At 44.0% G+C, this 98,754-nt stretch carries 65 protein-coding genes and 2 pseudogenes; 32 read left to right on the top strand and 35 right to left on the bottom strand.

Translation table 11 applies throughout. The annotated features are described in order from the left end of the window. Positions 1-157 precede the first annotated feature (157 nt). The 4 genes from JGK36_RS01115 (at position 158) to JGK36_RS01130 (ending at position 3,258) form a co-directional block, all read left to right on the top strand. The gene (locus tag JGK36_RS01115) at positions 158-1,345 is read left to right on the top strand and encodes a hypothetical protein (RefSeq protein WP_293196002.1); all 1,188 of its coding nucleotides are present in this window, start codon (positions 158-160) and stop codon (positions 1,343-1,345) included. A gap of 444 nt (positions 1,346-1,789) precedes the next feature. Beyond that, the gene (locus tag JGK36_RS01120) at positions 1,790-2,437 is read left to right on the top strand and encodes a type I restriction endonuclease subunit R (RefSeq protein WP_293196004.1); all 648 of its coding nucleotides are present in this window, start codon (positions 1,790-1,792) and stop codon (positions 2,435-2,437) included. 52 nt (positions 2,438-2,489) lie between these two features. Beyond that, a complete protein-coding gene (locus tag JGK36_RS01125; protein WP_293196006.1) occupies positions 2,490-3,107 on the top strand; it encodes a hypothetical protein in 618 nt (205 codons plus the stop codon). A 22-nt stretch (positions 3,108-3,129) separates the two neighbouring features. After that, positions 3,130-3,258 (top strand): hypothetical protein, encoded by a 129-nt coding sequence (locus tag JGK36_RS01130; RefSeq protein ID WP_293196008.1) that lies wholly within the window; start codon positions 3,130-3,132, stop codon positions 3,256-3,258. Positions 3,259-3,978: 720 nt separating this feature from the next. On the opposite strand, the gene JGK36_RS01135 is transcribed toward JGK36_RS01130, so the two are convergent. The 6 genes from JGK36_RS01135 to JGK36_RS01160 all read right to left on the bottom strand — a co-directional run bounded on the left by JGK36_RS01135 (position 3,979) and on the right by JGK36_RS01160 (position 11,538). Continuing rightward, positions 3,979-7,419: a DUF4347 domain-containing protein gene (locus JGK36_RS01135; RefSeq protein ID WP_293196010.1), complete on the bottom strand. Its 3,441-nt coding sequence runs from the start codon at positions 7,417-7,419 to the stop codon at positions 3,979-3,981. Positions 7,420-8,380: 961 nt separating this feature from the next. Further along, positions 8,381-8,782 carry a hypothetical protein gene (locus JGK36_RS01140; RefSeq protein WP_293196012.1) on the bottom strand — a complete coding sequence of 134 codons (402 nt, stop codon included), beginning with the start codon at positions 8,780-8,782 and terminating at the stop codon, positions 8,381-8,383. Continuing rightward, entirely contained in the window at positions 8,766-10,049 is a 1,284-nt protein-coding gene (iscB, locus tag JGK36_RS01145) for an RNA-guided endonuclease IscB (protein ID WP_293196014.1), read from the bottom strand. Before iscB ends, JGK36_RS01140 begins: the two co-directional genes overlap by 17 nt. A gap of 204 nt (positions 10,050-10,253) precedes the next feature. Then, complete coding sequence (locus JGK36_RS01150; RefSeq protein ID WP_293196016.1) at positions 10,254-10,499, bottom strand: hypothetical protein; 246 nt, start codon at positions 10,497-10,499, stop codon at positions 10,254-10,256. A 75-nt stretch (positions 10,500-10,574) separates the two neighbouring features. Then, positions 10,575-10,949 (bottom strand): hypothetical protein, encoded by a 375-nt coding sequence (locus JGK36_RS01155; RefSeq protein ID WP_293196018.1) that lies wholly within the window; start codon positions 10,947-10,949, stop codon positions 10,575-10,577. A gap of 28 nt (positions 10,950-10,977) precedes the next feature. After that, entirely contained in the window at positions 10,978-11,538 is a 561-nt protein-coding gene (locus tag JGK36_RS01160) for a hypothetical protein (RefSeq protein ID WP_293196020.1), read from the bottom strand. Positions 11,539-11,730: 192 nt separating this feature from the next. Here JGK36_RS01160 and JGK36_RS01165 point away from each other — a divergent pair, with 192 nt between their 5' ends. The 4 genes from JGK36_RS01165 (at position 11,731) to JGK36_RS01180 (ending at position 16,393) form a co-directional block, all read left to right on the top strand. Beyond that, positions 11,731-12,015, top strand: coding sequence for a hypothetical protein (locus tag JGK36_RS01165; protein WP_293196022.1), 285 nt, complete (start codon positions 11,731-11,733; stop codon positions 12,013-12,015). Positions 12,016-12,337: 322 nt separating this feature from the next. Next, on the top strand, positions 12,338-12,580 hold the full coding sequence (locus JGK36_RS01170) for a hypothetical protein (protein ID WP_293196132.1): 243 nt from the start codon (positions 12,338-12,340) through the stop codon (positions 12,578-12,580). A 2-nt stretch (positions 12,581-12,582) separates the two neighbouring features. After that, a complete protein-coding gene (locus tag JGK36_RS01175) occupies positions 12,583-13,104 on the top strand; it encodes a hypothetical protein (protein WP_293196024.1) in 522 nt (173 codons plus the stop codon). 292 nt (positions 13,105-13,396) lie between these two features. Then, a complete protein-coding gene (locus tag JGK36_RS01180; RefSeq protein ID WP_293196026.1) occupies positions 13,397-16,393 on the top strand; it encodes a DUF3854 domain-containing protein in 2,997 nt (998 codons plus the stop codon). A gap of 1,069 nt (positions 16,394-17,462) precedes the next feature. Here the strand turns inward: JGK36_RS01180 and JGK36_RS01185 are convergent. Together JGK36_RS01185 and JGK36_RS01190 are read right to left on the bottom strand one after the other, a co-directional pair. Further along, complete coding sequence (locus JGK36_RS01185) at positions 17,463-18,419, bottom strand: nucleotidyl transferase AbiEii/AbiGii toxin family protein (RefSeq protein WP_293196028.1); 957 nt, start codon at positions 18,417-18,419, stop codon at positions 17,463-17,465. Further along, positions 18,416-19,237, bottom strand: a complete 822-nt coding sequence (locus JGK36_RS01190; RefSeq protein ID WP_293196030.1) for a DUF6088 family protein — start codon at positions 19,235-19,237, stop codon at positions 18,416-18,418. The genes JGK36_RS01185 and JGK36_RS01190 overlap by 4 nt, the downstream gene beginning before the upstream one ends. Before the next feature lie 490 nt (positions 19,238-19,727). Between JGK36_RS01190 and JGK36_RS01195 the strand changes: the two genes are divergently transcribed. Continuing rightward, positions 19,728-20,063 (top strand): nucleotidyltransferase domain-containing protein, encoded by a 336-nt coding sequence (locus JGK36_RS01195; RefSeq protein ID WP_293196032.1) that lies wholly within the window; start codon positions 19,728-19,730, stop codon positions 20,061-20,063. Further along, positions 20,060-20,455 (top strand): HEPN domain-containing protein, encoded by a 396-nt coding sequence (locus tag JGK36_RS01200; RefSeq protein WP_293196034.1) that lies wholly within the window; start codon positions 20,060-20,062, stop codon positions 20,453-20,455. Before JGK36_RS01195 ends, JGK36_RS01200 begins: the two co-directional genes overlap by 4 nt. A 56-nt stretch (positions 20,456-20,511) precedes the next feature. Here the strand turns inward: JGK36_RS01200 and JGK36_RS01205 are convergent, their stop codons facing one another. Beyond that, the gene (locus JGK36_RS01205) at positions 20,512-21,612 is read right to left on the bottom strand and encodes a hypothetical protein (protein WP_293196036.1); all 1,101 of its coding nucleotides are present in this window, start codon (positions 21,610-21,612) and stop codon (positions 20,512-20,514) included. A gap of 170 nt (positions 21,613-21,782) precedes the next feature. Between JGK36_RS01205 and JGK36_RS01210 the strand changes: the two genes are divergently transcribed. From JGK36_RS01210 to JGK36_RS01245, 8 genes are all read left to right on the top strand, one after another. Beyond that, on the top strand, positions 21,783-22,049 hold the full coding sequence (locus tag JGK36_RS01210; protein ID WP_293196038.1) for a hypothetical protein: 267 nt from the start codon (positions 21,783-21,785) through the stop codon (positions 22,047-22,049). A gap of 887 nt (positions 22,050-22,936) precedes the next feature. Next, positions 22,937-23,992 carry a ParM/StbA family protein gene (locus JGK36_RS01215; RefSeq protein WP_293196040.1) on the top strand — a complete coding sequence of 352 codons (1,056 nt, stop codon included), beginning with the start codon at positions 22,937-22,939 and terminating at the stop codon, positions 23,990-23,992. Positions 23,993-24,458: 466 nt separating this feature from the next. After that, a complete protein-coding gene (locus tag JGK36_RS01220; RefSeq protein ID WP_293196042.1) occupies positions 24,459-24,995 on the top strand; it encodes a hypothetical protein in 537 nt (178 codons plus the stop codon). 141 nt (positions 24,996-25,136) lie between these two features. Then, positions 25,137-26,117, top strand: a complete 981-nt coding sequence (locus JGK36_RS01225) for a hypothetical protein (protein ID WP_293196044.1) — start codon at positions 25,137-25,139, stop codon at positions 26,115-26,117. Between the two features lie 125 nt (positions 26,118-26,242). Further along, positions 26,243-26,989, top strand: coding sequence for a hypothetical protein (locus JGK36_RS01230; RefSeq protein ID WP_293196046.1), 747 nt, complete (start codon positions 26,243-26,245; stop codon positions 26,987-26,989). Between the two features lie 305 nt (positions 26,990-27,294). Next, complete coding sequence (locus JGK36_RS01235; protein WP_293196048.1) at positions 27,295-27,876, top strand: hypothetical protein; 582 nt, start codon at positions 27,295-27,297, stop codon at positions 27,874-27,876. A gap of 26 nt (positions 27,877-27,902) precedes the next feature. Continuing rightward, positions 27,903-28,973: a hypothetical protein gene (locus JGK36_RS01240; RefSeq protein ID WP_293196050.1), complete on the top strand. Its 1,071-nt coding sequence runs from the start codon at positions 27,903-27,905 to the stop codon at positions 28,971-28,973. A gap of 77 nt (positions 28,974-29,050) precedes the next feature. Next, a complete protein-coding gene (locus tag JGK36_RS01245) occupies positions 29,051-29,377 on the top strand; it encodes a hypothetical protein (RefSeq protein WP_293196052.1) in 327 nt (108 codons plus the stop codon). Between the two features lie 270 nt (positions 29,378-29,647). Here JGK36_RS01245 and JGK36_RS01250 read toward each other — a convergent pair whose 3' ends face one another. The 7 genes from JGK36_RS01250 to ssb form a co-directional block, all read right to left on the bottom strand. Further along, entirely contained in the window at positions 29,648-30,028 is a 381-nt protein-coding gene (locus JGK36_RS01250; RefSeq protein ID WP_293196054.1) for a DUF6876 family protein, read from the bottom strand. A 134-nt stretch (positions 30,029-30,162) separates the two neighbouring features. Beyond that, positions 30,163-30,435, bottom strand: coding sequence for a hypothetical protein (locus tag JGK36_RS01255; RefSeq protein WP_293196056.1), 273 nt, complete (start codon positions 30,433-30,435; stop codon positions 30,163-30,165). 110 nt (positions 30,436-30,545) lie between these two features. Then, positions 30,546-30,962, bottom strand: coding sequence for a hypothetical protein (locus JGK36_RS01260; RefSeq protein ID WP_293196058.1), 417 nt, complete (start codon positions 30,960-30,962; stop codon positions 30,546-30,548). A 205-nt stretch (positions 30,963-31,167) separates the two neighbouring features. Next, on the bottom strand, positions 31,168-31,665 hold the full coding sequence (locus tag JGK36_RS01265; protein WP_293196060.1) for a hypothetical protein: 498 nt from the start codon (positions 31,663-31,665) through the stop codon (positions 31,168-31,170). A gap of 311 nt (positions 31,666-31,976) precedes the next feature. Further along, positions 31,977-32,330 (bottom strand): hypothetical protein, encoded by a 354-nt coding sequence (locus JGK36_RS01270; protein ID WP_293196062.1) that lies wholly within the window; start codon positions 32,328-32,330, stop codon positions 31,977-31,979. Next, on the bottom strand, positions 32,327-32,662 hold the full coding sequence (locus JGK36_RS01275; RefSeq protein ID WP_293196064.1) for a DUF5674 family protein: 336 nt from the start codon (positions 32,660-32,662) through the stop codon (positions 32,327-32,329). Before JGK36_RS01275 ends, JGK36_RS01270 begins: the two co-directional genes overlap by 4 nt. A gap of 287 nt (positions 32,663-32,949) precedes the next feature. After that, positions 32,950-33,351 carry a single-stranded DNA-binding protein gene (ssb, locus tag JGK36_RS01280; RefSeq protein ID WP_293196066.1) on the bottom strand — a complete coding sequence of 134 codons (402 nt, stop codon included), beginning with the start codon at positions 33,349-33,351 and terminating at the stop codon, positions 32,950-32,952. Between the two features lie 571 nt (positions 33,352-33,922). On the opposite strand from ssb, the pseudogene JGK36_RS01285 reads away from it, so the two are divergent. The 6 genes and pseudogenes from JGK36_RS01285 to JGK36_RS01310 all read left to right on the top strand — a co-directional run. Then, positions 33,923-36,835 (top strand): annotated as a pseudogene (locus JGK36_RS01285) (SpvB/TcaC N-terminal domain-containing protein); the annotation flags it as partial. A 3,102-nt stretch (positions 36,836-39,937) separates the two neighbouring features. Further along, the gene (locus JGK36_RS01290; RefSeq protein WP_293196134.1) at positions 39,938-41,359 is read left to right on the top strand and encodes an RHS repeat-associated core domain-containing protein; all 1,422 of its coding nucleotides are present in this window, start codon (positions 39,938-39,940) and stop codon (positions 41,357-41,359) included. 87 nt (positions 41,360-41,446) lie between these two features. Then, complete coding sequence (locus JGK36_RS01295; RefSeq protein ID WP_293196068.1) at positions 41,447-41,782, top strand: XisI protein; 336 nt, start codon at positions 41,447-41,449, stop codon at positions 41,780-41,782. 61 nt (positions 41,783-41,843) lie between these two features. Beyond that, positions 41,844-42,479, top strand: a complete 636-nt coding sequence (locus JGK36_RS01300; RefSeq protein ID WP_293196070.1) for a Uma2 family endonuclease — start codon at positions 41,844-41,846, stop codon at positions 42,477-42,479. Positions 42,480-42,512: 33 nt separating this feature from the next. Continuing rightward, the gene (locus tag JGK36_RS01305) at positions 42,513-50,618 is read left to right on the top strand and encodes a neuraminidase-like domain-containing protein (protein WP_293196072.1); all 8,106 of its coding nucleotides are present in this window, start codon (positions 42,513-42,515) and stop codon (positions 50,616-50,618) included. A 17-nt stretch (positions 50,619-50,635) separates the two neighbouring features. Further along, positions 50,636-54,043, top strand: a complete 3,408-nt coding sequence (locus JGK36_RS01310) for a toxin (protein ID WP_293196074.1) — start codon at positions 50,636-50,638, stop codon at positions 54,041-54,043. Positions 54,044-54,252: 209 nt separating this feature from the next. Here JGK36_RS01310 and JGK36_RS01315 read toward each other — a convergent pair whose 3' ends face one another. The 10 genes and pseudogenes from JGK36_RS01315 to JGK36_RS33775 all read right to left on the bottom strand — a co-directional run bounded on the left by JGK36_RS01315 (position 54,253) and on the right by JGK36_RS33775 (position 68,731). Continuing rightward, positions 54,253-58,221, bottom strand: coding sequence for a hypothetical protein (locus JGK36_RS01315; RefSeq protein ID WP_293196076.1), 3,969 nt, complete (start codon positions 58,219-58,221; stop codon positions 54,253-54,255). A 107-nt stretch (positions 58,222-58,328) separates the two neighbouring features. Then, complete coding sequence (locus JGK36_RS01320; protein ID WP_293196078.1) at positions 58,329-59,576, bottom strand: ATP-grasp domain-containing protein; 1,248 nt, start codon at positions 59,574-59,576, stop codon at positions 58,329-58,331. A gap of 60 nt (positions 59,577-59,636) precedes the next feature. Continuing rightward, positions 59,637-60,677, bottom strand: a complete 1,041-nt coding sequence (locus tag JGK36_RS01325) for an LD-carboxypeptidase (RefSeq protein WP_293200757.1) — start codon at positions 60,675-60,677, stop codon at positions 59,637-59,639. Beyond that, complete coding sequence (locus JGK36_RS01330) at positions 60,674-61,522, bottom strand: class I SAM-dependent methyltransferase (protein ID WP_293196082.1); 849 nt, start codon at positions 61,520-61,522, stop codon at positions 60,674-60,676. Before JGK36_RS01330 ends, JGK36_RS01325 begins: the two co-directional genes overlap by 4 nt. Before the next feature lie 58 nt (positions 61,523-61,580). Continuing rightward, positions 61,581-62,366 (bottom strand): trans-aconitate 2-methyltransferase, encoded by a 786-nt coding sequence (locus JGK36_RS01335; protein ID WP_293196084.1) that lies wholly within the window; start codon positions 62,364-62,366, stop codon positions 61,581-61,583. 53 nt (positions 62,367-62,419) lie between these two features. Next, on the bottom strand, positions 62,420-63,562 hold the full coding sequence (locus JGK36_RS01340) for an alanine--tRNA ligase-related protein (RefSeq protein WP_293196086.1): 1,143 nt from the start codon (positions 63,560-63,562) through the stop codon (positions 62,420-62,422). Next, positions 63,559-64,368: a class I SAM-dependent methyltransferase gene (locus JGK36_RS01345; RefSeq protein WP_293200759.1), complete on the bottom strand. Its 810-nt coding sequence runs from the start codon at positions 64,366-64,368 to the stop codon at positions 63,559-63,561. Before JGK36_RS01345 ends, JGK36_RS01340 begins: the two co-directional genes overlap by 4 nt. 40 nt (positions 64,369-64,408) lie before the next feature. After that, a complete protein-coding gene (locus JGK36_RS01350) occupies positions 64,409-65,425 on the bottom strand; it encodes an asparagine synthetase A (protein ID WP_293196090.1) in 1,017 nt (338 codons plus the stop codon). 53 nt (positions 65,426-65,478) lie between these two features. After that, on the bottom strand, positions 65,479-68,112 hold the full coding sequence (gene alaS, locus JGK36_RS01355) for an alanine--tRNA ligase (protein ID WP_293196092.1): 2,634 nt from the start codon (positions 68,110-68,112) through the stop codon (positions 65,479-65,481). Between the two features lie 40 nt (positions 68,113-68,152). Further along, positions 68,153-68,731: pseudogene (locus JGK36_RS33775) on the bottom strand (DUF6753 family protein). 21 nt (positions 68,732-68,752) lie between these two features. Between JGK36_RS33775 and JGK36_RS01370 the strand changes: the two are divergent. After that, positions 68,753-70,453: a hypothetical protein gene (locus tag JGK36_RS01370; protein WP_293196098.1), complete on the top strand. Its 1,701-nt coding sequence runs from the start codon at positions 68,753-68,755 to the stop codon at positions 70,451-70,453. Positions 70,454-70,746: 293 nt separating this feature from the next. Further along, positions 70,747-71,286 carry a hypothetical protein gene (locus JGK36_RS01375; RefSeq protein ID WP_293196100.1) on the top strand — a complete coding sequence of 180 codons (540 nt, stop codon included), beginning with the start codon at positions 70,747-70,749 and terminating at the stop codon, positions 71,284-71,286. 34 nt (positions 71,287-71,320) lie between these two features. On the opposite strand, the gene JGK36_RS01380 is transcribed toward JGK36_RS01375, so the two are convergent. After that, entirely contained in the window at positions 71,321-71,650 is a 330-nt protein-coding gene (locus JGK36_RS01380; RefSeq protein ID WP_293196102.1) for a hypothetical protein, read from the bottom strand. Between JGK36_RS01380 and JGK36_RS01385 the strand changes: the two genes are divergently transcribed. The 6 genes from JGK36_RS01385 to JGK36_RS01410 all read left to right on the top strand — a co-directional run bounded on the left by JGK36_RS01385 (position 71,637) and on the right by JGK36_RS01410 (position 79,171). After that, on the top strand, positions 71,637-73,409 hold the full coding sequence (locus tag JGK36_RS01385; protein WP_293196104.1) for a type IV secretion system DNA-binding domain-containing protein: 1,773 nt from the start codon (positions 71,637-71,639) through the stop codon (positions 73,407-73,409). The genes JGK36_RS01380 and JGK36_RS01385 overlap by 14 nt on opposite strands. Positions 73,410-73,510: 101 nt before the next feature. Then, positions 73,511-74,662, top strand: coding sequence for a hypothetical protein (locus JGK36_RS01390; protein WP_293196106.1), 1,152 nt, complete (start codon positions 73,511-73,513; stop codon positions 74,660-74,662). Between the two features lie 67 nt (positions 74,663-74,729). Then, a complete protein-coding gene (locus JGK36_RS01395) occupies positions 74,730-76,478 on the top strand; it encodes an AAA family ATPase (RefSeq protein WP_293196108.1) in 1,749 nt (582 codons plus the stop codon). Between the two features lie 141 nt (positions 76,479-76,619). Continuing rightward, positions 76,620-77,168, top strand: a complete 549-nt coding sequence (locus JGK36_RS01400; RefSeq protein WP_293196110.1) for a DUF192 domain-containing protein — start codon at positions 76,620-76,622, stop codon at positions 77,166-77,168. Between the two features lie 45 nt (positions 77,169-77,213). Further along, positions 77,214-78,224: a hypothetical protein gene (locus JGK36_RS01405; protein WP_293196112.1), complete on the top strand. Its 1,011-nt coding sequence runs from the start codon at positions 77,214-77,216 to the stop codon at positions 78,222-78,224. A 404-nt stretch (positions 78,225-78,628) separates the two neighbouring features. Next, positions 78,629-79,171, top strand: coding sequence for a hypothetical protein (locus JGK36_RS01410; RefSeq protein ID WP_293196114.1), 543 nt, complete (start codon positions 78,629-78,631; stop codon positions 79,169-79,171). A 153-nt stretch (positions 79,172-79,324) separates the two neighbouring features. Here JGK36_RS01410 and JGK36_RS01415 read toward each other — a convergent pair whose 3' ends face one another. From JGK36_RS01415 to JGK36_RS01450, 8 genes are all read right to left on the bottom strand, one after another. Then, positions 79,325-84,097: a caspase family protein gene (locus JGK36_RS01415; RefSeq protein WP_293196116.1), complete on the bottom strand. Its 4,773-nt coding sequence runs from the start codon at positions 84,095-84,097 to the stop codon at positions 79,325-79,327. A 52-nt stretch (positions 84,098-84,149) separates the two neighbouring features. Beyond that, the gene (locus JGK36_RS01420) at positions 84,150-89,909 is read right to left on the bottom strand and encodes a caspase family protein (RefSeq protein ID WP_293196118.1); all 5,760 of its coding nucleotides are present in this window, start codon (positions 89,907-89,909) and stop codon (positions 84,150-84,152) included. Positions 89,910-89,981: 72 nt separating this feature from the next. Further along, positions 89,982-91,367 (bottom strand): GUN4 domain-containing protein, encoded by a 1,386-nt coding sequence (locus tag JGK36_RS01425; protein WP_293196120.1) that lies wholly within the window; start codon positions 91,365-91,367, stop codon positions 89,982-89,984. A 48-nt stretch (positions 91,368-91,415) separates the two neighbouring features. Further along, the gene (locus JGK36_RS01430; RefSeq protein ID WP_293196122.1) at positions 91,416-93,011 is read right to left on the bottom strand and encodes a CHAT domain-containing protein; all 1,596 of its coding nucleotides are present in this window, start codon (positions 93,009-93,011) and stop codon (positions 91,416-91,418) included. Positions 93,012-93,162: 151 nt separating this feature from the next. Next, entirely contained in the window at positions 93,163-95,295 is a 2,133-nt protein-coding gene (locus JGK36_RS01435) for a caspase family protein (protein WP_293196124.1), read from the bottom strand. A gap of 152 nt (positions 95,296-95,447) precedes the next feature. Further along, a complete protein-coding gene (locus tag JGK36_RS01440) occupies positions 95,448-96,380 on the bottom strand; it encodes a peptidoglycan-binding protein (RefSeq protein ID WP_293196126.1) in 933 nt (310 codons plus the stop codon). A gap of 107 nt (positions 96,381-96,487) precedes the next feature. Continuing rightward, positions 96,488-97,366, bottom strand: a complete 879-nt coding sequence (locus JGK36_RS01445; protein WP_293196128.1) for a glycoside hydrolase family protein — start codon at positions 97,364-97,366, stop codon at positions 96,488-96,490. A 466-nt stretch (positions 97,367-97,832) separates the two neighbouring features. Continuing rightward, positions 97,833-98,525, bottom strand: coding sequence for a hypothetical protein (locus JGK36_RS01450; RefSeq protein ID WP_293196130.1), 693 nt, complete (start codon positions 98,523-98,525; stop codon positions 97,833-97,835). Positions 98,526-98,754 lie beyond the last annotated feature (229 nt).

Below are 98,754 nucleotides of genomic sequence, written 5' to 3' on the forward strand. Positions count from 1 at the left end.
ACAATGAAAATTATTTTTGATGAATATCTGCCAAAATGGAATTATCGTGCAGTGCCGACTATTTAACAGACGCTAAAGTTATTAAATTTTCATTCCTTATACTGCAAGTGCGATCGCATCTGCATCTAAGGCTTTTCCCAATACAGTCAATGCTGGGATGCTGTCTCGCCTGACAAACTACTTGAAGAAAACTCTTGCAGAACCCGGACAATATGAGTTTTGCCGAGACTTAGTTTGCAAGAGTCAGGTAAGGTTGTTATCTCTGATAGCCTTAGCAGAGTTAGGTGAAAAACGCAATGACTTTCTCGCAGATATCTATCAGCAGCGAAGTCAATATAACCCAGTCACTCAAATTAAGCTAGCCCGTTATTTATCGCAGTTCAAAGACTGGCAAGATGAGTCTAAATTGCTGAATGACGAGTTGCAAAAAAACATCTATATTACGGCTCGATCGGCTGCGGTAAATCTGCCTCAAAATCGAAGCTGGCTGGCATCTCCTACCGCTATACAATCTCAAGCTTTGCGGCTGTTTATCGCTCAAAAAGGCAAGGCAGAAGATATCGATCGCCTGTTGCAAAGTCTCCTGAATTTGCGGCGAGATGGCACTTGGCAAAGCACTTATGACAACTCAGAAGCACTTGCAGCTTTAGTAGATTACAGCCAAACTCAACCCACACCACCCAAGTTTCAAGCTACCGTAAAATTGGCTGGCAAAACCTTAGATTCCATGCAATTTGATGGCTACCGCAATCCCAGTAAATTTATCACCGTAGCAACAGACCAATTACCGCAAAATGGCGATTTGATTGTTGAGAAATTCGGTCAAGGTACTCTGCACTATCTAGTTAATTACGGTTATCGTTTGCCGGGAAATCAACCGGGACGCTTAAACGGGTTACGAGTAGTGCGAGAAATTCGATCGGCCGGTCAGGATAAAGTATTAGGAAAGCAGCAACTTGCTATTCCTAAAGATGATTTGACTTTGGGAGTCGGACAAGTATTCGATATTGGTTTAGAAATTATCGCCGATCGCCCTGTGGATTGCGTGGTAATTACTGACCAATTACCTGCTGGTTTCGAGGCAATTGATAACAGTTTCCAAACTTCTACCAAGGCAGTGGAAGCCCAGGGTGATAGCTGGCAAATCGGGTATAAAACGATGTATCGCGATCGCATTGTTGCCTATAGCGATCGCCTCGAACCCGGAGTCTACAGCCTCCACTATCTCGTCCGATCTGTCACTCCCGGCACCTACCTTTGGCCGGGCGCAGAAGCTCATTTACAATACACTCCCGAAGAATTTGGGCGATCGGCTTCCTCTACCTTGATTGTGTCCGACAAGTAAATCAGCCTTGGGGCGATCGTACTAATTAACTAGCTGCAACTTACCCCACTACCTGGGTGCCTAACTTAGGCATCCAGTTATATCAAATCCGGTCGATCGCTGACGATAAAAACTTACTTGTCATGAGTCAAGTGTAACGAAGTAAAAAGGGCGAGATTTTCACTCCACAAATGATTCAAACCATTATAGAATAATATCAAAATTAGTAGATTTTATTTTTCATAAGTCAATCTAAAATCCAAAATCTAAAATCACCATGCCCCACGCCGACTCAGAAGCAGCCCCAGAAGTCGAAACCATCGCCCTCTTTGAAAAACTCGGCTACACCACCGCCAACTGCTACAATAGTTAGACAGGCGAAACCTGCAATTGCTGTCTGCGACTCAGAATTCCCTCGCCTTCAGGCAGGGGAGTATTTCAATCACCTTCCCTTGCATTAAAGCTATGGTTCAAACTAAACCGATTTCCAAAACCATCACCAGTTTGCTTAACCTGCGAGAAAGATTCAATCTAACTCCAACAAGCAACGATCAATTTTCCCCAGAATTTACCCAAAACTTACCCGAACTCACCGACTTTGAAACAGCCGCACTAGACCAAATCAGAAATCGATTTCTGCGCCATAGAGAACGCGGTTCCTTAGCCGAAGGAACCATCAATCACTTAGTCATTTCTCCCTTATTAACCCTAGCAGGCTTATACGACGAGCCCTTCTTTGTCACCACAGAACCCGAAGTCGAACTCATCCTAGAAGACAGAGACGAAATACTTAGAGGACGCATCGACACGCTGATTATTCAACAGCAACTCTGGGCATTAGTTGTTGAATCTAAATCAACAATTGCTTTTTCTGTTGCCCTACCTCAAGCCCTCACCTACTTGATGGCAAGCCCCAACCCAGAACGCTCCGTTTATGGATTAATCACAAATGGCGATGAATTCCAATTTATCAAACTCATAATTCAACCAGATCCTCAATACGATTTATCTAATATCTTCTCCCTGCTACTCCCCCACCGCAATCAACTTTATGACATTATGCGAATTCTCAAACAAATCAGACAAATAATGCTGCAAAGTATAGATAATTAATCTCTTTGATCGTTATCAATATCCAACAAACAAGCAAAACAAGGTAAAAGATATGTCTTACAGCGACTTTACATTAGCAAAAATAGTAAAAATATTCGGTTTAACAGTTTCTGAAAAACTCGATCTTTTTCCAGGAGTTTCAGACTTTAACAGCAGTCTTTATTTGCAAGAAACCCTTCTATACAATCTCCCTTTGGCGCTTGCTATCAATACAGAAAAGTCGCGTTCTGAAATGATTATTTCTCCTATTTTAATTGAATTAAAAAAGTTCTTTACGCAACCCATTAGTTTATTTTCAGGCGTGGATTTTACCGTTGATGCGACCAGAGGATTAAACGGAACCTGCGACTTTCTCATCAGCCGTTCTCCAGAACAGCTATTTATCAATGCCCCCGTCATCACAATTGTAGAAGCCAAAAAAGAAGATATTAATGCTGGATTAGGTCAATGCGTAGCAGAAATGTTAGCAGCAAGATTATTTAACGAACGGGAAGAAAACCAAATTGACCAAATTTATGGGGCTGTCACAACTGGGGATAGATGGAAATTTTTAAAATTAAAAGAACAAATTATTGAAATAGATTTAGGAGAGCATTTTCTGAGCAACAATGTTAATAAAATTTTGGGAATTTTAGCCCACGCTATAAACGAATCAATAGCAGCGTCATAACCTCTCTCAATCCAAAACTATCATGTCCCACCCCGACTCAGAAGCAGCCCTAGAACTCGAAACCATCGCCCTATTTCAACAACTTGGCTACACCACCACCAATTGCTACAGCGAATGGATTAGCGGCACTAGGGCGTCGGTTCAGTATTAGGAGTTGACACTCATCGACATAGTATGTGTGTTGATGTAGATCTTGGCAGAGCTCTCGCATGAGGACAAAAAAATGGTTGGCGATCGCGATCTACTGTCGCCTCATCCTTCGCCCTACATAATACATATTTCGTTCTTTTTATCAAAATATTCTACTGTACCGACGCCCTAGCAACTTAGCAATGGCAATTTAATAACTTAAGCAATCTCGATCTTTCAATCCTTGCCTGTAAAGCTAGCGGGCGTAAAGATGCTGAAATTATTGAATTTTCATTCCTTAGGGCGACCAAGGCTCTCCTGGGTTTGTGGTTAAAATTGTATCTCAAGCTACAAAAATCTTCCAGTGCAAGTCTTGAAACTCATACCAGGAGTCATATACGCTTCACTTATCACCGAATATCCAGGAGAACCGAAACCAAAAGCGAAGTTGTCCTTATCATTGAAACTCCGGCCGAAACCGTATCCTCGAATCCAGGAACCTGCGAGAGTCTTGAAAGCTAAACTGCGGGCTTAATAGACTTGAATTGCCAAAATATTTTTGCGGTGTTGTTTGCATTAATTCTTGTTCACTGTTCCCCGTTCCCTGTTCCCTATTCCCGACTTTTGCAAGAAATCTAATTAAGACTTGAGCAGTGCCATTGGACTTCAGCCCTCAAAATAGAAAGAGCTAAAGTCCTGACTGCCAACTAATTCTATGGCGATCGATCGCCCGCAATCTCAATTAAATTAGTTTGAAATCGCCAGCGGCAATTTGGTTGGCTGACACTCCAATTACTGTTGCCAAAAGTCGATCGCCATAATTGATTAAAGCGCCGCTGTTATTTTGCGTAACGCTCAACTGTCCGAAAGTCAAACCTCCTGTTAATCCCAACAAATCTTGACCGTCTTGCCAGTCGGTTACGATATCGCTTCCCCCTCGAATATCTAAGACAAAAATGTCATTGCCGCTGCCGCCAATTAAGCAGTCATTACCTAAACCTCCATACAATACGTCATCGCCACCAGCACCGATGAGAGTATCGTCATTTTTACCTCCATACAAAGTATCGTTGCGCTCGAATCCATTGAGCAAATTGCTAGCGCTAGAACCCATCAAAACATCACCGCCGATCGAATCGAGATCTTGACTGCCAAATAACAAGTCGTTAGCGATACTGCCGCCAAGAGAATCTGAGATTTGAGAAGCACGAATTGAATTGTTATTTCGCGCACCGCTAAGGGTGTTAATGGCAGGAGTTACTGTTGACAAAACATCGGTTCGGATCCGAATAGTATCGCCGTCAATTGCTACAAGAGTGTCTCTCGTATTCCCTACAAGAGTGTCATTGTCGGTAATTGTCAGAACGGCAGCGACAAGACTGTCTGTGCTACCGTTGCCGAGGAAAAGATTGACAGTCTCAGAAAGTTCGCTCAAAGTATCGTCAATCGTTGAGACAGTGAAAGTTGCGCTAGTTTGACCGATCGCAAAATTCAACGTACCGCTAGCAGCAATGTAATCGGGTTGAGAACCACCAGCAACGGCCGATCCGTCAGCAGTGTTAAAGTTAACTGCAACATTAGTATTGCCATTGCGAAAAATTTCGATCGAGGCAGTGCGACCTTCTTCGATCGTATAATTCGCGGCACTAAAACTGAAGCCAATTCCTGGTGTCGGCGTTGGTGTCGGTGCCGGTGTCGGTGTTGATATCGGCGTTGGTGTCGGTGCCGGCGTTGGCGTTGATATCGGTGTTGGCGTTGATATCGGTGTTGGCGTTGATATCGGTGTTGGCGTTGATATCGGTGTTGGCGTTGGTGTCGGTGTTGGCGTGTCGTTAGCCAGAATCGTCACTGCGGTTTCAGTTATGTCTCCGGGCTCGGCATTGATGATATTGCTGAACTCAAAAAATGCCGTTTCATCTAATTCTGGGATGTCGTCTGGATTGATTGTAACGGTGACGTTTTGACTTAATTCCGCCGTACCTGCGGGAAATGTTAGGGATGTTGGGGCAAAAGTGTAGTCCGCATCCAAAGTAGCGGTACTGCTAGCGTTAGTAAAGATGAAGACAGTAACATCTTCTTCGGGAGTTTCGTTGAGAATGACAGGGACGGTAATGGTGGTGGGGGCAGTTCCCTCTGTAGCGGAGTATGCAGGGGCGGCAAAGCCAACTTTTTTAACGGGCTGGGCCTCCTGAACCTCGAAAGCTCCAATATCTACTGTTTTGTTGACGATGCGGGGTTTACCTCGCTGATCGACATTGCCAGGGGCCGCAGCATTCTTTCCGGCGTCGATCGCGGGACTTTTAACTAGCAATGCGTGGGTTTTTGTAGGGCCGTCATTATTGTTTAAGGGGCCGAGCTTGGGGTTTACGGGAGCTCCCGCTTTACCTATCAGCCCGCCAGCCACGAACACAAAGTTGCTGCCGTCTTTAATACCGATCAGGTTATTCCCATTGTCAGTGAAATTACCTTTGACATCGGGAGCATTTCTAGCAGAGTTTTTGGCAATGATAGTGTTCTGAACTTTGACAGTACCACCAGCAGTAAAAACTCCCCCACCGCTAACGTTATTGCTTGTATTTTCGGCGATCGTGGCATTGGTAAGATTTATGTTGCCAATCTCGTTGTAGATACCGCCACCGTTGCTTGTGGCAATGTTGGCTTTGTTGTTAGAGAGGGTACTATTTTTGATGTCTACTTGACTTGCCAAGTTGTAGATGCCACCGCCGTCGTGATTTTTTCCTTGATTGCCGGTGATTTTGTTGCCCGAAAGAGTGCTATTGGAGATCGTGACGGTTGCGATCGTGGAGTAGCTGTAAATGCCACCGCCACTTAAAAACGCCTGGTTGTTGTCGAGGGTGCTTTCGGAGATGTCTGCAGTACCCCGACTGTTATAGAGGCCGCCACCACTGTCTGAGACTGTACTGTTGTTAGAGAGGGTACTTTTTTTAATTTTAATAGTACCTTCACTGTTGTAAATACCACCACCTTGTTGCTGAGCTTTGTTGTTATTTATCGTGCTTTCGGAGATATCAGCAGTACCCAGATTGTTATAAATGCCACCACCATTGTTAGAGAGCGAGCTGTTGTTAGAGAGGGTACTTTTTTTGATATTAACAGTACCTTCCTTGTTGTAAATACCACCGCCTTCTTGCTTAGCTTTGTTGTTATCGATCGTGCTTTCGGAGATATCTAGCGTACCGCCGGCGTTGCGGATGGCACCGCCTTCAGCAGTAATATTTACTCCTGGTATTTGGACTCCTGGTATTTTGACATCTCCTCCTGATATCTTCACGCCAGAGATCGTGAAGTTATTCTTGTCGTGGATGTCAAAGATGCGATCGTTCCAGCCCGCTTGAGTTGTGATAAAAGTCTGGTTAGCACCTGCACCTTTGAGGATAAGATTGCGTTTGATGTCAAGGTCGCCTATCTCACCAGCGTCTTCGCCAATTCCGAAGAGGGTTAGGGTAAATTTCCCTGCAGGCAGATTGATGGTATCTCCGGCAACAGAGTACAGAATCGCTTCCCGCAAAGAAGTACCCGTGGTAACTCTGCCTGGTTTAGCACCAACTAAGAGTCCACTGTCCTCGTCGGCAATAGTGGTAACAGGGATAACGGCGAGAACGTGGCTGTAAGCTTGCACGATCGCCCGATCGAATGCTATGGGAAAATCGATCGCACCTGCTGTTACTTCTAAATTCCAATCTCCCCCCAATGCAGCATTACCGGTTAAGTTTTTGGAGGCGGCAATGTTTGCACCTGTTAATTCCCTCAAATTTTGGAGGAAGCTGATATTTTCGCCTACCCTGCACCCGTACAAAAGTATGGTGGCACCGGGTGCGAGGCTGTCCCGCCATTTTTGCAGCAGCGGGGCATAGGCTTGGAGAGTCAACGCGCTGAGATCGGTATTTCCCAGTTGAATGCTGCCGGGACTGCCGTGAGATACAATGTGAACGGCGTCGATATTGGTGCGATCGCTCAAAATTTCAGCGATTTGCTCGACTCCATCTCGCTGCGCGTCAAGTACGATCGCTTCTACTCCTTCTACAACTCCTCCAATTAAACTTTGATAATCTTCTACTGCCGCATCAATAAACACTACGGAAGTAATATTTTTGGCGCGATCGATCGCGCTGAAGCTATCCCGAAATCCTTTGAATCCGGCGGCAAATAATGTTGCTGTCATTGTTGGGTACCTGATATAGATTTACAGTGCTTTTGGTGTACGTAAGGTACAATTCAAATCCACCAACCCCACCCCGACCAGGGCAACCACGGGGGATTGCTCCTACGAAAGGGAACTATCTACTTCATCAACCTGGAACTTGCTCTAATAATAGGTACGGTGAATTTCTTGCTGCGGATCTCGATGTAAATAATCTTAACAATAAGTATATTTGCAGGGTCGAGTGCTTTTTTTTGACAGATTAAAATACTGTAGTTTAGACTAAAAAATAAGGGCAGCTAAAAGTAGCCACCTTTGAAGCTCAGGCAAGCTGTTGTTTAAAAACTCAAACAGTAAAAGATTAAACGATTAAACGATTAAACGTAAGGATTCAGGTCACACCAAAAGCACTAAAACCTATACTACATAAGCATTTGGTCAAATTATACTAGAACTCCCATTCTTATTAAGAAACCATGAAAGCATTTAGTTTCGTACTTATTGAGAATCAAGCTATTGATGAAATGGAATTCTTGAATTTTATAAGTCGCTCTGTGACTACATTTTAGGCACCTGAATTACGAAGCATTATTTCGTAAACTAGAAAGTTTATCAGATGTTCCAATTGGTCAATTATCCGGAAAAATGGGAGTAATCATAGACCTGGTATCTGACAACTTCAAATTATCAGATTAAAAATGTTGGTAATTAGCTTAATGTTTCTGATTTTACCTTGAAGTTGTGGCAACTCATAAAACATGATTGTACAGCTCAATTAGCAATGAATGGAGTGTGTTTGAGAGCAGGCATTCTAACTATCAAATCTGGCACAATTGCTGGGAATTCACCCAATTTGCAGCTAATTCATGCCTCTGGTTTGCCGATCGAGATCGAGAATCCCCGAACGATCTCGCCCACCATCCACAAAAAAAAATTCGCCCAGCAAAGGGTGTCGCTGGGCTGTTTCGTGAACCGCAGACAGCTACTCCTTGTGCCGGTCAATTAGGGCAATGAGTTGAGCGATCGCCTTCTGTTCTTCTAGAAGCAGTTCCTTAAGCTGGCGCATCTGCTCTTGGTTGGGCGGACGGTGTACCAAATCATCAACGAAGTCAAGGATTGGAGATTTTCTCAAGGGTCTACCCAAGGCAACTTCATCTCGCAAGCGCTTGGTTCGCTCCAGCCTTGACCGTTGCAATCGGTTTTTCTGCTGACGGCGTGCGATAAGCCCGTCAAGTCTTTGACATTCGTTTCCAGTCCTCTTCATCTCCACCCCAAATGCGGCAAGGAGACTCCCGTTATACCCGCTCTTGGTTAGCGTCCGGGGAATTGCCACCAACCAATGAATTACCGATAGGGCATCCTTAGAATCAGGTCTGGTATTCATAGCCGTCAGCCTTGTGAATTGTTTTCAAATATTTTGGGTGCACGTCAAACTTGTGAGTTGGTAGTTGCAGAACAAAACTTGGCCTGAACCGAATGGCAACCCGGCCGACATACCGACCTGCAAACTTCCCTGTAGGGACATTAGCTTTAACGATGTCTCCTGTTTGAAAGTTTTGAAAAGACTTAGATGACGGAGCATGAGCCTTGGGAAATCCGTATTTATCAGGCCGACACCGCTGGCGAGTTCCGTGTCCTTTGGCTTTAACAATTAACGGCTTAACTCCATTAAGAAGTAAGCGTTCGGGTGTAGATGCTCCTACACAAGCCGCATCAGCCCAATGTGTCTTTTCAATGCCCCTAGTCTGGCGGTTGAATTTTGTCCGACCGCCAGTTCCTACTTCTACAGGTAGTCCAGTTGATTGCAGCCTTCTGTACAACTCCCATCGGGTAGCATTAACTGCTGCTGCATCCTTAAGAGGTGCTTTTGCTTGAGCTAAAATTCGCTTGAGGATTTCAGGTTTCTTCTTGAGGAACTCCCCAACAGGTTGGTTTCCCTTGGCTTGATTGCAGGAATGGCAACTCAGGCAGAGATTGCTAACTCGGTTAGAACCACCTTTGCTTCGAGCGAGTATGTGTTCGATCTCAAACGGAACATTTTCAATGCCGCAGTAAGCGCATTTCCTACCCCATTTTGCCAACAAATACTCTTTGACTTCAAATCCAAATAATTCGCCTCGCTGGTACTCTACGCCGCTAATTTCAGGGTTCTGGAGTTGTTGCAAGTCAAACCTAACCAACTCTTGAGAAATTGCGGTAATAGGACAAACTTTTCTAATTCGATCCACCCAAGTTTCAATGTTTGCAATTCGACTCTCAAGAGACGGTGGCAGCCAGCCCTGTTTGCGGGTTCGGTTTAAGAAACGAGGTTTGCGGTAACGAGTTTTACGGTTGCGGCGACCTCTTCTTAAGGATCTGCGAGACTCAAGGGCGTCTTTAATCTGCTGCCCTCTGTGAGTTATTTCAAGAGCATTTGTAACGCGCCCAGTTTCTTCTTGAATCACCGCAAAACCAGTCACCTTACTACCGGGGTCGATTTTGATTCGGTGCGGGTGAGTTGTAGATTCTTCAAGGGTTCTGTCCTGCATCACGATGGTGAATGGATAGCGCTTGAAAACTCTAGCTCTACCTTTTTTTAACAGTTCTCTCGCTCGTGCCTGATGGCAGGGATCAAGAGGAAGGAGATTTTTGTCTAATACGAAAACGCGCATTACTGCACCTCTCATTACTGGTTAAGTTTGCCTCGACGTTGTTAAGACTCGGTACTTTCTGAGTAACACTGGCTTTCCCTTAATGACCTGTTTAATTACCCAGTTGTAGAGCAAGGAACTGGCACGCATTCCTTGGTACGAACTTTAACTCTTAGTCTTAACGGCTGCTAATAGAAAACTAGCCGTCTGGTCAACAGGCTCAATTCAAGCCCACACCTGACCCTGTGAGTAAGTGTGCGGTAGTTGACATATGTCTTTCACTTGTTGTTTCAACTCGGTTATCTGCTCGCTAAGACTTGCCACCTGATCTTCAATGGCATCTGTCTTATCTTCCTGGATTTCTAGAGAAATCTCCACTGATTCAACGTATTCCGTTAACTTTTGTATTGGATCTGGTTGGGGCGTATCACCGTTAGGCGACACGCCGTTCGACCCGTTGCCGTTGGTCATGGTCATTCCTCACTGCTATCTGATAGAAGAAACTGGCGATCGCTTTTGATACAGATAAAACTATCGCCAGCCTTGCTACAAAATGGTTACTAAGTTGTTACCAAGTTTTATGCCAATTAGTTCGTTGGACGAGCGTGGGATTCTCTTGGTAATAATGCTCATGAATTCACCCTCACTTGGAGCAGGCATCAAGAAACTCCACTCGCTGATATGAGCGAACTGTAGTCTGTAAAGCCAGCGAATCGCGTATGTCACCCCGTAACTCGATCCAAAAACCATTATCCTTACCCGTTCGCAGCCATCAGATTGAGCTGGCAAACTGTTCACACCCCTGATGAACGAGGGTAAAGTGTCGTCTGGATTAGGCACAAAATTCAGATTTGGGGAACACATCAATTGGGGCGTGAAACTTGGCGGCGTTTCCAACCCAATGCCAAAGTTTGTCATCATAATTTGAGCTCCTACTCGTTCTAGAGGATTAATCGTCCCTCCCATCGCCCGGTGTGGGTGCTGTCGGTGCGTTGGATTCGCTAGCTATCCGCCAGCACAACGCGCTTGCTAGTTGGTTTTGTTCCACACGATCAAGAACTCGCACTGTCGGGAACCAAAGCTGCAAGTGGGATAAGTCGTTGTTGACGCTCCCCGAATACGCTTTGAACGGGTCGCTCTCCAAACAGACGAAGGTTCGCAAAACATAGAGTTCATCCGAGTTGAGCCCATCCAATCGATTGATTAAGGATTCCAGGGAATATTTCCTGGGCGCCATGTAGGGAACCACGGCTTGTTCCCCTAGTTCCCACCAATTCATCATGTTGTCTCGTTCGGTGGAATACAGAATCTCTGACTTGCGGACGCACACGTAAACCGGTTGTCCGTCTTCTTGGATTGGTTTGTCCTGGTCATCCAATAGCCGACCTGTGAGGGTTTCAGAACGAACATCCGTTACTTCGATGCGTCCCATTGTGGTGGTGACGCAGGGGTTAGGGATTTCGACAAAGCTTGGTTGGGCTGGTGGTTGCTGCCCGTAATCTGCGAACATAGAGGAAATCTCCATTTATTTGTGAGTGCCATACCCCGCCCCAGAAGATTGCGAGTCAGAGGGGGCGGGGTTTGGTTTTGATGTTAACTATAGCTGTGTATGCACATACATAACTATGTAGACACAGGCATAACACTTTTATTTAGGTATTGTCAAGCCCTATGATGAAATTTGTTGTGCATACACAGACCAATGACCAGAAAACCAGCAGAACGCAGCGCTTGGGGCGAAAACAAAGAGCGCTACAGCATTTTTGTGACTCCTACCGCAATGAAGGCGATCGACACCAGGGCTGATGCTCTTGCCATCTCCCGCTCTGAATTCTTGGAACAGTTCGCACGAGGGGTCGCGGGAATGAACGATTCTGAACTAACAAAGGAGGATAGGGAGAAAATGTGCAAAAGTCCTGGAATTCAGCATCGCTCTATCTCGCGACGAACTTGCTGGCAAGGGCTTGTTCCTCAAACGCAAGGCTAGGAGCGATCGCGCCCTTTTTCTAAAAAATCAAATTATTGAATGGGAAACACTACTTGAAAAACTAAGCTGAACTGCGCGTATACACCAAGATTTGTTGACCTCGCGTTTGGTGTATACCCAAAACAGCAACGCCAAGTGTGCTGGATTAAAAGTTCAAAATGTCTCAGATTTTTTGCCAAAAGCTTTTGTGGACTGCATTTAGCTAGAACCAGAGCTAAGAACGGCATTTCAAACTTTTTGAGTTCCCAAACCCCCAAACCCCCAGGGAAAGATAAAAAGCTGGAGGCGTTTTAAAATACATCCATTTAAAGGAGTGACTGCAATGATTGGATGGCCGTTTAGCAAAAGTGAGGATGACGATTCGGAGCAGGAAAACAGACATTCAGCCTCATCTGAAGAGGATTGCAAGGAGATGGAAAAAAAGTATGGGTGGGAACTCAAAAAAGTCGAACAAAACGACGACGATTCAGAACTTTCGGTCGATTGCGTCTTCAAAGGCAAGCAGACGAGTTTTTGGGATATGTGGGGCGACCACCAAGACGACGACAATAAGGATGAGGCATAGCTATGACATTACTCGAACAAATAACACCAACTGAAGAAATCGAACTGTACGACCCACTGGCAAGTAAGTCTACCCTGAGCCTTTACCTAGTCAAAGAGCAAGAAAAATGGGTGCCGATCGAGAGCAAAGAGCTTGTGATTGGCAAGCAGCTAACTCGACTTTTGCAGCTTTCGCACGATTCCCGCCCCCTACTGAAGCGCCGTGTCAAACTTGGCGAACGGTTGACTTACCACGTCAAAAAAGAGGGCAGCCCTTGGAAAGCTTACCTTGTTGTTCCCTCAGACTGGGTAGTGGTCAGAGTGTTTCGGTATGAAGCCGATTTATCAGAGATTGAGGAGGAACTGCCGGAGTTTCGGGACGTACAGATTGCTTACTGCGAGCGCCAACCTTTGACACCAGAGCAAGCTGAGGCAATGACTTACGAGATTGTTACCAAGGTTTCCGTTGATTCCTTTGGTGGCGATCGAGAAGCTTATCAGAAATTCCTTGCCAGCGAGCAATCTAAGCCATACGTTCAGGTTTAAAATTGGAGGATCTATCAACTTATGGAATTACAGAGGCTCTCGGCAACCACCGAAAAGCCTCGCAGCTTAAGACCAGACCAGACCAAAAAAAATGCCCGCTGTCTTTAGAAGAGACAACCGACAATCAAAAATAATAAAATTCTAAGACCATCATAGTTCAAATCTGCGATTACCGCCAAATTTACACCTTTGTAAATCTCACGGTAGTGAAAGCAGGGCCGTCTCTTCTACATTTAGCGGGTTTTTGCAAACAAAACCAGTTAGCACCGCTATGAGTAGCGAGAGAGGATCTATGAATGTTGTAACGCAAATTCAATCTACCGCTTATCTTTCCAGCAAACACCAGAGCCACATTGAGAGCCGGGGACTGCTAAACGATTGGAGTTCCGTCAACTGTCGAACCGTAACGGAGGATGAGGCATCAGTATATTTGGGTTATACGGCGAAATCCGGCGGCATCCTATTTGTGGGCAAAACCACACAATTCCAATTCAGACCCGATAAACCTTGGAAATCCTCCGGCTGCAAAAAAGCACCCAAATATCGATCGCCCGTTGGTGAATACGACGCATTCTTGCCGCAACATCCGACAGATAAGGATTACTGGGACCCAGAAAAACTCAAACTTGTTTGTTACCACATCAACGACCATCCTTACCTCATCATCACAGAGGGAGCATTTAAGGCGATCGCGGGATGCAGCCACGATTTACCGACAATTGCCTTGATGGGCATCAGCATGGGGCTGACTGCCAAGAAGAGCGATTTGCAGGGTCAACGCTATCTCGTTCCCACATTAGAATCCTACGCTCGTGCTGGTTTTGGGTTCATCATTGGTTTTGATGCGGATGCAGCGACTAACCCAAACGTCATTTGGGAACAGCGAAAACTCGGCCACCAGTTGCTCAAATTTGGCGTTCCCGTCCGCAGCGTTACGGGACAATGGGAACCAGGCACTGAGGGAGAAACCAAAGGAATGGACGATTTCATTCAGAGAAAAGGAATAGAAGAATTTCGGCGGATGCTGGTCCGTTCCGTGCGGTTCGAGGACTGGGAAAGCTCGCTCAGCGACGGCAACAGCCCCCCCCAATTCTCCCTCAAACCGCCCGCACCGCAAGAGCTCGGGGCCCAGTTTGCTGAAGATTTGCGCGACAGGCTCTGCTACTCTGAGGAACACAAATCTTGGATGAAATACGAACTCCAGCACCGGGGAGTTTGGGGCGCTGTTAGCGAAGATTACGTACTGAGCGCAATTCACGGGCTTTGCAAGGCTCGGGGGACTGTGCCGAACAACGCCTACTGCGCCAACGTTCTGGGGGCGATGAAGCGGGAGCTGTACGAATTCCAGTGGGGCGAGCGACCCTCAAACGAACTCCTGCCCTTTGAGGATGGGGTGCTAGAAATCGACAACAACCAGTGGCACTCTCACGCCCCCGGCTTCCGGCTAACTTGGTCGCTGCCCCGAAGCTACAAAGGAAGCGCCGTTAACACTGGATGGGCAAAAATTAACGACTGGATGAATCAGGCAACCGACGGCAACCAGAACAAAAAAGAAATCCTGCTAGCCTTCATTGCGGCCAGCTTGCGCGGTATGTCTTCCTTGCAAAAATTCTTCATGCTGAATGGGCCTGGAGGAACCGGAAAAGGGCTTTACACCCGGCTAGCCACCATGATTGTCGGCGAACGAAATACTTGGATCGGGAACCTCGAAGACTTAACCAAAGCAGACAAAGTGGCGGAATTGCAAACGAAGCGCCTGGCCGTTTTTGACGACCAAGAGAAGTACACGGGCAACTTGTCAAACTTCAGGTCGCTGACGGGTGGGGGGCTCCTTAGCGGTCGCAAACTTTACCAAAACGCGGTCAGTTTCCGCTTTCCGGGGCTGGCTCTAATCACCGCAAATCAGCCGTGTTTCCCCGCCAGCGGTCTGTCTTGGTTGAAGCGCCGGATCGTGCAGGAGGAATTTCGGTACACCCCAGTCAAGCGCAACCGCCACCTCGAACGGGAGCTAGAGCCGGAGCTGAGCGCGTTCACCCAGTACCTGCTGACAATTCCAGTTGCCGAAATCGAGCGCATCTTGGGCCAGGAGGGTTGCGGTATCAACGGCACTTTCTGGGCAGATCGGGTGCGGGCCGACCCGATGGCATCGTGGGTCAACGACTGCCTCATACATGACCCAGCAGCCCAAACCGCGATCGGGGGCGATAAAGATGAATGGAAGGACGACGATTACAAGGCAGCCAAGTCCACACTATTCGGTTCTTACCACCACTACTGCCGCAGTGCCGGATACAGCGCCAAAGGTAAAAACAACTTCTCAGCAGACTTGGTAGAGCTTTGCCAGTTCGTCCTTGAATGGAAAGATGTTTTGAAAGATCGGACTGCTTCTGGCACGGTAATCAAAGGATTGCGGTTGCGGACGGATGCCGACACCAACATTGCCACCGTGGAAGATTTGTTATCTCAAAATGTAGACCTAGGTCTGCATAATGTAGATCTAGGTCTGCATAATGCAGACCTGAATGTAGACCTAAAAGCTTTAACAGACAAGGCTTGTGTAGACTATGTAGACCTAAACCAAAAAGTTTTGGAAGAAATAGAAACTGAAATTTTACCGCCGATATCAGGTTCGATGCCGATATCAGGTTCGATGCCGATATCAGGTTCGATGCCGATATCAGGTTCGATGCCGATATCAGGTTCGATGCCGATATCAGGTTCGATCTCGCCAGCCACTGATTCAAACCTCAAGAAAGATGATTCTGAGAAAGTTATCCCCTCTCAGGTCTACACGGCCAACACAAACCATACAGGCCAAAGTATTGAGCCTCTGGATGGTCTACATTCAGGTCTGCATTCAGGTCTGCATTCAGGTCTACATTCAGGTCTGCATTCAGGTCTACATTCAGATGACACGTCACCTTCTGAAGTTCCAATCCCGTCGCCAGAGTCAGAGCAAGCACCACTAATTGACTCGATCGACGCCGAACAGCAAATGGCAAAGCAAGTATCGATCGAAGCCACAGACAAATTTGAACCCGCCGTTAACCTAGAGTTAGTTGAACAGATAGTCGAGGGGGTGCTCCAAGCGATCGCAGAAAATGACCCCGCAGTGGCTAGGAAAGCTGTTGCACCTATAAAACGTGACCCGACAGGCGACCTCAAGACAGCAGTTAAAAATTCCTTGACTGATGAGGAAAATGCAGCTTTCAAGGTTTTGGTTGCCAAGCCACAAACCTCATCTGAGCCTGGTGCAGAGTCGGAGCCACAAACTCCATTCGATAGTTAGCAAATATTCCGTCGCATGGATCGCCCAATGGCTGACTACCGAGTTAGAGCATTTGGTATGCGATCGCATGGACGACTTTTTGCGCCGAGTCGATCGCCCAGACTAAAGCCAAATTCTGCCTCTGTTTTTAACCCACCTTATCCCAAGGGGCTAGTTTTACGCTGCCAATCCAAGAGAGCCGGTTACACTTGGGAATAGAAATTAAATAATTTACACATATTTGTGGGATGGGCGTCCCGCCCGTCTTTTCTGGACGGGCGGGACGCCCATCCCACAATAATTAAAATTGTCCGGTTCTCCATTTGGGTCGAAAAAACTGAAATTTCGATACCCCAAGTATTTGGGAATTGAGATGGTAAAAAACGGCGCAATGCGGAGTAAGTAAAGACGCGCAAGTTTTGTATCCATGCCCCCCTGTAGTATTTGCCTGAATCTGGGTTTTTGGCAAGATTGGCTTCCTATTCAATGCAGGTTTTGACAGTCTAAAAACCTCTGTAATTCTTATAGTGTATAAGTTCTTGATAAATAAACTTAAATTGATTTAAGTGTGACGTTAATAGACAAAAGTATAAAGTTCGCAGACGAAAATGAGATGAAAGTGTACGAAAATAGACGAACTGCGAACGAATATTGTCACGTCAAGTTTGGTGTAGTTTTAGTATTGGTAAATCTAGTTTGGTTGCAGTTTGGTATCGCTCGCTCGCAGTAAAATCTAATTTGGTTGCTCCTAAAAATCGGTATCATTAAGCACATTTTATCGATAAAATGTGCAAATTGCCGATCGAAAAACCGTAGTTTCTTGGGGGCGTCCGGTAGGACGTTTTTAAGGAGAGTTTGTGCGGTAGATTTTTGTAGGGCGTGAATTACACTTACAAATGCTAGCCGCGGGACTGCCACTTTGATGATCATCGTGCAATTCGTTTGTGAGTCAAGAGACCTTTTGCAAAAGTCAGCCTTAAACCGAACACCAAACGTAAGGATTCAGGCCGATCGCTTTTCGATTTTCACATTTCAACCTCAAATCTAAATGTGAGCAGGTTTGAGCGATTAGTATTGCAGGTCGCAATAACTAAAGTTGGTTCCGCAGTTCAGAAAAACAAGCTTCTATTTCCTCCCATGTTGGATAATTGCCATAGCATAAATTTTCGCACTGCTGCTGATATTCCTTGGCGATTTCTTGGCGTAATTCTCCTATGGGAAACAGGGCTATGCTGTTGCAAAATGTCAAGTTTTCAGGCGGGTCATATTGTTGTGGGAATTCTTGCTGGCTGAGGAAAGCGCAATTTTGCTTGATGTCGCTATATTCTCCACTCCCTAACATTTGCTGAACTTCTGGTGTCTGCGCTAAACAAAAAAGATCGTAATAATGGCGAGTTGCTGTTCCTAAAGGAACTTCTTCGCGCTGGTATTGCCTTACTTTGGCATGAATGGCAAAGAGTTTTTCTACAAAAGTGCGCCGGAAATGCAGCAAAGTCATCGAAAAATGCGATTCATCTTCAGCATTAAGGCTATCATTAATTTCGCGGAGAAATTCAGCGAGATAGGACGACAGCGAGACTGTTTGCAACGGATAAGTACCGCTGCGAGTTCCCATCTCTAGAAACAGACGCGAGCTAATTGTCCCCATCCCAGCAAATTGTTGAGGGTAGTTAAAATAGCTGTGCCGATAGATGCCTCGCTTGGATTGAGACTGGTTTAATGTTAATCTTGGATGCTGGCTGACAGCAGTTTCTATTGCTTTCAACTCTTTGTCAGCTCGACTTTCCCCGTATCGTGGAATAAACGCATCTTTGTTCAAAAATAAGTCAATATCTTCGGAGAAGCGTTCGATGAGCTTCCATCCTTTTGAAAGGCTGGTTCCTCCTTTAAAAATAACTTGATTTTGCCACTGATTCGCTACTATTCGCAGCGCTTCAGTGACATAGTAATCTTTTTCGATGAATGCTTCGGTAAGACTGAGTTTGGCAAAGTGTTCTCTGGCCGCCAGGATAGCATCGCGAAAATCGGGAGATTCGCAAAGTTTCATTTTGCTTGCCATTCATGAGCATAACAAAGGTTTCTCAGAATCCCAAAGTCAAACCGGGAAATCGGGTTTAAGTTTTGGCGAAGCTGTTGGAGTTGCTGACGGCTTTTACCTAGTTCTTGACCAATTGCGCCTAGCATTGCTCGCACGCGGGGAGGTTCGGCATCTGCTACAGCTATTAAGCGCTCAAAGCTCACGCCCTCACGAAAGCACTCTAGCAGGCGTTGCTTAGTTTGCTCAGGTGATAATTCGCTCAGCTTTGCTCTCGACCTCAACAAATCCAGCAACGCTGCTTCTGTGTTAGAGAGATGTTTCCATGTTTCAGGCCTGCGGGTGTGAACTTTCGCCCGATCGCCGATAATGGTGCGTGGAACGCTATTCGCTGAGGTAGCAAACTCACTTTGTATTGCATTCTGAGTGCTGAAGCCCAAGAAGTTAGCAGCGCTAAGTCCTGCCGGCTGCAAAGTTTGAGGCATTGACAATTTTTGAATCTCACTTTGAGAGGGGCGGCTGCTACCAAAGCGCGTTTGGCGGGGCCGATAATAAAGTCCCTTACTGACTCGTTCTAGCGTTCCTGTTTTTACCATGCGGGAGAGGGTTTTGCTAACCGCAGTTGGCGGTAGTCCAGAAAAGTCAGATAGCCGCCAGTAACCTTCTCCCTGTTGCTCTATTTGCCGGTGAATCAGCGCGGAGGTATTAACTCGAATCGGTTTCATGGCTTGAATCCAATATTTACCCTCACTTGTATTATTCTTCGCTCTGCGCGTGATGTCAAGTTTTTTTGCAAAAAAACTTGACATATTAAGCAAAGGCTGTGTCATACCTCTCTTCTGTCACTCTCCGAAAACAAAAATCAAAAGCAATGTTTAAAACTCTTACTGGAATATGTTGTATTGCTGGAGCGAATTCAAAGTATTTCAAAGGCGAATATAGTGGATATTTATAATTTAATTATTAACACTCGCATCTCCCCGATTACAGCCGATTTTGCTCAAAAAATTATTGATTTTAATGAACACAAACTGCTTAACTTGAGGAAAACGTTACCGTAAAAACACACTCAGCGCTTTTTTTGGCGTGGCAAGATCCAAAACATCTTCGCGATCTGGCGCGTACACCTCTACTAAGGAAGCAATTTTGAGGGTCAGGTGGTGAGCGGTGGCAGGTTGCTTTTCAGGTTTTACCGAACGACATCGCCCCTGTAAAGTTTTGGCAACTTGAGCCGGACGACTGCGAGCATCATTTGCCAGTATAATTGGTATATTGCCAATATCTTAGCTAAAAAAATCATGGATTGGCTTATAAACAACTATGCCAACTTCAACGATCAATGTTCAATTCAAAGAAATTATTGCCCAAACCCGCCAGGGATTAGAAAATCTTTATGGCGAACAGTTAATCCGAATCATTCTCTATGGTTCCCAAGCCAGAGGTGATGCTAGACCGGACTCCGATATTGATATATTAATCCTTCTCAAAGAACCCTTCAATTACTCCCAAGAAAGCGAGCGTATTTCTGTTTTGATTGCCGATATATGCTTAGAACATACTGTCGTGATTAGCTGTATGTTTGCCACACTTCAGAAGTACCAAGAGTATGAAAGCGGTTTCTTTCGCAATATCCGTCGCGAAGGAGTCCCAATATGAACCCAGAGCAACAAAGGTTACTTGATAAAGCTGATAGAACTTTGCAGGCTGCACGGGTTTTATGTGACCAAGGCTTTTTTGATTCTGCCGCTTCCCGCGCTTATTATGTGATGTTTTACACAGTCACTGCATTTTTAGAGTCAGAGAAATTATCTTATTCTCGCCACTCCGCTGTCATCGCCGGTTTCGGTCAAAAATTTGCTCGTTCGGGGAGGGTTCCGGTGCAGTTCCATCGTTACCTAATAGATGCCCAAAAAACTCGATTAGAAGCTGACTATAACGCTGATATACAAATCTCACAAACAGACGCAGTGCAAACAATAGATCGGGCAGAAGAAATGCTCAACTTTGCTTTGGCAAATATTGATTCTATTCCTCCATCCTCTCCTTGATTCAGGAGATAGCCTGCTTTCCACTCCTGCACCCCCCAACTATAGTTGTGAGGCACTCAATCAAGTTTGTGTCTGTTCTCAATCTGTTCTAAATACTGCAATTCGGTGGGTGTAAGAGCAGTTGTTCTTTCTAACAAGTTCAGAATTTCTACTTCAAATGGATCTAAATTTCCTAATTTGTGAAGTCTGTCAGTGCGATCGCAAATTTCTTGAAGTCCCGGTTGATTTTCGAGCGGGACAGCAGTGAGAGCCGAGTGTTTGAAGGTGTATAACTGCATGGTAAGAGTAGGGATGTGTCGCATCCACACAGTGGCAGTTTTCTCCCCGACTGACTGAATGCGGCCTAACCGGCCGTTAACATCTTCGCGATCTGGCGCGTACACTTCTACTAGGGAACCAATTTTGAGCGTCAGGTGGTGGGCGATAGTAGGTTCACCTTCAGGTTTTACTTTTTGCTTGCGCCTGTTCTCAAACCCCTGTAAAGTTTTGGCAACCTTAGCCGGACTGCTGCGAGCGTCAATCGCCAAAGCGATGACCTGCTTCTTGGTCATCCCCGCCGAACGAGTTAATATTTTCCACTTCATATCCTCTCCTCCAATAGAACTCAGGGTGTCTACTGCTTTAGCAAACTCAGCGTCTCTGCGAATTGTTTTTGGGGAAGCATTGAACTGTGTCCCCAACTTTTCCTCTGTTTTCAAGTGGTCATTTTGACCACTTGATTTTCTGTCCCCGCCGTGGGACTGCTTTGTCAGCTCGTACCAAGTGCCGCGCAAATAGCTGACTGATTCAGACGTGAGGTTGCGGCGGCCCAGTTGATTGAGGAGCATCCAAACCTTGACTGCATTCCGGCTGTCGAAAGACATCTCTACAGTTTGGTAGAGGATGCCGTGCGCGGTACAAATATCATATCGGTTGTGGCCGTCGAGGAGAAGCTTTTCCTCCGCCCAAACCACCAAAGGGTCTCGACATCCTTCCTCAAGAATACTGGCTTCTAAGCTAGCGAACTCGATCGCAGTCAAAGGAGGGATAAGCGCTTTGAATTCTGGGTCAATCCGTGGCGAGTCCGCAACAGCGTGGTGGCGCTTTCCTGTTGAGCCTCGCAAAACTACGAACGGTTGACGCTGCTCGTTGCCCGATGTCTCCTGAGTTGGGTGCATTTCCTTGTGCCTCCTGAAATAAGTCAGCCCTTAACTTGCCAGCAATAAAGCCAGACACCAGCTTGAAGAGTTCTGCTGGCATGGGTTTATTCCATAAATAATATAGTAACATGGAAAAAAACAAACAATGTGGGATAATAAAGAAAATAGAGAAAGGATAATGTTGCCAAATGCCCCCAAGAAAAGGAACGCAGCTCCACCCCAACTCCCTGGCTAATTTGAAGTTAGGCGGAGGCGAACCTCGATATGAGGAGCCAAAAAAGCAAAGGAACATTCAGGTAACATCTGCGGGATGGGAAGGTTTTCGAGCTATTGCCAGAGAGCGGGGATTGAGCTTGAGTGAGTTGATCGAGCAGATTGGCAGGCGCAAGATTACTTTGACTGATGCTGAAGAACAAAGTCCGAAACTTTTGCTTTCCAGGGGAAGAATTGGATGACAATTCAGATCGTTCAAGCGATGAAAACTAATTTGAAAAAGCGATGAAAACTAATCTGAAATTATTCGCGATAAATTAGCCGACTCTAGCTTTGATCTCGCTCCAACTGTTGCAAACCTATGCCACAAGAAAGTCAACTCTCCACAAAATTTTTATGTGTCTTACGCTTACCTTACCACCCAAAATTGAAGCACTTCTCCGCCAACGCGCCGAGAATACAGGGCAGGATATAACCCAATACGGTTTACTTAACGCTTTTTGATGAATTTCATATGACGATTTTCTGGCAATACAGGCATTTTTGGCAAGTCAGATTTTTCTTAAGTCAACCGTATTGAGATATAGCCAGTATTGCTCTAGCCGTCCTCGCTTTCGGGTTCAGCTTTGATGAAAGCGATTTCTTTGAAGCGTTGGAAGGCATTCAACCCGGACTTGACGATTTCGAGCAAGGTCAATTTTCCAGCCTAGAAGAATTTATCGCCGAACAGAACCGAAAATACGGACTTTCCCTGGAAGCGTAACTAGCAGTTTCGCGCTTTCGCTGCTACGAGAATCTGCGACAAGCAATGCGTAACTCCAAGAAAACCACGGTTCCGCCGTGGTTTTTTGTCCGAGGTCAATACTGACTGTAAAAATATTAACAATCTTTTAGATAAATCTTAACCATCGCGCAAATATTAACTCAATTTTTTCACGCTTTTTGAAAAAATAGATATATCTTTTGGTCGATCGCTAAAACAGTCCCCCTTGGGTTAAAAAGGTAAAAAGCAATTAATTATTTGAGCTTTTGACGGCGGCCAAATAATTAACTGCGATACCAATCATTCATGTTTGATACTAAAATACCAATCATTCATGTTTGATATGAATCATTCATGCGTAAAAATATGGCATTATCCGCAAAAAAATTAGTAGCTAGTATAGACTTCGGAGGCTGCGGAGTGAAGTCAGTAATGAGTTCGTCCAAGGGGGCCAAATTAACTTCAAGTTATATGGAACCCTATGCAGTATCAGTGCCGCATTCCAGCGCTGCCGAGTTGCAGGTATCCTTGAAGCTATCTGACCCCGAAAACTGCTGCTGGGTTGGCTGGAACGGTCAGTACGTGGCACTGGGATACTTGGCAGGAACGCACTTTTTGGGAAAGGAGCGATTGGCAGAAGCAAAGGTTGCTACGGCAGTATACAAAGTTTTGGGGATGCTGTGGGTGGCTTCTGAGAGGTTGCAGTTGGGTTCTCAATTTGAGGCTTCTCTGTCGCTGCTGCTTCCAGCTAACGAAATGCACTCGAAATTAGCGCTAGCCGAAAGGATAAAAGAAGTAGCTAATAATTTTGTGACACCGACAGGAGAAATTCAAGTAAACGTTAGTACAGTACGCTGTTTGCCAGAAGGTGCGGGGATATTTTACTTGCTAGCAGCTCGGATGCCAAATGAGTTGAGAAAGTCGGACATTGCAATAGCGATGTTAGGGTATCGAAACGCATCAATATTAGTATCGATGCGAGGAACTTTAGAAGTAATTTCTACTTCAAATTTGGGATTTCATGCACTGATTAGAGAGGTGTCCAAGCGAACCAATAACACGTATCCTGAAGAACTGGTTTCAGTGGTAGCTGCTGGGGGATGGGCCGGTAACAAGCTGAGCTTTGAACTGTCGGCAGCCGTTAAGGAAGCGCAACCGCTCTACTTTGGAGTGCTGGAAAATTGGCTGAAGAATTCGATACCAAAAAGTTGCAAGCAACTTGTATTTTGTGGTGGGACAGCCGATTATTTAAAGTTGAAATTAGAGGAGACTTTTGTCACAAATTTTAAGCTGATTTGGCACGCAGGTGAATCTTTGCCTCATTCTTTAGATGGTTTTGAGTTGGGTAACAGGTTGCTGGATGCTTACGGTGTTTACTTAGCAGAAACCGCTGTCGCAGGAGAGTTATCAGTTAACCGTTAAATTATTGACAGTCCAGGAGACATTGAGTGAGATATTAATTATATCATTCACGTTTGGTTTCCTTTCACTGCGTTATGTAAGTAAACTCCGAATCTCAAATCCTAGTGGGACTTAGACAAAAACCGAGGTAAAAATGGCTTCAAACTTAGATGGAGAAACACTTTTCGCTTAATTGGATATAAATCTTGTATTGAAAAGGGTTTCAGCCGTTTTGAGGTTATCGACCGTTTTGAGGTCATCGACTTTTTGGATTTATATCGTTTCCGGTTGTATCGGAATGATTTAACCTTTCTAGGACACAGAGAACGCAGAGGAGAACCCAGAGATGAATAATTCCTATGAATTGCAGATTTGATACCCAGAATAGTTTTCAGCCACTTCAAAGGCTAGAAAATGTCTAAATTTCACTAGCAAAAGTGTCGAGAGTACGTAAGTCCTAATTGATTTATAGGAAGGAGCAAAAACCGTGGAGAACATTGAGAAAAATCAGGAGCCGGAGCAAAAATTAACCCGTAGTTCAACTACAGCATACACTCAAATAACCGTGAAACTGAGAGGTTTAGAAGGCACATCCGACCGCGATATTTTGGAGTTATTCTCTGGCGTTGACGAAAAGGAGATAGCAGAAATTTATGTTTGGCCGGCATTGAGATTAATGTGGAAACTGCGTGCCAAGGAAGTTGCAGGTTGTCGGGATGATAGAAAATTAAAAGAGTGTGCTGAGTGGATGCGGCGAGAACTCAGAGAGGTGGACACTTTTGCTAGTTCTTATTTAGAAGAAGCACCCCTCATTTCAATTAGTGCGGGCGATTATAAACAATTAGTTTTGTCATGTTTTGAGGTTTTAAAAAGAATGTCTGGTTCCGGTAGTTCTGTTGCGACGGCAGATATTTCAGTAGGGCAACGATATGCAGAAGAGTCTTTATCAGAGAATCAGATGTCGGAAGAAGAAGCTCGGGTTATGGCGTTGAAGTCGCTCCAAAATCTGAGCGATAGCTTTTAAAACGTTCGAGTTAACAGCGATTTTAGCAATCAGTTTATTACATTCAATCAAGAAGTCGCTCCAAAATCTGAGCGATAACTTTAAAAAGGTTGAAGCTTAACAGCGATTTGAGCAACCAGTTTCTGATATTAAATCAAAATAATGGCTAGAAAAAAACAAGAATTAGGAGACGCTATGGATGCAGAGAACGGAACCATAAGTTTTGCTGCTGACGGCGAATACAACTACGGTTTAGATGGAACTCAAAATGGACAAGAAGGTGTAGCAGTCGCAGATTCCCAACAGTTGTTTTCGCTTCCAGAACAGGCACGCTGGGTACATTTTTGGGGAGGAGAATCTGGCGGGGTGGGTAAGTCAACCTGCTGTCGCTTGATGGTGCATTATTTGAGCGAGAAATTGAAAAGAGAAGATTTTTGTGCCATCGACTGCGATCGTACAAAACCGGACGTTTCTAATTGGTACGGCGGACAGTTGGGGGAGCGGTGTATTACCAGTTTGTTTTCAGAATCAGAAGAACTTTCCTCCGAAGCGGATGCAATTATTGAGAAAGCGATGGTGCAAGATACGATCGTAAATTTGCCAGCTCAGGCATTCGATTCTTTTAAAGAGTGGGCCCGCCGCAATGCTCTTGCAGATGTGGTAAAAGAGCTCGGAATAGTACCAGTGATGTGGTTTGTTTCCGACGGGACGCCTTCCTCTTTAGCGCTTTTTGCTGATTCAATGCGCGAGTTTGGTTCTTGGATGCGACACGTTTGGGTGCGCAACTACGGCCGGGAAAAAAGCGAAGTGGCTTGGCAGGCTTTGGAACAGCGGGAAGCTTTTATGAAGCTCAAACCCCAAAAAACTCCTTTGCTATACGCTTCAGTTGAAATGGAAATTGCGGGGGTTTCTAATTTCGATGGAGCAGGTGTATCTGGATTTTTCATTATGAACCTGCCGGCGATGTACGCGCCCGATCGAAAAATATTTGAGGAAGAACAGAAGCCTTTAAAAATAGTAGCAGAGACTATGAGGTCTGGAAAACCCTTATTTAGTATTAGAAGCCGAAAGTTTTTGGAAGATGTCTGCACTCAATTTGACATAGTGATGACTCATATAGGAGCCAAAAATGAAAAATTTTAGCTTTAAATTGTGCTTGTGGGAGGCTAATTTGTCAACACTTAATAAAAGAGCCAAAAATGAAAAATTTTAGCTTTAAATTGTGCTTGTGAGCTGCTAAGATTAACACCTTAATAAAGGAGCAAAAAATGGAAACCTTTAGCTTTAATTTTTGCGCTTCTACAAAGCCTTTCCTGCACTTTGTAGGAGGAGAAAGCGACGCCAGCGGCAAGTCTATTGTTGCCAAGCTTTTGGCTGAGTGGATTCCAGGCTGTGCGCTATTTGATGCGGGGAGAGGTGGCAATTTGAAGAAGCTTTTTAAATCTAAATGCGAAACTATGGAACCTCCCCGCTGCGATGATTTGGATTGGGCTTGTGAGGCGCTGGAATTAGTTCGTCAGGGGCGATCGGCGGTTATTGATTTACCGGGCCGGCGAGGAAGTGAATTTGCCTGCTGGGCTGCATCTAACAGCGTCGGTAGTGCTGCTGTTGAGAATGGGTGGGGTATTTTCCTGTGGTGGGTTTGCGACGGTACGGTTGAGTCTAAATCAGCCCTGCAAAAATCTTTGGAATTAACCGGAGGCGAATTGATACATATTTTAGTACGCAATTTGCATTTTGAGAATTATTGGTCTGGCTCTACTAGCAAGTGGGAATGGTGCGGCGAAGATTGGTTTTTAGAACGGGAAGAAGCAGGCAGTTTGAAGTCGATGGCTCTGCCTAAACTGACTGCTGGGCACATGAATTGGCTTTCCCGCACGGGTGTTACTTTTTTGAACGCACTTTCAGACAAAGATGCGATCGGTAATTTTGAATTTTATGCAAAAACGCGATCGGCTGTATTTCGATTCGTAAGAGCTAGTTTCGAGCAATTATCAAGTTGCAATGATAGTTGATAGTTGATAGTTGATAGTTGACAGTTGACAGGTGACAGGTGACAGGTGACAGGTAACAGGTAACAGGTAACAGGTAACAGGTAACAGGTAACAGGTGACAGGTGACAGGTGACAGGTGACAGGTGAACGTCTGGTTTTTAGGAAGTAATTTAAACAGTTGAAGATTGATAGATATTTGATAGTTTGGTTTTTAGGATGAAATTTTAAACAATTAATAGTTGATATGGTGGCTTTTAGGATAAAAATTAAAATATTTGATAGTTAACAGTTTACAACTTTTTAATTGTAAAGGAGAATGTAAGAAGGTGAACAAAACAGAGTTCGACATAGAAGATTTTGACAGCGAGCCAGAACTAGATTCCGGTAAGACCGCAGTTTTGGATTACGAAAAAATTCGGGAAATAGTTCAGTGGTTTGCCCCAGAAAATATACCGACTAGCGTGGAAGAGTTTAAAAAAGATGTAGTAGAAGAACTTTCTAAGAACCACGATGTTTCTCCGAATGACCCCGAATTTGACACTCTTCTGAGAATGCAGAGATTGGAACTTCTTTTGCGATTGCTTCCATCTATATTTGATGGAGTATTTTTCAATTGGCTTGAGCGGGTTAATAGCATTACGAAAGAGCAGGAAGAATGGCTGTTTGAGGTTAAATCTATAGCCGAGCATTATGCACTCCAGGCAAAGGCTTCGGCACTTGAACCGTTATCTAAACCAGATGGGACTTTTTTTGGTTCAGGAGTTACTCGAAGCGGGAAAACATTAGATTTAAAATTTCTGCTAGCAGCCGGGTTATTTTCACTGCTTACATTTGTAGGAGGTTATCAGTTAGCTTTATCTAATTGCCAGTCTCATTTAACATTGCCACAGCAGAAAACAACGAAGTAATTTAACAATAAAAAAGGATGGTTAATATGCCAACAAGAAAAGCAAAAATAGCAGAAAAAGAAGCAGCAGTAGAGCCGCCAAGAGCAGATTTATCTCAACCAGTTACTGCGGTCGCGGAGGATTCATCTAAGGCTGTGTATTTGGTAGATTTGATGTCAAAATCAAATCAAAAAGCCTTGTTTGGAGAAAAAGGCGATCGCCCAAACGATATTGCCTTAGCGGCAGTAGTAAACGACGCTAAAGGAGTACAGAAAGCCGCTACAGAGGCTGGGTACGAAGTAAAAGGTTCAGTTGATACAATAGGGCGCGTCGCAATGAAATCGCTGGGCGTCAGTGCAGAACCCGGTACAGCACCGGCTGTTTTCAAAAGTCAGCACGGTGACAGTGCTAGTAGGTTAGATTCGGCGAAATCGATGGTGAAAGAAGACCCTACACCGGCGACTACCATTGACATTCATTTAAAGGTTAAAGAATCGGCTCCTCAAGCATACGAGGCGGTGTGTCCGGCATCTTTGAAGCAGCAGCATTCCGAAGTATATTCGGTTCGGAGAATCAATAAGGAAATTCAAGAACAATCTTGGAAATCGTCATCGGAAGATGCTTATGCTCTTGGCTCGATTAAACCGATTCAAGACTTATATCAATCAGAAGCGACTGCGAGATTTACCAGGATAAAAGAAGAGGTTCAACCGAAGATTGATGGCATTTCATTGAACAGTTTTGTAGAGTGGGCTGCGGATGCTCAAAAGCTGCACCGCAGTCCAGAATATCAAGACAGGGTTCAGAATGCTGGCAGAATGAAGGTAACGGGTGATGTACTTGATACGAAGACTTTATCAGAGTCTTTGAAACAGTATGAAGCAAGCATCCAGCAAGCGGACAACGGTAAAGTTCATTTGAAAAACGAGCGGATAGAAAGTCGTCCGACACCTGCTGCTGTCCGAGAATATAAGGAGGAAATGAAAGCTGCTCATTACGAGTCGATGCCAAAACAGTGGGATGTTGTCCAGCAGTATATGGAAAAAGATCGGGAATCTGCTTCTAAGCTCCAGGCATTACCTGCTAAGAGCAAAAATTCTTCGGAATTGGGAGGTTGATTATAAGTTTGTGTTGATTTTTTTCGATTTCCATTTCGATTTTCATTTCAATTTCCAGGTTAAAATTAGGAGTTTTTATGGTATTAGATGTTGTTTCAGCAAAAAACACCTTGAGGGACATTAGGGATTTGTTGATGCCTCAAGACATTCCAGAATATGCGGTTTATTGCGTTCGTGGTGTACCGTCTTATAAATTTTGTCCTAGTCTACCAGGCGATGACGGATTTTGGGTTGTAGGGGGAGAAGAGCGGAATGATTTAATGAACCAATCAGAAATTAAGCAATTGTGGGAATTTGAAGAGGCAATGATTTTTGATGGTGAACTGGTTTACGGCGTGAAAGAAGGTCAAGTAATTGAAAACAAGTATTTATTGCTGCGGCAGAACTTTTTAGAAGTGATTTGACTTTTGTCTTGGCCACAGTCTTTAAAAAAAAAGGAAACGTGCAATGATTGCACGTTTCCTTCATTATGTAGGATTTAGAACATTTTCGGTTGAGCTAAATTAGGGCTTACGTAGTGAGAATAATTTTTTGTCATTCTGATCTAACGCAGAGCTTCGAGACTGCGAACAATCTCGAAGCCTTCTAGTGCCATTACAATGTGTAAGAGTCACAAATGTTGAGCGCACTCCCCAACTAAAATCTTTAATTTTGGTGTGGACTGTTAAATCAGTTTAGTATTCGGACGGTAATAGCAAAGTGGTGTTGCACAACCACAGCTTAATTTCGTCTAGCGGGAAGTCCGAAAACTCTATTTCTTGGCTGTAGGCGGGTGGTGTTTCTGAATCCTCCTTACAAATCAGCAAAAATTCACATTCCTGCTGTCTTGTGAGTTCCCAGATTTGGAATCCTTTGAGCATTTCATTGCCAGATTTTTTGATGTCTGGTTGGTATGATGCAATTGCGTCGATTAACCAAGTACATTCTGCTTCTCGAACGAGGAACATGACACCTTCCGTTAGTTCGATCGTCGTCTGAATTAGCCGATGGGTGTACAATGTTTCGCTACCGCAAAAGCCCGGTAGTAACTCAAGCAGTTCTTCTTTTGTTTTCATGTGTTTGAGTTGTGATTTATCAAAAACTAGGCGCGAAGCGCTGTTATGATTAGGTTGTAAAAAAAAAGAGAATTAGTTGACTATAAATTTATAATTCTCTTTGTTAACATTTATCGTCAGTTTTTCTGAGTTTTTCAGAACCCTAATGGTTCAATGTGGTAAGACTCTTGGCAAGTGCAATGGAGATTTTGAAGGCGTTCTAACTCTTCAATTTTTGCAGTTGTTAGGTGGGTTAAAGTCACCTTGAGGTGGTTGATTAAACTTGATAAAGCCTCTACACTTTCCGTACCAAACTTCAGGGTTACGCTAGTTTCGTTGAAGCCTTCAAATAGCGTTACTGTGTCAGGGCTAGAGCAGCAAGTAGTTAAGCTGCTGACATATACGACGTGGCTTGATGTGATTTTCATGGTATTTTTTAGCTTGCGAATGCGAATTTGTGCTGTTACTGGCGCGGAGCGCTGGCCAGCCTTGATTGATGAGAAAACCACTTGGCAAAATTAGTACAGTCTACTAATTTCTACCCCACCTCAACACAGACTTGGTGGGCATTTTGAAGTTCTTCTTCTGTGAGATTTTTGTATTTTTGCGCTTGACCATTCTTTGTGAACAAATAAGTTTTGTAAAACTGACCAACTTTCGCATAACCTACTGTTTTAGTGATTGTTTCTGGCTTCAACAAAAAGTCAGGGCAGTGCCAGACTTTCACTTCTACTTGACAAGTATTGATTCTTTTTGAGTGGCGGATTTGGCAATCACCCCATCCGTGGGTTATTAGCAGCTTCATGAATTTTTCGGCTGCTGCTTGCGAATCGAATCCGAAATAGGCAGTTTGTCTTGTGCCTTGAGGATTGATTATTTCGCCGGATTTTTTAGAGTGGAGGACAAATTTCCATCCTTCATTGAGCAAAGTTATTTGTGGGAAAATTTCTGCCATTTTTTTAGTTCTGAGCTGAGTTCAATTACACAGCGCAGAGCGCCAACTACATAGGGCTGGCATTTATATTCTACTGGTTGGGCTTATAGCAATATTATCGCAAATTATTTAATAACTTATCTAACAACTTATTTAATATGTATAAGTTATAAAATCGGAGAATATTGAAAAAAAATCCCCATTTGGGGATTTTTTCTAAACTCATCTAAAACGGAATGTGAGTATATTCACTCTCGTATAGTTCCATCTCAGTTTGAAAGCTACTCTCAAACGAAGTCAGTTCTGCTTCCGATTGCAGTTTAGAAGCAGGTTTTGATTTGGACTGCGGTTGAAATTCCGGTTTTGTTTTACCTTGGCTTTTTGCAGTTGGTTTTGATGCGAATTCCGGTTTGACTTGAGTTTCTGGCTGTGGTTGGGTGTTGATTTTCGTTATTTCCGCATCTTCTATATTGAAGACAGGAATATTTTCTTCAAATGTGATGTATCCTTTACAGGTACACAAAATTTTGTCAGTATTTTGAGACTCAATGAGTTCGGCAGACAGATTTTTGGCAGAGAATGGAATGCTAGCAAATTCCATGTCTTCCCGACCGCGAAACTCAAAAATTCCAGTGCCTGTAACAAGGCTATTCTCGCCTTGTTGTCTGAAGTCATACTCGTCATCTTTTATGACTATCAGAGATAGCGTGCAAGTTTGCATCATGAGAGTTTCTCCTGTATTTATGTGGTTGATTGCTAATATTCGATACCGCGATACCAAATTTACATAAAGCTGCATAGAATTGCAGGGTAACAAAAAAAATCGAACCCTGGTTTTTTTTCGGCTTGTCTATGTTCTATGCAGCTTCATGCTTGATAACGTAGTCAGTAAAGAGTTAGAATGGTCAACTATGGACTTGATTTTCAAGCCCCCACTCGAATATTTAATTTAGTGGTGGGTAGTTGACCATTCCAGTGCGATCGCTGTTACGGAGAGGATTGCCTATCACACATAAAGATTCATTGGCTGTTTATCTAATTTACAGCCAACAAACCCGACATATTCAGCACTTTTTCTGACCAAATTCTTCCTTCTTCTCCAACTCTATTTCGTTTTTCCGCATCTTCCCAAATCCCAGCCCAAGAATACTGCCAGCAAGCTAACTGAATTTGCAACTCAACTAACTCAGCAGCTATTTCTATTTCTGCATCTTGAGCCGTCCATTCAATAAACAGCTTACTTTCTTGCAGCAAACCTTCAATTATTTCGCCATTAGCTACATTTTGACAGCGAGACTTAATTCGTGCCAGATTTGACGCTAAATTTCCCAAGCGAATTGGTAGTTCGTCTTGCAAATAGCGTTCTTTTAAAGCATTCCAATCTCTCATAACCCTCCTAATAACTGTTGAACGATTCGAGCAACTTGTTGTCTAATTATCGGATCTTGAATTTCCATCGAACGATTGTTTTGGCGGGGACGGATATTGATTAAAGATTCGTATCCTACTTCTTGTGTAAGCGGATACCAATCTGCTCCCCAAATATCTACTTGCTTGCTCCCATTTTCGAGCAAGACAGCTTCGCAATCAGCGTGAAGTTCTCCACCTCCTGCCAAAATTCCCCTTTCGATATCCACTGCTAGTTTAATATAACTGCTAAGGATTTCTAACATTTCTTCAAGTTGCTCTTGAGTTGCACGCTTTTGAATCAGATTAATCATCAGTGTCTATGCTTTCGATAGTATCTTTAAATGCAGCAGGCATTTGGAGAAGCAATATGCTATCCCAATATGCGTTCGCATAGCGTGCCGGAGGCATTCGCAGTTTCATTCTTTCCTAGTCAGACTCCAGAAACAGCACACCATAATACAGCATATTCCAGGTTCATGAAGTACAGTAGCAAAATTCTCGATCGACTAACTACGTAGATTGACAAAATTGCGCGTACACAAATACATGGAATATGCTGTAAATTGGTATGATTAGTTAGTTTCAGCAAAGATAGATGTTAAAATACCTTTGCTGAAACAGGAGTTTTGCCGTTGTGGTTGTAGGCAATTTTTCCGAAAGAGTTGACTTTGGGAAGAGTTGCGCTTTGTGTTTCTCGATCGCGTTTCTCTAGAAGAGTTACGCGCTGGATTTTCACAACCAGTTTTGAATGAAATTCGCCGTTGTTTCCCGTCCAGCTTTCGACGGTTACTTGACCTTCGATACCGACGAGGCTGCCTTTTCTGGTGTAATTAGTAAGTACCTCACCTGTTTTTCCCCAAGCTTCAATGGAAAACCAGTCAGTTTCATCAGACATCTTTCTCTTGATGGCAAGAGAAGATTTTGTCACAGACGATCCAGATTGAAAGTAGGTGATTTCTGGATCTCGACCGAGGCGACCTACAAGCATAATTGTGTTCATGCAAATTCCTCTTTAATGGTTGTAAATTTTGCGCGTAGCGCTCTTATTAATCAATTTATTTTAATTAAATAACAAACGTTAATTTTTATTAATGATCTGATTTCAACACAAAATTAGTCTTAATCATGGTATAATTTCATAAGAAAACGTGGTACAGCTTAAACTTGCTAATTCTCAATATCCAGAACTTCTTGATTTCCACAGCAGTTCTGAAAGTAAGTGAATAAATTTACATTTCTTTATATTTTATCCAACTTTTCACATCTCCCGACTTGACTCAGTAACGATTTGTTTCATTTTTAAATTTCCGACGAAATAAGCATTAGAAACTAAAGAAGAGTCTCGATTTGAGCATTTCGTATGGCTTTTCTTCATAACTAAATAGTTCTAGTCCGGGTAGCCGAAACTATACACCGTTTGTCCCCAGCGAGTGTCCTTTATGAACGAACAATCCTCCACTGCACATCAGCCGTCGTCTTCCTTTGGACAAAGCGATCAAGGCACAGACAAGAGTTATTACACTCCACCGTCTGCTGTGTCATTGCCCAAAGGGGGTGGTGCAATTAAAGGGATGGGTGAGAAATTTGCCGCTAACCCGGTGACTGGCACGGGTTCCATGAGTGTACCTATTGCTACCAGTCCCAGTCGATCGGGATTTGGGCCGCAGTTGTCTCTATCCTACGATTCTGGTGCGGGTAATGGCATATTTGGTTTGGGTTGGAATCTATCACTGCCCTCAATTACGCGCAAGACAGATAAAGGCTTACCGCGCTACTGGGATGCAGAAGAGTCCGATATCTTCATTCTTTCTGGTGCAGAAGATTTGGTACCCGTACTCAAAGATGGCGCGGTAGATGAAACGCTGCGGGATGGCTACCGAATTCGCCAATATCGACCTCGAATAGAAGGCTTGTTTGCTCGAATCGAACGTTGGACAAAATTAGATTCGGGAGAAGTTCATTGGTGATCGCTCTCCAAAGACAATATTACCACACTTTATGGCAAAACCGCCGAAAGTCGGATTGCCGACCCCAGCGATTCAAACCGTATTTTTAGTTGGTCAATCTGCGAAAGTTATGACGATAAAGGCAATACCATTCGCTATGAATATAAATCGGAAGATTCAGCCGGAATAATTATAGCACAGGTACACGAACGGAATCGGACTCCAGAAAGTCGATCGATCAATTGCCACCTGAAACGCATCAAATATGGGAATCAAACTCCTCGACAACCCAATGAAGATTTGAGTCAGCGATTGGATTGGATGTTTGAGGTGGTATTTGACTATGGAGAACACAATTTAATTAATCCAAAACCGAACGATTCAAAAGTTTGGGCTGTTCGTAACGATCCATTTTCGTCTTATCGTTCTGGATTTGAAGTTCGGACTTATCGATTATGTCAGCGGGTGTTGATGTTCCATCACTTCCCAGATGAGGTTAATGTAGGGCAGGATTGTTTAGTGCGATCGACAGATTTCACCTATTCCTATTCTTCAGAACAAAATCTCACTAATGTTAGCCATCCTATTTACTCATTATTACTCTCAGTAAAACAGACAGGATACAAACGAAATCAGTCAGGTGGGTATATTCAGAAATCCTTGCCTCCTTTAGAATTTACTTATAGCGAAGCCCATATTAATGAAACGGTACGGGAAGTCGATCGCGAAAGTCTCGAAAATTTGCCTCAAGGACTCGATGGAACGCGATATCAGTGGGTGGATCTGGATGGGGAAGGCTTATCGGGAATTTTGACAGAACAGGGGAATGGATGGTTTTACAAGCGCAATCTCAGCCCGGTTAATACGGTCGAAATCGATGGTGATAAGCAGATTAAAGCAAAATTTTCCCCAGTTGAGTTAGTTGCTACTAAACCTGCAACAGGTTTAAATAATGGCGCTCAATTTCTCGACTTAGCAGGCGACGGGCAACTCGATTTGGTAACTTTACGCAGTCTAACGCCCGGTTTTTACGAACGAAATCATAACGAAGATTGGGAATCGTTTGTTGTTTTCAAGTCTTTACCTAACATAGATTGGGATAACCAGAATTTGAAATTTATTGACCTGAATGGTGACGGACATAGCGACATTCTGATTACAGAAGATAATTGTTTTGTTTGGCATCCATCGCTGGCAGAAGATGGGTTTGATGTGGCGGAACGGGTGTACCAATCCTGGGATGAGGAAAAGGGGCCGCGCGTTGTATTTGCCGACAGTACACAGTCGATTTACCTGGCAGATATGTCGGGGGATGGGTTGACGGATATCGTGCGAATTCGGAATGGTGAAGTCTGTTATTGGGCAAATTTGGGATACGGGCGATTTAGCACTAAGGTAACGATGGATAATTCGCCTTGGTTTGATGCGCCGGATATCTTTAATCAGCGACGGATTTTATTAGCAGATATTGACGGTTCTGGAACCACGGATATTCTTTATTTGAGTGGGGAAGGGGTACAGGTTTATTTCAATCAGTCGGGCAATAGTTGGTCTGCAAAGCGGGTTTTGAGCAGTTTTCCGGCGATCGATCATACTGTTTCAGTCACGACAGTTGACTTATTGGGAAATGGAACGGCTTGTTTGGTGTGGTCTTCGCCATTGCCTGGAAATGCTCGTTGTGCGATGCGTTATATCGATTTAATGGGTGGACAAAAGCCACATTTATTAATTAAAACAGTCAATAATCTGGGTGCAGAAACTGTTGTGCAGTATGCGCCTTCTACCAAGTTTTATTTGCAAGATAAATTGGCGGGTAAACCTTGGATTACCAAGCTGCCATTCCCAGTTCATGTAGTAGAACGGGTGGAAACTTACGATCGCATTAGCCGCAACCGTTTTGTCACCCGCTATGCCTACCATCACGGCTATTTCGATGGGGTTGAACGGGAATTTCGCGGTTTTGGCATGGTGGAACAATGGGATACAGAAGAGATTGGCACGATTCAGTCTGGAGAAATAACATCAGAGACCAAATCAGATACTAATCTGGATGCAGCTTCTTTTGTTCCCCCGGTGTTGACTAAAACTTGGTTTCATACGGGAGTCTATTTCGATCGTGATAGGATTTCCCAACAGTTTGAGCATGAATATTATCGAGAACCAAATGAGTCAAACCCGGAATTTGTAGCATCACTTTTACCAGATACAATTTTGCCCGATCACTTGACGGCGGAGGAAGAACGAGAGGCAGCGCGATCGCTAAAAGGGCGCATTCTCCGGCAAGAAATCTACGCGCTAGATGGTTCGGATCAGGAAGAACATCCTTACAGCATTTCAGAACGCAATTATGAAATTCGACTGGTGCAATCGCTGGGAATAAACCATCATGCAGTGTTCTTTACGCACGATCGCGAAACCATCGATTATCACTACGAACGCAATCCTAAAGATCCTCGGATTACCCATGCGATGACGTTGGAAGTGGATGATTTTGGCAATGGGTTGAAGTCAGTTGCGATCGCTTATCCCCGTCGTTCTCCTGCTTATCCAGAACAAGCAAAAACTCTAATTACCTACACCGAAAATCAAGTAACAAACAAGCCAAATGACAATCTAGGTGAGCCAGATTGGTATCGCATTGGTGTGCCAATTGAGACACGTACTTACGCAATTACTGGTTTAACTTCGACAATTCCATTTGCACTGGACTCGATTCGTAGTCAGTTGTTAAGTGCGATCGCAATAGCTTACGAAACTATCGCTACAACTGGTGTTCAAAAACGTTTAATCGAGCGTGTCAGAACGCTTTACCGCAAAAACAGCGATGCCAATACAACCGATCCAATTCCGTTACCACTGGGACAAATTGACTCTCTGGCATTGCCTTGTGAAAGCTTTAAATTGGCATTTACTCCGGGATTGCTGGCTCAGGTTTACAGCAGTAAGATCGCCTCTAGTGAGTTAAATACGCTACTAAGTAACGAAGCAAAATACGTACAGCAAGATAATGATTGGTGGATTCCATCCGGTCGTCAGGCATTTGACTCGTTTCAGTTCTATTTACCTGTTAAAATCAAAGACCCGTTTGGTAATGTTTATACCAGTACCTACGACAAATATCACTTATCTGTTATTCAGGCGATCGATCCGCTCAATAATACGATCGCAATTCGGAACAATTACCGCACTCTACAACCGGAACAAATTACCGATCCAAATGGTAATCGATCGCAGGCGGAGTTTGATGCTTTTGGCATGGTGGTTGCTACAGCCATCATGGGTAAGGAAAGCGAGAACAAAGGAGACTCGTTTGCGAACTTTAAAGCTGACCTCACCGATGATGAAATTAAGGCTTTCTTTGATACTAATGACCCGCCTTCATTGGCAGCACAACATCTGGGAACGGCAACGACGCGGATTATTTATGACTTGAATCGTACTCCTGTTTGTGCAGCATCTATTGTTCGCGAAACTCATATTAATGACTTAAATGCAGGACAACAATCTAAAGTTCAATTGAGTTTCGTTTATTCCGATGGTTTTGGACGCGAGGCGCAGACGAAGGTGCAAGCAGAACCCGGCCCCCTCGATTTAAGTGTGCCGAATTCACCCATCCTAAATCCGCGTTGGGTGGGTACTGGAGCGACAATCTACAACAACAAGGGTAAACCAGTCAAGCAATTTGAGCCGTTTTTCAGTCCTACGCACAAATTCGGCATTGAAAAACATGGGGTTAGCAGTACGCTGTTTTATGACCCGGTTGAGCGCGTTGTCGCTACGCTGCATCCGAATCATACCTGGGAAAAAGTCGTTTTCGACCCGTGGCAGCAAAAAACTTACGATGTTAACGATACGGTGACTTTTGACCCTAAAACAGATCCGGATGTGAGTGCGTTTTTTACGAAATTGCCCGATGCGGATTATTTGCCCACTTGGTATCAACAGCGCATCGGCGGGGCATTAGGCATTGAGGAGAAAGGCGCAGCCCAAAAAGCATCAAAACACGCGGATACTCCATCTATTGCGTATTTAGACACGCTAGGACGCACATTTTTGACCGTTGCTGATAATGGAAAAGATGCTAATGGCAATGACCAGAAATATCGCACTCATGTTGAGTTGGATATCGAACGGAATCAGCGTGCGGTAACGGATGCTCTAGAACGCATTGTGATGAAATATGATTATGACTTGTTGGGCGATCGTATTCACCAGTCTAGTATGGAAGCGGGCGATCGCTGGATACTCAACAATGTGGCAGGCAAGCCCATTCGGATGTGGGATAGTCGTAGCCACATTTTGCGGACTAATTATGATGCGTTATTGCGTCCAACTCAATTGTTTGTCAAGGCTGGTACTGAGTCGGAAATACTGGCTGAAAAGACGGTTTATGGTGAAGGGAAAGGCGATGCCAAAAACCATCGGGGCAGGATTTATCAACATTTTGATAGTGCTGGTGTAGCCACAAATGTGGAATTCGACTTTAAGGGAAATTTGACAAGCAGCACGCGCCAACTCGTAAAGGATTACACAAAAATTCCTAATTGGTCTGACAATCCTGTTTTAGAAACTGAAATCTTTAGCAGCACTACCCGTTATGATGCGTTAAATCGACCGATTCAGTTAGTTGCACCCCATAGTAGCAAGCAGAATACGAAATTCAATATCATCAGTCCTGGTTACAATGAGGCGAATTTATTGGAACGGATGGATGTTTGGTTGGGAGAAACGGCTGAACCAATAGCATTACTGGTTCCGCAGTCAGCGAATTTTCATGCTGTGACTAATATCGACTATAACGCGAAGGGACAGCGCACTCTAATTGAATACGGGAATGGAGCAAAAACTGAGTATACCTACGATGAAACAACTTTCCGTCTAACTCATCTTAAAACTACGCGAGGTGGTGCGGTATTCCAAGATTTGTTTTATACATACGACCCTGTTGGCAATATTACTCGCATTTGGGATGATGCCCAGCAACCTATCTTTTTTAAGGGACAGGTTGTCTTGCCACAATGCGATTATATTTACGATGCAATCTACCGACTGATTGAGGCAACGGGACGGGAGCATATCGGACAGATTGGGCAGCCAGAAACCACCTGGAATGACGAGTTTAGCGTGAATCGGCCGCATCCTAATGAGGGACAGGCGATGCGGAATTATACCGAACAATATCTCTATGATGCTGTTGGTAATTTTGAGAAGTTAATCCATCAGGCGGCGAATGGGAATTGGACTCGTGCTTATGCTTATAACGAAGCGAGTTTAATTGAACCTGCCAAGAAGAGTAATCGTTTGAGTATCACGAATGTGGGGGTAAAGCCCGAAACTTACACCTACGATGCTCACGGCAACATGACGAGTATGCCGCACTTGACGCTGATGCAGTGGAATTACAAGGATGAGTTGCGTGCGACGGCGCGGCAGGCGGTGAATGCTACGCCACCACCCAACATGGTGCCGGAGACGACGTTCTATGTCTACGATGCCAGTGGTGAGCGGGTTCGCAAAGTCACTGAGCGGCAAAATGGGACGCGCAAGCAGGAGCGGATTTATCTGGGTGGGTTTGAGCTTTACCGGGAATTTAAGAGCAATGGGAATGACATTAAGCTAGAGCGTGAGACGTTGCATGGGATGGATGATAAGCAGCGGATTGCATTGGTGGAGACGAAGACTGTGACTAATCCCGATGATGAGTCGCCGACGCAATTGATTCGGTTTCAGTTTGGGAATCATTTGGGTTCGGCTAGTTTGGAGTTGGATGATAAGGGTAGTGTGATTTCCTATGAGGAGTATTATCCCTATGGGAGTAGTGCTTATCAGGCGGTGGATAAGGGGGTTAAGGCGGCGGCGAAGCGGTATCGGTATACGGGGATGGAGCGGGATGAGGAGACGGGGTTGGCTTATCATGGAGCACGATATTACATAACATGGATAGGTCGGTGGTCAAGTTGCGACCCTGTGGGAATCATTGATGGAATTAATATCTATAAATATTCACAAAATAATCCTATTAACTTAACTGACTTATTTGGCACGGAGTCTACGAAACCTCAAATTACTCCTGTAGAGGGGAAAGAGGGTGTCTACTCAGATCAAGATTTTAATACCTATCGAGTTGGAAATAGCTATAAACAATTTACCCCAGTAGACGAAAATAAAAGTGAAGTAACTGTATTTGGAGATGATCGGATTACAGCTCCTAAGTCTACAACGCCAGCATCCAAAGTATCTTCTGCAAAAACACCGACACCTCCAACACCAAAGTCTGAAACCAAACCTCCTGAGCCTCCAAGCGAGTTAACACAATCCCCATCCACTGGGGAAAAAGTTGGGGCGGTAGCAGAAGGAGTTGCAAAAGGCTTAGCGACTGGAATCGCTGTTGAGGTTGGAATAGGAATCGCTGCTGGTCTAACCGGAATTGCTGCGGGGACTATTGGGTTGGCTCTAGGTGCAGTCTTTTTACCTATAGCTATTTATGCGGTTGCTACGCACTGGGATGAGATCACTGCATCTGCTAGCCGTCTCTATGAAGGCAACGGTACTTTAAAGGATTATGAAGCAGCGGGAGAGGTGGCTGGGGGGCTTTTATCTATAGGTGCTGCTGGACCTGCAAGTGAGTTTGGAGTAGAGATAGGACAGGCAACACGGGTGGCTGGAAAACAAGGACTAAAAAGCCTTGCGACGATGCTAGAACCTGAACTTGCTATGGCTAGTGGGGCAGGGGGCGGATTTGCAAATGATGCGAGGCTAATGACTAGCGGTGGCTCGCATGAAATTCCAAAATTAAATAGTAGTCTTGGGAAACTCAAGGGGGCAATACCAAAAGATCCCAGAGCCAGAGCACAATTGGTAAATAATCTTTCGAGAGAGGAACTAGAGCAACTAGCCTACGATTTGGAAAGCAGTATTCCGAATCGTCAGACTGAGCAAATAAATTTAGGAGAAGATAACATTGGTGCCGAAGGGCAACAAGTAGGTGCTCAACATCGTGACCGTATAGACTTGGAATTAGACTTATTGCGATTAATCAGGAAGAAACTGTCTGGAACTTAATACTTTTATTAAACTTTAGAGTGCTGTGCAGATATACCAACCAATCAAACTTATTGTTTACGAACCCATTACCGAGGAGGTCATCCAATGGATAAATTAGAGCGTTATCGGTCTTGCATCCAAACCCTGTTGGAAAAGCACAGTCAATTTAAATCCCGCAACGAAGATGTAGAAAACGAGCTATTTTTCGATCCTGTACGCGATCGCTATCAACTCATGCGAGTGGGTTGGAAAGGACTAGAGCGAATTTATTACACCGTTCTGCATTTCGATATCAAAGATGAAAAAATCTGGCTTCAGCACAATGCAACTGACATCGATATCGGTCAAGAATTGCTGGAAATGGGCGTTGCTAAAGAAGAAATTATACTTGGGTTGCATCCACCTTACAAGCGTCCATATACAGGGTATGGAGTTGCTTGAAAAATGCGCCATCGCCTAATTTCCTATTTCCAAAATACCAATATCGAAGGAGAAATTTCAAATGATTGCTCAACTACAACCTCAATTCATGACTCCCCAGGAGTATTTGGAATGGGAAGAACAACAACCCATTAAGTATGAATATATCAATGGGGAAGTCTTTGCTATGACTGGGGGAATTCTGCCCCATAACTCAATTGCCGTAAACTTTACATCTGCACTCAAAAATCACCTGCGGGGTAAAGGTTGTAAAGTCTTTATGGCAGATGCAAAAGTGGGAGTTTGGCAAAACGGGCCTTTTCACTATCCAGATGTGATGGTGAGTTGCGATCCACTCGACCAAAGAGCGCGTAAAGTTATTTATCATCCCTGTTTAATTGTCGAAGTGCTATCTCCTGGTACAGAAGCATTCGATCGCGGTCAAAAATTTAGAAATTACCGTCAAATTGAAACTTTAAAAGAATACATTCTGATTGAAGCCGATCGCCTGAATGTAGAGTGCTATCGAATCAATGAAAAAGGCAAATGGGAACTCACTGCTTATTCCCTTGAAGCAACAACCGCTAACGAGACAGAACTAGAAGTTGAGTTAACTAGCGTTGATTTTCGCTGTCCGATTTCTCTGCTGTATGAAGATGTTGTTTTTCCAGAAGATAATCCAGAAGATGATGCCGATCGCCCTTTAACCTCAAATTAATCCAATATTAAAATTTCCCAAGGAGTCTCTCTTATGTCCCCTATCACTTTCCCTCTCCTCCTCGGCGACAAAGGTTCTGCCATCGTTAATTTTCAAAACGGTTTACTGTTTCTATTGCGTCGCCAATGGTTTCAACTCGACCCACGAGAGCAACAAAAACTCGAAACAATTTTGCTCGAAGAACAACAGCGCCAATTCTTTTCAGACAACGCCACTTATCAGTTACTCAAACGCTTTTGGGAACAGACAGGAGTCCAACCTCAAATAGAGGGCGTTGACCAAGCCACCGCAGAAACACTCAATAAAGTATTGAGAGAACTGGGTGCTTTTTCTGATATTTCCGATGAACTATTGCCAGAAATTAACAAAAAACTTGATGCGATCGCCGGTAACACTGAACGATTAGGCAGCATTGACAACCAACTGACTCAACATGGTGGTCAACTTGGCAAAATCGAAGGTAATCTCAGTAATCAAAATAATCAATTAGGCAGCATTGATTCTAAACTTGGCGAACAAACGACTCGATTGGGCAGTATTGACTCCAAATTGGGGGATCACACCAGCAAATTGAATAGCATTGATTCCAAGCTGGGAAACTTAGGAGGCGATCGCAATCCTAATAAATTCCTCACTCTCAACGATCGCGGTGCTGAAGTCAAAGCACTGCAAACCAGTCTGAGTCAACTCAACTTTACGATTCCTGAGAATGAACTCAACGAGCAAGTATTTGGAGTGGGAACCCGCGATGCTCTAATCCAACTGCAAACCAACTACAAACTCGATCGCACGGGTGTTTTTGATGATGCCTCAAAAGTCGCGTTAGAACGGGCGATCGCAGCCCTCAACGTGCTCACCCATCGCCTTGAAGGACGGATCGTCTTCGAGCATGGCTTACCCGCTGAGGGCGTAACTCTGAAGCTCTACAACCGAGGTTTTGGCGGTCAAGAAGTTTCTCTGGGCGAAGTCAAAACAGACAATCGAGGCTTCTATGCCCTGCCCTACCAAGTTAATGGTAAAGCAGTGAATCTGGAAATCCGGGCGATCGATGCTCAGGGCAAAGAAATCTCTCTATCTGATACCAAGCGAAATGCCAGCAAAAACGAGGTTTTGAACCTGGTTGCGCCTACTGCTGTCCAGCCATTAGCTGCGGAGTATCAACGCCTCACCCGCGATCTCAGCCAACAGATTGACAGTTTACAGCAATTGGGAAGCGCTCAGGAAAATGGCGATCGCCAAGACCTTACCTTACTGCACCAGGCAACTGGATGGGATGCTCGTTTGATTGCCCTGGCATCCTCCGCTGTCAAACTCAGTGCTGAGACAGGCATTCCCCAGGATGCTCTTTATGCCATGTTTCGAGTTGGATTGCCAACCGACAAAGATCAACTGGCGCAGGTGAGTGGACAAGTTATCCAACAGGCGATCGCTAAAGCGCGGGAAGCGGGAATTGTCAGTCTGACAGATCCACAAGTGGCTGGCGTAAAAGCTACTTTTGATACTTTTGCCCATCAAAATCGTCGGACAGAAATCGCGCCGGGGGCTGTATCCAGTATGGGAGAATTCCTCGATCGAACTGGTTTGGTTGATACCGATCGAATTCAAGAAAAAACGATTTTTGCCGACCTCCATTTTAAGTATCAGGGAGCCGAACTCTGGGATAAAGCTAAGGAAAGTGGTATTGCTGATGCGAAAATAAATAGTCTCAAATTACAGGGAAAATTTGCCTATCTCACTCTCAATAATGTTAGTCTCGCTCAAAAGCTGCAAAAGGAAATTCCGTCGCTCGATCGGATATCAGAATTAGTAGATAAAGACTTTTATCTGGCAGATACTTGGAAATCTCGTTTGATAGATTTGGCGGACAATAAAGATGAAATCTTGCAAACTCTCATTCCCCCAATTTATGCAGGTGAGAAGATTGGCGATCGATTGGATGCTTATGCTGCCGATCTGGCTCGGAAAGTGCGACTTTCTTTTCCTACCAAAGTTATCCATCGCGCGATCGAAAAAGATGAGTTGCGGCTGGGAATTCAACACAGCGAACTCAAAGCCCCCGTCCGCCAATTTCTGCAAAATGCTCAATCGATCGGTTTTGAGCTAGGCAGAACCCCGATCGCGGCATTCATCAAGCAAAATAAAACAACAGTCTTAAATGGTATTGAACCCAGTCAGATCCAAAATGCGATCGAAGGTACTAAATTAGTACAGCGTTTGTATCAGATTTCTCCCACAGATGAAGCTCTCAAAGTTTTGCTGGAACAGGAGTTTACCTCAGCCCAGGATGTTGTGGCGTTCCCTTCTGAAAAATTTATCGATCGCTTCGGCAAATTTTTCCCTTCTCTAGACGAAGCGCGATTGGTGTATCGCAAAGCCGAGCAAGTCACTACCGTCACCTTCAACTTTTTTACAGCAGCCAAGCAACTCGATCGCGCACCATCCACTCATGTCACCTCGCCGTCTATTAAGATCCGCGAAGCTGCCAAGAATGAGCTGATTAAGCACTATCCCACAATGGAAAACCTATTCGGATCGCTTGATTTTTGTGACTGCGAACACTGCCGTTCTGTACTCAGTCCCGCAGCTTACTTTGTCGATCTCTTAGATTTCCTCGATTATAAAGTCGATTTAAATAAGTCTCGAAATCCTGAAACTTTAGTCTGGCAAAACTTTCTCAAAGATTGGAAAGCAAAGCACGGAACCGCAGCCTATCCATTTAAGAATCCAACCGAGCAAACTAATTTCCTCAATAAATGGCGCAAAGACCATCCGGGACAACGCGATCCCAATACTGAAAAAACTCCTTACGAAGTTCTCATTGAACGTCGTCCAGATCTGCCAAACTTACCCCTAACTTGCGAGAATACCCAGACCGTTTTACCTTACATTGATGTTGTGAATGAGATTTTGGAATATTACGTTGCGAACGATCGGCTAGCGGCAGATAGCGGACACGATACAGGTTTAGCAACTACACCCGAACTCTTAGCTGAGCCACAAAATGTCTTGGCGGCAGCTTATACCAAACTTCAAGAGGCTAAATACCCACTTACTCTCCCCTTCGATCTTTGGCTAGAAACCGTCCGCCGATTTTTTAACTACTTTGAAACCCCTCTTGCCGAAGTTCTGGAAGTTTTGCGTCCGACAGATGAACTCTTCCCGCCAACAACTGAACCTAAACCCTATTATCGCAATGCAATTTGGGCAGAATCTTTAAGTATTTCGCCCTCCGAGTACGGCATTTTTACCAATTTCGATGTTCTCAAATGGTATGAATTATATGGCTACGCGACTGCAAATGATGCCACCGTCGTAGCTGAAGATGAAAATGGTCAGCGGCTCGATTTAAACTCAGCTAAATCCCTGTCGAGGCGATTGGGAGTCAGCTATAAAGAATTGGTCGATCTAGTGCGGACTGAGTTTGTCAATCCCGAACTGGAACAATTGGTTATCCTGCGGAAACTGCGACTCGATACCAACGATTCGGGTATCGATATCGACGATGTTCTGCGCTATAAAGGTCAAGCAGGTTATTCAGCTTTAACTTCAGACGAACTAGCAGTTTTTCAACAGCGACTGCAAAAACTGACTGCAAAGTTTGCTAGCTCTGGTTTTAATGCGGAAACTTGGCTGGATAATGCTTGGAATGATGGTAAATTTAACCAAATTTTGGTACTATTCGATCCGAATGCTAGCTGTAATTTTGATTTAACAACTCCCCGTTATGCCAATGAAAATCCAGCCGACGATTTGGTATTTCTGAAGTTAAATCTATTCGTGCGATTGTGGCGAAAACTGGGGTGGACGATCGCCGAACTCGATCGCGCCTTGCAAGTTTTTATTCCCGCGACAATACTGCCATTAACCGGAATGAATATCGGTGCGGCACTCAAAACTGCATTGGTTTATCTAGCACACCTGAAAGTAATTAGCGATCGCCTCAATTTTGGTAAAAACAGTCGCATCCAATTACTGACACTTTGGTCGAATCTATCAACAACAGGTAATAACTCGCTTTATGCCCAACTTTTCCTCAAGCCTAGCATTCTCAAAAACGATCCAATATTTGACGCTCCGTTAGGTAATTATTTGTCTAATTATAGCATTTTGCTTAAAGCTCACTTGCCCGCTCTACAAGGCGCACTGAATCTTACCGCAGAGGATATCAGCCGCATTCTTAATGCCACCGATAGAACTCTTGAAACCGCAGCACTATCGCTGGAGAATGTTTCTCTGCTGTATCGCTATCGACTACTAGCAAAAGCCCTGAAGCTATCGATTAGCGATTCGATCGCACTCAAAAAAATATCAGGACTCGATCCCTTGAAACCGCTGAAAACTGATGGACTCACCATCATTGATGATGATTATCCTTTTACTCAAACTATCAAGTTTATTGAGATTGTCGAGAAAGTTAAGCAGAGTGGATTCAAACCCGAAGATTTGGATTATCTATTGCGCCATAACTTCGATCCAGTTGGCAAATATCGCGTTAATTCAGATGTCGTTCTGGGTTTAGTCAAAACACTCGCAACTGAAATCAGTCGCATCCATGCCGAAAACGCTATTCCTGCTGATGCTATTAGCGTCACAGATGATCTGTTGCGGCAAAAGCTAGCTTTTGTGCTGCCAGCCGATGTCACAGAAACATTTATGGCAATGTGGACAGGTACGATCGAATATGAAGTGCTAAGCCAAGAGAAGGTCTTACCTGCGAACAAACTCGATCCGAATGCAATTTCCGATTCTACCATTCGCGTCACCTACGATTCCGTTCACCAAGTCCAACGGCTGGCTTTTCGGGGAGTAGTTTTGCTAGATGCCAAGAAAACACAACTGACAACGGCAAATCCATCGCCCCTCTTCGCCAATTTGCTCAATGCCGTCCAAATCAAAGCAACAGCAACAGCAAAGGAATTTTTTAACAAACAGTTTGCTGGTTTTCTGCAAGATCCAGGTGACTTTGATTTATTATTCACCCCGATTTCCGATACGCTAACCGATGCCGAAAAGCAAAAGCCGATGCGACGAAAACGGGAAAAATTAGTACATACATTTTTCCCTTTCCTTCAAACAAAGCTGATTCGTCAGTTTGTTGTGCAAACCCTTAGCACTAATTTGAATGCCGACCTCAATCTCACTGAAGCATTACTGACTAATACTGAGTTACTGACAGATCCAACAGACTCTAGCAAGCCACTGCTAGATCGGTTTACGACAGCAGGTTTATCGGGCATTAGTGCATCGTTTTTTACTTCAAATGATGAAACGGGTACACCCACAACGAAACTCATCTCTGCTGCCGATACTACTGCCAAGCCAACTGGTACAAACAGTGCTCGATTAGAAGGCTATTTTGAGGTTCCGACTGCGGGAGATTATCGTTTCTTTGTTGTCTTTGATGAGCTAAATGGTGAAGCCGAATTACGTTTGGCTCACTTACCCGATCCACTGCTGAGAGGCAAAGCAACAGAAGCTAATCAAAAAGAAATAAGTCAATTCACAGAACTCAAACCGGGCATACTTTATCAATTTACCCTAGATATCCGCAATCTTAACGGTGGTAATGCTACCCTGCTAATTCAAGGCGAGACTTTACCAAAAGATAGTCTGAAGCAGTTGACACTCTATCCCCAAACAGTTGTCGATCGCATCCACCGCGCCCATACCCTAATCACAAAAATATTCCAACTGATTCAGGGTTTTGGATTTAGCGATCGAGAAATACGCTACTTGCTGACACATCCAGCCGACTTTTACAATCTGAATCTCAGTCAACTACCCACTCGCATAAATGATAACTCGCCCGCGATCGCCACTGCCCTATTCCACCAATTCCTCCGTCTCGCTGACTATGCTCAGTTGAAGTACGATTTAGCCATTGTCACAGACGATTTAATCACTCTGTTCGAGAATGCCCGCCGTCGCTATCCTGGATCTGCCGATCCAGATCTTACCAAAACGGCTCATCTCGATCGCCTTTACAAACACATTGCCGAACTGACACGACGAGAAAAAGCGATCGTCAAGGCAGTTTCTGAGCATTTAGAGTTCGCAGTTCAGTCCTCGATAGTAGGAGATGAATTACAAATTGAGTCTCCCAATTTTGCTCAAAAAAAAGGCATTGGGCGGTTGTGGGAAGTGCTACAAATGGTTGAAAAAATTGGTATTCCGGTAGGATCGATCGCCCGTTGGGCAACTCCATCTCCCGACTTTGCGATCGCCCGTGACTTAAGAAATGCTGTTAAATCACGATACGAGACAGAAACCTGGCAACAGATTGCTCAACCCATTTTCGATAAATTACGCCAAAGCCAACGCGACGCATTAGTGGCATATATTATGCCCCGACATGGATTCGATCGGCTAGAGCAATTGTTCGAGTATTTCCTGATCGATCCCGGCATGGAACCTATCGTGCAAACGTCGCGCATCCGGTTAGCAATTTCCTCGGTGCAGCTATTTATCCAGCGTTGTCTGCTCAATCTAGAACCGCAAATACAGCCCACCGCCATCAATTCCAAACACTGGCAGTGGATGAAACGATATCGCGTCTGGGAAGCCAATCGTAAAATCTTTCTTTATCCAGAAAACTGGCTAGAACCAGAATTTCGCGACGATAAAACCCATCTTTTCGAGGAACTTGAAGGCACATTACTGCAAAGCGACATCTCAAACGACTTAGCCGAAGATGCCTTTTTCAACTACTTGAAAAAACTGGAAGAATTGGCTCGGCTAGAAATCGTAACCATGTACTTAGAGGAGAAACCTCTCGATCCAGCATCCAATACCCTGCACGTAATTGGGCGCACCTACAGCCTGCCTCACAAATACTTTTACCGTCGCTATGCGCACCAGATGTGGACACCTTGGGAGCCTGTCACTACCGAAATTGAGGGCGATCATCTTGTTGCGGTGGTATGGCGCGATCGGCTGCACCTATTTTGGGTAACGTTTTTGGAGAAAGCAAGCGCAAATTCTAGTGGTGCAGGAACTGCTGGCAATGAGAAACTTGCCAGTGCTAGCTTTAACAAGATTGTGGCAGCATCAAATCAGGCCCTCCAACGACAGGTGGAAGTCCAATTGAATTGGAGCGAATACTTTCAGGGCAAATGGACGACTCGCGAGTCAGGAGGTTTTGGTAATTCAATAAGTGTTAGTGTAGGCAATAGTTTTACCAGCCAACAAACTTTTATTTACGTTACCAAAGAATACGAATCTGGTGAAGAACGTGCTGTAAGAATCAGCCTTGATAGTAAGGAGTTTTTTAAATGGATTGCTGCTGGAGAGGGCTTTGCTCCTCCTCCTGAGCCGATTAGCACGAAAGCATTCCGAGTAGCCAGTAAGAATAGTCAACCAGAAATTATGGAAACACACCTTCCTCAACAATTGCCGTATTCAAAAATGGAAAAAAGAGCCACTCTTCATCAAAGTTCAGGCTCACTACAAGTCAGTTTTGTGGAACGCATTGAAACCGTGAATAGTCGGCAACGGAAGGCAACTCCATCAACCAAAGACATTCTTCAGAAAAGTGGCAATTTTTCACTCCTGATGCCCAGTAACCAAAATCAACTGCCGACGGCTGAAATCGGAGCGCTCGTCAGTCCATTTTTCTATCAAGATAACCTGCACACATTCTTTGTTGAACCCACCTTAACTGAAACAACGATCGAGCGCTATCAAGGATGGGTTGTAGCTAAACCAAAACCAGCAACGAAATTTGATGACGACTGGTGGAAGCAGATTCCTGTCGAATCCGTAGTACCTCGCAAACCCTTGCAACTTACCGATCCAATTGACCCGATCGCCAAATTTCAGTCTCAACAGAAGCAAGATTGGGTAATCAATTTTAGCACTGTTCTTCAATTTGGTGAAACCTTAATCGGACAGACGGGAAGAGTCGATCGCGCAACACTACCTGCGATCGGCAATATCAGAGGCATGAGTGGGGCAATTCTTCAAGGGAGAGGCTACGCCAACGCTCAACCTGAAGGTGAACTAGCCTCGATCGACCCCAATATTTCACTCAATGTGATTGACAGTAGTGGATTAAATTCAGCTTTGTTAGAAAACCTGAGCGCAAACTTGAATATCCAGAATATTAATTCCAGAATGCGCGATCGCTTTATGAACCGCTAAACGAGGAGATTCACAATATGAAACCCACAGAATTAAGCCAATTCCACGGTTACTACGATGCTAAAGTTCGTCCTTATTTAGGATATAATAGCGAACTTGGTTGGACGACAGAGGTTACTCGCAAACACACCACTATTCAAGAACGAAAACTGAGCTACCAGTTTTACTCGCATTTTCACCCCTACGTCGCAGAACTGGTACAAAGGCTGATTGCTAAATCGGTATCCGGATTGCAGGCAACTGACACCGAGTATTTACAAAATGATGATGGTTCGTTCCAAACATTTCCTGCTACCCATCCCAACGAAGCATTACGGGGAAAACCAATTCCCAAGTTATATCAGAAAATTTTTTCATCTTATAATCCCTCCGATCTGGTTCAGCAGCCGCATCCCGTCAAGGATTTAGATTTCACCTCCAGTGGAGCTTACTCAGTTTATAATTGGGAACTGTTTTATCATGTACCAATTACGATCGCAATTCATTTAAGCAAAAACCAACGCTTTGAAGAATCCCAACGCTGGTTTCATTACATCTTCGATCCCACGGACGATAGTGATGGCCCTACGCCAGAACGATTCTGGAAAGTAAAACCATTTCAGTACACAGATGTCAAACTGATTGAGGAAATTCTGGTTAATCTTGCTAGTGGTGCAGATCCCAAACTTCAAGAAGATACAGTTAATAGTATCAACAACTTGAAGGAAAACCCTTTTCGCCCCCATATTGTAGCCCGTTACCGTCATTCAGCCTATATGTTTAAGACAGTAATGGCGTATTTAGATAATCTAATTGATTGGGGTGACAGCTTGTTTCGCCAAGATACAGGTGAGAGCATTAATGAAGCTACGATGCTCTACGTTTTAGCTGCAAATCTTTTAGGAACACGTCCGCAGGTAGTTCCGAAAAAGGGATCGGTTCGCCCCCAAACCTATGCCAATCTCCGTGCGGATTTGGATGAATTTGGCAATGCTCTGCGCGAAATTGAAACTGATATTCCCTTCGATCTGACTCCTCATCCCACTGCTGCGAGTAACAGCGACCAATCCATTATGTTGAAGGGAATTGGCAAAGCACTTTATTTTTGTATTCCCCGCAACGATAAGCTACTTAGCTATTGGGATACTGTCGCCGATCGCCTATTTAAAATTCGCAATAGTCTTAACATTCAAGGAATTTTCCGACAATTACCTTTGTTTGAACCGCCGATCGATCCAGCACTATTGGCAAGAGCAACAGCAGCAGGCTTAGATGTCGGTGCCGTGATTAGCGGTATCAATCAACCTTTACCGCTGGTTCGCTTCCAAGTGCTGGCGCAAAAAGCGACAGAAATTTGCCAGGAAGTAAAGTCATTGGGAAATAACTTGCTGTCGGCGATCGAAAAAGAAGATAACGAGGCGATCGCCATGCTGCGCGCTACCCACGATCGGCTGATTCTAGGAATAGCAGAAAGTGTTAAATACGCGCAATGGCAAGAAGCCATCAAAACCCGCGAAGGTTTAGAACAATCGCTAATGAATGCTGCCCAACGCTATATCTACTACGAACGCCAGTTAGGCAAAAAAGATAATGAAATTCAGATTCCTCAACTGGATGCTCTAGATAAAGATAACCTGCTGAAAATGAAATTCCAGCAGGGAGAATCAGCTTTAGGATTGCGCCCGATCGATGTCGATATTGCTCAAGACTTAAATGAATCTGGCGGCAAGATTGTCAGTAGTCACGAAGTGGAGGAGATGGCTGCCCTGAAAGAAGCTCGAGACAAGCAAGAATCTGCTGCCATGCTTGATAAGATTGCTGGAGGATTGGCGACCATCCCAAACTTTGGAGCACATTTTCAACCTTTCGGACCGGGCGGATCGATTTCCTTCGGCGGGTCTAATCTCTCAGCCCACGTTAGTTATTTATCTAGCTTCGACAAAACTAATGCAGATAGGAAGACCTATGGAGCAAGCAGATCGGCAAAAATCGGTTCCTATGCCCGCCGCGAGCAGGAATGGGCATTCCAAAGTAATACGATCGCCGGCGAAATCACTCAAACTTTAAAACAACTTCGAGCCGCACAGATTCGAGAAGCGATCGCCGAACGTGAATGGAAAAATCATCAAACCCAAATTAAAAATACTGAAGAAATCCAACAGTTTCTCAAAGGCGAAGAAACACAGATTGGGGGTAAAAAACACAAGAAAGTCAGCACTCAAGCTTTCTACACTTGGATGAAACGCGAAGTCAAAGGATTGTACGGACAGTGCTTTCAATTTGCCTTTGATACTGCCAAAAAAGCCGAACGCGCTCTTCAACATGAATTGGGCAAACCCGAATTAAGCTTCCTCCAATTCGGTTATCTTTCCGGTAAAGAAGGCTTGTTAGCAGGTGAAAAACTCTACCTGGATATCAAGCGCATGGAAATGGCATATCATGACCTCAACCAGCGTGAATATGAACTCACAAAACACGTTAGCTTACTGCAAGTCAATCCATTAGAGTTGCTAAAACTTCGCACAACAGGACGCTGTACAGTTACTCTCCCTGAAGAACTGTTTGATATGGATTGTCCGGGACATTATTTCCGGCGCATCAAGAATGTGGCTGTGAGCATTCCCTGTGTCACGGGGCCATATACCAGTGTGAACTGCACGTTGACCCTAACGAAGAGTAGCATTCGTAAGAGCGCATTACTTGGTGATGACTATGCCCGTGTCGATGCTGAAGATACTCGTTTCAGCGATTACTTTGGTAGTTTGCAATCGATCGTCACTAGCAGCGGGCAAAATGATAGTGGCTTGTTTGAAACTAATCTGCGGGACGATCGCTATTTGCCTTTTGAAGGTTCGGGAGTAGTTAGTGAGTGGCAGTTACAACTTCCTGCCAATCCCAGTAATCAAGATCCCCTACAATTCGACTACAACACTATCTCCGATATCATCCTGCATCTGCGCTACACTGCCCGTGAAGGGGGACAATTGCTGAAAAACGGGGCGATCGAACATCTCAAAAACCAAATCAATGCCGCTCAAACTATTGGCTCAGTGCGCCTGTTTTCTATGCGACATGAATTCCCCACAGGATGGGCAAAATTCAAGAGCGTTAAGATTGAAGGTGCTACAACCAAGGCAGAAATAAAATTAGAGATTGGACAAGAACACTTCCCTTACTGGAGCAAAGGCAGATTGGGTACGATCGAGCAGATTCTGGTTCACACCAAAACCTCCACGGGAATTGTCCCCCAAAATCCCAGTAGCAGTGAAGTAGAGGTCATTACTCAGAAACCAGACGGTAAAACCTCTTCACAAGCGTTCGCTGCGTTGACAAACATTTCTCTGCCACAATTGCCCGATAAATTTAGGCTTAATCTAAAATTGAGTTTCAACACAAACTTAATGGAAGACCTCTGGCTGACGGTGACTTGGGGCAAACAAGAATGAATACAACGGTTGAAAACCGCATGAGGTACATCAGTATTGACCATATTGATGGTTACGCGGTCATCTATAGCAATCCTAAATGATTGTCTATGTACAAGTGTACTGATGGATTTTGGGTAAAGCACATTTACGTTCGTTGTCTTGATAATGATTTAGGACTGCTATAGCTGCTTTGTTACAGTTATTTACTCTGAGCGCTTCGCTCCCTGCTAAAGTTGTTTTTCCTGATTTTTAGCCGTAATTTTGTAGGATTCTAGGAATTGCTTCTGCTCTTCTGACAAGTTAATTATTGCTGCATTTTTTCCCAATTCCCGCGAATAGATTGTAGAATTATCTCTAGCTCGAATTACGGTAAGACTTTCAGTTTCTTTGCAGTAAGTAGCTAATAAAGTATTTTGGATAAAGGGAGTTCTGGGGCTATAATTGTTGTCGGTTGCAGCTTGCACGGCCGCAGCAATTAGGTTTTTTTCCCAAGCAGGTATGAGCGGTGAATTGTCTGTACTTTGTTGTAGCATTTTTTGAGGCTCTGAAGTAGCGAGATCATTTTCAGTGTCTTTAATACCATAGAATTTGTATAGCAGTAAAGATGCCCTATTCGGAAGTGGTGGAGATTCTCTGAGCTTTTGGAAATACGGACTATCGGTAGATAAATCTTTGGCAATTGGCGAACCAAATTGCTTAGATAGAGATGACATTATTTGAGGCAGTAGATTTTCGGGGTTTAGATGAAAAACTGCATACCCCCGGCGAGTTTCTTCTGTAACAGACGCATCTAACGGATTTATCTCGGAATGCTGTATTTTGTAATCTTTAAAAAACTTGCGTGCCGTTTCGGATTTTCTCAAGCTAACAGCAATCCCTAGCACAGATTGCTCTGTTATTTTTCCATTGATCAAAGTTGGTTTTTTGAATTCATAAAATAAAGTAGGAGGTGAGTTCATGTTTTGTATTATTTGCTGTGCCACGGCGAGTCTTTCTGCATTATTCAGTGTTTGATAGTTTGGTATTTGACTATTGACTGCCTGATTATTGACTGTTTGACTATTGACTGCCTGATTATTGACTGTTTGATTATTGACTGTTTGACTATTGACTGCTTGATTATTGACTGTTTGATTATTGACTGCCTGATTATTGACTGTTTGATTATTGACTGCCTGATTATTGACTGTTTGATTATTGACTGTTTGATTATTGACTGCCTGATTATTGACTGTTTGATTATTGACTGTTTGATTATTGACTGCCTGATTATTGACTGCTTGACTATTGACTGTGTTGTTAACTATTTCATTATTAACTTCTTTTTCTTTTAACCATCTAATAGGATACTGTATAGAATTTGGATCTATAGAAGCTATAAGAGTAGTAGAATTAAATTTTATGTATGCCTTAAAAGAAAGTCCTGTTAGTTTCCCTGCGTCGAATTCTTTTTTCAACATTTCGTCGCTTTTCCCTTGCTGTTGGTTGTAGAAGGCTTTCATTAGGGCTATTTTAGATTCTTTCTGGTTGGGTGTAAACACCCCCAAGACTTTTAATCCGCATTCAGTAGTAACTGCGGCACAAATTTCAGGCTTTTGTTGAATATTTACTGAAACTTCCGCCATTGTTCCTTGAAAGCGCAAATCTTTATAATAGCCAATAAGATTTTGTTTTCTAGCACATAGAATATTACCTGTTCTGCTTTTTGCCACTGTATACGTGCCGTTACTTATTCCGTAAGTAGTCAGTTCGGCGGTGAAAGAAAAATTGTTGTGCAGGCAATTATTTTTACTGAGCGATTCTATTGAGGTTTCGTCGAGTTCGCCGATAACTTTACCAGATGTTTCAAGTAAATATTTAGGTTTATTGAGCGCTTGGATTGTAATAGTGTATTCTCGGTCTAATAGAGAACTTTGTCCGCCAAATTCGCATTCTGCAACCTTACCGACTTTAATTCGATCGTCCAAACCAGTTACGTGCAGTTCAGCCGTTTTTGCGATCGCAGGAATTAGCTTAGCGCGGGCAGTAGTTCCAACTGGTAACTGCGCCGAATTTTCAGAGACAGTACCCGCTGTGATGTACCTACCGTCTTTCATTATTTGCAAGGTTTTTTTACCCTGAGTTGTGTAGTTTTCACGCTCGTCGGCTGCTGTCGCGTCCGTTTTAATTTCAGTATTTTTACGATGGTGAGTTTGGGAATTGTTGCGCTCGTTGATTGTTGTCGCGTCCGTTCTAATTTCAGCATTTTTACGATTGTGAGTTGGGGAGTTATTACCCTCGTTGATTGTTGTCGCGTCCGTTTTAATTTCAGCATTTTTAAGATTGTGAGTTGGGTAGTTTTCGCGCTCGTCGGTTGTTGTCGCGTCCGTTCTAATTTCAGCATTTTTACGATTGTGAATTTGGGAGTTTTCGCCATTTTCGGTTTGGGCAGCATCAATTCTGATTTCAGCATTTTCGATGCAGTTATTTATTTTGATGTCTGCACTATTTAACTCGCCGATAGTTAGTTCCTTAAATTGAAGTTCGTTGAGTCGATCGACAATTTGAGAAGTCCAAGTAGCAAAAACAAAATTTTGCGTTTTTTTTCTGCTATCATGGTTGAGTTCTGGTGCACAACACAAGTGCCAAGTAGCAGCAGCCATAGCATTAGTTTCACCTTTCAAACTGCACTCACTTTGAAAACTATCTGGTATTTCCGCTGCTTGTTTGAAAATTAAATTACAGTCAGTTTCAGTTAAAGCTTGTACTACTTTGACATTTTGCAGTCGAAAATACTTCGTTCCTTCAATTTTTCCGGGGATATCGAGTAGCTTTCTGCTGCTTTCGCTGAGCGTGCCGAGTTTAACCCATTTATCAGAGCCTTCTGAGTCTTTTGTTTTTCCTAAAACACAAGTTTTGTGGCTGTTTGAAGTAGATCCACCGTAGTTTTCATTGGTAACTAGCAGGATTTCCAACGACGATCGGTTTTTGAAACGTTCCGGGTATTTGCTTAAGGCAACATTGGTAATTTCTACACTAATCCCAGTTTCTGTTTGTGCAGTTAAATAAGGGCCCTTTTCAGTCTGCAACCGTAGTTTAGCTGCAACGGCAGAGTTGAAAAGAGAGTCAAAAGCAGCTTTTGTTTCCCTGCAAGTATTATACTGTTCTGGTGTGTAATAGTATTTCTCTCCTGGTTCTGCTTCTGGAAATAGGTTGCGAAATTGGTAAAATGGTCGCGCTTCGAGTTCCGATGCTTGTAATAAAGGGTTGAGAGATTGTATTATCGATTCTTTTAAGCTGTAGCCATTGGGTTCTATGACTTTTCCTTCTAAGTATATGTCGGGCAATTTTTTATCTTGCAAGTAATTGGGATTTCGGTGGCACAGATTTCTGTACTGGCCGATCGTAATTTCGTCGGCTGGAGTAGCACTTTTTTTAGAATCTACAGCTATTTGATTTTGCAGTAACAGTTGTGGCGTTATCTGAAACCGCAGAAATTTTCTATAGGTTTCAAGGCCAGTTTTAACTTGTTCCGGCGGAATGCGAAACAGAAGTTTATCTTCGCAGCATAGCTTGCAGTCTAGGACATCCCGCTCGATTTGACTAGCGTCGGCTGAGATTAAAGAAGCCATTGTCGGATGGGTTGAGGAACTGTGTATGTTGGCTAGCTCTCTGACAGTTGATATAAGCGTGTCCGGTATGTTTTTTTCGGGTTTAGCCGTGTAATTATTGTTTAGCTTTTGTTTAAATTGATTAGAAACATCGCGAATGTAATCTTCTTTCTGCTGGGCGCTGAATGTACTCTGCACTGCTACTACTTCTGATTCAACAGATGCAGTACATTTGACAGCAGAATTGGCAATCTCTGTCCATTTATTTGCCATAAATAGGGCAATTTCAGGCAGTGTTTTATTGGGTTTACCCGGTACGTCAAAGGAAACTTTTGGTAATTTGGGAGTAGGTGGGTGAGCGTTTTGCGGAGTTTGAGATTCTATAAGATTTAGAGCCGTATAAGGCCAATCTGAAGCCTTCGCGAAGCATTTAGAGTCTCCGTCATAGTCTTCTCCTGCGAGCTTGCTGTACGTGTCTAAAGGCAGGGATTGTAACAGTAAATTATGCCAAGCATCTTGTTGAGATTTGATGGCTTTCAGTTGTTTTTTAGTAGGCTCGCTTTGCAGTTGAGATATTTCGCGCTTCGCCCATGCTTGGGAGAACAATCGACATTTCCGCCAATTTTCCCGCAGTTTCCGCAGTTTTGAATTTTTGTTCGCTAGTTTTCAGCGATTCCAGATATAGTTTGATTTTTTCGTGCCTACCTACTTATTTAGTCAATCTCAATTTCAATCTTTGCCTCAAGTTCCTTGGATAAGTACTCAAGTTCCTGGCGACATTCTGCCTCGATCGCATAAAAATATATAGGCTGTGGTACTTCTGGGTAGGTCACTACGTCCTGTCCAACTTTTGTCACTTCAACAAAATGCCATAAGCCTTTCATGTTTCTAACGTCTTCATAACCTCGTACTGCCTTGAGTTGTCCGGGCTTTGTTGGAAAGATGCCTTTCTGCAAAATATGTCGCGTGAATGCAACGTTGATCTCGATGTCTATACCCTGCCAAACATCTAGCATCTTCGAGACTAAATCAATACCATAAGCTCTCTCGTAGGCAGGTAATATCCATCCTCCAGGTAAACGGGCAGCAATCTCTATCATCACTGGACCCTCTCGTGTAATTCGTAGTTCACAGTGAAATCCACAATTGTTGAAGCCCAATGTCCGAATTACAGTTTTTGTCATTTCATAACACAATTCAACAATCTCAGAATCCAACTTAGGGGGCAAATAGTTAGCTTGTTGAGTGAACCAGGGTTCTGGCCCCATCTCCACTTCTACCATACCTGCAATACAGATTTGTTTATTTTGTATAATCCCATCAACAGTTACTACAGATCCCGCAGCATATTTTTCAAGTAAATATATTCCACTGAAATTCTTAAACGCTTCCTCTTGTGCTAATGACCATGTTTTCTGAGATAGCTGAACTAGACTTTCAATATCAACAGTACGATCAATTTTGATAACACCGTAACTATTATTACCGAAAATAGGCTTGAGGACAGCAGGTAATCCGACTTGTTCAAGCGCATTGGGTAGTTCTTTAATATCTTTCAAGACACTAATCTTTGGAGTGCGGATTCCTGCTTTTTTGCAATATTCCCGCATTAGTACTTTATTGGCTGAACTGCGTCGCGCTGCACCGGGAGCAATCCCTACTAAATCTAAAGCAGCGACTAAATCCGCAGTTTGGGTGACGGTGTGTTCCCAAAATGTTCCAACTGCCGTAAATGATATGTCCTGAGAAACCATAAAGGCAGAGACATCAGAGATAAGTATGACTGAGTTGTAAGTATCGGTCTTAATAATTTTGTCAGGAGAAATATACTTTTGCAGCCAAATTGGAACCTGAGAACAGGCAATATAAAGTTCAATAGGTTTGTCTCTAATTTTTTGAAATATAAATTCTTTTGTTTGATCTCCATGTTCAATTAAGAGAAGCTTTGGAAAGTTAGACATATTTTTTATTCTAGGTACATAAAAAAGTTTTGGGCTGCTTTGTCAATCAGTTTAATGATATTAGCTGACAGCAGACTCAAGCAACTCAAAGCTGACATTTGTACCGATACAACTCAACTTCACTTGAACTCCAATGGGTAAAGTTAGCATCGGATCGGTATGCCCTAGATCAACACCTAACGCAACAGGAATATTAAAATGCTTTGTCACCATCAAGATAACAGTTTCTAGATCGACACCTGAGACAGGATGAGTATCGGGACACTTTCCCACGAGTAATCCTTTGATCTGCCCGAAAACTCCGCAGAGATAAAGATGAGTTAATGCCCTGTGTAAACGTGGGAGGTAAGCTTCAGCATCAGTCGCTTCTAGAAAAAGGACGGCTCCAGAAAAATCAGGACAATATGGAGTACCAATAAGAAGGTTGAGCGTTTCAATATTTCCCCCAATTAAACAGCCTATCGTTATACCTTCTTTAAGAACCTTCCAAGCTTGATTTTGATACATATTCTTGGAGCGATTGTCTTCTCCCTTGCCCCAATCTAGAAATTCGCTAGTCCATTCATTGGATGGTTGATAGTTAACCAAACTTGATCTAGTTTCAGTTAAATCACGAAAAGATTGAACTGTGTAGGCAAACGGTTCTGGATAATCTCCCCACTCTGACAAGATAGCAGGTGCATGGAAGGTAACAAGATTTGTTCGCGCATATATACCCAGCAATAAGGCAGTAACATCGCTGTAGCCAGCGAATATTTTTGGATGGTTTGAGATAATCGAGTAGTCGAGCAGAGGAAGTATATCGCTAGAATTGAACCCCCCTATGCTACAAATAATTGCATCAACAGTATCATCCTCAAAAAGACGTATTAATTCACTAGCCCGATCTTCCGCAGTGCCAGCAGTATAACCATATTGTTTAAATGCAGATTCTGGTACTTGCACCTGAAATCCCAAATTTTCGAGAGCTGTCACTCCACGTTTTAATCTATGGGGAAACAGCGCAGTTCCAGGTGATGAAGGGGAGAATACTGCAAGATTACTACCTATTTTCAAAGAGGGTGGACGTAGAAGGATGCTCATATATTTGTTTTCTTTCAAAAAAGTTCAGGTTCTTCTGGTAAAGTTCGTTTTCTAAAGAGAGTTAGTATAAATCCAAGATACTTATGGTTCTCGTTAAATACATCAAGCGTTTGTCTCCATCGCCTTCTGATGGCATCTTTCACATCAGTAGGTAAGTTACATAAATGATCTTTTTTGAGGAAATACTCAACATACTCTGAAATTCGTTCTGGAGATTGCGGGTTAAGTTCATGCTTCTCAAATAAATAAGTTTCAAACAAGGTGTTTCTATTAAATAGATCAAGCCATTGTTCGGCAGTCCAAGGCTCAATTTTTACCCCGATAATAGCTGATACATCTTGAACAACTTTCTCAGGAGGTATCTCATGGTAACAAAGGTTAGTCACTGAAAGGAATCCCCAAGGTACTACAACTCGATAGTATTCTTTTAATGCCTTTTGCTTATTCTCTATAAAAGAAGTAGCTCCTCCAACTACTACTAAATCAAATGTGTTATCTGGATAGGGAATACTTAAAGCTGAACCAGTTTCAAATTTGACTAACTTTTGAATATCTGGCACATCATTGGAAAGCTCACGACAAGATTCAATGACAGCACTCTCAACGACATCAATTCCAACAACATGGCATTTGGCTGTACGAGCAATTTCTAAAGAAGTAAAACCTGTATTAGACCCAACTTCTAAAACCTTTGATTCTGAATTGACAAATGTATTTTGCAATATTTTTCGGATTGTTTTTTTTCCTCCAGGGCAACGATTAGTCTCTCTAATTAAGCTGATAAAATCGACATACGCCATTTTCTCCACCTGACTTGAAGTGATATTGTCTAGCGTTACATTCTTAGAATTATGATCTTTCATGTATATTTACCTGATTCATCTGCTGATCGTAAAATTCAGTTTGTCATAAATAACATAATCATTCGGCTTTACGGGCAACAACGATTAACTCACCTGGGTACTTATCACCAAAAGTGGATTTATCGTAATCCCCAAAGATAGTTGTAATTGAGAAACCAACGCTAGTAAGTAAATGTTCTAGCTCGTAAGGAAAGGTATATCTTGAACTGTAAGATTTGACTATGCGATCCTCTACTCCATTTGGGTGGCGAACATAATATATTTCTTCTGCTTCTTGAGTCTGATTGAAATAATTCCGAGAAATGACACGATCCCGTTGTAGGATTTGTCGCCCGTCAGGCAAGATGATAGGTGGACTATCACCAAACTCTTTTAAATATCGAGAATCCGCAAGGAATGGGATAGACGGGTTAAAAATGTCTAGGACAAGGCTTCCATTAGGTTGCAAGTGTCGTTTCATAGTCAAGAGAGCCGTGCGCTGGTCTTCTGGTGTAAGAAGATGCTGAAAACTGCGGAATGGTGTTAGGAGTAAGGCAAATTCTCTATTAAGTGTAAAATTACGCATATCACCAAATACCACTGATGCTCTTGCCCTAATCTCATCAGATTCTTCAGCCAAAATGGTTTCACAGATTGCCAATCGTGAAGTATTGATGTCAAAGCCGACGATCTCAAAACCAGCACGCGCTAAAGGTAACAAAATTCGCCCCGTTCCACATCCAGCTTCTAAGATTGGTCCTCCGAAACGATTTGCCATATCTAAATAGAAGAATATATCATTTCTAGACTCAAAAACATAATCATATAGATAAGCACTTAGATCTTCTATTTCGTCTTCATTCATGGCTGATGTTTTTGTATGTGATTTGTAAGTATTCATGATTAAAGCAAGGTCATTTAATCCGAAATGTGCAAGAGATTATTGATAACGATTCGCGGCAGACCAAAAGTATTTCTGATCTCGCTATATAAGTTCTCTACTGAAATCTCTTCCTTTTCCATTAAGAACTTTTTCGCCATTTGCTTTCCGCGATCAATACTTTTAATATAGAGGACACATTCATCTGTAATAACAGATAGGAATGTCTTTATATTAGAATCTGGGCAATTATCTGTCAAACTCAAATAACAGTTGGTTGCTGCTGTCACAGATTCAACAACTAGTTCATAAGGTTCGATATAAAGTAATTCGACAATACAACGAATCATTTTTCGTAGAACATATCCAGACTTTTTGTTGCTAGGCAAAATACCTTCCTCAATCAGAAGTGTGATCGACGAATATAAATTAGTGAGTGACTGAGCTATTCCCACATCCATACCCAATTTACAAAACTTATCTATAGATGCTTGAAGAGTATCAATAGCATATAGTTCACCATCATAGAATAAGGAAGTAAGCCTTTCAACTCCAAAACCGATATCAAAATAACGATATTCCGTTGGTGTATGTAACACATCAACTATGTTTCCCAATGGTAAAAACCTGTTGCATTCACAGTGAATACAACAAGTTGTACAGCAAGGACTACGATTCGTAAATTCCCATACCAAGGTCAATCCACGTCCAGTTAGAATTTCACCATAGCCAAACTCCCATCGAACCCAATACTTATGATTATTCGCATTTAAATGATGAATTTTTTGATCTGGTAAATATAAAGATATCAAGTTTAGTAAGTCAGTATCTTGCTCGTTAACAACACAATGAAGATTAGAAATTGGCAGATCGATTTCTTTTGTTAAGAAATCAAAAAAATGTGTTACAGCATCAGGAAGGCGAGAAGCCATTCCTAAGATAGCCAACATTTCAAATCTAAAAAGTCCCGAAGCGTTCCATCTTGTTCTCAAACATCGCTGCACAATGGCAGTATCAGGTAACAACTTTCCCTGTAACATAATTGGTTTAAATGGCGTAATCCCAGCATTAATGAAAAGTATGCTAGGATCATCTGTGACTAGTGGAAAACTCGGAAGACTACGAAAGCCTCGATCTTGTGAGAAATTTAAAAAATGTGTCTTTAATTGAAGAATATTCATTTTAGTTTGAGTACAAAGAAGGTCAAGAACGAACAAGAAGACTGTTTAAAGTACTTTTGCGTTAATCGCACTAACATATCAGGCGCACCCACCCATAAACAGTTTCCTGCATAAGCAACATCTACAGAGAGGTTGAGATTTTCTTCAAGAAAATTCTTGAGTTCATGATTACCATATAGAATTTCAGTATCAAAGCGATAACCTTTAGCGAAAGGTAAATACTTTCTGCCGAAATCTGTTCCCAAGAACCACGCTTTGAGTACCGCGACAGAGCGTCTGTTTGGTATTCCTAGAAGTACATAACCTTCTCGTTTTGTTACTCGCAGCATCTCTTTGACAATTTGCAACAATATTGGTTTTGGATAATGTTCAATAACTCCAACGTTCCAAGTTAAGTGGAAAATTCTGTCTGGGAAAGGGAGTTGTGTGATATCGCCTTCGGTATAGGTTACTTTCCCATTTAAGTGAACAGGCTCAAGGATTTTTGCAAAATTAAGCGCGTTGGTACTTAAATCAAGTAGTGTTAAGCTTGAAAGTGTCATATATTCAGCTAATTTAAAGGAGGTTCCTCCAGAACCACAAGCTGCTTCTAACAAATCAATCGACTGTTCCGAAGAAAAAAGAGATTTGACAATTTCTATCGAGTCTTGATCGGAAGCTTGCCACCACAATGTTGTCTCGTGTTCCTGCCCTTTCCCTAGAATTGCTTCTTCAAAATAGGCGTGCCACTTAGCATATTCAAACTGCTTAATTCTTTCTATATCGGTATTGAAAGTGTCGGGGTCTTTGGATTGTTTCTGAGCCATAATTGCCATAAATTTTGATAGCCTACTTTTCTTATACTCACTATGGGAGCGTCAATGTACCGTTGAAGCGTGGAATAATCTGACAATCTCGAACATCATTATGATTCATTAGCCAACAGATAAACCTCTCAGTACCAAGACCAAATCCAGAAGTTTGTATAGGGAATTCCTCTTTCATGCGACAGTACCATTCGTATGGCTGACGATCTACTTGGTGAAGCTCCAATGCTCTTAATACTTCATCACTTGTCTTGTGGCGTTCTCCAGCCCCAATAACCTCACCTAATCCAAACAAAAGATCAGCCGATTTGGACTTACGTTCACCATCTGTAAATGCTTGATAAAAAGGTACAGCCTCATGATCAAATTCAGTTATCCAAACAAAACCACCGAAGTGATCAATTAGCGCTTGTTCACCTCTACGGTTCAAAACTTTTAGTCCTGGTTCTATAATGTCAATGTACTGTTTATCACAATCAAGTAATTTAATCGCTTCGTCAAAAGTGATTTGAGGGAGGGGAGTATTCATTTTTGTCAGCTTTTCAATATGGCTGACATCACCAGCCATCGCCTCTATAGTGCTTCTGCAATTAGCTAAAATACTTAGACATAAATACCTCAAATAATCTTCAACCAATCTTATTACGTCGTTAATAGACCCAATAATTTCTGCCTCGCTGTGATAGAACTGTGAGAGATGTGTTTCGTCTTCTTGCTCACCTCTAAATGACGGCATAATGTAATAACAGCCATCCTTAACAAAACGACAACCATATTCGAGCAAGAACTGCATTGAGTCAGCTAAATAAGTCTCAACACCGAAAAGTTCTATTTTGACAGGTTTTGAATCGCTTCCACGTCCCATCGGGCTAGATACAGAAGAAGTTGTGATTGGGAAATGCACAGCTTTAATTTGCCTTTCTCGAAAGAATGTCATTGTTGAAACACTTATGACATCTTGGATCTCGAATACTGCGTTATACCAAGGATTCTTGATAGCACTAATGTAATGCTCTTGGAGGTTCATCCAACTTCTAGAAGGCAATTGTTTTTTCATGAATTATGTAGACCTTAAATATCCAGTGGTAAAATTTGCGAAGAACCCAAAAGCTATAGTTGTTTTTCAACCAAATCTGCCAAAGCTTTAAATAAAGCATTTATGCCCTGTGGGTTCTTTCCCCCTCCCTGAGCAAACTGGGCTTTACCACCTCCTTGACCATCAATAAAATGCAACAACTCTTTTAGTAAATGGTTGGCATTTAAGCGATCCAATAAATTTGGAGCCACCATAATAACGACCCGAACAGTGTTATTCTCTTCTCCAGCTAAACAGACAACATCAGCATTTTTTTGATTGATCTTAGCCGAAGCTTCTTCCTTCAAGACTTCAGGTGTTGCATCACCCAATCTTCCTGTAAAAACAGTGACTCCAGATTTAAGAGAGACAACCTCTCCTTTAACTTCAAAGGGTTGAACTGCAACACTTTTGTCCTTTTTCTTATCCGATGCCCCAGAATTAATCAGATTCTCAAGCCGCTCCAAAAAATTATTTTGACTAGTTTTTAATAGCTTGGAAGCTTCCTTCAAAATTCGAGTTCTATTTTGTACTAACTGTAGAGCAGTATCTCCTGTCACTGCTTCAATGCGTCGAATTCCTTTAGCAATGCTTCCTTCAGAAACAATTAGAAAGACCCCAATCTCTCCAGTTGCACTGACATGAGTCCCACCACAAAGTTCTTTTGATACGTCTCCTAGTTCAAGGACACGAACCCGATCGCTATACTTCTCAGAGAACAAAGCCAAACTACCTTGTGCTATAGCGTCTTTGTAATCCATTGTTTGTATATTCGCTTTCAAGTTCTGCCAGATCCAAGAGTTGACCAGCTTTTCGACTTCAACGACTTCTTCCTCTGTCAAAGCACTAGAATATTGGAAATCGAATCGTAGGCGATCTGGATCAACTAGTGAACCCTTTTGATTAACTGATTCACCCAGTATGCTGCGAAGCGCACTATGTAGCAGATGGGTTGCAGAGTGATTGGCTCTCAGTTGTTTTCTTCTGAGTTCATCAACTTTCAATTGAACCTGATCGCTAACACTTAACTTACCCTCGGTAACGTTAGCGTAATGAATAAATACCCCATTGATCTTTGTGGTGTCTAGAACATTGGCTTCACCATGCGAAGAAACAATGACACCTGTATCTGCAACTTGACCACCACTTTCTGCATAAAAACTGGTATTGCGCGTTACGATCTGAACATCAGCACCAGCATCTACGGTTGAAACTCTCATCCCATCTTTCAGAAGCAAAAGAACCTCTCCCTGGGTTTCTAGCGTCTCGTAGCCCTCAAATAGTGTTGGAGTAACTCCCTCTACCAAGGCTTTCAACTCTTCCTGAGACAGGATTTTCCCATCTGAACCAGCCTTTGCTCCAACTCCTTGACGAGAGATTTCTTGATGGCGACGAAAATGATTCATGTAGTCATCTTTATCAAGTCTTACACCTCGCTGTTGGGTAAATAATTGAACCAACTCGAATGGAACACCATAGGTTGTAACTAATTCAAAGGTGTTTTTTCCTGAAAGAACAGAACCTTCGTTACTAGGCAATAAACTATCAAGCCGTTCAAGACCTTTCTTGATAGTTTGCTCAAAATCTTTAACTTCTCGCTGAATATTTTCAATTGTTTGAGATTGATTGATGCGTAGATTTGGATAGTAATCCTTGTAAATGTCAACAACTTGATTGACTACTGAACCATAGTCAAAATTGAGCGCGCCAGAACGGGTGACAAGAGCAGTGCATTTCCGAATTAGTCTCCGAGGAATATACCCCTGCCCTTCGTTGGATGGCAAAACCCCTTCGGCAAGAATAAATGTCGCTGTCTTCAAGTGATCTGAAATAATCTTATAATCCAGATTAGAGCTACTCTTCCCTGAAAGCTGCTGTGCTACACAGGTCATAATTGGTTTAATCAAGTCTGTTTCATAGAGACTATTGCAATTATTCATGACCATCGTCATGCGTTCTAATCCAGAACCTGTGTCTACGCTCTTTAAGGGGAGCCGCTCAAAACTCCCATCTACCTTCTTATCTAGCTCCATAAAGACACCAGCGTTCCATATCTCAATGTACCGATTGGTGGTATCAAAAATCCCACTGGTTTCGTATGATTCACCAAACTCGTCACCTGTATCAAAGAAAACCTCTGTACAAGGACCACAAGGACCTGTATCTCCAGCAGGCCCCCAAAAATTATCTTCGCCTAAAATGACAATGTGATCTCTAGGTAGCCCAACTTTTTCCCAAGCCTTGATAGATTCTTCATCCGGTGGGAGACCCAGAGCAGGATCGCCACTGTATACAGTGGCATACAGCTTATCAACTGGAAAGCCAAACTCTCCTACGAGCAACTCATAAGCCAATTCAATAGCAGTTTCTCTATAGTAATCATTGATCGACCAACTTCCTAACATTTCAAAAGATGTAAAATGATGCCGATCTCCTGCATCTTCGATATCACCCGTTCTGATACAAAGCTGGACATTACAAAGCCTAGGATGAGGAGGCTGGCTTAACCCTAGAAAATATTTTTTCAGGGGTGCCATCCCCGAATTGATATAGAGAAGGGTTGGATCATTCTGTGGAAGCAACGATGCACTACGTATGAGGAGATGATCTTTTTTCTCAAAAAAACTCAGGAATGTTTCTCTAATCTGGCGACTTGATATATTATTCATTTCTCTAACTCCTTGTGTCCTAATTTATTACTCCAAGCATTTAATCCTTAAACCTACGCTTCTCCACAGGTTCCACCCAAATCGTGCAGAACCCCGAATTAGCCGGACATCCTCTCACCTCCAGAGTCACCCCCAAACGCCGAACATCGTTTTTACATTCTAAACTAGAAAGGCTATCCGAATTCCACCTTATCAAATTCCGAGCAAATTTCCCCTCAGCGCTAGTCGCCCACCGCAAAGCATCCGCCTGCTCTTGAGTCAAATGAACTGGTTCCCCCGGCGCAAACCCTCCTTGCGACCAAAGTAAATCCATCCACCCCATCACAGCACCAGCACTTAATGCCACCTACAGGATACCCGCAGCCGGTATCAACGCAAGAGCCGATGTTCTCTACCGAGTCAATTCCGTCTGACGCACCAGAGAATTAACAGCCTCAGCAATTTGCTACTCTTGCTTCTCAACCGCCACTCGCTCGTAACTCGCCAAAGTCTTGTTAATCCGCCCCACCCACTGATCAAACGCTAACTCAAAATCCTCTGGTTTAGGACGCTCTTGAATCAGCACCTCCAATCGGCCAGTAGCCAATAAAATCAGAAAAATCGGGTCAGTTGGCTCAATTTAAAACTCTCAGATTTTGGCTTGTCTCGCTTGCAAAATTTGACTTCTTTGGTCAAAGCAGTTCCCAATTTAGCTAATTTCCCGATCGCTCAAGTAAAACCAGTCTTGGATTTGCTGAAGACGAGCCTGAATTTTCAGCAATTGCAGCAGTTTAACCCCCAACAAACTTTAGGCTCTTTTCTCAAAGAATCTCCTCATTTGGGGAGCCTGTCGATGTCGAGTTTGCCCCTGCAAAATTACCCTCTCAAATCAATTCCCAATTTAGAAAAAACGCCTTTGGGAACTCTCGATAAATGGCAAGCAGCCAAGATTAGCGATGTTCCGGGTCTTAAGGATGTACCCCTATCCAAGCTTCCCGGCGGTATTTCTCCCGTCGGTACATCAGTCGGCACAGTAGATATCGTGTTTGGTACCAAAGAACAAAACAGAGCTCGAACCATGTCCGGTTCAGATGTCGAGGGTTTTGGAGTTCCCTGTCAGAAAGAATGCGCTCACGTTGAATTTTCCGGCTCGGAATTGGTGCGCGGCCGGCAGTGGGTTTCCGGCAAATACCAGACTGTTAAAGGAGGGCGCGGAATTCTTGGCAAAGTCAACGGCGGCAAAGAGCCGACCGGTAGGTTGCCATTCGGGCCTGCGTTCAAAGTAGCGGTGTGGGATGTTTCCGAGACTCAGGGCCGATTCACAACGGCGTTATTTTTGAGGTTTTGTTCGCGATCGGCATTTGTGGATTTGGGCTGTACGCCCTACTACCTCGGCCCGATTCCTTGGCTGGCTTACGAAGAGAAGTTCAGCGACGTGTTTTTGGGGTCTGTAGATGCAGTTTCTCCCAGTGCTGGAGGAGCCTCAACTCCCACTCATGCCGCGTCTCCTTCGACGCAAAAACGGGATGGCAGCAGCACCGGTACAGATTCTGGCAACTCGGATACGTCGGTCGCAGGTGCATCCAAATCGGACACGTCGGTCGCAGGTGCATCCAACTCGGACACGTCGGTGGCAGGCACGTCCAAATCAGATACGTCCAGAGTCGGCACATCCAGCTCAGATACATCCAGAGCATCCAATTCAGATGTGTCCAGAGCACCCTATTCAGATACATCCAGAGCATCCAATTCAGATACATCCAGAGCATCCAATTCAGATACGTCCAGAGCATCCAATTCAGATACGTCCAGAGCACCCTATTCAGATACTCCCGCAGATTCCGGCGGTGCAGGAGCTCCGTATCAAGGCATTTCTCTCGATGCTTTGGGCAGTTCCATGCAGGGAATTGAGGGCAATTTCAATTCAGTGGGAACCCACACCTGCGACGGAACCGGCAACTGTGGCTCCGGTTTGGGTGCTTACGGACTCATGAGTTACAGGCCTGATGTTCGGTTCGCCATATCGTCTCGCCCTGGGGGTTCTGAGGTGTTATCGAAATTGGATAAAGGAGAGGCTGTGACTCCGGATCGCTTGAGTGAAGTTTTTCCTTCAGAAGCTCAGAAAGAAGTGTTTGAAGCAATCGCAAAAAGGTCGATCGATTCTGCCCTATCTCAGACAGATCCTCAGACCGGTCAACCATTTTCTGGTCAGCGGGCGATCGAAAGAATCGGGCAAATGCAATATGGAGGCCCAGCTATTCCAGTGGATTCTCCCGCATCAGATATTCGCGGTTATTACTCGGTGTTTGGTTACGGCAAAAAGGTAGCAGAGTCTTATCAAAGTTTCAGCAAAGTGCGTTGAAGTCAAACAATTGAAGAATTGAACAATTGAAAAATTGACCGATTTGGAGATTGGTGATTTGTGATTGAAGAATTGAAAAGTTCAAGCATCTTAACTTTGAAAATAATACCGTATCCCTATTTTCAACTTTGCTTTCTGTCAAATATGTATTTTTTTGCACGTTGGAAGGAGAAACGACTTGATTAAAACTTGTGTCTCATTGATTAAAAATTGTGTCTCAAGAACGAATGTTTATCATTACGAATGCTGCGGGCAATCGTAAATAACAATTGATGTTCCATCTAGGAGGTTGTATGAACAATTTAGCGAAGGCGATAAGTGGGTTTAAGTTGAATTTGAGGCTTCGGTTGTATTTGGCAATAGCAGCGCTGGCGGTACTGTTGCTGTTGGGTTTTTCCGTGTTTCGGAATTTATCTGTTACGAATTCCGGTTTATCTACTTGGAGTAACGCATCACAAATAGAACCCAGCTTATTAAGTAATGTAGTTCAAGAAAATTACATTAATTCGGCTGGTGTCGAAACTTTTGATAAATCAAAAATGGAAGTTTTGCGGTTGCCTTTTGTTTCCAGCTCAGGTCGTGACTCTGCTCAGGTCTTTCGATTCAATTCTCAAAATTTATGCGGCGTCGGAGGCTGCTTGTATTCTATTTACATCGATCGACAAAAAGTGTTAAGCACGCTTTTGCGATCGGCCGAGCCAAAATTTAAGTTTTTGTCGGTGGTCAACAAAGGGATTCCGTGTTTAGCGATCGCACAAAAGAGTATTGATAACAGCGGTGAAGTAGAAAGTCAATACTGTTGGTTTGGTTCGAGTTTTTTGAGGGTAGAATAATGAATCGAGATAACGACTTGATTGTAACAGTAAATTACCCATCATTGGTAGGTTCCTCATCATTAGTAGGTTCCTCATCATTGGTAGGTTCCTCATCAGTAGGTTGGGAGTATCCCGATTTTGCAAAATCATCGCTGATATCCCTTGAAAGCCCTATACTGCCGTTGTATTTTGAGACAACTTGCAAAATCGGGATGCTCCCAGTAGGTTCCTTGTCATCAGTAGGTTCCTTGTCATCAGCAACTTCTTCATCATTAGGTTTATTGTCATCAGCAACTTCCTCATCATTGGTAGGTTCCTCATCCGCCGCAAGTTCCAGCGACGGGTTCCAGGCCGCTTTGGGCAATGCGATGACCTTTGCCAAATCTCAAAACGGCATGACTTTATTGGGATGCTTGGCCGCTGTTTTGATTTTGCAGATGTTTGGTGGGGGAAAAAAAGGAAAGATTGCCACATCTCGGTGGGCCGGCAAATCAGAAATATCGTCGGCCGGTCGCAAAGCCAAAAAGCAAATAGCTAAACCTACCCGCAACAGCGTTGCTTTGTACGTAGGACAGCCTGAGTTTATGGATGAAAAACTTAAGGAAATGTGGAGAGATGCGGGTTTGCTGCGCGATAAACCTCCCAGCAGAATACAGCAGACAGCAGCCTGGATCGGCAAAATTGGCAGTACAGAGCGATCGTTTTATTTACCGGACGTGCAGCGAGGTGTTTCCGTAATTGGAGCTGCTGGTTGTGGCAAAACTTTTACAGTTATTGACCCGCTAATTAGATCGACTTTGGATCAGGGATTTCCCCTGCTTCTGTACGATTTCAAGTATCCCGCACAGTGCAAAAGAGCTGTAGCTTATGCCATAAAACGCGGCTATGCAGTTCGAGTTTTTGCTCCTGGTCGTCCTGAATCGGAAACGTGCAATCCCCTGGATTTAATTAGAGATGAAGAAGATGCCGTAGCTGCGGGTCAGTTAGCACAAGTAATCGGCAAAAATTTTAATTCTGGAGGCGGTTCAGGAGATAAGTTTTTTGAAGAAGCAGGAGACAGTTTAGTTGAGGGTTTGTTGTTAGTAACAAAGGCTGTAGCGACTTTAACTGGTAAAAAAGAATACTGTGATTTGATGATGGCACAAGCGATTTTGAGCCTTTCTAATTTAGCCGGGAGAATGGATGAAGCTTCCAAAACTAAACTAAAAGTTTGGACAACACGCCCGCTTTCTCAGTTAATTAGCGTCAAGGATTCCGAAAAAACTGTTTCCGGTATTGTCGGTACAGCCCAGCGGATGTTTATGCGGTTCCTGAAAAAAGATTTTATTGGTGCTTTTTGCGGTGAAACTTCATTGCCTTTAGATTTAGAAGGCAAGCAGATGATTGTATTCGGCTTGGACAGGAACAATCGAGATATTGTCGGGCCACTGTTAGCAGCTATCCTGCACATGGTTGTCACCCGCAACGTTTCGCGCACTGTTCCCAGAAAGGATTGTTTGGTGGTAGCCCTAGACGAACTACCTACGCTTTATTTACCAGCTTTAGTTAATTGGTTGAACGAAAATAGAGAAGACGGTTTTGTGGGCATTTTGGGCTACCAAAATATGGCGCAACTAGAGAAGTTTTACGGCAAAGACCTGGCAAGAGCTATAATTGGCGGTACGGCTCATAAGATTATCTTTAACCCGCAAGACCCGGAAAGCGCCAAGGTATTTGCCGACTATTTAGGAGAAGAAGAAATTAGCTTTCGTTCTAAATCTACCAGCACGGGTAAGAGTGGCAATTCTACCAGTTATGGGGAACAAACCAATAAAAAATACTTGCTAGAACCCGCTCAATTTCTCAAGTTAGGAGTGGGTAGGGCAGTAGTAATCAATCCGGGGTATACCGAGGGCGGGCCTTCTAAAGAGGCTTACGTTCCCAGCATTCAAAGCATAAAAGTTCCGCAAGCCGACATCGAACAGATGAATTGGGCCGAGTCAAAATGGGACGCAATACGCAATACTTTATTGGAGCAAAACAGTCGCACTATTTCTGATGAAGAACGGCGGCAGCAATTTGAAGAGCGCAGAAATCTTGCTGAAGAGCTATTTCCAGAGCCAGCAGAGTCGGGTGCTAAGGAACCTTCGGTTTTATTCTAATCAGTCATGCTGATTTTTTCCAGGTTCAGGTTTTGTCCAAACCAGTCGTGCTGATTTTTTCTCTTTGCCCTGATAAGTATTTAAAAGTGAGGTAACGTTAAATGCAATCTGTGAGTACAGGAGAAATAGTTTCATTTCAAGAGTCTTTTTTTAGATCCGTAATTGCCGCTGTTGTCAGTGCTGAAATAGCTTTTAAGCAAGCCGAAGAAGAAGCAGCGCGACGTTTGCGGGAATTGACTCAACAAGAGGAAGATGAGCGGCGAAAGTTAGAAGCAGACGAAAGAAAAAGAAATTTAGAAAGTGGGATGCAAATAAGCATGGGAGATGTCCTACTTTTTGGGTATGCAGGCGGTTCAAAAATAGACACTCTTTCCGGTATGGCTGGTAAATTTTACAATCCAGGCTTGCCAAAAACTTTAGATGCTCTTAAAAATGTTGCAGAAGGCTCAGTATTGCCCGGTGCCGCTGATTTGCGAATTGATTTTGCAGGCAAACCTGTACTTCAAACCGATGCTGAAGGTACTGTTTTAGTTAATAAATTTGTAGGTGCTGGTTTTGAGTCAAATTATTTTGCGTCTTTTTTTAAAGTTCGCGACAATTCGTCATTAAGCGAAGAACCCAGGCGCATTATTGAAGAACTGAATCGAGGTAAGCAAGTAGTTGTAGAACCTGTAAAGGAAGCTGTCGGGGGTTCTGTCGGAGAGAAGCAATCCGCTGTAAAACTGAGAAGTCGCGCGGTAGCTACTCCAGAGAAATCGGTACTTTCGCCGTCGTCATTCGCACCAATACTGGAAGCATCGCAATCACTTCAGTCTCAACCATCGCAATCTCAATCATCTCAACCTCAGTCATCTCAACCTCAGTCATCTCAATCTCAGTCATCTCAATCTCAATCATCGCAATCTCAACCATCTCAATTTCAACCATCTCAATCATTGGGTAGCGATTCTAGATTGCGTTATGTAGTGGAGCATTTAGTTGAATTTTCAGCCTCAGTCGGTACGCCTGTTGAAGTGAAAGGGGCGCACTATATTTGGAAAGCCACTCCAGACGGTCGGTGCCGCATCGACGATCCAAATCGCCGCTGTTTGCTGATAGACGATGGTTGCGGAAACTTCCGCAGCCGCATGACTGAAGCAGATTTGGAGCGTTTTGAAAAAGCTCTTCCTGAATTGATGAAAATGAAGCCGAGTCAGTCTCGACCTTATGAATCTAATTCTAAACAGTCGAAAAAAGCACAGTTAGAACTTTAACTATTGGGATTTTGGGGTGGATAAGTCCCCCGCTAATAAGGGCAATGTAAAACAACGAGGATGATTTATGGCTCATGCAAACGCGCTATCAGGTATTATGGCTTCTGCCGGTTGGGCAGTAGAATTTGTGGCTCCTTTGATAGAGCGACCCTCTGCATTTCAATTACTTGAAGAAGCTTCATTAGAATTTAAAATACCTTGCTATTTTTGGGACTTTGGTTCTTGTCGATTTCAAGATATTTCTCGTCCTCACAGTTTCGTAGCTCCCGATTGCTGCGGCATTTTTGATATTTTGAAGTATTTGTGCATAACAGACACTCCGGGTATATTTGTAATCGAGAATATGCAGGAACTCATGCAAATTCGCAGCATTTCTGATTTCAACTCAGAAGAAAGGCAACTGCAACTATCCGCAATAGTTGCCAATTTGTACTTTAAATTTGCAGCTAGCGGTGGCAGTAATTTTTTAGTATTGCTTTCTACAAATGGGCTGCGGGTAGACGACTATTTAAAAGGTTTAGTGCCTTCAGTCTTTTTGCCACTGCCCGACAGAGAGCATTTGGTTGAAGAAGCATCTCGATTATCCGCAGATTTTGGTTTGAATCGACCAGATTTGGAACAGCTAGTTAGTGCGATGTCTGGTTTGTTTTTGAAAGAAATCGCTAGGGGAGTAACTCTTTGGCAGCAAGGTTATTACGGAAAATCTTCAGACATATCTAGTAGCCTGCGTCAGTATAAAATTGGCAAGTTTCGGGAATTGGGATTGACTTTTAAGGAACCTTCAATTTTGGGCGAATTCGGGGGGTTAGACTTGCTGAGAAATGCCTTAGAAGACGTAAAATTTCAATTTTCTGGGATGGCGAGAAGCTTTTCTATTCCCCTGCCGAAAGGTTGGCTGTTGGTAGGGCCGCCCGGTACCGGCAAGACATTTGCCGCGTCTGTTTGTTCTTCTAAATTGGGCGTACCCTTGGTGAGCGTCGATGTGGGTGCTCTGATTGCTGGGGGGGCGGCATATTTGTCCTGTGTTTTGCAGCGAGTAGAAGCAATAGGAGCTAGCGTGCTCTATTTTGATGAGTTGGATAAGCTTTTTTCTTCTAATTCCAGTTCTCTTTCTGGCGAGTCTGGCAATAGCATTCAAATTCTCGGTCAATTGCTGTCTTGGCTGCAAGATAAAACGGGTCACACTTTTGTAATTGCTACTCTCAATCGCCTCGCGGCGCTACCCCCGGAGCTAACCCGTTCAGGCCGATTTGATGCGATTTTCTACGTGGGATTTCCGCAAGCGTGCGAGCGAAAGCAAATTGTGGAACTCCACGCTGCTCGTTTTGATAACAGATACAAAAATACTTCAGAATCTCCCCTTTCAGACCGCGATTGGCAGATTTTGTTGAACATGACTAACAATTTTGTTGGAGCAGAACTTGCCCGCATGGTAGAAGCCGCTGCTCAAAAAAAAGCTAGAGAAATAGCGAATATCTTGAGCGGTAAAAACTCGGAATTTTTGCTTTGGAACAAAAGAGATAGAGAGCAGATTCAAGAATTGAGGTGTTTGGTCAATTTACCCGAAAGCGATTTGTTGATTTTGCCTTTGTTAATCGAATCTAAAACTTTACGTGGCATTGTCAGATTGGAACTGAATGATTTTTTAGAAGAAAGGAAGAAAATAACGCCTTTATTCGTAAGAGATACAGATAGAATCCTGGCAATGGAAAATTCATCGCGCTACGTTTCCGTGCCTGCTTCCAGTCCCGATACGAGTTTATTTGCACCCGTACTTTCTACCTTTTGGGGAGAGGAGGTATCAAGTAAATCTTGAGCGATAAAATTGGTTCCACAATTTCACCTATACCGACGTACAAAGCAGCAGAAAACGAGGAATTAAGTAAATGTTGATAAATTGGTTCCACAGCTTCGCCTATACCGACGTACAAAGCAGCAGGAAATGAGGATTACGTAAATGTTGATAAATTGGTTAAAGTTCGATTGGGAAAGATTTTCGGAAAAAGTGTTTATAGCCAACACTTTTTTGGGTTGGAGTTTGCTGCTTTTACTGCCTTCAGTTGTGGCGCTGCGAACATTCGTACAGTACCGCTCCCGACAGGCACAGTACCTGCAAGTTGGAGCCTATTTGATATCGGGAAGCAGGCGAATTGAGTTAGAAGTAGCCCGCAGTTCTGAAGAGAAAGAAAAGGGTTTGCAGTTTCGACCGCCACTTCCAAGCAACCGGGGAATGATGTTTGTTGTAGACCCTCCAGTATCTGTAGCAGTGGTCATGCCGAATATGGAAGCTTCTCTTGATGTGGTGTTTTTGCGCTCTGGGACTGTTGTAAAAATGGCATCGAATGTTAAATCATGTTTGCTTCGTCGCGGTGCGGCGCATTCTGATTGTAAACCCGTTTATTACCCGCATCCGGTGGATACAGTTTTGGAATTGAGGGCAGGTACTTTAAGGGAATTAGGCGTACATCCCGGTTCTGAATTAATTGTAGTCAAACGCAGTCATTAGACTGCATCAATCATTAATTCTTGGTTGTTTTTGAGGAAAAAAATCATGAAATTCTCAACTTTCTGGGGAGCCATTTTAACTGCATCGATTTTCTTAGTAGTTGCTAAGCCTGTTGTTGCAGCCGTACTGAAGAATAACGAACCCGTTGTTGGTGCCGTAAGAACGACTAGCCCAATTTATCGTTTTACCAACTTTTGGGAAAGCAGCAATCCTGTCCAGCAACTTCGAGGAGAGGAGCATTTATTTGGAGCGAATGCAGGTGAAAAAGTTCTGTTTGATTTTAGAGCAGAGGTACGCGGTTTCAATCCAGTTTTTGCAATTTTTGATTCTTCAAACCGACAGGTGGGTTTCAGTCAGTATCCCTATTTTACGTTTTTGCCAGCAGCGAGCGGTTATTACAAAGTAATCGTGATGTCAAAAGACCCTTCGACGGTTCCAAATCGCTATTCGCTGAGGGCTACAGCAGTTCCTGCTGCGGGGCCGCCACAACCACTTTCTTTACCGACTTCCGATGGTTTTGGTTCTGGCGTTGCAGGTTTTGAGAGCGCTCCGATGTTGGGGGAAACACCCTTTTTTCCTGCTACCAATTCTTCCAGCAATTTCAATTGGGATGGCTTTTTTTTGGGGACGTCGGATCGATCGACCGTTTCGACTGATGGAGGCAACTTTTTCAATTCGCCGGGAGGATTTGAGCGACCTGCGAGTCAACCGCAGAATTCCAGCAACAACGCGAGAATTTCTCCACCAGCAACAGGCCGAAGCTGTCGCACGTATCCGGCAGGAACCGTGATGTTTGGAAGTGCGGTGGCAGCGCGCTATTACACTTATTGCTTGATGCCCGCAGCAGTTTTTCCAACTGCGACTCCTTCTACTTCTGCTCCTTCTTTTACAGTTCCTTCACCGCAACCAGCTAATAATTCATTGCCTGTTTCTCCTGCAAATCCTGCTTCCCTGCCTGCTGGTGTTGGTAGCGGCGGAGTCGAAAGCGGCGGTACGGCTCCTGCAAATCCCGGCAATTTCCGCCAGCCTTCAGAGTCAGAGTTTTATCCTTATTGAGGGAGAAGTCATGAGATTTTTAACAACTAATCAGAGAGACTTATTTCGGGCAGTACGGGTTCAATCACTCGCCTTGCATTCCTCTCTTTTTTGCTCCGAGTACCGACAACCAATTAGACCGTCAAAATGCCTGGGTTTGCTATTATCTGAAACTTCCACATTCGGATGTGAATGTCTCGGATTCTGTAGTTGTTGAGTACAGGTTGCCGCCGGAAAATTGCGTTCAAAGTTCCTGATATTGATATGAACGACAATCGCGCTTGGAAATCGGTAGAGTCTTTTTACTTGAAAAGGCTGTACTAATCCTAATCGATCTAAAGGATATTGACTGTTTCCGGAGATTGCTTACTAGGCGATGAATAATCAGTAACACTCAGTTAACTAAAATCCGGAGATGAGTAACAGTGGCAGAAATTGAAGCCCTTGTAGAGAGTTTGTGGGAGCTGGATGATGATGTATTGGAAGCTCAGCTAGGCTCCCATGCTCAAGCAATAGAGGATGAAGTGGCAGGGCGTGGGGCACGAGGAGGGGGTGCAGATCCGGCTTCTCTGGATTCTATAGATGTAGGTGTGGCAGCCAAATCAGCGATCAATCCAAAGTTCTTAAATTCTGGTCGTCATCTTTTCAATTGGATTAACCCGGCAGCCTACAAGCTTCTATGTACGCCATTGGAAGGTGAAGGGTCTGATAAAACGATGCAAGAACTGGTGAAGTTGCTGGATCGGGATTTAGATAAGAACGTTGCCAAAGCCGCAGGAATGCTAGCTCCGTTTCTAACAGCAAACCTGGGATTAGCCCCAGCCATTGCTGCCTTAGTTTCAACGCTGATTATCAAGCGAGTTTCTAAGGGAGTCGCCGAATTTACGTGTGACGCATGGCAGCAAACTTTGCCATCCTCTGATGTTCCTGAAACTCCCAGTGCTGCTGAAGCGGCAGCTAGCACCTAAAGAGCGATCGCTCCTCCCCAAAGCGCATGGTTAGAAAACTGATTTGCCTCGGTAAAGGGGGCGATCGCTCAACTGTCTGAAAATTCCAGTAGCATCAGTGCATCGCCTCTCATCTTGAGCTTACAATCGCATAAAGTGCCCATACCTCATCGCCTAAACTGAGATATCTTCTTCCTTATTCCAGACATACTTTTGGCAAGTTTCACAGGCTGCGATCGTAATCTCACGCTGTTGTGGATCTTCAATCGATTCAGGATTGGTGAAAACGGGATGGTAACGGAGGTGATCGCAACACACTTGTAACCATGCTCGCCATTGACCCCGCCATAAACGAATAGTTCCGTCAGTACCTCCAGTTACAATCAACTGACCATCAGGACTAAAGACGAATGACCTGAACACTTGATCTTGAGCATGAAGAGATCCTCCCACAGGATTGCCCTTTAAGTCCCATAAACGTATACTGTGGGTCGTATTCCGCCCTAATATCAACTGACCATCAGGGCTGACGATGGGAGCAATAAAAACTGGTAAAAACTCATCAGAATCATCGTTCGGAGAGAACTGTCCGATAAGGTTTCCATTGAGATCCCACAAGCAGACAGTCTTATCGTAGTCATGACTGACAATAAACTCTCCTTTAGGACTAAAAGTTACCGACCTGATCGATGCCTGACCCTGAAAAGTTTTTTCTAAAAAGTTACCCTTCAAATCCCAGATGCGAATCGTCTTGTCTCTGCTCCCACTGACGATTCTGCTACCATCGGGACTAAGAGTAATTGAAGTGAGATCTCCCTCACATTCTAGAAAGGGTTGCCCAATAAAATTTCCATTAATATCCCACAAACGTACTGTTTCCGTCTTGTAACTATTTGAATCTATATCTCCACTAAGAATTATTACTGTACTATGACTGACGAGGATTGAATAAAGCTCATGTCCTTGACAAAGCTGCTTAATAAGTTCGCCATTGAGATCCCATAGTCTCACTGTTTTGTCCGTACTTGCACTGACAATTTTGCTGCCATCTGGACTGAAAGCGACAGAATAAATAGAATTTTCATGACCCTGAAAAGGCTTTCCAATAGGCTTACCATTGAGATTCCACAAACGTACTGTCCTGTCCTCACTTCCAGTGACAATCATCTCGCCATCGGGACTAAAGGCAACTGATTCGACCGACTTCTGATGACCCTGAAAAGGTTGCCCAATGGAGCTGCTATTGGCATCCCATAATCGCAAGAAACCATTCTTCTCTCCCATATTGAAGAAGCTATCAAAGCTTCCCCTAGTTCCACTAACAATCATGGTGCCATTTGGACTAAAGGCAACTGACTGGACAGGGCTTTCATGCCGAAAAGGTTGCCCAATGGGGTTGCCATTAAGTTTCCACAAACGTACTGTCCTGTCCTCACTTCCAGTGACAATCATCTCGCCATCGGGACTAAAGGCGACTGATTCGACCGAAGTCTGATGAGCCTGAAAAGGTTGCCCAATGAGGTTGCCATCAATATCCCACAAGTACACCTTCCCATTCCCCTTTCCCCTGATACAACTTGCACTAACAATCATGGTGCCATCTGGACTGAAGGCAACTGACTGGACAGGGCTTTCATGCCGAAAGGGATGCCCAATGGAGTTGCCATCAATATCCCACAGGTGTACCGCATTGTAACTTGTACTAAGAATCATCTTGCTATCAGGACTAAAGGCAACTAGCGTGACCCCATCATCCTTAAAAGGTTCTCCAATAGGTTCGCCATTAAGCTTCCATAAGCGCACCGTCTTATCACCAGCACTGACAATCATTTTGCCGTCAGGACTAAAGGCAACTGACAGGACAATATCTCCATGACCTTCAAAAGGTTCTCCAATAGGTTCGCCATTAAGCTTCCATAAGCGCACCGTCTTATCACCAGCACTGACAATCGTTTTGCCGTCAGGACTAAAGGAGACTGAATAGACACTACCCTCATGCCCTCGGAAGCCCTCGCCAATTTGATTCCCTTGTAAATTCCATAAACGTACTGTTTTATCTTGACCTCCACTGACAATCAAATTGCTATCTGGGCTAAAAGCAACTGAATTTATATTACCCTCATGTCCATCAAAACGAATTGAGACTCTAGCCTGTTCCATTACTAGATTCAAGCTACTTTGGAGAGGTGTAAGAATTTCTTCTGGCAGATCCTCTAGATTTTGTCCCATTGCTTGAATTGCCAAAACTAAACTCTCTAAAGGCTGAACCGGAAGCAAAATTCGGACTCTATCTGCTTTTTGTAGTAGTTCTGGTCTTGTCCGAAGTTTTTTAGCCTGCTCAATGCTGCTGTTAATAAACTCTTTCTCTCGCTGGTTAAACCAGTTATTAGCCGATTTAAGTATCTGTTTCAAATGCTGAAGCCGATCGCCATCCGGCAACAGCAAACCATTAGGTCGATTATTTCTATCCCAATCATTAGCTTGAGCAGCTAACCGTTGTTGTAGCTCTAGAGTTTCCTGCTTCCTCTCTTCATCGAGCCAGTCCTGTAACATCCCCCAACCTCGCACCAGAAAATCGTGGGCTGGCTCCACATAAGGTTCTCCTGTTTCTTGTTGTCCCTTTACCAGAAGGCGAACGTCAACGAGGCGGTTAATTACTTGCTCTATACGGATGTTTTCTGCATCATCTGGATACACCAATTCAGATTCCGGAACCCGTCGCCGTGCTATTCCTCCACCCTCAATGGTTAACATCCGCAGCATGACTCGGCGCATTGTTGTTTGTGCAGCCTCACCTAATTTATTGTCTTCGCCTATCTTGTTGTACTCCTCATTCGCTTTGCGAGTCAGAGAGCCAGCTACGCCTCCTTCTTTATCAAAGGAAGCATCAATTGTGAGGGCACGATCGCGACTTTCCCCATCCCTCCACTTCTCGGCAAGTCTGATGTAGAATTCGCTGAGGGTGAAGGAGAGCAAGGGTAATGCTCCAGGCATCTGACCCACTTCGTCAATCAGGCGATCAACCAGGTTGGCGGGTTCAAAGTAGAGTGCCATTTCCGATGCTGGTCCCTCGATCGCTTGTCGTAATTCGTCCGAGCGCATAGCGCGTACTGGAAACCGGGCTTTCGTCCAGTAGGATTTGAGGGCTTCGGAGTTCAGGAAACGGGGTTCAAAGTCGGAACGCAGTGTGACGATGATGCGAAGTTGGGGGAAGTTTGCAGCTAAGGTTGTCTCCAGCAGTTGCAAGAACTGTTGCCATTCTTCCGGAGTATCACTCGGCTGATTGGGTTGAGCTTTGCGACTGAGCGTGATTAACTCCTCAAACTGGTCAATGACGAGCAATAATTTGACACCAGGATGCTTCTGGCTCCAGGCTTTGACGATTTCAACCAAGGAGTTGGGAGCAGATTGCAAGCGCCCAGTCAGGGGATTGAGGCAAGCTAGGAAGACTTGTTTCAGTTGCTGCTGCTGTTGGGATTCTGGCTCTCCTTCAGTTTGGCAGAGGGCATAGAGTGTCTCAAAATGCTCTACAATCAGCAGTTGCTTGGCAGCGTGGGTGTCCTGATTCCAGGTTATAGTAATTTGGGCGAATTTCTCAGCTTCCTGCTTTAAGCGTTGCGTGCTGCGGCTCGTTTCTCCAGGTTCGTTAGAAGCCTTGGCAACTTGAGTGTTGAGTTGCTCGGTTTTCTGGTTGAGCAGTTCACTGAGAAAGCCCAGCGAGTCGAGTTCGACTGTAGTGGGTATATCAGCAATCGCCCAAATGGTTCTGGCTAGAGCAGCGAAGGGCGATTCACCGGGACGCATGGGGTTGAGGATGTGCCACTGATGGAGGGAGTTGATGGGGGGTTTGGACGATTCTCTCAGGTACGGAATCAGTCCCGCCTTGACGAGGCTGGATTTCCCGGAACCGGAGGCTCCCAAAACAACGGTCAGTGAGTGGTCTGGTGCAGCGATACGCGCATACAAGGTTTCGATGAGTTCTTGCCTGCCGAAGAAGAAGTGTGCGTGTTCCTCTTCAAACGGCTTTAGCCCCCGATAGGGATTGTTGGTTTCATCGATGGGGTCGGCTTTGCTCAGAGTTTGGGGGTCAAAGTTTGGATCGTGGAAGATGTACTCGCCGCGATCGTGTTTTTTTAGGGGATACAGTCCGGGGGTTTGGCGATCGCTAGAGCGAGTTTCTACACTGTCGCGCAGGTAAAGATAAAGTTCGGGGGCAGTAATCACCCCATCTTTGGTTAAGTCGGCTTTTTTGTATCGCCTGCCCTTTTCATCGGGGTCGCCATCTTGTAAGGCTTCAAACAGGGCTTCTGCAAAAGGCGAGTGTTTTTTCTCCTGCTCCTGCGACTTTTTACTGATACCTCGCTTATCGCTCAAAAAGTCGAGGGCTTCCTGGTTGTGGGCAGCAGAGGTGATGGCTTGCCATGCCGGATAGCGGATGAAGCGATCGTAGTGTTCTCGGTGGATGGTTTCTGGAATCGGAATCATTTTGCGGGTGCTTGCCCAGCGAAAGGTTCCGGCAAAACAGCAGTCCAAGATGACGAGGAGGTGATGGCAGGGAAGGGCAACGAGGGCATCGTGCAGCACCTGCATGGGTAAGAAGGTTTTTGAGTCTTTTGGGTCGGCATCCTGGGGCAGCAGAAATCCTCTCGGTCCGTCGTCGCTTTCGAGGGGCATCCCATGTCCGGCAAAGTAGAAGAGCAGGCGATTGTTTTCGGCAGGTGGCTGGAGTTTTTCTGGCAACCACTTGGTGATCAGGTTCTCAATATCTTTCAGTGTTGGCTTACGCGGAGTGTCATCCGTGATTAGCTCAACTTGATACTGATACTCGTCTCTTAATAGGTTAGCGAGTTCTTCAGCATCCGGTTTTGCTGTTTTCAACTCGGCAATACCGTTTTGATATTGATTGATGCCGATGACGATCGCCAAATTTTGAGTAAAGTTTGCCATCAATGACGCTGCCTCTAACAGAAAGAATTCTCAGGTACAGGTTAGAAGTGGACTACTCATTAAGTAGCTTATTAATCTCATCTGGAGTAAAAGGATTTTCTCCAGCACGGAGTGAATCGATCCATTGCTGACGTTGTGCTTTATCAGCTTCGTAATCAGTATGGGTAATATAGAACTGAAAATCTTCGATCGCTCCTTGGAAATCACGAGCTAATGCTCTAGCAACCCCTCGACTATCTCGATATGAGTCGCTTTCAGGTTCAAGTCTAACCGCACTTTCACAAGCAGCTATAACAGTAGGATTATTTGCATACCCATGAAGACTACCAAACCAACAAAGAGAATTCCAATCTTCAGCAACTTTAGTAAACATGGGATCGAACTCTAGTCTGGGGTCTAACACCCTAGCTGCTGAATAAGCTTTGATTGCCTCGTCTAGTTTTCCTTCCTTCACAAGCTGCTTGCCTTTTTTCAGCAAATAAGGAGCCGAGAGTTGATTTGCTTCCTCAATTAGCAAGTTTAACTTTAGGTTTAGATCCAATTCTTGAGCTTGCTCAAATCTTGTAATTGCTTTCTCGATACATCCCCTCTCAGCCAACCATTTTCCATTTTTAACGAAAAGCTCTGCCATTAATTGCCTTGCTTCCGCTTGGGAATTTAGCTGCAAGCTAGCGTTTAATTTCAAAGCTTCCTCAAATTTTGTAATTACTCCATTTATATCTGCTCTCAAAGCTAGAGCTTTGCCTTGTTCGATTAACTCCATAGCCCTCAGGCGTCGAGCCTCAAATTCAGGATCTATCTTCAAGTCTGAATCTAAGTTCAGAGCCGTTTTAAATTCGAGGATTGCAGCTTCTATATTCCCTTCTATAGCTAATGTTCGGCCTCGCTGAATACAACAAGTCTTGCAAGCAAACTTTTGCGCCTCTGTTTCAGGATTATTAAAAACTGGATGATAACGTAGACGATCGCAGCAAACTTCAAGCCAAGCCCGCCAACCAGCTCGCCAAAATTGCAACGTTCCGTCAGAACCGCCACTAATAATTAACGATCTTCCATCAACAGTAGATGTGACTGAAAAAGCACCTGCCAAGCCTTGAAGCGTTTCACCAATTGGATTGCCTTTGGTGTCCCACAATCGAAGAGTTCTATCATTACTACTGCTATAAATCATCTTTCCATCAGGGCTGAAGGCAACTGAGCGGACATAATTTTCGTGTCCTCGAAGCGGTTCACTCAGTGGATTGCCTTGAAGATCCCACAGTCGCACTGTATTTTCCTTACCGCCACTAACAACCATTTGCCCGTCAGGACTAAAGGTAATTGACGTAACAGAACGAAGAATATTGCTCTCATGTCCTTGTGCAGTTTTACAGATAAGAGAGCCATGTATATCCCAAAAATTAATTCTGCCTTTGTTGTCACTACTAGCGAGCATTTGTCCATTTGGACTAAAGGCAACTGTTTTCACAAGAGTGCCATAGTTTATTTCTATCGGCTCACCAATTGGATTTCCTTTGACATCCCAGAAACACACGACCTGCTTTGAGACATTCACAGAGATTTGACCAACAGTAACTACCCCAGCATCAACGCCTGCCTTACTGACTATCACATTTCCCTCAAGACTAAAGGCAATTGCTTCGTTAAAACGACCATAACCGTGGAAAGGATCATCGACCAGATTGCCTTGAAGATCCCATAAATACACTGCACCAGCCATACCACAGCCAGCAATCATTTGACTGTTTGGACTAAAAGTAAGTGTATCCACTCTGTTAGGTGTTTGGAATGGTTCACCTATCGGTTTACCCTGCTTATTCCATAACCGTACTGTCTTGTCTTCACCGCTACTGGCAATCATTTGTCTATCAGGACTGACTGCCACGCAGGTAATCGCTCCCTCATGCCCGTGAAAAGATCCACCAGTCCAATCACCTCTAACGTCCCACAATCGTAGGATATTGTCTTCACTGCCATTGGCAATCATCTGTCCATCAGGACTGAAAGCAACTGAATAAACAAAGCCTTCCTCTGTCCATAGGGGCATGTCAAAGGCTACAGGTTCCTCAAACTGTCCACCAAAACTAAAGGTAGTTTCAGGGCTATAACTTTGAATGCCTCCAGCTTTCCAAAGTAGTTCATCAATCAATTTGCCTTGAATATCCCACAACCGAGCTATGCCATCAGCACCGTTACTGACAATCATTCGTCCATTAGGACTAAAAGCAATTGAGAGGACAGCACGCTGGTGTCCTCGGAACGGTTCACCGATAGGATTGCCTTGGATATTCCACAACCGCACTGTTGCATCAGCACCACCACTAGCAATCATTTGTCCATCTTGGCTGAGTGCAACTGAGTAGACAGCGCCTTGATGTCCACGCAAGGGCTCACCTATGGGATTACCCTGGATGTCCCATAACCGCACCGTACTGTCTTCACTGCCGCTGACAACCATCCACCCATCAGGATGAACAAAGGCAACTGATTTGACAGCACCCTCATGTCCTTGAAGCGGTTTGCCAATGGGGTTGCCTTGGATGTCCCACAATCGCACAGTATTGTCATAACTACCGCTAGCAATTACCTTTCCATCAGGGCTGAAGGCAACTGAACTGACATAATTTTCATGTCCTCGAAGCGGTTCGCCAATGAGATTGCCTTGGATGTCCCACAATCGCACAGTATTGTCATAACTACCGCTAGCAATTATCTTTCCATCAGGGCTGAAGGCAACTGAACTGACGTAATTTTCATGTCCTCGAAGCGGTTCGCCAATGGGGTTGCCTTGGATGTCCCACAATCGCACAGTGTTGTCAACGCTGCCACTAACAATCATTCTCCCATCTGGACTAAATGCGACTGCACTAACGTTCTGTTCATGCCCTTGCAAGGGAATTGCTACTCTGGCTGTTTTCATCGCTCTATGTAAGCTCATTTGAGCGGGAGCTAAAATTTCCTCTGGCAGTTCCTCCAGGTTTTGACCTATTGCTTGAATCGCCAGAATTAGAGCGTCCAGCGGTTGAACTTGAAGCAAGTTCTCGGCTCTGACTGCCTTTTCTCGTATTTCTGCCCTTGCCCGTCTCTGTTCAGAAATCCGCAGATCCTCTTCCAATTTCTTGATTCGGTCTTGCCTTTCCTTAATACTGCGTGTGACAAACTCTGTTTCCAATTGGTTAAGCCAGTTATCTGTCTCTGCCTCAAGCACCTTCTCCAACTTAGCGAGGCGATCGACTTCCTCAATCCAAAGCATTCCTCTGCCATGTTTCCAGTCATTTGCAGCCGGAGTTAGACGATGTTGCAGTGTTAAGTCTTCTTGTTCTCTCTTGATCCACTGCTGCAACTTATCCCATCCTCGCACCAAGAAATCATGCGCTGGCTCCACGTAGGGTTCTCCAGTCTCCTGCCCCTTCACCAGCAAACGAGCTTTGACCAACTGATCGCTCACCTGTGCCACACGCTTGTTCTCTTCCGAATCTGGATATACCAATTCAGACTCCGACACCCGTCGCCGTGCAACTCCACCCCCTTCCATTGTCACCATCCGCAGCATCACCCGTCGCATCGTTGCTTGGTATGCCTTGCCCAATGCTTCACCAAAATCTCTAATGAGATTGTCATACTCCTCTGTTGCCCGACGAGTCAGCGCTCCTGCCACTCCGCCGAGTTCCTCATAGTCTTTGATTCGCAAAGCGCGATCGGTGCTACCAGGTTTCCACCGATCGTACAGCTTGGCGTACAATTCACTGAGGGTAAACGAGAGCAATGGCAATGCTCCCGGCATCTGCCCCACCTCATCAATCAACTTGCCCACCAACTCCGGTGGCTCAAAGTACAATGCTTGCTTCAAGGCTGGTCCTTCGATCGCTTGCCGTAACTCATCCAAATTCATTGCCCGCACGGGGAATCGGGCATCTTTCCAGTAAGCCGAAAGTGGTGAGGAAAGAAAACGTGGTTCAAAGTCCGATCGTAGCGTCAACACAATATGCAACTGCTGAGGACATTCAACAATTGCCTCTCTAAGCACCTGCAAAAACGGTAGCCAAGGTTGGGGTTCAGCAGCACGTTCACCAACTATTTCGTTCCGAGAATCGCTCTCCTGCCTGTCACCGCCATGAGTTTCTGTTTGACTCTCCTGGCTCATTGTAATCAACTCTTCAAACTGGTCGATTGTTAACAGCAACTTGGCATCGGGATGAGTTTCGCTCCACTTTCTAATAACACGGGTGAGGTGTTGCGGCTCATTCTGGAGTGTATTACTCAGAGATTCTAGCTTTTCAAAAATTGCCCGATAAAGCTGCGATAACTGTTCCTTTTCTTGGGGATTGCGACACAAAGCCAAAAGCTGCTTGAAGTAATCTTCAACGACCAAAAGTTTAGCTTCTGGCGTTGCACTGTTCCAAGATTCTGCTAGTTTGACAAACGCATCCGTTGGTTCATCACCCTTATCTTGACCGCTTTCATCCTTGGGTTTGAACACCTCATCAAGAAAACTCACTTGATCTAGTTGCTCGATCAGTTCCGGATGAGCAATGGGCAGAATGGCACGTGCTAAAGCTGTAAATGGAGAACGATCCGGACGCATTGGATCGAGAATGTACCATTGCTGTACGTAGTAAATTGGTAGGAGTTTTGGAGGAAATTGAGGAAAGGCAGCAAGAATAGTTTCTGTTAAAATGCAAGCTTTAATGAGATTTAATCCCAAAACCTCTGGGTTTGATTCATGCCTCAAATCAGGAATCAATCCGGCTTTAACTAAACTGGATTTACCGGAACCCGAAGCTCCCAAAACCACCGTGATCGAACGATTGGGTTGAGAGAGGCGAAGCTGGAGTTCTTCAACTAATACCTTTCGACCAAAAAAGAAGTTGGCGTGTTTTTCATCAAACGATGCCAACCCGCGATAGGGATTATTGCTCTCATTCAGGAGTGGCGCAGGTTTAAGTTGTTCGGATGTGAATCCAGGTCTAGTGAAGACAAACTCTCCTCTGTCATACTCTAGCCTCATGGGATAGATTCCAGGCTTTTGACGAGAGCCAGACAACTGACTGACCTGCTGCTCTAGGTACAAATACAGTTCGTGGGCAGTGATTACACCATCTGGAATCACATCTGCTTTGTTTTCCCGCAATCCTTCGAGTAGTGCCAGCGCAAACGGAGAATGCAGTTCCTGCTTTTCATCCGCAACAGCACCGCGCTTGTCCTCAGCCAATTTAGCCACATCTAACGCTTCTTGGTCGTGCGCCGCCGAGGTAATAACCTGCCATGCAGGATAGCGAATAAAGCGATCGTAGTGTTCCTTCCGAACCGTTTCTAGAATCGGAATCATTTTCCGGCGACCTGCCCAGCGAAACGTTCCAGCAAAGCAGCAGTCCAGAATGACTAGCAAATGATGACACTCCAGTTTACTCTTCAGTGCCTCATACACCTCAGACATGGCTAGAAAAGAGCCGTCTTTCTGCCAGTCTGCATCCTGGGGGACTAGATATCCTTCTGGACCGTCCTTACTGTTGCGGGGAATGCCATGACCGGCAAAGTAGAAAATCAGGCGATCGCCTTTCGTGGGCTTGAGTTGATTGGGAAGGATATCAGTAAGTAGCGTTTGGAGTCCTGTCAGCGTGGCGGCTGAGTCGAATAGGCGAACGACATTTTCAGGTTTATACTCGTACTCTGTTTCTAGCAAATCGGCAAGCGCTCTAGCATCACTGACTGGTGTACTCAGGTCATGAATGCTGTCACTTTTGTAGTGATCGATGCCGATAACGACTGCCAGGTTGCGATCGAAGTTTGTTTTATCGTATTCCCACGCCATTGATAAGCCTCAAAAATAACATTCTGTTAATATCTCAATAATCGTTGGAAAGTTAAGGTCAGTAGACCATAATTATTCTGCTAGATACACTTCTTCGGATTCATCCGTATCAAACTGCGAAAGTAAATATCCTAATCGCCATCTCTTCGACTTTCCCATATCTCCATAGCCTACCCAAGGTAAATGCCCATAGGGCGCATGAAGGCTAAAATTCAAGTGGTTGTAGTCCAGCCAAAGCGTTCCTTCTTCAGCTTCTCCTGCTGCATCTGCTAATTTTTCAACTTCTACTCTCCATCCTACGCAGTTTCCGAAAATCTGAAAGGTCTTTAGGCCTGAGTGAGGGTTGCCGTTAACTTTTTCGCTTTGCCAAATTTTGTTTTGAACACTAAATCCAAAGCGATTATTGCTGTGACGTGTCCACAATTCATCAATGAGATTCAATTCCTCCAAAGGAAAATTTTGTATATCTTCAACATCAAGATATTGTTGATCCTGACAACTGGCGAGCATGAGCATGATTGAAAAAGTTAGCTGATCTGCTTCCTTCCATCTCCCGCAAATCAGATGATTTTCTAGTAATCGATAATCAATGCTATCAACAAAATTTTGGGTTTGAAGGTTAATTATCATTTCACCTCGATCATCAAAATAGAATGAACCGAAGTCGGGCGTTTGAGCGGATTTGGAAGCTTGTGCGACCTGCTGTTGGATAAATAGACCAAGTTCTGAAGATGTAATTAATCCATTACCATCGAGATCTGCTTTGCCCCAATTGAGGCCATCAATAAGTGTGCCAGTGAAAAGGGAATGACCAAAAATTGGCCCCCCATCTAGTGCAAGTTGTTCGCGTCGAGCAGAGGTAATCACCTTGCGACTGATTCGACTACTGAGGTCTTTTTCATAGCGAACTGCATCTCGGAAGCTGTTCATTGCTTCACCCAAGGCAAAACCACTATGACAGGAATCCAGAATGACGAGGATATGTCTTGCTGGAAGCCTGCTGATCGACTGAAGGAGTGGATCGATCTTGATGTAGTCACTCCAATATTCTTTAGGTCCTTGTGCTTCTACCGGAACGATAAACCCTGTTTCTCCAACAACCTTGCCTCCTAGCTTGTCAACACGGGTGTGTCCGTGTCCTGCAAAGAACAGCACCAAGTTGTCGTTTTCCTGCAACTCCTCTCGAAGTCGATCCTCAATAATGGATTCGATCGCTGCTTTAGTAGCAGCCTCATTAAGCAATGGTGGTATCGGTGCCGAAAATCCCAGCTTGTCGATGAGCGTTTGCTGAAGCCCGATCGCATCCTGCACGGCATTCTTAAGTTTTTGCCAATGAACGTACTCGTTGATGCCAATCGTTACGACGAGCGATCGCCCCTGGTTGACAGGTTCAAACTCTACAGCTTTCAGAATCATTGCTCGATCGAGGTTCTCTATTTCTTGGGTCAGTTCAGTCATGTTTCTACGTTATCTCCTAGTTTCAAGCTGTCCTGCATGGCATAAAACCTATACCTGAATCTGCCATAGCTTAATCTCCATATCATCACCACCACTAGCAATTAGGCTGCCATCAGGGCTAAAGGCAACTGTACGCACCTCTCCAAGATGTTCTGCAAGAGTTTGTAATAACTTCCCTGTTGCCAAATCCCAGACCTTTACAGTGTAATCAGCACTAGCACTGGCAATTTTTGTTCCATCAGGACTAATAGCAACACACCAAACGCGACCTGCATGAGCTTCCAAAATATGAGGGGATTTCTTCTTACCTGTTGCTGAGTCCCAAAGCTTGATTGTTCGGTCTGCACCTCCACTAATCAGCGTTTGAGTTTGCGAACTGATTGCTAACGACAGAACTTGACTTATATGAGCGTGGGTAATAGTGTATACAGGTTGTTCAGTATTGCTGTTTAAGTCCCAAAGTTTAATGGTGCTGTTTTGGCTACCACTAGCTAGCATTCGTCCATCAGGACTAAAAACAAGTGTTAAAATTGAACTCTTGTGAGCTTGAATAGTGCTTATCCATTCTCCCGTCTTTAAATCCCAAAGGGAGACTTTCCCATGTTCTGCACCTGTAGCAAAGCAGGATCGTTCGGAATTAGGATTAACGGGCAATGTCTGAACCAGAGTCATTGGTTTAGAAGAAGCTGTGATTGTATAGCGGCAATCTCCGGTTTTCTTCGTTGACAATTGACTGCAATCCCATGCCTTAACAATACTATCAGCACTGCCACTGAGCAAGATTTGTCCGTCGGGACTGATACCAACGCACTTAACGCGATCGCGATGTCCTGTCAGTAGATGCAAGAGTTGACCAGTTTGCACATCCCACAGTCTTACCGTTTTATCGTTGCTGCTGCTTAAGAGAGTTTTACCATCAGGACTGAATGCGAGAGAACGAATCCACTCCGCGTGACCAATAAGGGATTCGCTGTTGAATTTTTTGGTTGACACTGTAGGCAAAATGATAGGGTTAAGTTGAGTTTTTTGCTTCAAAACAGGAATTAAATGCTCTAAAAATTGCTGTTTTTGTATGTCGTCTGGAGAGGGAATAACAATCATCTTGCGATCCTGAGTAGATGGCGATGACAATTCCATCTCAATTGCACTGCAACCCAGTTTATATGCCATTTCAATAGACTTGCCAGCACCAATGCCGTCATAGAAACCCACAGCAAAAGCGATCGCTGCTTCATCCAAAATCTCGCGATTCATACCAATTACATAGTTGATATGCTGAACAATTGCCGTTGCTTGGGCTTCTGAGTAACAAGCATTGAGTAAAACACATTCAATTTTGCCTGCAAAAAGTTCAACCAATCTAGACAGTGTTTCACCACTAACGAGATGTTCTTTGGTATCGTCACCTTCTAAAACCAAACCTTCATTGCCAGTCCCATGTCCGCAGAAGTGAACAATCTGCGGCTCAACCTCTAACAATGCACGTCTCAGGTCAATAGGGCGTACTGCTCCCCGCACTTCAATGTTAAATTCATCGCGATTTTGCGAGCGCCTTAAACCTTCTCGAACATCGCGAATTTCGCGATCCAGATCGAGAACCGAAGTCCCTTTAGGATTGGATGCCAAAATCAGAATGGTTTTCACGCTATCAATTCCTATACGAAAGTTTCAGGTTTTGCCACAAGCTAGTTGAAAAAACGGGTTCGCACGGCTGAGAGTGCTGTTAAATTCTTGGAAGTAATTCACTGAATTTAGCAACTTTAAATTCTCAGCCATTTGACAGCCCATTCCGAACCTATTGCTTGGTGATAGTAAATGTCACCTGCTTAGTTAGCCACTCAGCATTCGGATCGGATTTAGGACGCATTCGACGAGTTTCTGGCGGCTTCTCAACATCAGCACCAATAGTACCTAAGAGCTTGTTGAGAGGACTGATATTTTGAGATTCTCCCCTTGCTGCACGTTCTTCTGCTTTCTTTTCGAGCTGTTCTTCAAGATTGCCTCCTCTTTGCCCCAAATCTTCATCAAGGGCAGGCAAGGTTAGCCATTGGAAGTTAGCAAGTCCGAGCGTTGCAAACAGCTTGAGAGTTTCTTTAGCTTGTTTGTAGCCTTCACCTTCTGGCAATTCAGGCTCCATACGAAGGTATATTTCCTCTGTGTTGTTTAGGGGAAAGAAAATATCTTCGCTTCCTTTAATAGGCATTTGAGAAATAGCCCAAGTGGAGTCTAGATCGAGAACAGCAATATTGAGGGGTTTAAAAAAGGTATTCTTAATCCGTAGAAACACCGATTGCCCCTGTTTTAGGACTATGTTGCTTGGATTTGTAAATGGCTGTTTTTTCTCATCTACCAATTCAAGTTCAAGATAGTCAGTAAGTTCCGAAGACAGATTATCGAGTACCTGGACAGCTTGATATTTTGCCAAATGAACTAAGCGTTTAACTACTCCGCTCGCCGCCTCTGGAGAGTTAATTTCTAGTGGCGTTCCTAAGTTTTTGAAAGGAGTTTCACTAGAAATTTCGTACTCGCAATCTCTGCCTACCGCAACTTGATAGTGAGACTTTTCCTTGTCGCCTGCTTGTACTTCAACAACCCAACCATTCCCTGTGAAAGCTTGCCGAACTGCCTCTAAAGCTTCCTTTTGTTTGTCAACCAACTCGGCTGGTAATTGATGCTCCTTATTACCTGCCTCTTTGTTATCTAACAAAAGGACTCGACGCACGAGATCGACGGGTGCAGATACCATGACAGCAGGAGCGCCTAGTTCGATTTTGATTTCTGCTCTAACTTCAATGCCTCCCTCTTTAGGTTCCAGAACTCTAGCTACCGATCTCGAGGCTTGAACTTCTAAAATTTCAACAATCGCCAGTTGCTGTTGTCTATTGGAAAAATCTGTGGCATTCAGTGGATAGATGGCAAATCTTGTACCACTACTGAGTCCGTGAGCTAACCCTGCATTCAAAGTGATTTGCTTTTGGTTAGAATCTACACCGCTAACGTTTACGCTGTAGTGATGCGGTAAACTCTCGTTGCCAAACACCGCGCGAGTGCCGTCACCTACTAACATGGGTAACTGTTGGGGAAACTTACTCTGAATTTGAGCGCAAACGCGATCGTACAGCTTTCTGAAACTCAATCCTGTGGAACTGGTTGCCAGAGTCTGAATTAACCAGTAAGTTAGCGCTCCATGTCGCTCCTTACCGTCAAACGCATACTCGTAGGCATACTCATTAGGGCGGCAGGCTGCTAAAAGAAGGTAGTTCTTGGCTGGAGGAACCCATGCAATATCACCATCTACTCCTTCAGTTAGAGTCTTCCAGTTTTTGCTCAACTCCTCAAGCAAAGCAACCGAGCTTTCCTTTTGTGGCGGTGTTGTGTCGGTTCCATCTCCTGCTCGGATAGCAGCATCACCTCGGGTTACCCCTCCAGAGTGACAGCTATCCATAATAACTGTGACAATCAACCCTTTGTCCGTCATCCGCTTCAACAGCGTCGCCAATTCCACATCCAGTAAGTAGCGACCTCCAGCGCCAATATCTGAGGGCACAATACCTTCATCATATTGGTCAGCGCCTCCCTTCAGTTCTGGATAGATGGTTGTCGCCCGTCCGCCGTGTCCAGAGTAGTAAATGTATACCTGCTCTCCTGGTTGCGCTATCTCCGTAATGGCATTAAATTTTGCCACAATATTTTTATAAGTTGGTTCCGGGTCTTTTGTTTCGATTGTTTCAGCGACTTCAGGATTCGGAGAAGTCAGCTTGAAAACCCGTTCGGATGGAATCTTCAGTGTCTCTAAGAGGTAGCTTGCTACAAGATTAATGTCCCGCACGGCTCCTTTAAGATCCTTGTACAACCGATTAGGCTTATAGCCGTCAATGCCAATTAATAAGGCGTAAATGTTCGGTGTTTGCTCAGGTTGGTTAGCCATTTTTACTTTATCACTCCAGTGTCTTTGTGTAATTCAGGGCGTTGCTGCATCAGCAGAGTTCTGGATCTGCAAATTCAAGCTTTTCAGAAAGCTCTGCCAAGTCAGCAACGCATCTTTCAGTTCAAGGTTTGGTTAACTCGCTAGCAGACAGCTCAAGCCAGTTGTTGGCGAGTGTTGGGGCCGGCAATTCCGTCTGCCTTCAAACCCTTCTTCTGTTGAAACTCCTTAACAGCTTTGTCTGTCCCCGGTCCGAAGACCCAATCGACAGAAACTGTTATTCCTGCTTTCTGTAGTGACTCCTGAAGTTTCTTAACATCAGACCCTTCCATCAACGGTCGGCTGAGTTTCAATACTCTGGGTTTTTCATCCCACGGTGCCTTATCAAAACCTAGTGCAGGCGATCGATTTAGGGCATCTTCTGTTTGAGGTCCGTAGCCACCAAACTCATCAATCGTTTCATTCGGATGATTCTTGTTCCAGAGCTTTTGAATAGCCAACATGGCTGTCTCGCGAATATCTTTAGTACCTTCTCCTACATAGTCAAAGTGTGGAGGATCTTGAGGACCAAACCATTGCCAACCATGACTCTCAAGATAAGGCTGCCAGCCATCATGGTCTTCAATATCCAGCGCCAATCCACTTTGATGGTTGCTGCGTCCTGGAGGAGCGACAATCCCGTAACCACAACCGCTACCCCATCGACGTAAAAGAAGTTGCTGGGCAATGGTACGATAGGCTGAATTGATATGCATCTTAGTGCCACGCTCTTGAATCGCCTTCTGCAATCCCTGCTTGGCTTGAGGTTGCAGAAAGGCAAAAGCTGCATCTTCAAGTTCCACATTCAGATCGTCAAAGCTAACCAGAGCATCCGGAAGGATGAGATTCATCTGGTGAATCAATTGCTGCGATAACCCATTAACGACAGAGGTTGAGCAGCCAGGAGCATCTTTAAGCAAGCCATTAAAACCACCCTTCTTAGCTTTTTCCTCTCCTGCTGCACGAGCTTCTCCCTCATGGATTTCAAAGCAGGGTTCAAAGTCAAAGTCTGCTGTTTGATTTGATGACTCAACAGGTGTATCGTTCATTGCAATCTCCTAATTTTCAGTAAAGTAAAATAAATTGTCAAAGAGCTAATGAATGTACTAGCAGTAACTGCCGTATCATCAGGGTGATGGAATTAAATTCACTCGCCTTATATGCCCAAAACTCGAAGAGTTTCAGCACCGACAATCCCATCCACAGTCAGCCCTTTGTGCTGTTGAAACTCTCTGACTGCTCGATCCGTTCCCATTCCAAAAATGCCATCAGCTCCCTCAAATCCAACATCAAAACCTGCTTCGATCAGAGCTTTTTGCGCTTGTCGCACATCGTCCCCTTGTACGAGGGGTTGACCGATTTCAGCCAAACGCAGCACTCTTTCTGGCTCCCAATGCAAAAATTCTTCCCAAGGCTGACTTAAGAACAACGCTCTTTCAGCTCTCCTCCTGCGAGACAAACCCAGTAATGATTGACCGCCTGCCTTGTCCCATCTCGGAAATTGGTCAGCCGCTTCCTGAAACTTTCCTTCATTCAAAAGCTTTAAAAGCATTGAGTCAGACAGAGAACGTGCGCCCAAGTTGTAACTAAAACACACTAATGCTGAAAATTGATCGTCATTGATTTGTACTTTGACAGCATCAGCCACCGCCGCTTCAAATTTCTCAAGTTCATCTTGCAGCATCTTCTCGGCTTCGGCGACGGTAATCTTCATTCCTGGGTATACACCTTCGGTAGCTCCCCACCCAATAGTCCACACGCCAACGGGATCTCGATATGCCTCTAGATACAACCCCTCAAACGATTGAACAAGCTTCAGTCCCTCTTGGTTAATTTTCCGGATCGGTCCTTTAGGTTCAGGTACATCAGGAGGAACTGCGTCAGTAGGTGCGATTGTAAATGTTTCAGCCGGAGTGAACTGCAACAATTCAATGAGCGATCGTACAATTCCTTCTGTTTCTATAACTTTTATTGGCTGGTCGTTTTCCATTTCGTACACGCGACCATCCTTAAAGATTTTAAGCTCTCTTGACATTTGAGTTTTTCCTTTGTAAGTCAATGCGTTGACAAGAGGCATCCTGAAGATTTTGAGCGCAAACTCTTGATCTACCTCTGGGGGGCGCTGTCAAGGTAGTGCAAAGTATTGATTAATATTATTACCCGATTGTTTTTCCGGCTGGTTACAGCCCTAAATTACACCTGTTACAGGACAGATTCAGGAATTTTCTCTAAAGTTTTACAAAAATTAACGGAAAATCTCCGGTACGCTATATATAGCATACTTGTGTTTGGACGGTTGCTAGTAATTGAACCTTGACTCAAAAGTGGTTCGGGATGGAATTAGAATACGATCGCACCGCAAACGCAAGTTAACAAGTTGCGGGCCCCGGAGCGTAAAAGAGGTGAGAGGGTCGATCGTACTGCCAAAGTTTAAATCAACTACAAGAGTTAAGTATTCAGTTTTTTTGAGTTGACTTTTTAATCCGATCGCCCTTTTCCACTTAAATCTCAACTTCTGGAGCATCTTCAGCCAGTTGCAAATAGTATCGCTCCGGCTCTTGTGTTTTGACCTGCATTGCTGTCAGCTTATTCAGCGTTTTATGCAGGCGTTCAAAGAAGGAATTAAACTGCGCGGTGCTGTACTCAAATTTGTACTCTACGACTGCATCGCCACCGCATACAAACCAGTAGGTAAAGCTGAGATTTTCTGGCAAAACATTGTAACTTTTCGCTAGCAGAAATAGAGGGAGCTGTGTTTTCCAATGTTGCTGCACGGCTGCTTTTGTTGGAACGTTACCTTCGCTAAAAGTCCAGTCTATACAATGATACCGGGATTTTTCTAGCTCGATCGCGCAGATATCTACTTGCGCCCAAATTAGATAGTTTTCCCACAGCCAAGCAACCAGATAATCTTGGTGTATTTGCAATGTATTTAGGCTGGGAATATTCTTGTACTGTAACTGTATTTGCTCGATACATTTAGCAAGAATGGGATGGTGTTCGAGGATGTTGTGCACCGGAACATTCAAAAAAATCTGTTTCATCAACAGGTGCAGTTTACCCCCTTCTGTTTTGCACATTAGAGCGGTTCGATGCGGGTTGTGCCTTCTTTCAAACTCGAAATATTCCAACTTTGAAGCTTCTTCGTTCTCTAAGATGCTGAGGCTTTCCCAATTAAGATGGATTAGTTGCATGGAAATTCTGACCTATTTTTATGGTTCGAGAATTTCGGCGCGGAGCGCTTATACCATTTTTCTAAAGTTATGCTAGACTTATCTCAAAAGTAAAGGAGAACATAACAATGTCTGGTCGTCCTCATATAAAGATTACCGAATCTGTAGAGGTATTGCTAGAGATTCGGAAACAACAAAAAAGAATCTTAGCATATAATAAAGTTCAAATGCTTTATTTGTTTCAGTCAAA

The organism is Microcoleus sp. PH2017_35_SFW_U_B, from assembly GCF_020737865.1.
In the GTDB taxonomy this organism is placed as follows: Bacteria; Cyanobacteriota; Cyanobacteriia; order Cyanobacteriales; family Microcoleaceae; genus Microcoleus.

Coding starts and splice junctions, on each gene's coding strand:
- JGK36_RS01310 (WP_293196074.1), top strand. CDS start 50,636: ATGAAACCCACAGAATTAAGCCAATTCCACGGTTACTACGATGCTAAA.
- JGK36_RS01170 (WP_293196132.1), top strand. CDS start 12,338: ATGATTGGATGGCCGTTTAGCAAAAGTGAGGATGACGATTCGGAGCAG.
- JGK36_RS01115 (WP_293196002.1), top strand. CDS start 158: ATGCTGTCTCGCCTGACAAACTACTTGAAGAAAACTCTTGCAGAACCC.
- JGK36_RS01135 (WP_293196010.1), bottom strand. CDS start 7,419: ATGACAGCAACATTATTTGCCGCCGGATTCAAAGGATTTCGGGATAGC.
- JGK36_RS01340 (WP_293196086.1), bottom strand. CDS start 63,562: ATGAATATTCTTCAATTAAAGACACATTTTTTAAATTTCTCACAAGAT.
- JGK36_RS01275 (WP_293196064.1), bottom strand. CDS start 32,662: ATGATTAATCTGATTCAAAAGCGTGCAACTCAAGAGCAACTTGAAGAA.
- JGK36_RS01125 (WP_293196006.1), top strand. CDS start 2,490: ATGTCTTACAGCGACTTTACATTAGCAAAAATAGTAAAAATATTCGGT.
- JGK36_RS01400 (WP_293196110.1), top strand. CDS start 76,620: ATGTTGATAAATTGGTTAAAGTTCGATTGGGAAAGATTTTCGGAAAAA.
- JGK36_RS01240 (WP_293196050.1), top strand. CDS start 27,903: ATGCCAACAAGAAAAGCAAAAATAGCAGAAAAAGAAGCAGCAGTAGAG.
- JGK36_RS01215 (WP_293196040.1), top strand. CDS start 22,937: ATGGCATTATCCGCAAAAAAATTAGTAGCTAGTATAGACTTCGGAGGC.
- JGK36_RS01415 (WP_293196116.1), bottom strand. CDS start 84,097: ATGGCAAACTTTACTCAAAATTTGGCGATCGTCATCGGCATCAATCAA.
- JGK36_RS01165 (WP_293196022.1), top strand. CDS start 11,731: ATGACCAGAAAACCAGCAGAACGCAGCGCTTGGGGCGAAAACAAAGAG.
- JGK36_RS01260 (WP_293196058.1), bottom strand. CDS start 30,962: ATGGCAGAAATTTTCCCACAAATAACTTTGCTCAATGAAGGATGGAAA.
- JGK36_RS01250 (WP_293196054.1), bottom strand. CDS start 30,028: ATGAAAACAAAAGAAGAACTGCTTGAGTTACTACCGGGCTTTTGCGGT.
- JGK36_RS01265 (WP_293196060.1), bottom strand. CDS start 31,665: ATGATGCAAACTTGCACGCTATCTCTGATAGTCATAAAAGATGACGAG.
- JGK36_RS01140 (WP_293196012.1), bottom strand. CDS start 8,782: ATGAATACCAGACCTGATTCTAAGGATGCCCTATCGGTAATTCATTGG.
- iscB (WP_293196014.1), bottom strand. CDS start 10,049: ATGCGCGTTTTCGTATTAGACAAAAATCTCCTTCCTCTTGATCCCTGC.
- JGK36_RS01120 (WP_293196004.1), top strand. CDS start 1,790: ATGGTTCAAACTAAACCGATTTCCAAAACCATCACCAGTTTGCTTAAC.
- JGK36_RS01230 (WP_293196046.1), top strand. CDS start 26,243: ATGGAAACCTTTAGCTTTAATTTTTGCGCTTCTACAAAGCCTTTCCTG.
- JGK36_RS01395 (WP_293196108.1), top strand. CDS start 74,730: ATGGCTCATGCAAACGCGCTATCAGGTATTATGGCTTCTGCCGGTTGG.
- JGK36_RS01420 (WP_293196118.1), bottom strand. CDS start 89,909: ATGGCGTGGGAATACGATAAAACAAACTTCGATCGCAACCTGGCAGTC.
- JGK36_RS01245 (WP_293196052.1), top strand. CDS start 29,051: ATGGTATTAGATGTTGTTTCAGCAAAAAACACCTTGAGGGACATTAGG.
- JGK36_RS01345 (WP_293200759.1), bottom strand. CDS start 64,368: ATGGCTCAGAAACAATCCAAAGACCCCGACACTTTCAATACCGATATA.
- JGK36_RS01200 (WP_293196034.1), top strand. CDS start 20,060: ATGAACCCAGAGCAACAAAGGTTACTTGATAAAGCTGATAGAACTTTG.
- JGK36_RS01320 (WP_293196078.1), bottom strand. CDS start 59,576: ATGTCTAACTTTCCAAAGCTTCTCTTAATTGAACATGGAGATCAAACA.
- JGK36_RS01350 (WP_293196090.1), bottom strand. CDS start 65,425: ATGAAAAAACAATTGCCTTCTAGAAGTTGGATGAACCTCCAAGAGCAT.
- JGK36_RS01375 (WP_293196100.1), top strand. CDS start 70,747: ATGAACAATTTAGCGAAGGCGATAAGTGGGTTTAAGTTGAATTTGAGG.
- ssb (WP_293196066.1), bottom strand. CDS start 33,351: ATGAACACAATTATGCTTGTAGGTCGCCTCGGTCGAGATCCAGAAATC.
- JGK36_RS01405 (WP_293196112.1), top strand. CDS start 77,214: ATGAAATTCTCAACTTTCTGGGGAGCCATTTTAACTGCATCGATTTTC.
- JGK36_RS01180 (WP_293196026.1), top strand. CDS start 13,397: ATGAATGTTGTAACGCAAATTCAATCTACCGCTTATCTTTCCAGCAAA.
- JGK36_RS01270 (WP_293196062.1), bottom strand. CDS start 32,330: ATGAGAGATTGGAATGCTTTAAAAGAACGCTATTTGCAAGACGAACTA.
- JGK36_RS01155 (WP_293196018.1), bottom strand. CDS start 10,949: ATGATGACAAACTTTGGCATTGGGTTGGAAACGCCGCCAAGTTTCACG.
- JGK36_RS01190 (WP_293196030.1), bottom strand. CDS start 19,237: ATGACACAGCCTTTGCTTAATATGTCAAGTTTTTTTGCAAAAAAACTT.
- JGK36_RS01300 (WP_293196070.1), top strand. CDS start 41,844: ATGATTGCTCAACTACAACCTCAATTCATGACTCCCCAGGAGTATTTG.
- JGK36_RS01425 (WP_293196120.1), bottom strand. CDS start 91,367: ATGACTGAACTGACCCAAGAAATAGAGAACCTCGATCGAGCAATGATT.
- JGK36_RS01130 (WP_293196008.1), top strand. CDS start 3,130: ATGTCCCACCCCGACTCAGAAGCAGCCCTAGAACTCGAAACCATCGCC.
- JGK36_RS01450 (WP_293196130.1), bottom strand. CDS start 98,525: ATGCAACTAATCCATCTTAATTGGGAAAGCCTCAGCATCTTAGAGAAC.
- JGK36_RS01445 (WP_293196128.1), bottom strand. CDS start 97,366: ATGTCAAGAGAGCTTAAAATCTTTAAGGATGGTCGCGTGTACGAAATG.
- JGK36_RS01255 (WP_293196056.1), bottom strand. CDS start 30,435: ATGAAAATCACATCAAGCCACGTCGTATATGTCAGCAGCTTAACTACT.
- JGK36_RS01175 (WP_293196024.1), top strand. CDS start 12,583: ATGACATTACTCGAACAAATAACACCAACTGAAGAAATCGAACTGTAC.
- JGK36_RS01185 (WP_293196028.1), bottom strand. CDS start 18,419: ATGAAACTTTGCGAATCTCCCGATTTTCGCGATGCTATCCTGGCGGCC.
- JGK36_RS01390 (WP_293196106.1), top strand. CDS start 73,511: ATGCAATCTGTGAGTACAGGAGAAATAGTTTCATTTCAAGAGTCTTTT.
- alaS (WP_293196092.1), bottom strand. CDS start 68,112: ATGAATAATATATCAAGTCGCCAGATTAGAGAAACATTCCTGAGTTTT.
- JGK36_RS01385 (WP_293196104.1), top strand. CDS start 71,637: ATGACCTTTGCCAAATCTCAAAACGGCATGACTTTATTGGGATGCTTG.
- JGK36_RS01290 (WP_293196134.1), top strand. CDS start 39,938: ATGGATGATAAGCAGCGGATTGCATTGGTGGAGACGAAGACTGTGACT.
- JGK36_RS01435 (WP_293196124.1), bottom strand. CDS start 95,295: ATGGCTAACCAACCTGAGCAAACACCGAACATTTACGCCTTATTAATT.
- JGK36_RS01150 (WP_293196016.1), bottom strand. CDS start 10,499: ATGACCAACGGCAACGGGTCGAACGGCGTGTCGCCTAACGGTGATACG.
- JGK36_RS01210 (WP_293196038.1), top strand. CDS start 21,783: ATGCCCCCAAGAAAAGGAACGCAGCTCCACCCCAACTCCCTGGCTAAT.
- JGK36_RS01225 (WP_293196044.1), top strand. CDS start 25,137: ATGGCTAGAAAAAAACAAGAATTAGGAGACGCTATGGATGCAGAGAAC.
- JGK36_RS01195 (WP_293196032.1), top strand. CDS start 19,728: ATGCCAACTTCAACGATCAATGTTCAATTCAAAGAAATTATTGCCCAA.
- JGK36_RS01330 (WP_293196082.1), bottom strand. CDS start 61,522: ATGAAAGATCATAATTCTAAGAATGTAACGCTAGACAATATCACTTCA.
- JGK36_RS01440 (WP_293196126.1), bottom strand. CDS start 96,380: ATGAACGATACACCTGTTGAGTCATCAAATCAAACAGCAGACTTTGAC.
- JGK36_RS01160 (WP_293196020.1), bottom strand. CDS start 11,538: ATGTTCGCAGATTACGGGCAGCAACCACCAGCCCAACCAAGCTTTGTC.
- JGK36_RS01295 (WP_293196068.1), top strand. CDS start 41,447: ATGGATAAATTAGAGCGTTATCGGTCTTGCATCCAAACCCTGTTGGAA.
- JGK36_RS01205 (WP_293196036.1), bottom strand. CDS start 21,612: ATGCACCCAACTCAGGAGACATCGGGCAACGAGCAGCGTCAACCGTTC.
- JGK36_RS01335 (WP_293196084.1), bottom strand. CDS start 62,366: ATGAATGAAGACGAAATAGAAGATCTAAGTGCTTATCTATATGATTAT.
- JGK36_RS01305 (WP_293196072.1), top strand. CDS start 42,513: ATGTCCCCTATCACTTTCCCTCTCCTCCTCGGCGACAAAGGTTCTGCC.